This window comes from Streptomyces sp. NPDC002306, from assembly GCF_053593435.1.
In genome coordinates this window covers 54,783-169,671 of the sequence record NZ_JBSFCK010000011.1, presented here as the reverse complement: position 1 = coordinate 169,671, position 114,889 = coordinate 54,783, and the positions used below count along the sequence as shown (strand labels likewise).

At 72.8% G+C, this 114,889-nt stretch carries 87 protein-coding genes, 2 pseudogenes and 1 riboswitch (2 of these 90 only partly in view); of the genes and pseudogenes, 37 read left to right on the top strand and 52 right to left on the bottom strand.

From position 1 onward, the window contains the following. Positions 1-867, bottom strand: the 5' portion of a protein-coding gene (locus ACWCQK_RS22915) for a zinc-dependent alcohol dehydrogenase family protein (protein WP_451157627.1). Its footprint begins 168 nt before the window's first position; 867 of the gene's 1,035 nt are visible here — the first part of the coding sequence; it begins with the start codon at positions 865-867; the stop codon falls past the left edge of the window. Between the two features lie 822 nt (positions 868-1,689). Between ACWCQK_RS22915 and ACWCQK_RS22910 the strand changes: the two genes are divergently transcribed. From ACWCQK_RS22910 to ligA, 3 genes are all read left to right on the top strand, one after another. Continuing rightward, on the top strand, positions 1,690-2,676 hold the full coding sequence (locus ACWCQK_RS22910; RefSeq protein ID WP_451157625.1) for an aldo/keto reductase family protein: 987 nt from the start codon (positions 1,690-1,692) through the stop codon (positions 2,674-2,676). A gap of 195 nt (positions 2,677-2,871) precedes the next feature. Next, entirely contained in the window at positions 2,872-4,479 is a 1,608-nt protein-coding gene (locus ACWCQK_RS22905; RefSeq protein WP_451157623.1) for a multicopper oxidase family protein, read from the top strand. A gap of 124 nt (positions 4,480-4,603) precedes the next feature. Further along, positions 4,604-6,682, top strand: coding sequence for an NAD-dependent DNA ligase LigA (ligA, locus tag ACWCQK_RS22900; RefSeq protein ID WP_451157621.1), 2,079 nt, complete (start codon positions 4,604-4,606; stop codon positions 6,680-6,682). Between the two features lie 111 nt (positions 6,683-6,793). On the opposite strand, the gene ACWCQK_RS22895 is transcribed toward ligA, so the two are convergent. After that, a complete protein-coding gene (locus ACWCQK_RS22895; protein ID WP_059190954.1) occupies positions 6,794-6,997 on the bottom strand; it encodes a cold-shock protein in 204 nt (67 codons plus the stop codon). Positions 6,998-7,364: 367 nt separating this feature from the next. Here ACWCQK_RS22895 and ACWCQK_RS22890 point away from each other — a divergent pair, with 367 nt between their 5' ends. From ACWCQK_RS22890 to ACWCQK_RS22875, 4 genes are all read left to right on the top strand, one after another. Beyond that, positions 7,365-7,994 (top strand): hypothetical protein, encoded by a 630-nt coding sequence (locus tag ACWCQK_RS22890; protein WP_451157619.1) that lies wholly within the window; start codon positions 7,365-7,367, stop codon positions 7,992-7,994. A 100-nt stretch (positions 7,995-8,094) separates the two neighbouring features. Further along, a complete protein-coding gene (locus ACWCQK_RS22885; protein ID WP_451157617.1) occupies positions 8,095-8,337 on the top strand; it encodes a ferredoxin in 243 nt (80 codons plus the stop codon). Continuing rightward, positions 8,327-9,721 carry an NAD(P)/FAD-dependent oxidoreductase gene (locus tag ACWCQK_RS22880; protein ID WP_451157615.1) on the top strand — a complete coding sequence of 465 codons (1,395 nt, stop codon included), beginning with the start codon at positions 8,327-8,329 and terminating at the stop codon, positions 9,719-9,721. Before ACWCQK_RS22885 ends, ACWCQK_RS22880 begins: the two co-directional genes overlap by 11 nt. A 23-nt stretch (positions 9,722-9,744) precedes the next feature. Continuing rightward, complete coding sequence (locus tag ACWCQK_RS22875; protein WP_451157613.1) at positions 9,745-10,986, top strand: cytochrome P450; 1,242 nt, start codon at positions 9,745-9,747, stop codon at positions 10,984-10,986. A 22-nt stretch (positions 10,987-11,008) separates the two neighbouring features. On the opposite strand, the gene ACWCQK_RS22870 is transcribed toward ACWCQK_RS22875, so the two are convergent. The 4 genes from ACWCQK_RS22870 to ACWCQK_RS22855 form a co-directional block, all read right to left on the bottom strand. Continuing rightward, positions 11,009-12,247 (bottom strand): vWA domain-containing protein, encoded by a 1,239-nt coding sequence (locus ACWCQK_RS22870; protein WP_451157611.1) that lies wholly within the window; start codon positions 12,245-12,247, stop codon positions 11,009-11,011. After that, a complete protein-coding gene (locus ACWCQK_RS22865; RefSeq protein ID WP_451157609.1) occupies positions 12,244-13,479 on the bottom strand; it encodes an AAA family ATPase in 1,236 nt (411 codons plus the stop codon). The genes ACWCQK_RS22870 and ACWCQK_RS22865 overlap by 4 nt, the downstream gene beginning before the upstream one ends. 108 nt (positions 13,480-13,587) lie before the next feature. After that, positions 13,588-15,021: a hypothetical protein gene (locus ACWCQK_RS22860; protein WP_451157607.1), complete on the bottom strand. Its 1,434-nt coding sequence runs from the start codon at positions 15,019-15,021 to the stop codon at positions 13,588-13,590. Positions 15,022-15,129: 108 nt separating this feature from the next. Continuing rightward, positions 15,130-16,515 carry a condensation domain-containing protein gene (locus ACWCQK_RS22855; protein WP_451157605.1) on the bottom strand — a complete coding sequence of 462 codons (1,386 nt, stop codon included), beginning with the start codon at positions 16,513-16,515 and terminating at the stop codon, positions 15,130-15,132. A gap of 157 nt (positions 16,516-16,672) precedes the next feature. Here ACWCQK_RS22855 and ACWCQK_RS22850 point away from each other — a divergent pair, with 157 nt between their 5' ends. Continuing rightward, positions 16,673-17,506, top strand: a complete 834-nt coding sequence (locus tag ACWCQK_RS22850; protein ID WP_451157824.1) for a DUF817 domain-containing protein — start codon at positions 16,673-16,675, stop codon at positions 17,504-17,506. Positions 17,507-17,675: 169 nt separating this feature from the next. On the opposite strand, the gene ACWCQK_RS22845 is transcribed toward ACWCQK_RS22850, so the two are convergent. The 3 genes from ACWCQK_RS22845 to ACWCQK_RS22835 form a co-directional block, all read right to left on the bottom strand. Next, entirely contained in the window at positions 17,676-19,535 is a 1,860-nt protein-coding gene (locus ACWCQK_RS22845; protein ID WP_451157603.1) for a M1 family aminopeptidase, read from the bottom strand. Between the two features lie 373 nt (positions 19,536-19,908). After that, entirely contained in the window at positions 19,909-23,283 is a 3,375-nt protein-coding gene (locus ACWCQK_RS22840; RefSeq protein WP_451157601.1) for a pyruvate carboxylase, read from the bottom strand. A gap of 353 nt (positions 23,284-23,636) precedes the next feature. Further along, complete coding sequence (locus ACWCQK_RS22835) at positions 23,637-25,868, bottom strand: M4 family metallopeptidase (protein ID WP_451157822.1); 2,232 nt, start codon at positions 25,866-25,868, stop codon at positions 23,637-23,639. A 592-nt stretch (positions 25,869-26,460) separates the two neighbouring features. On the opposite strand from ACWCQK_RS22835, the gene ACWCQK_RS22830 reads away from it, so the two are divergent. Then, positions 26,461-27,342 carry a hypothetical protein gene (locus tag ACWCQK_RS22830; protein WP_451157599.1) on the top strand — a complete coding sequence of 294 codons (882 nt, stop codon included), beginning with the start codon at positions 26,461-26,463 and terminating at the stop codon, positions 27,340-27,342. A 25-nt stretch (positions 27,343-27,367) separates the two neighbouring features. Here ACWCQK_RS22830 and ACWCQK_RS22825 read toward each other — a convergent pair whose 3' ends face one another. Further along, on the bottom strand, positions 27,368-27,721 hold the full coding sequence (locus ACWCQK_RS22825; RefSeq protein WP_451157597.1) for a hypothetical protein: 354 nt from the start codon (positions 27,719-27,721) through the stop codon (positions 27,368-27,370). A gap of 250 nt (positions 27,722-27,971) precedes the next feature. On the opposite strand from ACWCQK_RS22825, the gene ACWCQK_RS22820 reads away from it, so the two are divergent. Then, on the top strand, positions 27,972-28,592 hold the full coding sequence (locus ACWCQK_RS22820) for a TetR/AcrR family transcriptional regulator (RefSeq protein WP_451157595.1): 621 nt from the start codon (positions 27,972-27,974) through the stop codon (positions 28,590-28,592). 34 nt (positions 28,593-28,626) lie between these two features. On the opposite strand, the gene ACWCQK_RS22815 is transcribed toward ACWCQK_RS22820, so the two are convergent. From ACWCQK_RS22815 to ACWCQK_RS22805, 3 genes are all read right to left on the bottom strand, one after another. Then, the gene (locus ACWCQK_RS22815; RefSeq protein WP_451157593.1) at positions 28,627-29,232 is read right to left on the bottom strand and encodes a GOLPH3/VPS74 family protein; all 606 of its coding nucleotides are present in this window, start codon (positions 29,230-29,232) and stop codon (positions 28,627-28,629) included. Positions 29,233-29,440: 208 nt separating this feature from the next. Next, positions 29,441-30,715 carry a YbfB/YjiJ family MFS transporter gene (locus ACWCQK_RS22810; protein ID WP_451157591.1) on the bottom strand — a complete coding sequence of 425 codons (1,275 nt, stop codon included), beginning with the start codon at positions 30,713-30,715 and terminating at the stop codon, positions 29,441-29,443. Between the two features lie 294 nt (positions 30,716-31,009). Continuing rightward, positions 31,010-31,312, bottom strand: coding sequence for a muconolactone Delta-isomerase family protein (locus tag ACWCQK_RS22805; protein WP_451157589.1), 303 nt, complete (start codon positions 31,310-31,312; stop codon positions 31,010-31,012). Positions 31,313-31,503: 191 nt separating this feature from the next. On the opposite strand from ACWCQK_RS22805, the gene ACWCQK_RS22800 reads away from it, so the two are divergent. From ACWCQK_RS22800 to ACWCQK_RS22790, 3 genes and pseudogenes are all read left to right on the top strand, one after another. Continuing rightward, positions 31,504-32,427: a LysR family transcriptional regulator gene (locus ACWCQK_RS22800; protein ID WP_451157587.1), complete on the top strand. Its 924-nt coding sequence runs from the start codon at positions 31,504-31,506 to the stop codon at positions 32,425-32,427. Between the two features lie 198 nt (positions 32,428-32,625). Beyond that, positions 32,626-33,339 carry an SDR family NAD(P)-dependent oxidoreductase gene (locus ACWCQK_RS22795; protein ID WP_451157585.1) on the top strand — a complete coding sequence of 238 codons (714 nt, stop codon included), beginning with the start codon at positions 32,626-32,628 and terminating at the stop codon, positions 33,337-33,339. Between the two features lie 45 nt (positions 33,340-33,384). Continuing rightward, positions 33,385-33,753, top strand: a pseudogene (locus ACWCQK_RS22790) (SgcJ/EcaC family oxidoreductase); the annotation flags it as partial. An 18-nt stretch (positions 33,754-33,771) separates the two neighbouring features. Here the strand turns inward: ACWCQK_RS22790 and ACWCQK_RS22785 are convergent. Continuing rightward, entirely contained in the window at positions 33,772-34,554 is a 783-nt protein-coding gene (locus tag ACWCQK_RS22785) for an SDR family oxidoreductase (RefSeq protein WP_451157583.1), read from the bottom strand. A 203-nt stretch (positions 34,555-34,757) separates the two neighbouring features. On the opposite strand from ACWCQK_RS22785, the gene ACWCQK_RS22780 reads away from it, so the two are divergent. Then, positions 34,758-35,633 (top strand): helix-turn-helix transcriptional regulator, encoded by an 876-nt coding sequence (locus tag ACWCQK_RS22780; RefSeq protein ID WP_451157581.1) that lies wholly within the window; start codon positions 34,758-34,760, stop codon positions 35,631-35,633. A gap of 63 nt (positions 35,634-35,696) precedes the next feature. Here the strand turns inward: ACWCQK_RS22780 and ACWCQK_RS22775 are convergent, their stop codons facing one another. Both ACWCQK_RS22775 and pgm read right to left on the bottom strand, forming a co-directional pair. Then, positions 35,697-35,870, bottom strand: a complete 174-nt coding sequence (locus tag ACWCQK_RS22775) for a CsbD family protein (protein ID WP_451157579.1) — start codon at positions 35,868-35,870, stop codon at positions 35,697-35,699. 87 nt (positions 35,871-35,957) lie between these two features. Continuing rightward, positions 35,958-37,598 carry a phosphoglucomutase (alpha-D-glucose-1,6-bisphosphate-dependent) gene (gene pgm / locus ACWCQK_RS22770; RefSeq protein ID WP_451157577.1) on the bottom strand — a complete coding sequence of 547 codons (1,641 nt, stop codon included), beginning with the start codon at positions 37,596-37,598 and terminating at the stop codon, positions 35,958-35,960. 164 nt (positions 37,599-37,762) lie between these two features. Between pgm and ACWCQK_RS22765 the strand changes: the two genes are divergently transcribed. Then, entirely contained in the window at positions 37,763-38,578 is an 816-nt protein-coding gene (locus ACWCQK_RS22765) for a DUF427 domain-containing protein (RefSeq protein WP_451157575.1), read from the top strand. Between the two features lie 178 nt (positions 38,579-38,756). Here the strand turns inward: ACWCQK_RS22765 and ACWCQK_RS22760 are convergent, their stop codons facing one another. From ACWCQK_RS22760 to ACWCQK_RS22750, 3 genes are read right to left on the bottom strand one after another with little or no spacing between them, the layout of a single operon-like run. Further along, entirely contained in the window at positions 38,757-39,572 is an 816-nt protein-coding gene (locus ACWCQK_RS22760; RefSeq protein ID WP_451157573.1) for an SAM-dependent methyltransferase, read from the bottom strand. Positions 39,573-39,623: 51 nt separating this feature from the next. After that, positions 39,624-39,869: a DUF397 domain-containing protein gene (locus ACWCQK_RS22755; protein ID WP_451157571.1), complete on the bottom strand. Its 246-nt coding sequence runs from the start codon at positions 39,867-39,869 to the stop codon at positions 39,624-39,626. A 1-nt stretch (position 39,870) separates the two neighbouring features. After that, a complete protein-coding gene (locus tag ACWCQK_RS22750) occupies positions 39,871-40,746 on the bottom strand; it encodes a helix-turn-helix domain-containing protein (RefSeq protein ID WP_451157569.1) in 876 nt (291 codons plus the stop codon). A 458-nt stretch (positions 40,747-41,204) separates the two neighbouring features. On the opposite strand from ACWCQK_RS22750, the gene ACWCQK_RS22745 reads away from it, so the two are divergent. The 3 genes from ACWCQK_RS22745 to ACWCQK_RS22735 are packed head-to-tail and all read left to right on the top strand — an operon-like array spanning position 41,205 to position 42,347. Further along, positions 41,205-41,627 (top strand): ATP-binding protein, encoded by a 423-nt coding sequence (locus ACWCQK_RS22745; protein ID WP_451157567.1) that lies wholly within the window; start codon positions 41,205-41,207, stop codon positions 41,625-41,627. Continuing rightward, complete coding sequence (locus ACWCQK_RS22740; RefSeq protein WP_451157565.1) at positions 41,605-42,048, top strand: hypothetical protein; 444 nt, start codon at positions 41,605-41,607, stop codon at positions 42,046-42,048. The genes ACWCQK_RS22745 and ACWCQK_RS22740 overlap by 23 nt, the downstream gene beginning before the upstream one ends. An 11-nt stretch (positions 42,049-42,059) precedes the next feature. Beyond that, positions 42,060-42,347, top strand: coding sequence for a hypothetical protein (locus ACWCQK_RS22735; protein WP_451157563.1), 288 nt, complete (start codon positions 42,060-42,062; stop codon positions 42,345-42,347). Between the two features lie 86 nt (positions 42,348-42,433). Here ACWCQK_RS22735 and ACWCQK_RS22730 read toward each other — a convergent pair whose 3' ends face one another. Next, the gene (locus ACWCQK_RS22730; RefSeq protein WP_451157561.1) at positions 42,434-43,465 is read right to left on the bottom strand and encodes an NAD-dependent epimerase/dehydratase family protein; all 1,032 of its coding nucleotides are present in this window, start codon (positions 43,463-43,465) and stop codon (positions 42,434-42,436) included. 132 nt (positions 43,466-43,597) lie between these two features. Between ACWCQK_RS22730 and ACWCQK_RS22725 the strand changes: the two genes are divergently transcribed. Then, the gene (locus tag ACWCQK_RS22725) at positions 43,598-44,164 is read left to right on the top strand and encodes a TetR/AcrR family transcriptional regulator (RefSeq protein ID WP_451157820.1); all 567 of its coding nucleotides are present in this window, start codon (positions 43,598-43,600) and stop codon (positions 44,162-44,164) included. A gap of 106 nt (positions 44,165-44,270) precedes the next feature. After that, positions 44,271-45,062, top strand: a complete 792-nt coding sequence (locus ACWCQK_RS22720) for an alpha/beta fold hydrolase (RefSeq protein WP_451157559.1) — start codon at positions 44,271-44,273, stop codon at positions 45,060-45,062. A gap of 30 nt (positions 45,063-45,092) precedes the next feature. On the opposite strand, the gene ACWCQK_RS22715 is transcribed toward ACWCQK_RS22720, so the two are convergent. Together ACWCQK_RS22715 and ACWCQK_RS22710 are read right to left on the bottom strand one after the other, a co-directional pair. Beyond that, positions 45,093-45,767 carry a class F sortase gene (locus tag ACWCQK_RS22715; RefSeq protein WP_451157557.1) on the bottom strand — a complete coding sequence of 225 codons (675 nt, stop codon included), beginning with the start codon at positions 45,765-45,767 and terminating at the stop codon, positions 45,093-45,095. A gap of 114 nt (positions 45,768-45,881) precedes the next feature. Further along, complete coding sequence (locus ACWCQK_RS22710) at positions 45,882-46,451, bottom strand: hypothetical protein (protein WP_451157555.1); 570 nt, start codon at positions 46,449-46,451, stop codon at positions 45,882-45,884. Positions 46,452-46,677: 226 nt separating this feature from the next. Here ACWCQK_RS22710 and ACWCQK_RS22705 point away from each other — a divergent pair, with 226 nt between their 5' ends. Next, the gene (locus ACWCQK_RS22705; protein WP_451157553.1) at positions 46,678-46,833 is read left to right on the top strand and encodes a hypothetical protein; all 156 of its coding nucleotides are present in this window, start codon (positions 46,678-46,680) and stop codon (positions 46,831-46,833) included. A gap of 121 nt (positions 46,834-46,954) precedes the next feature. Here ACWCQK_RS22705 and ACWCQK_RS22700 read toward each other — a convergent pair whose 3' ends face one another. The 14 genes and pseudogenes from ACWCQK_RS22700 to ACWCQK_RS22635 all read right to left on the bottom strand — a co-directional run bounded on the left by ACWCQK_RS22700 (position 46,955) and on the right by ACWCQK_RS22635 (position 63,647). Continuing rightward, the gene (locus tag ACWCQK_RS22700) at positions 46,955-49,750 is read right to left on the bottom strand and encodes a hypothetical protein (protein WP_451157551.1); all 2,796 of its coding nucleotides are present in this window, start codon (positions 49,748-49,750) and stop codon (positions 46,955-46,957) included. Then, entirely contained in the window at positions 49,747-50,859 is a 1,113-nt protein-coding gene (locus ACWCQK_RS22695; protein ID WP_451157549.1) for an ATP-binding protein, read from the bottom strand. The genes ACWCQK_RS22700 and ACWCQK_RS22695 overlap by 4 nt, the downstream gene beginning before the upstream one ends. A 23-nt stretch (positions 50,860-50,882) precedes the next feature. Beyond that, positions 50,883-52,412, bottom strand: a complete 1,530-nt coding sequence (locus tag ACWCQK_RS22690) for a vWA domain-containing protein (RefSeq protein ID WP_451157547.1) — start codon at positions 52,410-52,412, stop codon at positions 50,883-50,885. Continuing rightward, a complete protein-coding gene (locus ACWCQK_RS22685; RefSeq protein ID WP_451157818.1) occupies positions 52,409-53,881 on the bottom strand; it encodes a hypothetical protein in 1,473 nt (490 codons plus the stop codon). The genes ACWCQK_RS22690 and ACWCQK_RS22685 overlap by 4 nt, the downstream gene beginning before the upstream one ends. 12 nt (positions 53,882-53,893) lie before the next feature. Then, positions 53,894-54,388: pseudogene (locus tag ACWCQK_RS22680) on the bottom strand (hypothetical protein); the annotation flags it as partial. Between the two features lie 176 nt (positions 54,389-54,564). After that, entirely contained in the window at positions 54,565-55,197 is a 633-nt protein-coding gene (locus ACWCQK_RS22675) for a PAS and ANTAR domain-containing protein (protein WP_451157545.1), read from the bottom strand. Positions 55,198-55,456: 259 nt separating this feature from the next. After that, positions 55,457-55,909: a flavodoxin family protein gene (locus ACWCQK_RS22670; RefSeq protein ID WP_451157543.1), complete on the bottom strand. Its 453-nt coding sequence runs from the start codon at positions 55,907-55,909 to the stop codon at positions 55,457-55,459. 69 nt (positions 55,910-55,978) lie between these two features. Further along, positions 55,979-57,121, bottom strand: a complete 1,143-nt coding sequence (locus ACWCQK_RS22665; RefSeq protein WP_451157541.1) for an abortive phage infection protein — start codon at positions 57,119-57,121, stop codon at positions 55,979-55,981. Positions 57,122-57,201: 80 nt separating this feature from the next. Further along, positions 57,202-58,062, bottom strand: coding sequence for an STM4011 family radical SAM protein (locus tag ACWCQK_RS22660; RefSeq protein WP_451157540.1), 861 nt, complete (start codon positions 58,060-58,062; stop codon positions 57,202-57,204). Positions 58,063-58,072: 10 nt separating this feature from the next. Next, positions 58,073-59,458, bottom strand: a complete 1,386-nt coding sequence (locus tag ACWCQK_RS22655) for an STM4012 family radical SAM protein (protein ID WP_451157538.1) — start codon at positions 59,456-59,458, stop codon at positions 58,073-58,075. Then, positions 59,455-60,282, bottom strand: coding sequence for an STM4013/SEN3800 family hydrolase (locus ACWCQK_RS22650; protein ID WP_451157816.1), 828 nt, complete (start codon positions 60,280-60,282; stop codon positions 59,455-59,457). The genes ACWCQK_RS22655 and ACWCQK_RS22650 overlap by 4 nt, the downstream gene beginning before the upstream one ends. A 193-nt stretch (positions 60,283-60,475) precedes the next feature. Further along, a complete protein-coding gene (locus ACWCQK_RS22645; protein WP_451157536.1) occupies positions 60,476-61,714 on the bottom strand; it encodes an STM4014 family protein in 1,239 nt (412 codons plus the stop codon). Position 61,715: 1 nt separating this feature from the next. Further along, positions 61,716-62,678: an STM4015 family protein gene (locus tag ACWCQK_RS22640; protein ID WP_451157534.1), complete on the bottom strand. Its 963-nt coding sequence runs from the start codon at positions 62,676-62,678 to the stop codon at positions 61,716-61,718. 12 nt (positions 62,679-62,690) lie between these two features. Next, entirely contained in the window at positions 62,691-63,647 is a 957-nt protein-coding gene (locus ACWCQK_RS22635; RefSeq protein WP_451157532.1) for an STM4015 family protein, read from the bottom strand. A 171-nt stretch (positions 63,648-63,818) separates the two neighbouring features. Between ACWCQK_RS22635 and ACWCQK_RS22630 the strand changes: the two genes are divergently transcribed. The 4 genes from ACWCQK_RS22630 (at position 63,819) to ACWCQK_RS22615 (ending at position 68,423) form a co-directional block, all read left to right on the top strand. Then, the gene (locus tag ACWCQK_RS22630; protein ID WP_451157530.1) at positions 63,819-64,145 is read left to right on the top strand and encodes a hypothetical protein; all 327 of its coding nucleotides are present in this window, start codon (positions 63,819-63,821) and stop codon (positions 64,143-64,145) included. 53 nt (positions 64,146-64,198) lie between these two features. Beyond that, a complete protein-coding gene (locus ACWCQK_RS22625) occupies positions 64,199-65,380 on the top strand; it encodes a DUF6745 domain-containing protein (protein WP_451157528.1) in 1,182 nt (393 codons plus the stop codon). Between the two features lie 114 nt (positions 65,381-65,494). Next, positions 65,495-66,550 (top strand): NAD-dependent epimerase/dehydratase family protein, encoded by a 1,056-nt coding sequence (locus ACWCQK_RS22620; protein ID WP_451157526.1) that lies wholly within the window; start codon positions 65,495-65,497, stop codon positions 66,548-66,550. A 112-nt stretch (positions 66,551-66,662) separates the two neighbouring features. Then, positions 66,663-68,423 (top strand): NlpC/P60 family protein, encoded by a 1,761-nt coding sequence (locus tag ACWCQK_RS22615; RefSeq protein ID WP_451157524.1) that lies wholly within the window; start codon positions 66,663-66,665, stop codon positions 68,421-68,423. 120 nt (positions 68,424-68,543) lie between these two features. Here ACWCQK_RS22615 and ACWCQK_RS22610 read toward each other — a convergent pair whose 3' ends face one another. Both ACWCQK_RS22610 and ACWCQK_RS22605 read right to left on the bottom strand, forming a co-directional pair. Next, positions 68,544-68,984 (bottom strand): Lrp/AsnC family transcriptional regulator, encoded by a 441-nt coding sequence (locus ACWCQK_RS22610; protein ID WP_451157522.1) that lies wholly within the window; start codon positions 68,982-68,984, stop codon positions 68,544-68,546. 54 nt (positions 68,985-69,038) lie between these two features. Continuing rightward, positions 69,039-70,388: a transaminase gene (locus tag ACWCQK_RS22605; RefSeq protein ID WP_451157520.1), complete on the bottom strand. Its 1,350-nt coding sequence runs from the start codon at positions 70,386-70,388 to the stop codon at positions 69,039-69,041. 307 nt (positions 70,389-70,695) lie between these two features. Further along, positions 70,696-70,869, top strand: a riboswitch (cyclic di-AMP (ydaO/yuaA leader). Positions 70,870-70,877: 8 nt separating this feature from the next. On the opposite strand from ACWCQK_RS22605, the gene ACWCQK_RS22600 reads away from it, so the two are divergent. Together ACWCQK_RS22600 and ACWCQK_RS22595 are read left to right on the top strand one after the other, a co-directional pair. Beyond that, entirely contained in the window at positions 70,878-72,392 is a 1,515-nt protein-coding gene (locus tag ACWCQK_RS22600; protein ID WP_451157518.1) for a C40 family peptidase, read from the top strand. Between the two features lie 78 nt (positions 72,393-72,470). Further along, a complete protein-coding gene (locus ACWCQK_RS22595) occupies positions 72,471-72,800 on the top strand; it encodes a putative quinol monooxygenase (protein ID WP_451157516.1) in 330 nt (109 codons plus the stop codon). Between the two features lie 6 nt (positions 72,801-72,806). On the opposite strand, the gene ACWCQK_RS22590 is transcribed toward ACWCQK_RS22595, so the two are convergent. Continuing rightward, positions 72,807-75,323, bottom strand: a complete 2,517-nt coding sequence (locus ACWCQK_RS22590) for a right-handed parallel beta-helix repeat-containing protein (RefSeq protein WP_451157514.1) — start codon at positions 75,321-75,323, stop codon at positions 72,807-72,809. Positions 75,324-75,376: 53 nt separating this feature from the next. After that, a complete protein-coding gene (locus ACWCQK_RS22585) occupies positions 75,377-87,361 on the bottom strand; it encodes a hypothetical protein (RefSeq protein ID WP_451157512.1) in 11,985 nt (3,994 codons plus the stop codon). Between the two features lie 177 nt (positions 87,362-87,538). Here ACWCQK_RS22585 and ACWCQK_RS22580 point away from each other — a divergent pair, with 177 nt between their 5' ends. Together ACWCQK_RS22580 and ACWCQK_RS22575 are read left to right on the top strand one after the other, a co-directional pair. Further along, positions 87,539-88,432: a hypothetical protein gene (locus ACWCQK_RS22580; protein WP_451157510.1), complete on the top strand. Its 894-nt coding sequence runs from the start codon at positions 87,539-87,541 to the stop codon at positions 88,430-88,432. An 87-nt stretch (positions 88,433-88,519) separates the two neighbouring features. Beyond that, positions 88,520-88,831, top strand: a complete 312-nt coding sequence (locus ACWCQK_RS22575; protein ID WP_385781602.1) for a hypothetical protein — start codon at positions 88,520-88,522, stop codon at positions 88,829-88,831. Positions 88,832-88,897: 66 nt separating this feature from the next. Here the strand turns inward: ACWCQK_RS22575 and ACWCQK_RS22570 are convergent, their stop codons facing one another. From ACWCQK_RS22570 to ACWCQK_RS22560, 3 genes are read right to left on the bottom strand one after another with little or no spacing between them, the layout of a single operon-like run. Continuing rightward, positions 88,898-93,493: an FtsK/SpoIIIE domain-containing protein gene (locus ACWCQK_RS22570; protein ID WP_451157508.1), complete on the bottom strand. Its 4,596-nt coding sequence runs from the start codon at positions 93,491-93,493 to the stop codon at positions 88,898-88,900. A 59-nt stretch (positions 93,494-93,552) separates the two neighbouring features. Further along, complete coding sequence (locus ACWCQK_RS22565) at positions 93,553-94,767, bottom strand: hypothetical protein (RefSeq protein ID WP_451157506.1); 1,215 nt, start codon at positions 94,765-94,767, stop codon at positions 93,553-93,555. After that, positions 94,764-95,489, bottom strand: coding sequence for a sigma-70 family RNA polymerase sigma factor (locus tag ACWCQK_RS22560; protein ID WP_451157504.1), 726 nt, complete (start codon positions 95,487-95,489; stop codon positions 94,764-94,766). Before ACWCQK_RS22560 ends, ACWCQK_RS22565 begins: the two co-directional genes overlap by 4 nt. Before the next feature lie 301 nt (positions 95,490-95,790). On the opposite strand from ACWCQK_RS22560, the gene ACWCQK_RS22555 reads away from it, so the two are divergent. Continuing rightward, positions 95,791-96,768 (top strand): ricin-type beta-trefoil lectin domain protein, encoded by a 978-nt coding sequence (locus ACWCQK_RS22555; RefSeq protein ID WP_451157502.1) that lies wholly within the window; start codon positions 95,791-95,793, stop codon positions 96,766-96,768. Between the two features lie 90 nt (positions 96,769-96,858). Here ACWCQK_RS22555 and ACWCQK_RS22550 read toward each other — a convergent pair whose 3' ends face one another. Further along, positions 96,859-98,988 (bottom strand): DUF1996 domain-containing protein, encoded by a 2,130-nt coding sequence (locus tag ACWCQK_RS22550; RefSeq protein ID WP_451157500.1) that lies wholly within the window; start codon positions 98,986-98,988, stop codon positions 96,859-96,861. Between the two features lie 320 nt (positions 98,989-99,308). Here ACWCQK_RS22550 and ACWCQK_RS22545 point away from each other — a divergent pair, with 320 nt between their 5' ends. Further along, positions 99,309-100,511 carry a cysteine desulfurase-like protein gene (locus ACWCQK_RS22545; RefSeq protein ID WP_451157498.1) on the top strand — a complete coding sequence of 401 codons (1,203 nt, stop codon included), beginning with the start codon at positions 99,309-99,311 and terminating at the stop codon, positions 100,509-100,511. Between the two features lie 175 nt (positions 100,512-100,686). Continuing rightward, on the top strand, positions 100,687-101,406 hold the full coding sequence (locus ACWCQK_RS22540; protein ID WP_451157496.1) for a YoaK family protein: 720 nt from the start codon (positions 100,687-100,689) through the stop codon (positions 101,404-101,406). A gap of 6 nt (positions 101,407-101,412) precedes the next feature. Here the strand turns inward: ACWCQK_RS22540 and ykgO are convergent, their stop codons facing one another. Further along, positions 101,413-101,535 (bottom strand): type B 50S ribosomal protein L36, encoded by a 123-nt coding sequence (gene ykgO / locus ACWCQK_RS22535; RefSeq protein ID WP_451157494.1) that lies wholly within the window; start codon positions 101,533-101,535, stop codon positions 101,413-101,415. Between the two features lie 72 nt (positions 101,536-101,607). Next, on the bottom strand, positions 101,608-101,772 hold the full coding sequence (rpmG, locus tag ACWCQK_RS22530) for a 50S ribosomal protein L33 (RefSeq protein ID WP_152889071.1): 165 nt from the start codon (positions 101,770-101,772) through the stop codon (positions 101,608-101,610). Positions 101,773-103,062: 1,290 nt separating this feature from the next. Between rpmG and ACWCQK_RS22525 the strand changes: the two genes are divergently transcribed. The 3 genes from ACWCQK_RS22525 to ACWCQK_RS22515 all read left to right on the top strand — a co-directional run bounded on the left by ACWCQK_RS22525 (position 103,063) and on the right by ACWCQK_RS22515 (position 108,229). After that, positions 103,063-105,639: a SpoIIE family protein phosphatase gene (locus ACWCQK_RS22525; RefSeq protein ID WP_451157492.1), complete on the top strand. Its 2,577-nt coding sequence runs from the start codon at positions 103,063-103,065 to the stop codon at positions 105,637-105,639. Positions 105,640-105,763: 124 nt separating this feature from the next. After that, positions 105,764-107,128, top strand: a complete 1,365-nt coding sequence (locus tag ACWCQK_RS22520; RefSeq protein ID WP_451157490.1) for an FAD-dependent oxidoreductase — start codon at positions 105,764-105,766, stop codon at positions 107,126-107,128. 135 nt (positions 107,129-107,263) lie between these two features. Next, entirely contained in the window at positions 107,264-108,229 is a 966-nt protein-coding gene (locus tag ACWCQK_RS22515; protein ID WP_451157488.1) for a DUF1152 domain-containing protein, read from the top strand. A 37-nt stretch (positions 108,230-108,266) separates the two neighbouring features. Here ACWCQK_RS22515 and ACWCQK_RS22510 read toward each other — a convergent pair whose 3' ends face one another. Then, a complete protein-coding gene (locus ACWCQK_RS22510) occupies positions 108,267-109,913 on the bottom strand; it encodes a serine/threonine-protein kinase (protein WP_451157486.1) in 1,647 nt (548 codons plus the stop codon). 229 nt (positions 109,914-110,142) lie between these two features. Here ACWCQK_RS22510 and ACWCQK_RS22505 point away from each other — a divergent pair, with 229 nt between their 5' ends. Continuing rightward, a complete protein-coding gene (locus tag ACWCQK_RS22505) occupies positions 110,143-110,622 on the top strand; it encodes a hypothetical protein (protein ID WP_451157484.1) in 480 nt (159 codons plus the stop codon). A 15-nt stretch (positions 110,623-110,637) separates the two neighbouring features. Here ACWCQK_RS22505 and ACWCQK_RS22500 read toward each other — a convergent pair whose 3' ends face one another. The 5 genes from ACWCQK_RS22500 to ACWCQK_RS22480 form a co-directional block, all read right to left on the bottom strand. After that, entirely contained in the window at positions 110,638-111,012 is a 375-nt protein-coding gene (locus ACWCQK_RS22500) for a hypothetical protein (protein WP_451157482.1), read from the bottom strand. Between the two features lie 52 nt (positions 111,013-111,064). Further along, entirely contained in the window at positions 111,065-111,586 is a 522-nt protein-coding gene (locus ACWCQK_RS22495; protein ID WP_451157480.1) for a roadblock/LC7 domain-containing protein, read from the bottom strand. A gap of 38 nt (positions 111,587-111,624) precedes the next feature. After that, entirely contained in the window at positions 111,625-112,401 is a 777-nt protein-coding gene (locus tag ACWCQK_RS22490) for a hypothetical protein (protein ID WP_451157478.1), read from the bottom strand. Beyond that, the gene (locus ACWCQK_RS22485) at positions 112,398-112,808 is read right to left on the bottom strand and encodes a hypothetical protein (RefSeq protein WP_451157477.1); all 411 of its coding nucleotides are present in this window, start codon (positions 112,806-112,808) and stop codon (positions 112,398-112,400) included. The genes ACWCQK_RS22490 and ACWCQK_RS22485 overlap by 4 nt, the downstream gene beginning before the upstream one ends. Before the next feature lie 806 nt (positions 112,809-113,614). Beyond that, positions 113,615-114,409, bottom strand: coding sequence for an SDR family NAD(P)-dependent oxidoreductase (locus ACWCQK_RS22480; protein WP_451157475.1), 795 nt, complete (start codon positions 114,407-114,409; stop codon positions 113,615-113,617). Positions 114,410-114,603: 194 nt separating this feature from the next. Between ACWCQK_RS22480 and ACWCQK_RS22475 the strand changes: the two genes are divergently transcribed. After that, positions 114,604-114,889, top strand: the 5' end (the start) of a protein-coding gene (locus ACWCQK_RS22475) for a hypothetical protein (protein WP_451157473.1). 869 nt of this gene lie beyond the right edge of the window; the window shows 286 of its 1,155 coding nt (coding positions 1-286); its start codon is at positions 114,604-114,606; its stop codon lies off the right edge, out of view.

Sequence of the window (114,889 nt, the reverse complement as noted above, 5' to 3'; positions counted from 1 at the left end):
GCCGGTGAGGGTGAGGTTGCGCAGGAACTCCTGGAAGCCGAACGGCACCTGCTCGTACTGCGGCGCCCCCACCCGGCTGATCGCGCCGCCCGCGCGGACGACACCCAGCGCCATCTCGAAGGCCGGCAGGGTGCCGACGCACTCCAGGACGGTGTGCGTGCCGTCCCCGCCGGTCAGTTCGCGCAGCCGCTCGACGCCCTCCTCGCCCCGCTCGGACACGACGTCCGTGGCCCCGAAGTCGCGGCCGAGGTCGGTGCGGCCCTGGTGCCGGCCCATCAGGACGATGCGTTCCGCGCCGAGCCGCCTGGCCGCCAGTACGGCGGAGAGGCCGACGGCGCCGTCGCCGATCACCGTCACGGTCGTCCGGGGGGTGACCCCGGCCGTCACGGCACAGTGGTGGCCGGTGCAGAACACGTCCGACAGGGTCAGCAGCGAGGGCAGCAGGGCCGAGTCCTCGGCCACCGGCAGTTTCACCAGCGTGCCCTGCGCCTGCGGCACCCGTACGATCTCGCCCTGGCCGCCGTCGACACCCTCCGCCGCCCAGAACCCGCCGTGCCGGCAGGAGGTCTGGAGGCCTTCCCGGCAGAAGTCGCAGGTGTTGTCCGCGTACATGAACGGCGCCAGCACCAGGTCACCGGTCTTCAGTCCGGACACGTCCGCGCCGGTCTCCTCGACGACACCGAGGAACTCGTGGCCGATGCGGTCGCCGTGCTCGGTCGTCGGCCGGGAGCCGTACGGCCACAGGTCGCTGCCGCAGATGCAGGAGCGCACCACCCGGACGATCGCGTCGGTGGCGTGCTGGATCCGGGGGTCGGGCACCTCCTCCACGCGGACGTCGCCGGCGCCGTAGATCAGTGTTGCGCGCATGGGATTCTCCCTGTCGGGTCGTACGGGCCGTGGTGTGCGGCGGACGAGTCCGACGCCCGGCGGCGCTGTTCGGGGCGCCCGGGGGCGCCGGTCCTGTTGTCGACCATGTGCCTGAGCCGGGTGTTCGCGCTCTCGGCGTTGGGCCGGCCGGCGTAGCACAGCGACGGTGGTCGGGGTCCGGGCGGGCTCACCGGCCAGGAAGCGTCCTCTGAAGCCAGTCGAAGACGACCTCGCAGTGCTGCTGCGGAGCCATCGGCGAGCAGTGCGACTGGGCTCCGGTCGCCGCCGTGAGTTTCACGTAGTCCTTGGGGCCGGTCAGCTCGTCGGCCAGCTGCCACGCCTGGCCCGGGTGGAACTGCTCGAACTCGTAGTCGAGAACCAGCGTCGGCGCCGTGATCGTCGAAGAGCGTCATCGCACCGGGGGTGGGACCGCCGGCCGGGGCGGAGGCCGACGGCGGGGTCGGGGCGCCGCGCGCCGACGACACGTCCACCGCCGTGCACCCGGCGGCCGGCAGGGCCCCGGCCGCACCGGCGGCCCCGGTGAGGGTGCTGCGCCTGCTGGGGTCTGACGCCTGATCGGGCGGTACGCGGTTCATGCCGACGGACCGTACGAGCAGGGCCGCCCCGGGCCGCCGCGCGACCCACGCCGTTCGCCCGGACAGCCCGCCCGGGTCCCTCCGGCGCGAAACCCCGCGCGGGCGGCCGCGCGTGGGCCAGGCCGGCCGAACGCCTGAGGACCGGGGCCGTGCCGCCGTTGCGGGACCGGGTGGCGGCGGCCGGGTCCCCCGGGGTGCCGGCCGGGTCCGCGAGTAGGGTCGCGCCATGGAGTTCCGCAACCTCGGCCGCAGCGGTCTGATGATCAGTGAGATCGCCTACGGCAACTGGCTCACCCACGGTTCCCAGGTCGAGGAGGAGGCCGCGCTCGCCTGCGTGCGCACCGCCCTCGACGCGGGGATCACCACCTACGACACCGCCGACGTCTACGCGCAGACCCGGGCCGAGGCCGTCCTCGGCCGGGCGCTGAAGGACGAACGCCGGGAGGGCCTGGAGATCTTCACCAAGGTCTTCTTCCCGACCGGTCCCGGCCCCAACGACCGGGGGCTGGGCCGGAAGCACATCATGGAGTCCATCGACAACTCGCTGCGCCGGCTCCGGACCGACTACGTCGACCTGTACCAGGCGCACCGCTACGACGTCTCCGTCCCGCTGGAGGAGACCATGGAGGCGTTCGCCGACGTGGTCCGCTCCGGCAAGGCCCTGTACATCGGCGTGTCCGAGTGGACGCCCGACCAGATCCGCGAGGGTCACGCACTGGCCCGGGAACTGCGCGTCCCGCTGGTCTCCAACCAGCCGCAGTACTCGATGCTGTGGCGCGTGATCGAGGACGAGGTCGTGCCGGCCTGCGAGGAGGTGGGCCTCGGGCAGATCGTCTGGTCGCCCATCGCGCAGGGCGTCCTCACCGGCAAGTACGCGCCCGGTGCCCCGCTGCCGGCGGGCACCCGCGCCACGGACGAGAAGGGCGGCGCGACCTTCGTCGGCCGGTGGCTCCAGGACGAGGTGCTGGAGCGGGTCCAGCGGCTGAAGCCGCTCGCCGAGCAGGCCGGGCTGTCCCTGGCCCAGCTGGCCGTGGCCTGGGTCCTGCAGAACTCCAACGTCTCCGCCGCCATCATCGGCGCCTCCCGGCCCGAACAGGTCACGGAGAACGTCAAGGCGGCGGGGGTCAAGCTGGACGCCGGTCTCCTGGAGGCCATCGACGTGATCCTCGACCCCGTGGTGGAGCGCGATCCCGCCATGGTGGCCCGCGCCTGACGGCCCGGGATACGCACGCGAGGGGGGCCGCTCCGACCGGGAGCGGCCCCCCTCGCGTCACCGCTCCGGGACCCGGTGAGCGGTGCCTCCGGCACGGTCCCGGCTCCGCTCTCGTGACGAGACCGGCACGCGAATCACCGGACGCGCCGTTCCCGGTTCTCGCAGAATTAGCCACAGAACGTGTGTTATACGTTCATGCACACATATACGCGGCGCGCGTTGCTCGGTGCCTCGGTCGCAGCGGTCAGTTCTGGAGTCCTGGCCGGCTGTTCCGGGTCCGACTCATCCTCGGGATCCGTACCCTTCGCGGGATTCGGCCCGGGCCACAGCAGTTTCGTCCCCAAGGGACCCAAGGGCTACGTCAACCCGTCCGGGCCCGAGGTCGTCGCCGTCGAGAAGAAGCGCGGGGTCGGGCCCGTCCGCGAGTACCGGCTCACCGCCACCGAGACATCCCTGGACCTCGGCGGCCGGACCGTCAGATCCTGGGCGTACGGCGACTCGCTGCCGGGCAAGGAGATCCGGGTCACGGCGGGGGACATCCTCTCCCTCAACCTCGCCAACCACCTGTCCGAGTCGACGACACTGCACTCGCACGGTGTGCGCATGCGCTGCGACATGGACGGCGTGCCCAACCTGACCCAGACCTCCATCGACCCTGGCTCGGACTTCACCTACCGCTTCGCCGTCTCCCACCCCGGCACGTACTGGGTCCACTCGCACTCGGGCATGCAACTCGACCGCGGCCTGTACGCCCCCTTCATCGTGGACGACCCCAGGGAGCCGCTGTCCTACGACAAGGAATGGGTCGTCATGCTCGACGACTGGGTGGACGGCGTGGACGGCTCCACCCCCGACGGCGTGCTCTCACAGCTGCGGGGCGGCAAGGGCTCGGCGATGGACATGGACATGGGCATGGGCGGCAGTCCCAAGGACAGCCACGCCGCTCACACCAAGCCCGTGGGCCCCTCCCGTCTCCTGCACGGCTCCCGCAGCGAGGTGCTGCGCAGCGAGGGCGGCAGCATCGCGTACCCGTACTACCTCATCAACGGCCGCCGCCCGCAGGCGCCCACGGTGTTCCGGGCCCGCGCCAAGGACCGCATCCGGCTGCGGATCATCAACGCCAGCGGCGACACGGCCTACCGGGTGGCGCTGGGCGGTCACGAGATGACGGTGACCCACACCGACGGCTACCCCGTGGAGCACAAGAAGACGGACGCGCTGGTGGTGGGGATGGCCGAGCGGTACGACGTGCTCGTCACCGCCAAGGACGGGATGTTCCCGCTGGTCGCGGTGGCCGAGGGCAAGAACGCCAGGGCGCTGGCGGTCCTGCGCACCGACCAGGGCAAGACCCTGCCCTCCCCCTCGGTCCATCCCGCGGAGCTGAACCGGCAGATCGTGCCGGCCAGGCGCCTGCGGGCACAGGAAGGGGTGGCCCTGTCCGACCGCAAGCCGGACCGCGAGATCCGCATCAGGCTGACCGGCACCATGAAGAACTTCGACTGGGCCTTCGACCACCAGCCCTACTCCCTGGAACACCGTCATCCCATCCGCCAGGGGGAACGGGTCCGGCTGACGCTCATCAACGCCACCAGCATGTGGCACCCGCTGCATGTGCACGGCCACACCTTCGCCATGACCGGCCTCAACGCGGCCGGCGCCCGCAAGGACACCGCCTACGTGCTGCCGCACAACAAACTGGTGGTGGACTTCGACGCCGACAACCCGGGGCTGTGGATGCTCCACTGCCACAACCAGTACCACTCCGAGTCCGGCATGATGACCGTCCTCGGTTACCGCACCTGACCCGCCGACGCCGCGCGTAGGGGCCGGGGCGCACAGCGCGCCGACCCCTCGGGGGACCTGCGCCGCGACGGGCCCGGCCGAGCGCCGGAGCCCGTTGTCAGTGGGGCGCGGCAAGATGCGGGTCATGACGACAGCTGTAGCAGTGATCACGGATGCCGCCGGCTACGCCCGGGCGGTCGAAGAGGCCGTGGAGGCCGCGGCCGCCTACTACGCGGGCGGCACCTCCTCGTTGGACGACGACGCCTACGACCGGCTGGTGCGCGGGATCGCCGCGTGGGAGGCCGGGCATCCCGGTCAGGTGCTGCCCGACTCTCCGACGGGGAAGGTCGCGGGCGGCGCGGCCGAGGGCGACGTCCCGCACACCGTGGCGATGCTCAGCCTGGACAACGTGTTCTCCGCCGAGGAGTTCACCGCCTGGGCGGCGTCCCTGGGCCGGCGCCTCGGCCACGAGGTCACCCGCTTCGGTGTGGAGCCGAAGCTCGACGGTCTGGCCATCGCCGCCCGGTACACCGCCGGGCGACTCACCCGGCTGATCACCCGCGGGGACGGGACGGCCGGCGAGGACGTATCGCACGCGATCGGCACCATCGAGGGCCTGCCGGACACGCTGTCCGAGCCGGTCACGGTCGAGGTGCGCGGCGAAGTCCTGATGACGGTGTCCCAGTTCGAGCACGCCAACGAGGTGCGTACGGCGCACGGCGGGCAGCCGTTCGCCAACCCCCGCAACGCGGCGGCGGGCACGCTGCGCGCGAAGGAGCGCGCCTACACCGTGCCGATGACGTTCTTCGGCTACGGCCTGCTCGCCCGGCCCGACACCGACGCCGTGCTCGCCGGACAGCTGGCCGAGCTGGCGCACAGCGAACTCATGGCGCGCACGGCGGTGCTGGGGATCCGCACGACCGCCGCGACCCCGGTGCCCGGCGTGGTCGCCGAGAGCGCCGAGCGGGTGCTGGCCCGGGTGAAGGAGATCGCCGCGCTCCGCGCCGAGCTGCCGTTCGGCATCGACGGGATCGTCGTCAAGGCCGATCTGGCCGCCGACCAGCTGGCCGCCGGATCCGGTTCGCGGGCCCCGCGGTGGGCGATCGCCTACAAGCTGCCGGCCGTGGAGAAGATCACCCGGCTGCTGGAGGTGGAGTGGAACGTCGGCCGGACCGGCGTCATCGCCCCGCGGGGCGTGCTGGAACCGGTGCAGATCGAGGGATCCACCATCACCTACGCCACCCTGCACAACCCCGCCGACATCACGCGCCGCGACCTGCGGCTGGGCGACCATGTCATGGTCCACCGCGCGGGTGACGTCATCCCCCGCATCGAAGCCCCGGTGGCCCATCTGCGCACCGGCGAGGAACAGCCGATCGTGTTCCCCGAGGTGTGCCCGCGCTGCGGTTCCGCCATCGACACCAGCCAGGAACGCTGGCGCTGCGAGCAGGGCCGCAACTGTCACCTGGTGGCGTCGCTCTCCTACGCCGCCGGCCGCGACCAGCTCGACATCGAAGGTCTGGGCGCCACCCGGGTCGTGCAGCTCGTGGACGCGGGCCTGGTCACCGACCTCGCCGAGCTGTTCGTCCTCACCCGCGAGCAACTGCTCGGGCTGGAGCGGATGGGTGAGACCAGTACCGACAACCTGCTCGCCGCGATCGCCGTCGCCAAGGGCCGGCCGCTGTCGCGGGTGTTGTGCGCGCTCGGCATACGGGGGACGGGCCGCTCCATGTCACGGCGGATCGCCCGGCACTTCGCCACCATGGACGCCATCAGAGCAGCCGACGCGGGCGGGATGCAGCAGGTCGACGGCATCGGTACGGAGAAGGCCCCCTCGATCGTCGCCGAGCTGGCCGAACTCGCGCCGCTCATCGACAGACTCGTCGCGGCCGGGGTGAACATGGTCGAACCGGGCGCCACTCCCGCGCCGGCCGCCGACACCGCGGACGGTGCGGCCGAGGCATCACACGAGGGACCGCTCGCGGGGATGACGGTGGTGGTCACCGGCGCGATGACGGGTCCGCTGGAAAAGCTCAGCCGCAATCAGGTGAACGAGCTCATCGAGCGCGCGGGCGGCCGTTCCTCCTCCAGCGTCTCGAAGAAGACCGCCCTGGTGGTGGCCGGAGAGGGTGCGGGGTCCAAGCGGGCCAAGGCCGAAAGCCTCGGCGTCCGGCTGTCCACCCCGGACGAATTCGCCGCCCTGGTCGCCGACTTCCTCGGCTGACCCGGGTACGGCAGTCGGTGCCGCCCGGCCGGCTGCCCGGCACCGCGGCACATCCGTACGGTGGCCGCGCGAGCAGTGCCGCGCGGCCACCGTACGGGTGATGTCACCAGATCAGGCGGGGGTGATGTTCTCCGCCTGCGGGCCCTTCTGGCCCTGGGTGATGTCGAAGGTCACCGCCTGGCCTTCCTGGAGCTCGCGGAAACCGCTGGCGTTGATGTTGGAGTAGTGCGCGAAGACGTCGGGGCCGCCCCCGTCCTGCGCGATGAAGCCGAAGCCCTTTTCGGAGTTGAACCACTTGACGGTTCCGCTGGCCATGCCGGTGCCTCTCACTCGATGACGGGTCCGCACCGCGCGGACCCGGAGGTGGTCGTCCTGGTCCTCGGGCACTGCACAGCAAAGCGCCCGCACGACAGTGCGGGCGCGTACGGCGAACCACGACATCTGTCGACGACGCTACACGGCGAATGCGCCTGTCACCAGTGGGTAAGCCCCTTCGGGTGCAACGGCGTTGCGCGGGGGTGCGCCGTCGCGTCCCGAAGCCCCGCTCCGGGGGCGTGCGCCGGGCCCTTCGCGGGCCCTCCCGGACCCGCTCCGTCACCCTCGCGGGTGTCCCCGGTGGCGCGGTCGCACCGAGCCCTGCTTGCTGGACCAGGAGAGGGAACCGAGGAGAAAGCGAGCGTCCATGGAGCCGGAGAACGCGCGGCTGCGGACGCCACGGGCCGCCGGTGTGGCGGGGACCGTCTTCGCGGTGCTGCTCGCGGCGGCGATCGTGCTGGTGCGCATCGCGATCCCCTCGGACGACCCCGCCGCCGCTCCCGTCGCCCCGGACATGCGGTGGGCGGTGCGGACGGCCCTGGAGATCATCCCGTTCGCCGGCATCTTCTTCCTGTGGTTCATGGGCGCCGTGCGCGCCCAGGTCGGCGACGCCGAGGACAAATTCGTCGCCACCGTGTTCCTCGGCAGCGGACTGGTCTTCGTCGCCACCATGTTCGCCGCCGGCGCCGCGGCGGGCACCGTGCTCCACGAGGGCCCCTCCACCTTCGGCCGCCACTTCTCGTACACGCTGATGACGACGTACGCGCTGCGGATGGCGGCCGTGTTCGTCTTCACCACCTCGACCATCGGGCACCGACTGCGGCTGTTCCCGCGCCCGCTGAGCATGCTGGGGTTCGTGGTGGGGCTGATCCTGCTGATCGTGGGGTCCGGTGTGCCCTGGTCGGAGCTGGTCTTCCCGTTCTGGGCCCTGGTCGTCAGCGTCCACCTGCTGCGGCTCGGTCTGCGCGACCCGTCCCGTGTCGCGCACCCGGCCTGACGCCGTCAGCCCGTCGGACGCCTCGACGAGCGGCTGAGCGCTTGCTGACCCATGCTGTGGGGGTGGGGGCGAGCACGGGCCACGGAAGGGCGGATCCTCGGTGAGACTTGTCGTCGATCTCAACCGCTGCCAGGGATACGCGCAGTGCGCGTTCCTCGCTCCCGACGTCTTCGCCATGCACGGCGAGGAGTCGTTGCTCTACGACCCGCAGGCCGAGGAGGCGCGGCGCGCGGAGGTTCAGCGAGCCGTCGCCGCCTGCCCCGTCCAGGCCATCCTCGTGGAAGGTCTGGACGGCGCGGCCGGCACTCCCGTACCTGTTCAGGAGGCGACCGGTGGGCGCTGACGGATACCTGGAGCGGCTCAAGCGCGAAGGGCGCATCGTCGTGGTCGGCGCCTCGCTGGCGGGGCTGCGGGCCGCGGAGACGCTGCGCGAGAAGGGCTTCACCGGCTCGCTCACGATGGTCGGCGACGAACCGTACGAGCCGTACGACCGGCCGCCGCTGTCCAAGCAGGTCCTGCTCGGCCGGGCGACGGCCGACCACACCGCTCTCCCCCGGCGCCGGGCGATCGACGCCGAGTGGCGCCTCGGGGTCCCGGCCACCGGCCTCGACATGTCGGCCAAGCGGGTCCGGCTGGCCGACGGCGAAGAGGTGGAGTACGACCGGCTGCTCATCGCCACCGGTGTCCGGGCCAGGCCCTGGCCGCAGGAGAGCGAGGCGGAACTCGACGGGGTGTTCGTCCTGCGTACCCGCGACGACGCCGTCGCGCTGGAGCGCGCGCTCGCCCAGGGCCCGCGTCGCGTGCTCGTCATCGGCGCCGGGTTCACCGGTTCCGAGATCGCCTCCGCCTGCCGGGAACGCGGGATCGCGGTCACCGTGGCCGAGCGGGGCGCCGCGCCGCTGGTCGGCGCGCTCGGCGGGGTCGTCGGTGCGGTCGCGGCCGAGATGCAGCGCGAGCACGGCGTGGATCTGCGCTGCGGCATCATGGTGACCGCTCTGGAGGGCGACTCCTCGGGACACGTACGGGCCGCGCAGCTCTCCGACGGCACCGCCGTCGAGGCGGACGTGGTGGTCGTGTCGCTGGGCGCCATGCGCAACACCGAGTGGCTCCTCGGTTCCGGACTCGGCGCGGGCCCGCGGGGCATCGCCTGTGACGCCGGCTGCCGGGCCTTCGACGTCCGCGGCATCGTGACCGACGACGTCTACGTGGCCGGCGATGTCGCGCGGTCGCCGCACGCGCTGTTCGGCTACCAGTTCCTGTCCCTGGAGCACTGGGGAAACGCCGTCGCCCAGGCCGACACCGCGGCGCACAACATGCTGAGCGAGAGCGTCGACCGCCGCCCCCACCTGTGGGTGCCCGCCTTCTGGTCCTCCCAGTTCGGCGTGAACATCAAGTCGGTCGGGGTGCCGCCGTTGGGGACGGAGATCCTCATCGCGCAGGGCTCCCGGACCGAACGCCGGTTCACCGGTGTGTACGGCTACCAGGGGCGCGTGATCGGCGCCGTCACCTTCGACCAGTCGAGGTGGCTGCAGTTCTACGAGCAGCTCATCGAGACCACGGCCCCCTTCCCGCCGCCCTTCCCCACCGTGGACCGCCGCCCGGAGGGGGATCGCCCGCTGCCGGCGGACTTCCCCGACCCGTCAGTGCCCACACACGGCCCGACCGTCTCCCTGACCGGATACTCGCCCGCCGACCGGCAGTTGACGTTCACCCCCGCCCGGCACTGATCCGACGCCCACGAGGACGCCTCATGACGCCAGCCATCCTGCGGCAGATCATCGACTACGACCATCGCGCCGACCCGTACCCGCTGTACGCGGAGCTCCGTAAGACGCCGGTGTACCACGAGGAGGACGGCCCGTTCGTCGTCAGCGGGTACTACGACATCCAGAGTCTCCTGCACGATCCGCGGGTCAGCTCGGACGCCCGCAACCTGAGGTCGACGGCGGGCGACCCGCTGGCCGCCGAGGCGGACGAGGAGGCGGCCCTGCCGCCGAGCTTCCTGCGGCTCGATCCCCCGGAGCACGACCGGCTGCGGCGGATGACGAACCGTTCGTTCGGACCGCCGCACACCCCACGGCACGTCTACGAGATGCACGGCGAACTGTCCGACATCGTCACCGAGCTCATCGCCGGTATCGAGAGCACGGAACGGATCGACCTGGTCGACCAGTTCTCCTACCCGTTCCCGGTGACCGTGATCTGCCGTCTGCTGGGCGTGCCGCGCGAGGACGAGGCGCGCTTCCACGTCTGGGCGGACATCATCGCCGCCAGCCTGGACCCCGACCCCTCCCCGGCCGCCGACTCCGCCGAGCGTGTCAAGGTCGCGCACAACGCCCGTACGGAACTGGGCATGTATCTGGCCGGGCTCATCGAGGAGCGCCGCAAGAAGCCCGGCGAGGACATGCTCTCGCTGCTGGCGACCTCGCCCGGACCGGACGGATCCATGACGACCATGGAGGTCCTGAGCACGTCGGTCCTGCTGCTGATCGCGGGTCACGAGACGACGGTCAACCTCATCACCAACGGCATGCTGACCCTGCTGCGCAACCCCGACATCCTGCGCCGGCTGCGCGAGGACGCGACGCTGGCCGTCCCCATCGTCGAGGAACTGCTCCGCTTCGAGCCGCCCGTGCAGCTGTTGCCGCAGCGCACCACCCTCGCCGACATCGAGGTCCGCGGCGTCACCATTCCCAAGGGCTCATCGCTGTGGCTGGTGCTGGCGGCGGGAAACCGCGACCCCGAGCGCTTCGATCATCCGGACCGCTTCGACCCGGACCGCGGCGACATCCAGCACCTGGGCTTCGGCAGCGGAATCCACAGTTGCTTCGGCGCGCCGCTGGCCCGGCTGGAGGCACAGCTCGCGCTGAGCGAGCTGGCCCGCAGACTGGAGAACCCGCGACTGCTGGAGGACCCGCCGCCGTACCGGCAGAACGCGGTCCTGCGTGGCCCGCGCCATCTGCCGATCGCCTGCGACGCCATCCTCCCGTAGCGGGCCGCCACGCGGCCGCGGCCTATCCGATGACGACCACGCGTGCCCACGCGGGCGGCGCGTCCGGCGCGTAGTCGGGATCGTCCTCGTTCACCGAAGCGGCCCGCGGCCGGGCGAACAGACCGACCACCGTCCGGCACGGTGGCCGGTCGGCCGGCCAGGGCGTCTGGCCGTCCGTCAGCACCACGATGACGTCGGGCCGGGGGCCGTGCCGCAGGGCCCGGGCGAAGCCCGACCGCAGATCCGTGCCCCCGCCGCCCACGAGGGGTATCCCCTCGGCCCGGCACAGCCGGTGCGCGAACGTGGCCGCCGCGTCGCACGGCACCACGGTGACCAGTTCGCGGCGGCCACCCACGGCGCGGCTGATCGCGGCGACCTCGTTCAGCGCGCTGCCCAGTTCGGTGTCGCTGACCGATCCGGAGGTGTCGATGACCACGCAGACCCTGGGCGGTCTGCGCCGCAGGCTCGGCAGTACGACGCCGGGCACCCCGGCCGAGCGCCGGGACGGCCGGCCGTAGGTGTAGTCGTCGCCCGCCCCGGCTCCGGAGGCTGCCGAGCGGACGGCCGCGCCCAGCAACTCCCGCCACGGCTGCGGCGGGTGGAACACTTCCTCGGCCCATCGCCGCCATCCCTTCGAGGTGTCACCCGGCCGGCCGTTGATGCCCTGCGCCACCCGGAACCGCACCGCGTCCCGTTCCTGGTCGCTGAGGCCGTGCGCGCCGTCGGGTCCGAGGTCCCACTCCCGGTCCAGTCCGTCGGCTCCGCTGCCGCAGTCCAGCCAGGCCAGGTCCTGGGTGCGCGGCCCGAGCCGGAACAGGCCCAGGTACTCCTCCATGAGCTGCCCCTCGGGCAGTTGCAGGAACGCGGGCGTGACAGCGCCTTCGGGCCGCGCCAACCCGTCACCGAACGCGTCGTCGTTGATCTCGCAGTCCGCGGCGATGTTCATGCGCAGCCGCGCTCCGGAGCCGGTCAGCGCCCGCTCGCGGGAGACCCGGTCGCTGCGCCCGTGGTGGTCGCGCAGAAGGTGGGAGACCTCGTGCACCCACACCCCGGCGAGTTCCTCCACCGGTGTGCGGTCGACGAACGCCGGTGAGACATAGCACCGCCAGTGCCGGTCGACGGCCATCGTCGGCACCCGCCGGGACGCCACGGGGTGCAGGGCGAACAGGGCCGTCGCCAGGTAGGGCCGGACGCGGGCGGCGTGCAGCCGGGCGGCGAAGAGCTTGTCGCGGTCCAGCGCGCTTTCGGCGTCCGGGGTCATCGGGCCGCCTTCGCGGCCACCCGGGCCGCCGCGCGGTCCGCCCGCCGGGACAGGGACACCGCTCCGGCCAGCCGCTCGATCGACTCCGGGACCTCCCAGTCCTGTTGGCGCAGGGTCGCGAGGGTGGTCGCGGGGACGACCACCAGGTCCGGGGCGCCGGTGTCCATCGCCCGGACCAGCAGCGCCCAGGCCGCGTCCCAGCGCGCCTGGTCCGGGCGCCCGCGGACCGCCGCCACCACCCCGTCCAGTACGGCTTGGCGCAGATCACCCCGTTCGGGCAGGACGGCGCCCGCCGGGTCGGCGAGGAGCAGTTCGGGGTCCGGGAGGTCCATCCGGTCCACGCTCGCCAGCAGTTCCAGGCCCGGCCCGTCCCCCACCGTGCCCCGGACGAGCAGGGAGAGCACGTCCCGGGAGGAGCCGGCCGCGGTCGCGAAGGCGATCAGACACAGGGTCATCTCCCAGCTCCGGGGTGACGGCCAGGGGCCGCCCCGGCGCGTCTCGTTGTCGGGCAGCCGGTGGACGAGTCCGGGGCGGGCGGCCAGCAGCCCGCACACCGCGCGGCGGGCGAAGTCCACGGCCGCCGGCATCCGCTCCGGGTCGAGCCGTGGCAGTGTCGCCCGGGGCCAGGTCCCGCCCAGGCCGCGTACCACGACCTCGTGGTCGTGGGTCCAGCGCAGGTGCACGAAGCGGTTGGCGAGCGGCGGGCTCAGCTCCCAGCCGTCGGCGGCCGAGGCACGCGGGTTGGCGGCGGCCACGATCCTGACGCCGGGCGGCAGTCGCAGGGCTCCGATCCGCCGTTCGAGCACCAGGCGCAGGAGGGCGGCCTGGACGGCCGGCGGCGCGGTGGACAGCTCGTCCAGGAACAGCAGTCCGCGGCCGGCCCGTACGAGCCGGACCGCCCAGTCCGGCGGGGCCATCGGGACGCCGTGCTCCGCGGGATCGTCGCCGACCACGGGCAGGCCCGAGAAGTCGGACGGCTCGTGCACGCTGGCGATCACCGTGGTCAGCGGCAGGTCCAGGGAGGCGGCGAGCTGGGTCAGGGCGGCGGTCTTGCCGATCCCCGGTTCGCCCCACAGCAGTACGGGCAGGTCGGCGGCCACGGCCAGGGTCAGGGCCTCCAGTTGGATGTCGGGGCGGGGTTCGGTGGTGGTGTCGCGCAGCAGGGCCAGCAACTCGTCGGCGATGCCGAGCTGGGAGTCGCGGGGGATGTCGGAATGTGCGTACGGGGGCATGTCGGATCACCTGTGGGTTCGAGGGAGAGAAGCCGAGTGGGTGCGGGGCGCGGGCCCGCGAGGCGCGCGCCTGCGGTCATCGGGCCTGCGGGCCTGCGGGTCAGCGGGTCAGCGGGCGGTGGTGTGGCGCGGGTGTGAGCGGTGCTCGCCGGGGCGGCGCGCGCCCTCGCGGATCCGGCCGGGGCCGGGGCCGGCCAGTCCCGCCCGGAACAGTCCGTAGGTGACGCGCCGCCGCGCGGCCGCCTCCAGTTCGTCCCGCAGCGCGCCGTCGCGCAGCAGTGCGCCGGGGCCGAGCAGGGCCTCGACGACGGCGAGCGCTCCGGCGATGTCGCCGTGGTCGAGGCGTTCACGGACGTCGGCGAGGCATTCCGGCCGGCGGTGTGCCTCGTCGATGACCTGGAGGCAGGGCAGCGGAGTGCCGGTCAGCTCGGCCAGCAGCTCCTCGCGGCGGACCTCGGCGCGGTCGTGGTCCAGCGGGACCAACACCCCGCCGACCAGGCCGATCCGGTGCCGGGCGCCCCGGCAGTCCACCAGGCGTGGCCGACCCGGTGTCCGGGGTGCGGCCGGGGACGGGGCCGCCGGCGTGTGATCGGGCAGCAGCGCCGCGGCGACCAGCGGGTGCAGCCGGTCGGCCTCGATCAGTCCGGCGCGGATCAGTTCGAGGTCGGGCGGGGTCCAGGTCGCCGCGTCGGGCAGGACCGGCAGCGCGCGGGTGCGGCCGTCCGGGGGCGCCGCCGCGATCCGGAGCCGGGGCGCGGCGACGCCGTCACCAGGTCCGGACAGGTGCAGCACCAGCCGGCCTCGGGCTCCCAGCCGCACGGTGGCGGCCCCGGTGCGGGAGCGCCCCTCGGCGTGGAGCAGGATCTCCGTCTCGGCCGCCCACCGGTCCACGGCACAGCGGTGTCCCGTCGGCACCGTCAACGGCGGTTCAGGGGGTTCCGGGTCCGTCGTGGGACCACCGTCGGCGGGCGGCCGGTCGGCTCCGGACCGGACGCGCAGTTCGTCGCTGCGGCGCGCGTCCCACAGGTGGCGGTGCAGGTCGAGACGGAACCGTCGGCTGGGCCGTGGGTGCGGATGGTGGCGGACGCCGGGGTCGGAGCGGGCGGCGCCGTCCCACAGCGCCAGGCTGATCCGCTGACCGGCGTCCGCCCAGGCGGGTGGTGTGCGGGCCACCAGGTGCACCGGTCGGGCCGGTTGCCCGCGGCCGGCCCCCTCGATGTCGTACCGGGCCAGGGAGAGCGTGAGCCCCGGCCGCAGCAGTCCGTCGGGAGCGATCCTCGGCAGGTGCCAGCGCAGCAGGTCGGGGGCGAGGTGGCGGAGATCGGCCCGGATCCGGTCCGCGAGTTCCCGGCCGTGGGTGCGGGCCAGGGCGCGCGGACCGAGGTCGACATCGATGCCCGCGGCGGCGCACGCGCCGGCCCAGTCGCCGGCCTGGCGACGGGCGGTCGCGGTCTCGATCATGGACGGCGGCACGGCGAACTCGCGCACGCGCAGCCAGAGGGAAAGGCGGGAATCCCCGTTCGCGTCGTGGGTGAGGAGCATCAGCACTCACCTTGCGCGGACGGGACCCCCGATCTGTCGGCGGAATAAGTCTTCATCGCGGGGACCGTATCGTCCCTCGCCCCGGCCTGCCATCGGATTTCCGCGTGATCAGGCCCGGGCGACCGAGAGGATGACGTCCCGCAGCCGTTCGACGTACAGCCGCATGTTCTTGCTCGCGATGTCGGTGTCCGGGTAGCGGCTCGCGAGCCAGAGGCCCTCGTGCATGCGGTTGACCCAGACGCACACCTGATCGCCGTACGACACCCTGAGCAACGCGTACGCGTTCTGCTCGGCCCACCGGTCGGAGCCGGGAAGGGTCCGGGCGTCGAGGTAGGAGACGATCGAGTACAGGTCCGGCGAGGTGGGGCGGAAGTCCGCGCCGAGGAGGCTGAGGACCCGGGCCAGCGGAATGCGCGCCAGTGACCTGTTGGCCTGCAACTGGGCGCGTACGGCCGTCAGGGCGCCCCGGAAGTCGGGGGCCTGGGCCATGGAGACCTCGATCGGCGCACCGCCGACGTACCAGCCCACGGAGTCGGACCACTGGGACTTCACCCGGGTGTGGAACGGCACCACCGTGCGGTACACGGACTGTCCGCCGATCTCGTGGACGAGGAGGCTCGTCGCGGCCAGGATGCCCACCAGGCTCCCGCCGTACGGCCGGCAGTACGCCTCGAACGCGGCGGCGGCGTCCGCGTCCACGAGCGTCTCGCGCATCAGCTTCTGCGCGGGCAGTCCGCCCCCGGGTTCGAGGCCGAGGTCGACGGGGAAGTCCGGCAGCTTCCCGTCGCAGCGCTGGATGAACTCCCGCCAGCGCGCGACGATCACGTGGGTGTCGCCGATCCGGTCCGCGTCCGCCCGCTCCAGCTCGCAGAAGTCGACGTAGCTGCTGACCGGCGCCTCCTCCTGGGCCCGGCCCGCCAGTCGCGCCGTGTACAGCTCGTGGATCTCGGCGGCGATGCGCTGGAGGGAGTAGCCGTCGACGTTGCTGTGGTCGAAGACCATGTGGACCCTGGCGCCGTCGTCCCGGACGACCGCCGTGTAGAGGAAGTTCGGCCAGCGCAGCGCGTCCGCCGCGATGTCGAAGCGGTCCTGGAGGTGCTGGACGAGTTCCGCCGCGTCGGGGAAGTCCCCGATCACCTCGCGCCGCAGTGCCACGGCGTCCGCGCCGAGGGTGAACCGGCGCATCACGTCGCCGTCCCAGCGGAATCCGCTGCGCAGTGTCTCGTGGCGCAGCGTCCAGCTCCGCAGCGCCTCCTGGAGCACGTCGAGGTCGACCGGGCCCGGGAGGTCGAAGGCCGTGCCCAGCCAGGTCGGTACGAACAGGCCGTCCTCCCGTACGGACCGGGCCGTCCTGATGTGCGCCTCCTGGATGTACGCCGGCGGCCGGGTGTCGTCCGGCAGCTCCGCCGCCGCCTCGACGGTCGCCGGACTGAGTGTCCACTCGACGAGCCGTCCGGGCGGGACCTCACAACGCTGGATGTCGGTCATTCGCACCGGGCGGCTCCGTTCGCAGATGGGGCATATCCGATCAAGGGAATGCCCCGCCCGCGACCGGCACGCGGAGAAGCGGGTTTTTTCAATGGATCGGGTGGCATCTCGAACAGCGGTGCCTGCCGGGACTGCAACCTCCGGCACCGTCGACGCACTCTCCATGGGCATGGGCAGGATCACGAGGGGTGCCGGGTTGTTCATCAGGCAGTTGGCGCGGTTCGGGTGGTCGCAGGCGCGCTGCTGCGCGTTCGCGGTCGCGCTGCTCGGCGGAATGGCGGGCTCGACGTTGCTCCCGCCCCTGCCGGTGGCGCGCTACGACCTGTTGCTCGCGTACGGGGTGCTGTTGACCGTCGCGGGCCTGTCGCTGGGCTGGGAGAGCCGGCGCGAGGTGGCCGTGGTGGCCGTCTGCCACCTCCTGGGGCTCGCCTTCGAGCTGGTGAAGGTGCGTATGGGGTCGTGGAGTTATCCCGAGCCCGGCCTCACCAAGGTCGCCGGGGTGCCGTTGTACGGAGGGTTCATGTACGCCGCCGTCGGCAGCTACGTCTGCCGCTCCTGGCGGCTGATGGGGCTGACGCTGACCGGCTACCGGCCCCGCGCCACCGCCGTGCTCGCCGTCGGCCTCTACGTCAACTTCCTCAGCCACCACTGGCTGCCGGACCTGCGCTGGGCGCTCGGCGGCCTGCTGATCGCCGTGACCACGGGAACGTGGGTGCACTTCGTGATCGCCACGCGGCGCTACCGGATGCCCCTGGCAGTGTCCTTCGCGCTGATCGGGTTCTTCCTGTGGCTCGCGGAGAACATCGCCACCTATCTCGGAGCGTGGACCTACCCGGACCAGGTGCACGGCTGGGAACCGGTGTCCGTGTCCAAGTGGGCCTCCTGGGCACTGCTGATCAGTGTCACCTTCGTCATCAGCGCGGTCCGGGCCGACACGGGCCCGGTGACACCGCGCCGGAGAGCGGCGACAGCGGCACCGGGCGGGGTCGCCGCCTGAACACGGCATCGCGCCGGGTCCGTTCGGCGCCGGGACCGTGTCCGGTCCGCCGGGTGCGCGGGCGTCGGGTCGCCGCGGGGGCGCGCCGGAGAGCGCGCCCACCGCGGCGGACCGGTGATCGATGACCGGCGGACCGGCGACCGGTCGCCGGTCGCCGGTGGCCGCGTGGTCAGCCGTCGATGCGGTGCTGGGTCCAGAACGAGGTCAGGTCCGTGGTCGTGGCGGCCTGGGCGGCCGCCTTGAACTCGGCCGTGGTCGAGACGCCGTACCAGTGCGAAGTGGCGTAGTCCTTGAGCAGTTTGGCCATGACGGTGTCACCGAGGAGGCGCCGCAGGTCGTGCAGGGCGCACTTGCCGTAGCCGTACACGACGGTGGAGTACCGGGACGAGTGGGTGTCCCAGTAGGCCATCGAGTTGGTGATCTTCTCCGCCGACGACGCCCAGGAGACACTGCTCCAGCAGCCGGTGCCGGTCTTGTTCAGCGCCAGATCGGTCGCGTAGTCGGTGAACGCCTCGTCCAGCCAGGGGTTGTTGTACTCGTCGTCGCCGACGATGCCGTAGAACCACTGGTGGCCGATCTCGTGGGTGAGCGCGGTGGTGCTGACCAGGTCGAGGACGAACCCGGGGTATTCCATGCCGCCGAACCAGAAGTTGTTGTCGATCACGGCGTCCAACTCGCCGTACGGGTAGGCGCCGAACCGTGCCGCGTGGGCGTCCACGGCGCTCTTCGCGGTGGTGAGCATCGACTGCGCGCTGGACGAGCTGATGCCCGAGACGGAGTAGATGTTGATCGGGGTGCCGGCGGTAGAGGTGCCGGAGATCTTGCTGAAGGGGCCGGCGGCCCAGGCGAAGTCGCGGACCTTGGCGGCGGTGGCGGTGGTCACCGTGCGGCCACTGGTGCCGGGGGTGTCGACGGAGCCGCCGGTGGCCGGCACCAGCAGGGTGCTCGGGTGGTCGAGGGTCACCTTGAAGTCGGCGGCCAGGGAGTAGAACGACTCACCGTTGTTGGTGTACGGGTCCAGGTGCCAGCCCGCGCCGTCCTTGACCGCGAGCACCGGCAGCGCGTTGCCGATGAAGCTGAACGCGCCGTCGTAGCCGAAGCGGTCCGCGCCGCTGGGCACGGTGATCCCCAGGTCGAACCCGATCGTGGCGCTCTGACCCTGTGCCAGGGGCGTCGGCAGGGCGATCCGCAGGGCGGTGCAGGCGACGGAGAGGGCGCCCGCGGTGCCACCGGTGACGTTGGTGACGCTGATCGGCATCGCGGAGCAGGTGCCGTGGTAGTTGTCCCACAGCCGCAGGTACACCTCGCTGAGCGCGGTGGACGAGGCGTTGGTGAAGGTCGCGCTCTCGTGGCCGGTCCAGACGGTGCCGCTCGTGTTGCTGGTGAGGTTGACGGTGTACGAGGGCGCGGCCGGCGTACGGGTGTTGTCCGCCGGCGGGGCGGTGTCGCCGGAGGTGTCGAGGGCCACGTCGTCGACGACGAAGCTCGTCTGGAGGCTGGAGTCCTCGGTGCCGGTGAAGGCGACGGTCACGGTCTGGCCCGCGAACGCCGAGACGTCGAACGACTTCTGCGCGTACCCGGTGGCCTTGTTGAGGTTCGAGTACGTCGCCAGCGTCGTGGCGCCGATCTTCGCCGTGAGCTTGTCGTACGCGGTCGACGAGGTCGTCTCGGCGGTGTCGATGTGCAGCCAGAAGGTGAGCGTGGCGGTGCTGCACCCGGACGGGATCGAGACGCTCTGGGAGAGCGTGTCGGTGCGCGTGCTGCCGACGCCGTTGAGCCAGGCGAAGCTGGTGCCGCCGTGGGCGCTCTGGCCCGCGCGGCTGGTGATGACGGAGGTCGAGGACTGGGTCCAGGGCGAAGTCCCGCTCTCGAAGCCGCCGTTGGTGACCACCTGGGCCGGGGTGCAGGCGGCGGCCGGCGCGGCCGTGGGCGGCGCGGCGGCCACCGGGGAGACGGGCAGCAGGACGGCGGCCAGCGCTGCGACGGCTGTCGCGGTCGCGGCGAGGGCCTTGTGGGGGGTCGGTCTCACGCGTAACTCCTTTGAGGCGGCCGGGATCGCGGCCTGCTCGGTGGCCGCCCGGCCGGAGTGGGTGCGCCGGAGGGCAGCCGGGGGCTGTGCGGATCGCTCGCGCGATCGCCGAGGTGAGATGCCTGCCCTCACCCCCGGGGTCGGGGCGACGGCTGCCGAAAGCCTGACAGGTTTGACCGGAGCATGCCATAAGGGGTGGGTAAAGTGTTCGCCCCGCGTGCCTGCTCGCACTTGCTCGTGCCCGTTCGTGCCTGTTCGCACCCGCCCCGAACCGGACGCACCCGCCCTTGCCCGCCCCGAACCGGACGTGCCCGGGCCGCGCCCCTGTCGCAGCAGGAACGCGGCCCGGGTACGAACGGCCGGCGGAGGCGCCTCAGCCGATCTCGACGAGCAGGTCCCCGCCTTCCACCTGCTGGATCCGGTTGATCGCCAGCCTGGTCACCTTCCCCGCCTGCGAGGCGGTGATGGTGGCCTCCATCTTCATCGCCTCGATGGTGGCCACCGTGGCGCCGGCCGCCACCTCGTCGCCCTCGGCGACGACGAGCGTCACCACACCCGCGAACGGCGCCGCCACCTGACCGGGCTTGCTCCGGTCGGCCTTCTCGGTCGCCGGCACGTCGGAGGCCGCCGCGGTGTCGCGCACCTGGATCGGCCGCAGTTGGCCGTTGAGCGTCGACATCACGGTGCGCATCCCCCGCTCGTCCGCCTCACCGACGGCCTCCAGCTCGATGAGCAGGCGTACGCCGGGTTCGAGGTCGACGGAGTACTCCGTGCCCGGACGCAGGCCGTAGAAGAAGTCCTTGCTGTCCAGCACGCTCGTGTCGCCGTAGGTCTGACGGTGTGTCTCGAAGTCGCGCGTCGGCCCGGGGAACAGGAGCCGGTTGAGCGTCGTGCGGCGGGTCTTCTCCAGCCCCGCGCGGTCCTCCTCCGTCAGCTCCTGCACGGGCTTGGCCTCGGCACGGCCGCGCAGCGCCTTGCTGCGGAACGGCTCCGGCCAGCCACCGGGCGGGGTGCCCAGTTCGCCGCGCAGGAAGCCGATGACGGAGTCGGGGATGTCGAACCGGTCCGGCGTCCGCTCGAACTCCTTCGGCGCCACCCCGGCGCCCACCAGATGCAGCGCGAGGTCCCCGACCACCTTGGACGACGGGGTGACCTTCACCAGGTGGCCCAGGATCCGGTCGGCGGCCGCGTACATCGCCTCGATCTCCTCGAAGCGGTCGCCGAGGCCCAGCGCGACCGCCTGGGTGCGCAGGTTGGACAACTGCCCGCCGGGGATCTCGTGGTGGTAGACCCGGCCCGTCGGTGAGGCGAGACCGGCCTCGAACGGGGCGTAGACGCGCCGGACGCTCTCCCAGTACGGCTCCAGGTCGCCGACGGCCTGGAGGTCGAGGCCGGTGGGCCGCTCGGAGTGGTCGGTCGCGGCCACGATCGCCGACAGCGACGGCTGCGAGGTGGTGCCCGCCATCGACGCGACCGCTCCGTCCACGGCGTCGGCTCCGGCCTGGATCGCGGCGAGGTAGGTGGCGAGCTGGCCGCCCGCGGTGTCGTGGGTGTGCAGGTGCACCGGCAGGTCGAACTCACGGCGCAGCGCCGACACCAGCGTCGCGGCGGCCGGGGCCCGCAGCAGTCCGGCCATGTCCTTCACGGCCAGCACATGAGCCCCGGCCGCCACGATCTGCTCGGCCAGCCGCAGGTAGTAGTCCAGGGTGTACAGCCGCTCCGACGGGTCGGACAGGTCGGAGGTGTAGCACAGGGCCACCTCGGCGACGGCCGTCCCCGTCTCCCGTACGGCGTCGATCGCGGGCCGCATCTGCGAGACGTCGTTGAGGGCGTCGAAGATCCGGAAGATGTCGATGCCGGTGGCCGCGGCCTCCTGCACGAAGGCGTCGGTCACCTCGGTCGGGTACGGGGTGTAGCCCACGGTGTTGCGGCCGCGCAGCAGCATCTGCAGACAGATGTTGGGCACCGCCTCGCGCAGGGCCGCCAGGCGTTCCCAGGGGTCCTCGGCGAGGAAGCGCAGGGCGACGTCGTAGGTGGCGCCGCCCCAGCATTCCAGGGACAGCAGCTCCGGCAGGGTCCGCGCGACCGTGGGGGCCACGGCGAGGAGGTCGCGGGTGCGGACCCGGGTGGCCAGCAGCGACTGGTGCGCGTCACGGAAGGTGGTGTCGGTGACGCCGATGGTGGGCGACTCACGCAGCCGGCGGGCGAAGCCCTCCGGACCGAGGTCGACGAGTCGCTGCCGGGAGCCCGCGGGCGGCTCCGCGGCGGACAGCGGCCGCAGTTTCGTGACCGGGTCGATCAGCGCGGGCCGCTCGCCGTGCGGCTTGTTCACCGTGACATCGGCGAGGTAGGTGAGCAGCTTGGTGCCGCGGTCGGCGGAGTGCCGGGACGTGAGCAGCTCCGGCCGCTGTTCGATGAACGACGTCGTCACCCGCCCGGCCTGGAAGTCCGGGTCGTCCAGGACGGCTTGCAGGAAGGGGATGTTCGTGGCGACACCGCGGATGCGGAACTCGGCCACGGCACGCCGGGCCCGGCCGATCGCGGCCTTGAAGTCCCGCCCCCGGCAGGTGAGTTTGACGAGCATGGAGTCGAAGTGCGCGCTGATCTCCGTACCCGCGTGGGTGGTTCCGCCGTCCAGGCGGATCCCGGAGCCTCCCGGCGAGCGGTAGGCGGTGATCCGGCCGGTGTCCGGGCGGAAGCCGTTGGCCGGGTCCTCGGTGGTGATACGGCACTGCAGGGCCGCGCCGCGCAGGGTGACCGTCTCCTGTGACAGCCCGAGGTCGGCCAGGCTCTCGCCGGCCGCGATGCGCAGCTGCGCCTGGACCAGGTCGACGTCGGTGACCTCCTCGGTCACCGTGTGCTCGACCTGGATGCGCGGGTTCATCTCGATGAAGACGTGGTTGCCCGCGGGGTCGAGCAGGAACTCCACGGTGCCCGCGTTGCGGTAGCCGATCTGCCGGGCGAACCGCACGGCGTCGGCGCAGATGCGGTCGCGCAGCGCCGGGTCGAGATTCGGCGCGGGGGCCATCTCGATCACCTTCTGGTGGCGGCGCTGGAGCGAACAGTCGCGCTCGAACAGGTGGATGACGTCGCCGTGCCCGTCGGCGAGGATCTGCACCTCGATGTGACGGGGATCGATGACGGCCTTCTCCAGGAACACGGTGGAGTCACCGAACGCCGAGGCCGCCTCACGGGAGGCCGCCTCGATGGACTCGCGCAGCTGGGCGGGGTCCTCGACCCGGCGCATACCGCGACCGCCACCGCCGGCGACCGCCTTGACGAACACCGGAAAGCCGATGTCCTCGGCGGCACGGACGAGTTCGTCCACGTCGGTGGAAGGCGCGCTGGAGCCGAGCACCGGCACGCCGGCCTCGCGGGCGGCGGCCACGGCTCGGGCCTTGTTGCCCGTCAGCTCCAGGGTGCGGGCGCTCGGCCCGACGAAGGTGATGCCCGCCTCCTCGCAGGCGAGTGCCAGGTCGGGGTTCTCGGAGAGGAATCCGTAGCCCGGGTAGACCGCGTCCGCTCCCGCCTGACGCGCCGCCCGGACGATCTCCTCGACCGAGAGATAGGCCCGTACCGGGTGCCCAGGGTCGCCGATCTCGTAGGCCTCGTCCGCCTTCAGCCGGTGCAGCGAGTTGCGGTCCTCGTGCGGGAAGACGGCGACGGTGCGCGCGCCCAGTTCGTAGCCCGCGCGAAATGCGCGAATCGCGATCTCACCACGGTTGGCGACCAGTACCTTGCGGAACATCCTGGATCCCTTCAGCCTGCCGGTGACGAGGACCATCGTGTCGGCGTCAGGCCCGTTGTGCCATGTGAGCCGGGCCACCCACCGCGGTGTCGCCCCGGATGGACGGCTGCTTCCCCATCGGCGCGGATCCACACCGCTCGCCGCCCGCGCGGGAGGAGGCACCGCTCCGGCCGATCTCAAAGAGGCGTTCCGACGGCGGCGTTGGCGCCGACCGGGCCCGCGTGGACGTTTCGTTCCGGTCCGGTCGCACCGGGGTCGAGGGCACGTCGGTGCCGCGACGGCCCGGACCGTGAGACGGTCCGGGCCGTGCGGCAGGCGGCTGCCCCGGGTGGTGCGAGGGGTGCTGCTCAGGGTCAGGGAGTGATCCGCCACTGCTGGATGTAGCCCACGTCGATCGAGGCCAGGTCGCGCACCCGCAGCTTCCAGGTGCCCTCGACGGGCTGCGCCGAGGCGTTCACCGTGAAGGTCTGGTCGACGTTGTCGGCCGAACCACCGGAGCGGTTCAGCAGCGAGTAGACGGTGCCGTCGGGGCCGACCAGGTCGACGGTCAGGTCACCGCGGTAGGTGTGGACGATGTTGACGTAGACCTCGGTGGTGGCCGAGGCGTTGCCCGGACGGCCCGTGATGGTGATGGGCGATTCGACCGCGGCGCCGACATCGGGAATGTCGACGCGCGTGCTGTTGCCGTAGACGTACGCGACCCGCCACTCGAACTCCACCGTCACGGCCGCGCCCGTGCTGTCGGTGACCGTGACGCTCACCGCGCTGGTGCCGGTGGCGGACGGAACGCCGGATATCAGCCCGCTGTCGCTGATGGTCAGCCCGTCGGGGAGACCGGTCGCCGCGTAGCTGAGGGTGGCGTTCGCGTTGGTGGTGTAGGCGTCGAGCTGCAACGAGACCTCTTGGCCGACGCCGGTGATCTGGTCCGCGACCGGCGCGATGTTGACGCCGAGCGCCAGCCGGTCACCGACGTGGATCGCGGCCCAGGCGTTGGCGACCGCGAGGTAGGTGTCGCTGTAGGCGCCGAAGAGGTCGGCGGCGGCCTGGAGGGTCGCGACCCTCGCGCCCGCGTAGTTGGTCGTCGAGGTCATGTACGTCGTCAGCGCCCGGTACCAGATCCGCTGCGCGTTCTCGATGCCGATGCCCGTCACGGGCAGGCCGTCATAGGTGGGGCTGTCGTAGGCGACACCGTTGACGGTCTTCGCGCCGCTGCCCTCGGAGAGGAGGTAGAAGAAGTGGTTCGCGGGTCCTGAGGAGTAGTGGACGTCGATGCCGCCCAGGCCGGAGTCCCAGTAGTCGCGGGAGGACCCGTCCTTCGACGGCTTGTCCATGTACCGCAGCGGGGTGCCGTTGCCCCGGATGTCGATCTTCTCGCCGACGAGGTAGTCGGGGACGTCGGCCGTGAGGCCGGAGTGGAACTCCACGGCGGCGGCGAAGATGTCCGAGGTCGCCTCGTTGAGGCCGCCGGACTCGCCCGAGTACGTCAGGTTGGCGGTGGCGCTCGTGACGCCGTGACTCATCTCGTGGGCCGCCACGTCCAGCGCGGTCAGCGGGTGGGTGTTGCCGGAGCCGTCGCCGTAGGTCATGCAGAAGCAGCTGTCCGACCAGAAGGCGTTGACGTAGCTGTTGCCGTAGTGGGCCCGGCTGTAGGCGGCGACGCCGTCGTTGCGGATGCCGTTGCGGCCGAAGACGTCCTTGTAGTAGTCCCAGGTCGCCGCCGCCCCGAAGGCCACGTCCACGCCCGCTGTCTGACGGTTGCTCTGGGTGCCGTCGCCCCAGACATCGTTGTCGTCCGTGAAGAGGGTGCCGGTTCCGGACGTGCCCTGGTTCAGGTCGTAGGTGCGGTGGCCCGCGCGGTCACCGTCGACGAGTTGGTACGTCGAACCGGATGCCGTGGTGCCGAGCGGCACGGTTCCGCTGTACTGGCCCGTGCCCGTGCCGGTGTGCACGCCCTCGTACTGCTGGATGGCCTTGCCGGAGGTCGCGTCGGTGACGACATGCAGCTCGCTGGGGGTGCCGTCGTCCTGGAAACCCTCCACCGAGGTCTCCCAGGCCAGGACCGGCCTGGCCGCTCCGGCCGCCCAGACGACGAGCCGGGGCGCGCCGTCGGCGGCGGCCTCGGCCGCCGCCGCGCCGGCCTTCCTCGCGGCCGTGAGCGCCTTCGCGGCGGCGGCCGGCGCACCGATCCTCGGTGTGGTGGTCGGCACCGCGAGGGTGGCCTCGGTCGCCTCGGAGACGGTGGTCCGGCCGTTCCTCACGTGGACGACGAGATCGCCGCCGAGCACCGGAAGTCCGGCGTAGGTGCGCTCGTACCGCGTGTGGGTGGTGCCGTCGGCGTCCTGGAGGACGTCCTTGACGACGAGCTTCTCGCGGGACCCGAGGTCGAGGCGTCTCGCCGTGGCACCGGCCGCGGCCTTCGCGCCGTCGACGAGGGCGGCGCGCTTCGCGGGCGACAGGGTGGCCGGGGCGGCGCCGGAGCGCGGGGCGGCGACGATCTTCGTGGGGCCGGGGTCCTTGGGAGCGGCGGAGGCGGCGCCGCTCTGTACGGCACCGGCGAGGAGCGTTCCGGCCGCGAGGGCGACGATCGCCGCGTTTCCTCGGCGAAGGGAGCGGGGGCGAAGACGGGCGAAGAGGTGTGGCCGTAACAAGGTCTACTCCTTGTGCGACGGTCGGCCCAGGTGGGAGGCCGAGGGTGAGCGGGCCTGCGGGGGTGTGGCCGGCCCGGAGCGCGCGGGGCGGAACAGACGTGGCGCTGGACGCGCGGGGGCGCCCGTCCACGACGGGGGCTGCGCGCTCGATGAGGTGGGGGGAGGGTGGGGGGTGTGGGGGGTGTGGGGGGTGTGGGGGGTGTGGGGGGTGTGAACGGCCGGTGAAGGCCGATAGAAGGGTGACATCACCCTCACAGGCTTGTCATGGAAGCGACAAAGAAAAGGCCGGAATTGACCATTGCCCGCTGCGGGTTCACCCAGCGGAACGGAGCTTTTCGGCCGTGCCCGGTGAGTCGGTCACCTCCACCCGCGCCCACACGTCAGGCGGGCGGGACACACCGGCACGCATCCCCGCGCACACCTCTGCGCCTCGACGTCACCGTCATCAGCTTGCGCCGGATGTTCCCAGACCGTAACGCTCCCTGATTTCAAGGGACTTGACCGGTCACTCCTGCACTATCTTCACATCATGTCCACGCCATCGGAGCCTTCGCAGCAGCCCCCGAACGACCCGGGGGCGCCGGCACAGCCGACCGCGTATCCCTACCCGAACCCGCAGACCCCGAGCGCGGGCGGTCCGGCGGACCGTCCCCCGCCGGCCCCGGCCCCCGTGCCGGCTCAGCAGACCTTCTACGCGCAGCCCACCCTGGTGGGGCAACAGGGCGGCCCCTACCCCGCGCCGGGCCCGTACGGCCCCTACCCTGCCCCGCGGCCCGGCGGCGACAGCGGTGCCGGACGGGCCGTCCTGTGGGCCGCCGTCGGCGCGGTGGCCGCCTCCGCCGTTTGGGCGGTCGGCGTCTTCGCGCTCGACGGCCTGGGCGACCGCGCGGATCTGCGCGGCTACCGGGCCCCGTCGAACCTGTGCACCAACGGCGACTACTCGTCCTTCCGCGCCGAGTACCCCGAGGACGGCACCTCGCCGACCCACAGCTCTCTCGAGGACGGCGCCCTGGACGAGTCGTCCTGCAGCCTCGCGCTGAAGAAGAGCGCTTCGACCTACTCGGACGCGTATCTCTCCGTCCAGGTGGACCTGCACAAGAAGACCGACCCCGGGCCGGAGTTCACCGCCTCCTGGAACAACTACCCGGAAAGCCACAAGGGTTACGACGTGGAGGCCGTCAGTGGCATCGGCGAGGAGGCCTACCTCGTCACCCAGGACACCACCAGCGGCACCACCAGCGGCTCGCTCTACGCCACCCTCGCCGTCCGGGACGGCTGGATGACGTACACGATGACCTACAGCGCCTACCTCAGCTCGTACGACACCGACGCCGATCCGCCCGAGCTCGACGAGGTGACCGACTGGCTGCGCTCGGACACCAAGGCCACCCTGGAGGAACTCAAGAGCTGACGACCCCCGCGACCGCTCCCCCGGCTCACCGGAACTCGTGCACCACGTGGATCCCGCCGACGATGTGCGCGTTGAACGCGTCGAGCTCCTCGGCCGGCACCCACAGTTCGAGTATCGTCCGGCCGCCCGCCTGCCGGACGGGATAGCGGCTCAGGAACTCCGACTCGACCTCGAAGCGCGTCACGAACCCGGCTCCGTCGTGCCTGACGTTCCAGTCCCTGGCGATCTTGATCGCGTAGTCCTCGTCGAGGACCGGGTAGAAGATCGGCTGCTCGGGCAGCCGTGGCGGCCAGGCGGCCCAGCCGAGCTCCCGGACCAGCTCCAGCTCCACGGGCCCGGTGGGACGCCACAGGGTCGTGGTCGGTCGTGAGCTGCTCATGGGAATCGCCTCGGTGTCTGCCGGCGCGGTAGGGCCGGTCGGGAGCTCGAACGGTACCGGCGCCGCCGGCGCGACGGCCACGGGGTTTCGGCGCCGAGGCCACGTCGGGGTGGCGAGGCCACGTCCGGGTGGCGAGGCCACCTCCGGGTGGCGAGGCCCGCGTCCGGGCTCCGGCGGCCGCGGAAGTGTCAGGGTCCTGTTTTTTAGTCGACCGGTCTAGTAAGGCGGCGTACAGACGTACACTCGCCCCATGGGACGGACCAGTGACGCCAGGGAGAAGATCGTCGGTGCCGCGCAGTCGCTGATCGAACTGCGGGGCTACTCGGCGCTCGGCGTGGCGGAGATCTGCAAGGCGGCCGGGGTACCCAAGGGCAGCTTCTACTACTTCTTCGAGTCGAAGGAGGCGCTCGCGCTCGCCGTCATCGACGAGCACTGGGCCGGCCAGCGCCAGGCCTGGACCCGGGTGCTGACCGGCGACGCGGAGCCGCTCCAGCGGCTGCGGCTGCTGTTCGAGGAGACGGAGGCCGGTCAGCGCACCGGCCAGCTGAGCTGCGGCACCGTCTCGGGCTGTCTGTTCGGCAACCTCACCCTGGAGATGAGCAACCAGACCGAGGCCATCCGCGCGCGGCTGCAGGAGATCTTCGACGCGCAGGTCGAGATGGTCGAGGCGGTCGTCGCGCAGGCTCTGGCGCGCCGCGAGGTCGCGGTGAGCGACACCCTGGAGGCGGCGCGGTCCGTGGTCGCTCAGCTCGAAGGCCAGGTGCTGTTCGCGAAGCTCTACAACAGCACCGGCCGGCTCGGCCCGCTCTGGGCGAACTGCCTGGCCCTGCTCGGAGCCCGCGCCCCGCAAGAGGTTCCGGCCGCTCTCTGAGCGACCTCGGCCCCTCTCTCCCCCGGTGTCCCTGTCATTCGCCGCGCCAGACATTGTCGAAAGCCGCGTCCTCGACAGCCTTCCGTTGCCGTACGGCCTCCAACTCCACCACCGCCTCGTTGACGGCCGCCAGCACGGTCACGACCGGATCGCTCACCGCGTCGAGGGAGTGCTCGTCCGGCTGCTCGGTCATCCCGACGGCGGCCGCGAGCGCGGCGAGCACCGGATCGCCCGCGTGCCAGCGGTCGGCCGCGTGGCTGCGGGCCGGCGAGTCGACCAGCGCGGGCTCCGTGGTGCGCAGGGGATTCCAGCCCCGGCGCCGGGTGGTGAGGTCGCCGTCCTTCTCCATGGCGGCGAGGTACGCCCGGGACAGGCCGCGCCCGCGCCGCCACAGCCAGTCCTCGATCGACTCGTACGGCTCCTGCCGGACGAGGGACGACGCGGCCTCGTCCAACAGGCCCTCCCCCAGGGCCGGCTGGAGACCGGGCAGGAGCCGGTCGTCGCGCAGGGTGAGGACCTCGGCGCCGATCAGGTCGATGGCCTCGGCTCCGGCGAGGGCCAGCGACAGGTCGCCCGGCTCCACCGGGCCGGCGGACCGCACGTCCATCGTGACGATCATCAAATCCGTGGCGGTGGTCATGAGCGACTCCAGGTCAGAGGCGTGAGCAACGGTAGGTCAGCGGCGTGAGCAACGGCCGGTGGCCGGGCGTCCGGGCCGCCGCCGAGCGCGTGGCCCGGTGCGGCGCATGGCGGCGCGGGAGGCAGTCGGCGGGCGGCGGGGACGATCGTACGGTGGGCGCGGTGTCCGGGGCGGGGCCTCCCGCCGGTCCGACGGCGGTCGGGTTCCGTCAGCGGCGGTCGGCCCGCGTCGGGACAGTGTCCGCCGGTGCCGGGCGCGGTACGGGGACGGCACGCCGTGCGGCGGTCAGGTGGTGGGGGAAGCCGACGCGCAGGACGCCGGCGGCGACCGCGGCGGCGAGGACCACCAGGGAGGCCAGGATCAGGGCCTGCCGGTATCCGTCGCGCAGCAACGGGGCGACGAGCAGCGGACCGAGGATCTGACCGACGGAATATCCGGCGGTCAGCAGCGCGACCGAGCGGGGGAGACGCAGATCGGCACCCGCGGCCAGGGCGATGGTGCTGATGCCGATGAACGTCGCGCCGAACAGGACCGCGGAGATCAGCGCGGCCGTCACCCCGCCGACGAGGGCCGGGAGCGCTATGCCGACCGCCTGGAGGACGAGCGCCGCGAGCAGTACGTCCGGGCCGGACGAGTGCCGTCCGAGCCGCGCCCACAGCGCCGAGGACGGCACGGCCGCCACGCCGACCAGGACCCAGGCCCCGCTGCCGGTCCAGCCCGGGGAGCCCTGGCCGATCGCGGCGACCAGGAAGGTTCCGGCGACGATGTATCCGACGCCCTCCAGGGTGTAGCTCGCGCACAGGACGGCGAACCAGCGGTGCGTGCGCGGCGCCGAGGGCCCGGTCCCGGCTGTCGGAGACTTCCCCGTGGCCGCCGGTGGCGGTTCGGGGCGGAGGTTCCACGAGGCGGCGGTGAGGACGGCGGTCAGGGCGGCCGCGGCCCACCAGGCGGCCCGCCAGTCGGCCGCGGACCGCAGTACGAGGACGAGCAGGCCGGACAGCGCGATCCCGGCACCGACCCCGCCGAAGCCCCAGCCCGGCAGGTGGGCCGGGTGCTGCCGCAGGTGGCCGAGAAGGGAGCTGACCGCGACGACGAAGATCAGCGCGCTGGCGGCCCCGGCCAGCAGTCGCAGTACGAGCCACACCCCCGTGCTGTCGGTGAGCGGCATCGCGGCCAGGGTGGCCGTCAGCACCAGTAGCGAAGCGCGCAGGAGCGTGCGTGAACGGACCAGCGCGGGGGCCAGGATGCCGGTGAGGGCGCCGCCGAGGTAGCCGACGTAGTTCGCGGTGGCCAGATGCGCGCCCGCGTCGGCGGACAGCCCTGCCTGGGCCTGCATCAGGGGAAGGATCGGGGTGTAGACGAAGCGGCCGACCCCCATGCCGGCGGCCAGCGCCGCGGCCGCCCGGACGACATGACCCCAGGGCGAGTCCGACGGGTTGTCCGAGGGGGTGGACAGGGGGCCTCGCGGACGTACCGCGGTCATGACCTGTGCCTCATGACGTGTTCCTCCATGCCTGATGGCGTGTTTCTCCGTGCCTCATGGCGTGTCACCTCGTGGCGTGGTCCTCAGCGACCGGCTGGCGGGGGAGGCGTTGGCGCGCGCGGGCGCGTACGCGAGGTGGGGCGCACGCGGGCGAAGGGGGCGCGCGGGCGCGGGGCGCTGATCGAACGCGAGCGGGGCGTGGCACGCCCCGGGGGGCGCTGATCGAACGCGAGTGGCGCGTGGCAGGCCCTCGCGGCCGGGTGGCGGAACCGGGTGAACGGGTGCCCGCGGGCGTCACGCGGCGGGGTCGGATCGCCCCGGGTCGTTGGGGTGGGACTCGAGCGCGGTGACGGTGACGCTCATCCAGGGGCGCAGCGGCAGCGTGCCGAGCACCTTCTCGTGGAGTTCGTCCTCGTCAGACGCCCGCCAGATGCCGATGCTGCGCAGTTCGCCGACCGGGCGCCACAGCCGCGCGAGATGGCCGGTGGCGGCGAGCTCCCCGGCGCGGACGGCTTCGGCGGCTCGCCGCCGGTCGACCTCGTCCTGGCTGGTGCCCTCGGGAACGGTGGTGGTGATCTCGACCAGAAATTCGCGCATGTCCTGCTCCTTTCGACGGCACGCCCGGCACGGTCCGTACGCGAGCACGAGGACCGCTCACCGGCGCCCCGGGTCAGCGGCCGCGACGGCGCGCTCCGCGGTGTCCTCCCTCTCATCGTGTCCGGCCGGCCCGGTGGCCGCCACGACCGGCCTTCTCGCTGCTGGTAGCCGCAGCCTCCCACCGGCGTAGAGTGGCGGTCGTGGAGCTTCGCCAGCTGCGGTACTTCGTCGCGGTCGCCGAGGAACTGAACTTCGGCCGGGCCGCCAAGCGACTGCTGATCGCCGGGCCCTCACTGTCCCAGCAGATCAAGGCGCTCGAACGCGACCTAGGCGTACGCCTATTCGATCGCGATCGGCGCTCGGTGGCCCTCACCCCGGCCGGCGCCGACCTGCTCCCGCACACCCGCGCCCTGCTGGAACGTGCCGCCGACCTCCACAGCCGCGCCGACCGGCTGGCCGGATCGCAGCCCGTCCGGCTCGGCTACGTCAACTGGCTTCCCGCGGACCTCACGGCGGCCACCTCCGCGGTGGCGCGGATCCATGTCGACGCGTGGGTCGCGCCCTCCCACACCCAGGCCGCCCGGGTGGCCGACGGCAGCCTGGATCTCGCGGTGTGCTGGGTGCGGAACGAGGACCTGGAACGGCACGGCCTACTGGCCCGGCTCCTCGGCGCCGACCGGCTGTACGCCGTGGCGACCGGCGACGACACGAGCGCCGTGGCCGCCCGGGACACCTGCGTCCTCCTGGACGACGACACCACCTCCTGGGCGTCCTGGAACGCCTACGCCGAGGAACTCGCCCAGGACACGGGGGCGCGGGCGATCCGCGTCTCCGACGGCGGCATCACCGGCCCCGCCTTCTTCGACCACGTCCGCCGCTGCGGTCATCCGGTGCTCAACTCACCCAAGGGGCAGACCACTCCCCTGCCGCCCGACCTGGTCCGGCGTCCCGTCGTCGCGCCGGAGGCGCACTGGACCTGGTCGCTCGTCAGGCGCCGCGGCGAGGTCCGGGGCGCCGTTCTCGCCACCGTCGACGCCCTCTGCGACGGCGTGGGCGACCTCGGCGTCAACGCCCCGGACGTCTGGCTACCGGCAGGCGACCCGCACCGGCACTGACCTGTACTGGGAGGCCGAGCCTCCCAGTTGGGAGCGAACCGGTCCCGAAAAGGCCGCGCCGATCTTTGACTTCCCCGTGGGGCGCGACCTACGGTCTAAATAGTCGACCGGTCGGCTAGTAAGTCGAACAGGAGCGGGACACCGCTCCCACCGGTCGCGACCACTCACTCACCGTCCCGTTCCCGGTAAGGAATCATCATGAGCTCTCAGCACCAGAAGGTCGCCGTCGTCACCGGTGCCTCCCAGGGCATCGGCGCCGACATCGTCGAGGCCTACCGCAAGATCGGTCACGCCGTCGTGGCCACCTCGCGCACCATCGCCGAGTCGCACGACCCGGACCTGCTCACCGTCCAGGGCGACATCGCCGACCCCGCCACCGCCGAACGCGTCATCGCCGCGGCCGTCGAGCGCTTCGGACGGGTCGACACCCTGGTCAACAACGCGGGCCTCTTCGTCGCCAAGCCCTTCACCGAGTACACCGCGGAGGACTACGCCACGGTGACCGGCGTGAACCTGGCCGGCTTCTTCCGCATCACGCAGCTGGCCATCGGCCACATGCTCGCCCAGGGCGGCGGCCACATCGTGAACATCACCACCAGCCTCGTCGACAACCCCGACTCCAACGTGCCGTCCGTGCTCGCCTCCCTGACCAAGGGCGGTCTCCAGTCCGCCACCAAGTCGCTGGCCATCGAGTACGCCACCCGGGGCATCCGTACCAACGCCGTCTCGCCCGGCACCATCAAGACCCCGATGCACCCGGAGGAGACCCACGAGATGCTCGCCGGCCTGCATCCGGTCGGCCGGATGGGCGAGTCGAGCGACATCGCCGACGCGGTGATCTACCTGGAGAACGCCCCGTTCGTCACCGGCGAGATCCTCCACGTCGACGGCGGCATGAGCGCCGGCCACTGATCACGGGCTCCCGGACCCCGATCCCCCTCGACAGGAGAGACCCCGATGAACAGTGCCACGGACCCTGAGGCGATCCTGCGCGGCGTTCTCGACCGATGGCAGGAGGCCGTCGACGGACACGAACCGGAGCTGGTGGCCGCCGTCTTCACCGAGGACGCGATCTTCCAGGGGCTGCGCCCCTACAGCGTCGGACGGCAGGGTGTCGCCGCCTACTACGACTCCCAGCCCCTCGGGATGACGGCCGGGTACCGGATCCTGGAGACCAGACGGCTGAGCGATGACCTTGTGCTCGGTTACCTGAAGGCCGACTTCTCGTTCACCGACCGGCCCACGGTGAGCGTCCATCTCGGTGTCCTGGCACGGCGGGTGGAGGACGCCTGGTACCTCGGCCACTACCAGGTGTCGCGCCTCGACCAGGGGCCGGGGCAGCCCTCAGATGATGCCGCCGTTGGCGCGTACGACCTGGCCGTTGACCCAGTGGCCGGCGGGTGAGGCGAGGAAGGCGACGACCGCGGCGATGTCGGCGGGAGTGCCGAGGCGCTCCAGCGGAGGCTGCGCGGCCAGGTGGGCGATGGTCTCCTCGTCCTTGCCGTCGAGGAAGAGCTCGGTGGCCGTCGGGCCGGGGGCGACGGCGTTGACGGTGACGTCCCGGCCGCGCAGCTCACGGGCGAGGATCAGGGTGAGCGCCTCGACGGCGCCCTTGCTGGCGGTGTAGCCGCCGTAGCCGGGGAAGGCCAGGCCCACCACGGAGGTGGAGAACATGACGAACGCGCCGCCCGGCCGGATCCTGCGCGCCGCCTGCTGGGCGACGACGAAGCTGCCGCGGATGTTGGTGCGGTGCATCGCGTCCAGCTCCGCCAGGTCCAGTTCGGCGACCGGCGCCAGATGCATGCGGCCGGCCGCGTGAGCGACGACGTCGATCCCGCCGAACTCGTTCTCGGCCGCGTCGAACAGGGCGGCCACCTCGTCCTCCTCGGCGACGTCGGCCCGGACGGCGACGGCCCGGCCGCCGTCGGCGGTCACGGCCCGCACGGCGGCTTCGGCGTGGTCGCGGTTGCCCGCGTAGCCGACCACGACGGCGAATCCGTCGGCGGCGAGCCGGCCGACGGTCTCGCGGCCGATGCCACGGGAACCGCCCGTGACGATGGCCACGCGGGGCCGGTCGGCGCCCTGGTCGGGCGTGGAGTGACTGTGGGCCGGGTCCTGGGCGGGCATCGTGGACTCCTTCAGGGGGTGCGGTGCGGCGGTCCGGGAACGGTGAGTCGTTCGCGGCGTCGGGCGGGCCTCCGGCGCGCCGGCCGGTGGTGCCCCGCTCGTGACTCCAGCGTGCGCCGGTGTGGTCGGGACAGCCACGGCTGTCCCGACCCTGGGGTCGGCGGCCCCTGGCTCAGCCCGGCGACCCGCGTGAGGATGGAGCGGTGAACCACTCGGAGCTCGCCGCGTTCCTGAAGTCCCGGCGCGACCGGATCCGCCCGTCCGACGTCGGGCTGCCGACCGGACCGCGCCGCCGGGTCGCCGGTCTGCGGCGCGAGGAGGTCGCCCAGCTGGCGGGCCTGTCCGCGGACTACTACACGGAGCTGGAGCGCGGACGCGGCGCCCAGCCGTCGGCGCAGGTCCTCGCCGCTCTCGCCAGGGCCCTGCGGCTGAACGGCGACGAGCGCGATCACCTGTTCCACCTCGCCGACCGTCCGGTCCCGCCGGCGTACCGCGGCCCCACCGCGCACGTCCAGCCGGCCCTGCTCGGCCTGCTGGACCGGCTGACCACCACCCCCGCCCAGGTCATCACCGACCTGCACGAGGTCCTCGTCCAGAACGAGCTGGCGGCCGCGCTCGTCGGGCGGCCGCAAGCCGTGCGCGGCCCGGAGGCGAGCTTCGTCCACCGCTGGTTCACCGACCCGGCGGCACGCGCGCTCTACCCGGTCGAGGACCACCCCCATCACTCCAGGGTGTTCGTGGCCGATCTCCAGGCGGTCGCCGCCCTGCGCGGCGACGACAGCGAGGTGGCGGGGATGGTGGCGGCGCTGCGCAGGCGCAGCGAGGAGTTCGCCGCCCTCTGGGACAACCATGACGTCGCCCTGCGGCGCACCGACCACAAGCGCATCGTCCACCCGGCGCTGGGCGTCATCGAACTGGACTGCCACAGTCTGTTCAGCGAGGACGGACGTCAGCGTCTGCTGTGGTTCACCGCTCCGGCCGGGACCGAGGGCGCCGCCCAGCTGGAGCTGCTGTCGGTCATCGGGACACAGGACATGTCGAGCGGGACCGGCGCGGCCGACGGAATGCCGAGGGGCTGAGACCACCGGCGTGCGGCGGGGCCCGGCTCACAGGTCGGGCCCCGCCGTACGCCGGTGCGCTCCTCAGTGCTTGAACGCGTCCTTGGCCTTCTCTTTCGCCTGACGGGCGTCTCCCTTGGCCCGCTCGGCGTGCCCCTCGGCGGTCATCGTCTCGTTGCCCACCGTGCGGCCGACCGTCTCCTTCGCCTTGCCCTTGAGCTGCTCCTTCTTCGCCTTGGCCTTCTGGTCTCGCGCCACTGTCGCTCACTCCAAACGGCTGTCGACATGCGCTTCCACCCGACGGGTGACCCTCGCGCCGGCGCCTAAACGCCGGCCGCGCCCGGCTCAGCCGCCCAGCGCCGCCCGCACCACGGCCTTGGCCTCGTCCTGGACCCGGCCGAGGTGGTCGGGGCCGAGGAACGACTCCGCGTAGATCTTGTAAACGTCCTCGGTGCCCGACGGCCGGGCCGCGAACCAGGCATTCGCGGTGGTCACCTTGATGCCGCCGATGTCCGCGCCGTTGCCGGGTGCCTGGGTGAGCACCGAGGTGACCGGCTCCCCGGCCAGGGTGTCCGCGCGGACCTGCGCCGGGGACAGCTTGCCGAGCAGCGCCTTCTCCTCCCGGGTCGCGGGGGCGTCGATGCGCGCGTAGGCGGGCTCGCCGAAGCGGGCGGTCAGCGCCTTGTAGTGCTCGGACGGGCTCTTCTCGGTGACCGCGGCGATCTCGGAGGCGAGCAGGGCGAGGATGATGCCGTCCTTGTCGGTGGTCCACACCGAGCCGTCGCGGCGCAGGAAGGACGCGCCGGCCGACTCCTCGCCGCCGAAGCCGAGCGAGCCGTCGACCAGTCCGTCGACGAACCACTTGAACCCCACCGGCACCTCGACCAGTTGACGGCCGAGGCCGGCGGCGACCCGGTCGATCATCCCGGACGACACCAGCGTCTTGCCGACCCCGGCGTCGGCGGGCCACCGCTCGCGGTGGGCGTACAGATAGGAGATCGCGACGGCGAGGTAGTGGTTGGGGTTCATCAGCCCGGCGTCCGGTGTCACGACGCCGTGCCGGTCGGCGTCGGCGTCGTTGCCCGTGGCGATGTCGAAGCGGTCGCGCCGCTCGATGAGCGAAGCCATCGCGTACGGCGACGAGCAGTCCATACGGATCTTGCCGTCCCAGTCCAGCGTCATGAACCGCCAGGTCGGGTCGGTGAGCGGGTTCACCACGGTCAGGTCGATCCGGTGCTGCTCGGCGATACGGCCCCAGTAGGCGACCGACGCGCCGCCGAGCGGGTCGGCGCCGATACGCACGCCGGCCGCCCGGATCGCGTCCAGGTCCAGCACGCTCGGCAGGTCGGCGACGTAGGCGCCGAGGAAGTCGTGGCGGCCGGTGCCGGGCGCGGTGAGCGCCCGCACGTACGGGACGCGCCGTACGTCCTTGAGGCCGGCGGTGATGATCTCGTTGGCCCGGTCCTGGATCCAGGAGGTGGCGTCGGAGCCGGCCGGGCCGCCGCTCGGCGGGTTGTACTTGAAGCCGCCGTCGGCGGGCGGGTTGTGCGAGGGGGTGACGACGACCCCGTCCGCGAGGCCGGAGGTGCGGCCCCGGTTGTGGGTGAGGATGGCGTGCGACACCGCCGGAGTGGGTGTGTAGCCGTCCGCGCTGTCGATGAGCACCGTCACGTCGTTGGCCGCGAACACCTCGAGGGCGGTGACCCGGGCGGGTTCCGACAGGGCGTGGGTGTCGGCGCCCAGGAAGAGGGGGCCGTCGGTGCCCTGGGAGGCGCGGTACTCGCAGATGGCCTGGCTGGTGGCGGCGATGTGGTCCTCGTTGAACGCGGTCGCCAGGGAGGATCCGCGGTGCCCCGAGGTGCCGAACGCCACGCGTTGTCCCGGGTCGGCCGGGTCGGGGTGCAGGGCGTAGTACGCCGTGACCAGCCGGGCGACGTCGATGAGGTCCTCGGGTCCGGCCGGCTTGCCCGCTCGCTCGTGCGGCATCTGCCCGTTCCTCCGTATCGGTTGACCATGGGTGACGGGTCTCATCTTCCCCCCGTACGGCGGTGGTCCGCGAGTGCCGCACCGGCCCCGGACGGCTCGCGCCACGGGGCCGTGCCAGGGTGGAAGCGCGGCGAGGGACGCCGCGCGACGAAGGAGAGCCGGTCATGGTCACGTTCCGCACCGCGCAGTCCGTCAGGACGACCCCCGAGGGCCTGTTGTGGGAGCCGGGTGAACGCTGGGTGCGCGGCCGCAAGGGCGATGTCACCGTCGTCGACAGCCGGCACCCCGTCCTCGTCTGGGAACCCGAACTCCCCGTACCGACCTACGCCTTCCCCCGCGAGGAGGTCCGCGAGGACCTGCTCCGCCCGGCGAAGAACCCCGCCACGGGCCGGCACGCCGGGTCACGGGTCTTCTACGACCTCGAAGTGGGCGGCGAACTGCTGGAGAACGCCGCCTGGACCTATCCCGCCGCCGACCTGGCCGGCCATGTGGCTTTCGAGTGGTTCAGCCGCTCGGGCCGCGGCCTCGACCGCTGGTACGAGGAGGAGGAAGAGATCTTCGTCCACCCGCGCGACCCGCACAAGCGGGTGGACGCCCTGCAGAGCAGTCGGCATGTCCAGGTCGCGATCGACGGCACGGTCGTCGCGGACACCCATCGTCCGGTGCTGCTGTTCGAGACCGGTCTCCCGGTGCGCTACTACCTCCCGCGCGAGGACGTCCGCCTCGACCTGTTCGACGCCACCGAGCACGCCACCGGCTGCCCCTACAAGGGGACGGCCACGTACTGGTCGTGGCGTTCCGGCGGCGACGTACCGCCGAACATCCTCTGGAGCTACCCGGAGCCGCTGCCCGCGGTGGCGGCGGTCGCGGGGCTGCTCGCCTTCTTCGGCGAGGCGGTCGACCTCACGGTGGACGGGAAGCGCCTGGAGCGTCCGGTCACCCCGTTCACGGCGGGTCTCGGCGCGCGTCCGTCGACGTAACGCACGAAACCGCGCCGAGGGCCGCGCCCGGCCGCCCGACTCCCCCGACTTCCCTACCAGGTAGTCCCGTTGCACCACGACGAGCGCCGGCCAGACCCATTCCCGGACCCGGGCCCGTGCCCGGGCCCCACAAGGGAGGGCACGGGTCCGGGCCCGGGTGCGGATCACGTCCCGTGGGTCACGGCTTGCGGGCGACCGCCCCGTACATCGCGATGTCCTCGTCGCGGATGCCCTGTTCGCCGGTACCGTCCGGGTGCCACTTGTGGACCTGGACGATGCCGGGTCCGACCAGGTCCAGGCCCTCGAAGAACTCCTCGGCCTCGGGGAGTGTCCGCAGCCGCATCGGCATGTTGCGGGCCGCGTACTCGCGGGCGACCCGGCCCACCTCCTGCGGCGCGAACTCGGCGGTGCCGATGGACATCGCCAGATAACTCCCCGAGGGGAGCGGCTCCAGCAGCCGCCGGACGATGCCCACCGCGTCGTCCCCGTCGAGCATGAAGTGCACGATGGCGATCACCGTGAGCGCGACCGGCCGGCCGAGGTCGAGGGTCTCCCGGAACTCGGGGGCGCCCAGAATCGCCTCGGGGTCGCGGAAGTCCGCCTCGATGTACGCCGTCCGGCCCTCGGCGGTGCTGCTCAGCAGGCCCTGGGAGAGCGTGAGGACGATGGGGTCGTTGTCGACGTAGACGACACGCGACTCGGGTGCCACCTGCTGGGCTATCTCGTGCAGGTTGGGCGAGGTGGGGATGCCGGTGCCGACGTCGAGGAACTGACGTATGCCCGCCTCCGCCGCCAGGTACCGCGTGGCGCGGTTCATGAAGTCACGGTTGGCGCGCATGTGGACCGGCAGCGCGGGCCACTCCCGGGCCATGGCGTCCCCGGCCTCCTGGTCGGCCGGGTAGTAGTCCTTGCCTCCGATGATGTAGTCGTAGATGCGCGCCGAGTGCGCGCTCTCGGTGTCGATACGGTCGGCAGGCCATCCGTTGTCGGGCAACGCCGCTCCTTCTGGTCAGGTGGTCGAGGCGGGGGGGAAAGACTCGGGCGGTCAGGGGGCGCTCAGGAGGAAGTCGGCGGCGCCCGACTTCACGCCGGTCAGGAAGTCCGACATCGCGTGCGGGGTGAAGACCAGGGCCGGTCCCTCGGGATCGGTCGACTGACGCAGCGCGACCCGGCCGTCGGTGAGTCTGCGCGCCTCCACACACGCACCACCGGCGTCGTCGCTCCACGGCTTCGACCAGCCGCGCGCGCCCGGTTCCCGGGACGGACTGCCGTTGCGTACAGGGTGCTGCACGTCAGAGCTCCTTGCGGATCGCGCCGAGTACGGCCTCGGTCTTCCTGGCCGGGGCCGCCTGGGCACCCAGCCGGTCCAGCGCCTCGCGGTAGACCACGACGTCGTCGGTCTTGTCGAGGTAGACGGCGCCCACCATGCCGTTGAGGTAGACGACGTCGGGCAGTTCGCGCGCCCGGAACCGGAACAGGTGGAACGCGCCCGCCCGCATGGCCGGATGCGGACCGTTGCGGAACGGCATGATCTGAACGGTCACGTGGGGCAGGGCGTTGACCTCGATCAGATGGTCGATCTGGGCGCGCATGACGGCGGCTCCCCCGACCGGCCACCGCAGCACCGTCTCGTCCATGACGACCCACACCCGTGGCGGAGCCTCCCGCGCGAGCACGTCCTGGCGGCGCATGCGCAGCGCGACCCGGCGGTCCGTCGCCTCCCGCGGGGCGTGCGGATTGCCCGCGCCGAGCAGGGCGCGCGCGTACTCCTCGGTCTGCAACAGGCCGTGCACGAACTGGTTCTCGTAGGCACGGATGTGTAACGCGGCCTGTTCCAGGCTCAGATAGGCGGCGAACCAGTCGGGCATGACATCGCGGAACGTGTGCCACCAGCCGCGCTTGTTGGCCTCGCGGACCGACTTCAGGAAGGTGTCGATCTCCTGAGGGTCCATCAGGCCGTAGACGTGGAGCAGTTTCTCGGCGTCCGCCAGGCGCAGCCGGGCCACCTTGGCGGCCTCCATCCGGCGGATCGTGGAGTGACTGACCCCGATGGCCGCGCCCGCCTGCTCGTACGTCAGACCGGCCCGGTTGCGCAGCTCCTCCAGTTGTCTGCCCAGGATCATGCGCAGGACGGAGGGGGCGCCGCCCCAGTCGGTCTCCGCGGTCACGCCGTACCCCTTCGTCAGAGCTCCGAGGTCACAGTCTCGCAGTCCGCGCCATCCGCGGACGCGTTCGATCATTTGTTGACGGAAGCAGCATGCACGTGACTACTTGCAATTTTCAACTTGCGAGTTGCGAGGCGCCGTTGGCACCTGCCAGAGTGAACCCACTGCTCCGGTTTTTCTCGAACGATCGGACAGTGCAACCCAGTTGGGGGAGTTGGTGCTGCGATGCGACACCAGGCGAAAGGTGTACGGCCATGGTTCCGCCCTCCCTCCCCCAGCCTCTGAACCGACTGTCGGGGTCGAGTACAGCGTGTACTCGACCACCCGGAGGCGAGCGCGCGGGTCGACTCCCCGGGCCGCAGGGCCCCGACCCGCTCGCCTCCGGGGACCGCTCACCTCGCCGGACCCAGGCGTTCACCCTCCCGGCCACCCCCGCCTCGGTCGGCCTGGCCCGCAGGAACGTGCGCGAACTGCTGAGCGCGTGGGACATCGACGACGACACGTGTGACGACGCCGTCGCCGTGGTCTCCGAACTCGTCACCAACGCGGTCACGCACACGGGGAGCGCCCGGATCACCTGCCGGCTGCGCGCGGTCCCCGGCCGGGTCCACCTGGAGGTCGAGGACGAGAGCCACGGCGCCGGTCACCCGGTTCCCCGGCAGCCCCACCCCGACGACCAGGGCGGCCGTGGGCTGCTGCTGGTCGCCGCGCTGAGCGGGGACTGGGGTGTCCGCGACACCGCGGACCGTGGCGGCCGCATCGTCTGGGCCGAGCTGCTCACGCCGGACACCGACAGTCGCCCCGCACCCCCGCACGGCACCACCCGGCCCATCCCCCACTCGGCCGAAGGACCCCTCCCGTATGAATCGACGGCACATCCCTGATCCGCTCACCCCGTACGTCCCGTCACCCCCGGACGACCGTCCCGACCGCCTGGTGATCCCGGCCCGGCTGCCCGCCGACCTCGGCTATGACGCCGTCGGCACCACCCGGGAGCACGGCGAGCGCATCATGGACTGCCTGCCCCGGGTCGGCTGCGTCTTCGCCGACGACCTGCGCTGGTGGTGGATCGTCCCCGCCGGATCCGACATCGGCGTCACCTGGCCGCCGTGCACGGCCTACGCCGTCGGCGCCCACCTGGTCGACCCGTCCTGGACGAGCACCCGCCCGAAACCCGGCCCGGAGGGCCCCCGCCTGATCCACGCGCCCCGGTCCGGCGCGCCGTACACACCCCCGATACCCCTGTACTTCCTCGCCTGCCGCCTCTCCGGCAGCGTCCCCCGCTGGTCGCTGAACGCCGGATAGGGTCGAGCGCCATGACGATACGACTGTGCGTCCTGCTGTGGGCGCGCCCGGGCGCGGCCGAGGACCTGGCCGCCTACGAGGACAAGGTGCTGTCTCTGCTGAGCGAGCACGGCGGCCGGGTCGTGCGGCGCGCCCGCACCGACGGCCGGGATCCGGCCCCGACCGAGATCCAGTTGATCGAGTTCTCCTCCCAGGCCGGCTACGACGGCTATATGACCGACGAACGCCGCACCGCCCTGGCCGACGAGCGCGACGCGGCCGTGGCGCGCACGGACATCCATCCCGTCACGTTCGTGTGAGCGGTGCGCGCGGCTCGCCGTCCGAGCGAGACGCGTACGGTCCGGGCAACTCGCCGTCCGAGCACGACGCGTACGGTCCGCGGCCGTCACCGCGCCCCGACGGCTCCGTGCTCGATCAGGCTGCGCGCGCAGTCGAGCACCGTCTGCCGGGCGGGGCGCCGCTGCCAGCCGAGGACCCGTGCCGCCTTCTCGGTGCTGTGCCGGTTGCGGCGGCCGAGCGCGGGGAGGATGTCGCGCAGCTGCGGATCGCCGAACCGGGCCGCGAGGCGCACCACCACGTCCGGGACCTGACGGGTGGGCACTCGTTCGCCGTCGGCGCCGAGGCCGTCGCGCAGGACGCGCGCGATCTCCGCCATCCACATGAACTCGCCCGTGGCCAGGAAGCGTTCACCGGCGGCGTCCGGTGAGGTCATCGCCCGGATGTGGACGTCGACGAGGTCGCGTACGTCGACGACCTCCAGCCCGATCCTCGGCAGGCCGCGCGGCTTCCCCGAGACCATGCGGCCGATGATGCCGACGGACCCGAGCGTGCTCGTCGTGAGAACGGGACCGAACACCGCGCCCGGGAGCACGGTGGTCAGCTCGGTCGGCCCGTCATGCCCGGCCACGAAGTCCCAGGCCGCGCGTTCGGCGAGGGTCTTGGAACGACGGTAGGGAATCAGGGTCGGATCGTCGGGGTCGGTCCACAGCGTCTCGTCGGTGACCCCCTCCGTGGCGTACGAGGAGGGGCTCGCGGCGTTCGCGGCCGAGGTCATCACCACGCGCCGTACGCCTGCCGCCGAAGCGGCACGCAGGACGCGCAGGGCGCCGTCGCGGGCGGGGGCCACGAGGGAGTCCGGGTCGTCGCGGTCGGCTCCGCCGAGCGGGGAGGCGACGTGCAGCACGCGGTCGACGCCCTTGAGCGCGGCGTCCCAGCCCTCGTCCGCGGTGAGGTCGGCGACGGCGAAGTCCAGCCGCCCGGCCGGGTCGACGACCGTGGACACGGCGTCGACGACCGCCTGTTCCCGGTCCGCGGCGCGCACGGTCGTGCGTACCTCGTAGCCGCGCCGCAGGAGCTCGGCGACGCACCAGCCGGCGATGTAGCCGCTGCCTCCGGTGACCAGAATCCGTTCGGGCATGACAGTCCTCCGCTGGGGATGGGGATGGGTGTGCGAGAATGAAACGGAGGGCCCTCCGGTATCAATTGAACGTACCGGAGGCCCCTCCGTTTAGCAACTCGCACCGGACGGACGACGACACCCGTGAACTCCCTGCCCCCGAAGCCGACCCGCAAGGACGCCCTCCACAACCGGGAGCGGATCCTGACCGTCGCCCGAGCGGCGCTCGCCGCCTCCAGCACCGCGTCCCTGACGGCGATCGCCAAGGAGGCCGGGGTCGGCATCGGCACCCTCTACCGCCACTTCCCCACCCGGGAAGCCCTGATCGTCGAGCTGTACCGGCACGACATCCAGCACCTCATCGACCTCTCCCCCACGCTCCTCGGCGCCCACCCCCCGATGGAGGCGCTCCGGCTCTGGTTCGACGAGGTCGCCCGCTACGGACAGCTGAAGTACGGCGTCGCCGAGGTCATCCACGCGGCCTCCGACGGGGGCCTCGACGAGGAGTACTACGCCCCGTTCCTCGGCGCCATCGGCGTCCTGCTGGACGCCGGGGCCGCCGAGGGTTCGCTCAAGCCGGGACTCGACCCGGAGGACGTCCTCCTCCAGCTCAGCGTGTTGTGGCGGATCGACCCGGCGCGCGACGGCGAGGCCCGGGCGGCCCGGATCCTCACCCTCGTCATCGACGGCCTGCGAACGGTCCCCCCGACGTCCGGCTGAACGGATCCCGCCCCGCCCGGACCCGCCCGTCGGCGACCGATGAGTTCCGCGCCGCGGCCGGGTCCGTACCTGCGACGATCGGACGAGCCGACGGAAGGTGACGCGGGTGAGCCACGCCGAAGTGGACGGACTGTCCCTGTACTTCGAGGAGCACGGCTCGGGGCCGGGCGAGCCGCTCGTGCTGCTGCACGGCGGGATCGGCGCGGGCGAGATGTTCGCGCCCCTGCTGCCCGCGCTGACCGAGAGGCGGCGGGTGATCCTGGTCGACCTCCAGGCACACGGCCGCACCGCGGACATCGACCGGCCGCTGCGGTTCGAGCTGATGGCCGACGACATCGCCGCCCTCCTCCGGCACCTCGGCCTGGAGCGGGCGGACCTCATGGGCTACTCGGTGGGGGCCGGCGTCGCCCTGCGCGCCGCCGTCCAGCACCCGGACCTCGTCCGCCGTCTCGTGGTCCTGTCCACCCCGGCCCGGCGCGACGGCTGGTTCCCGGAGGTCCTCGCGCAGATGGACGCGATGAGCGCGGCGATCGCCGAGCCGCTGAAGCAGTCCCCGCTGTACGCGCTGTACGCGCGCCTCGCGCCGCGGGTCGAGGACTGGCCGGTGCTGGTCGGCAAGGTCGCCGAGCTCAACCGGCGGGACTACGACTGGACGGACGAGATCGCCAAGATCACGGCACCGGTGCTGCTGGTGTTCGCCGACGGCGACGCGATCCGGCCGGCGCACATCTGGGAGTTCTACGCCCTGCTCGGCGGCGGGCTGAGCGACCCCGGATGGGACGCGTCGACGCGATCGGCGGCGCGGCTGGCCATCGTGCCGGGAGCCACCCACTACGACGTCCTGGCCTCGCCCCTCGTCGCGGCGACGGTGACCCCGTTCCTGGACGCCCCCGCCTGACGCGGCGGGGGCGCGCACCCCGTGGGCCGGTCAGACGAGGTGGGCGAAGACCACGAGGTTCTCGGTGTAGTCCCTCGCCGTGTGGTCGTAGCTCCCCGCACAGGTGATCAGGCGCACCTGGGCCTGCGGGGTGTCGGCGTAGACACGCTCGTCGGGGAAGTCGTCCTTCGCGAACGCCTCGACGTTGTCGACCACGAACGACGCCGTGCGTCCGTCGCTCCGGGTGACGTCGAACTTGTCACCCTTCTCCAGGTGGGAGAGCTGGACGAACACGGCCGCGGACGTCGCCGTGTCGACGTGCCCGGCGATGATCGCGGTGCCCGTCTCCCCGGGGGACGCCCCGTTGGCGTACCAGCCGACGAGGTTCACATCGTCGGCGTTCGGGGCCTGCAACTGCCCCGCGGGGCCGATGGTGAGGTCACTGAAGGGGGCGTCGACGGAGATCTTGGGGATGAGCAGACGCTCCGGTCTGGCTCTCGGCAGATGCTTGCCCACCGGATGCGCGGCCGAGGACGCCGACGCGCCGGCCTGCGTGGTACGCGGCGGGTAGGCGGGAGAGACGGGACCGGCCGACGTGCCCCGGCCACCGACCAGGATCAACGCCAGCACCAGGAACGCCGTACCCCACAGCCATGTACTGGTCGAACGGGTTCCCTCCCCGGACGTCGCACGGTCTTCGGCGGGAGAAGGAGAACGAGCTGCCATCGGGCACCACCTCACTACGGCTCGGCAGCTGAGCGGGAACGGCACGCGGAGAGCAGTCCGGGCCGCCACGGAACAGAGCCGGCGGCGACCCGGCCGCTGTCGCGTCGGGCAGGGTCAGCCCGCGTCTTCGGCCGCCTTCTTGCGTCGCAGCACGTACACGCCGGTCGCGGCGATGCCCAGGACGGCCACCCCGCCGGTGGTGACGCCCGATCCGGCCAGCGCGCCCCCTCCGGCGTGCACGCCGCCGCTCGGCCTGTCGCCGTCGCCGTCGTCGTCCTCGTCGTCGCTGTCGTCGTCGCTGTCGCTGTCGCTGTCGTTGTCGTCCTGGTTCTTGTAGGTCTCCGGGTCGTGCTTGGGATCCAGCACCGAGGTCCAGTCGTCGTCGCTGCTCACGGAGGCCAGCGCACCGCCACCGGTGTGAACTCCACCGCGTGGCGAGTCGTGGTCGCCGTCGTCGTCCTTCTGCTTGCTGTAGGACGAGTCTTGGTCGCTGTCGTTGTCGCGCTCCTCGTCGGAGGAGGAGTCGCTGTCGTTGTCGCTGTCGTTGTCGCTGTCCTGTTCCTGGCTGTAGGAGGAGGAGTCGTCGGTGTCCCGGTCCTCACCGACCGCCTGAGCGCCGGGTGCGGCGATCGCCAGGGCGGCCGTGGCGGCTGCCGTGGCGAACAGCATGCGGGCAGATCGCATGTGAACGGTCCTTCCGTCGCGGCCGGGCAGCTGGTGCTTGGTCAGCTGAAGTGACCCGACCTTGACGTGATCTACCGTCAGTCACGGCGTTCGATCCCACCATCCGGGGCGCTCAGTCGGGTTACCCGGTCGGCTTCGGCGTGTCGTCGGGGCCGCCCCGTCGGGGAGCGCCGTCGCCGGCCGACGCGGACCGCAGCAGTTCGGCCGCCAGGGCCTGGACCCTGGCGTGGTCGGCGGCGGTGAAGGACGAGGTCAGCGCGGCGATCTGACGGTGGACTTCGGCGGCCTGACCGTCGATCCCCTCGTCGTGCCGCTGTCGGACGTCGAGCGGGCCTGGAACCTGCCCGTCCCTCCTGGCCGGCGTGTCGTGCTGACCCCCTGACGTCCGGCCCGTCCCCCGCCTCCCCTCCCGCCGGGGGACCGGGCGCGCGGGATCCGCCGTCGTGACGTGACGACGGCGGATCCCGCGGGTGCGCCCGTGCGCCGGAGGTCTCCGGCAGCGATCAGCCGGCCGTCAGCAGTGCCGCCAGCGCCGTGGCCGTGTCCGGGTGACGGTCCACCAGTGCCGCACCCCGCGGCCCGGGATCCGCCGGCTCCCAGGTCCCCGCGCAGCCCAGCAGCACGGCCACCGCGTCGCACGCCTCGGGGTGAGCGGCGAGCAGTGCCACACCCCGGCCGGTGCCCGCGCCCCGCGCCGAGCCGAGGGCGCGCGTCTTCGGCCGCTCCCGCCACGGCGGCACCCACGCGTCCAGCGCCGCGAGCCGACCCGGGAAGATCCGGCCCGCCTCCCGGATCAGCAGCGGCGCCGACTCGGCGCCGCCCGAGCGCAGGGTGGTGATCAGGGTCGGCAGCCACGGCAGGAGCACCGGGTCCGGCAACCGGGCGAACGCGTTCGACACCGCTTCCACGACGAAGTCGGCGAGGCCCGGCACCGGCTCCAGGGCGTGCACGAAGCCGCTGAGGTAGCGCGGATAGGCGGGCACCACCAGGGGATTGCCCAGCAGTTCGTCGCACCGCGTCCGCAGGTCCGCGCGGGACAGGCGGCCGAGGTGCGTCTGGGCCGCCCACAGCAGCGCCGTCCGGGACGGCTCCTGCGGATGCGACTGCGCGACCGCCAGTTCCAGCTGGGTCCGGTCGCAGCCGAGGGACAGCGCCAGACCCTCCATGCCGAACAGGAACCCGAGCGTCGCGGCGACCTGGCGGACGGTCGCGTCCTCGTCGGTGAACGCCGTCGGCAGCAGGGTGCAGTAGTGCGCGTAACCCGCCTTGACGAAGGACTCGATCCACGGCGGCAGCACCGGCTCGCTGGTGCGGTAGTACGCCAGCAGCCGGCGCACCCGGCGCAGCACCTCCGGCGCGCCGTCGACGCCGCGCTCGGCCGCGAGCACCTCCAGGGCGCGGGTGCCCAGTTCGTCGGCGAGGCGACGGCTGCGCAGATAGAGCGTGGCGTCCTCGACGGCCTCGAGGACGATCGCCGCGGTGGCCTGCGGGGCGTACGCCCTGCGCCGCAGTCGCTGTTCCAGGACCTGCTCGATGCTGACGCCCTCGTAGCCGAGCTCGATCAGGGCGCGCTGGTGGGTGCCCAGCGCCAGGTCCCACGACTCCTGGATCGGCCGCTCGCCCAGCCGCCGCTCCCCCATGATCGGGCGCGCGGCGCCCTGCGGCATCAGACAGCGCAGCATCCACAGCACGTCGGAGCAGCGTTCCAGTTCCGGCCGGGAGGCGATGTCCAGCAGCGCCCGCTGCACACCGTTCTGCTGGAGCCTCAGGTTCAGCGGCGTGAGCCGGTCGTGCACGTCGCGGGCCAGGGGCGGCAGCGCGTCGTAGCCGACCTGGCCGACCCGGTCGCCGCCCATCATGATCTCCACGAGGCGGCGCACGTCGCGCCGGCCCGGCACGGTGTCCTTCTCGATGCACGTGACGGCCGCGTCCTGGAAGTCGTACGGCGTGGGCCTGGCCCGGTCGCGCATCCCGGCGAGCAGGATCGACGTCTCGAACACCGCGATGGCGTCGGCGGTGGAGGCGAGGTAGCCGTTGCGGCGCGCGGCGCGCACGATGTCCACCGACCAGCCGAGCAGCTCGGCCTCGTCGAGCGGGTCGAGGACGGGCGGCCGGGCCAGGAACCCCGAGAGCCGGTCCGCGGGCGGGCCGCCCGGCACCGAGGCGGCGACGGCCTTCCTGGCCCGGGACTTCTTCGTGCCCGCCTGTCCGGCCAGCCGGAACGGCTCCACGCGCGTACGGCGTACGTTCTTCGCCCACACCGTCGCGGCGATCGAGACCGAGCCCGCGGCGAGGCCGAACTGCGCCTCGATCGCGGCGTGGCTCGACGGGATCAGGCCGTGCTGCCACTTGGTGGCGGTGCGCGGGCCGATCTCGAAGGTGTCGGCGCCCCGGACGCCGAACTCCGCCACGCGGCTGGCCGCGTGGAACGCGCCGCAGACGTAGAGGCAGTCCGCCGGGTCCGTGCCGGTCGCGGTCAGATGCTCGCGCATCCTCGTCCACATGTAGCGCTCGCGGTCCTCGTCCACGCTCACCCGGTGGTCGTCGCCGGGTGCGAGGCGCCGGAAGAGGCTGCCGATCAGGAGCATGACCTGCCGGTAGGTGTCGTGATCGCTGTCGCCGAGCGGCAGCTCGACGTACTGGTGCCACCATTCCGACCAGTGCCGGACCCGGCCGTGGCGCAGCAGGTGCTCCTCCAGTTCGGCGAAGCGGGGCCGCAGGTCGCCGAGCTCCACACCGACCGCGTCGCCGTGCAGCGCGGCCTCCTCCTCGGCCGGCGGGGCGTCGGGGTCGGCCGGCCCGGCGGACCGTGTCCCCCGCGCGTCCCACTGGAACACGTGGTCGGAGGAGCGGTCGACGAGGACCAGCTCGACGCCCGGGGTGTCGAGTGCGTAGGCGATCGCCTGGTACTCGGCCGAGGCCTCGGTGATCGGCGCGACCACCGACAGCGGCGCCCACTCGGCGGGGAAACCGTCGGTCTCCGTCGCGAACGCCTGCACCGCCACCGGGAGGCGGCAGTTGCGCAGCTCGGTCAGCAACGGGGCCATGTCCTCGCACAGTTCGAGGTACACGACCTTCGGCTGCTTCTCGCGCAGCCTGCGGGCCATCGCGATCGCCGAGGCGGGCGAGTGGTGGCAGACCGGGAAGATCTCCAGCGGCTCGCGCACCGCGCGGTCGACGTCGTCGACGATGCCGAGGAGGATGCCCTCCAGCGCGCCGGGCCCGTCGGCGAACGCCGTCGCGGCTTCCTGGAGTTGGCCGCGCAGTGCGCTGAACGTGCTCTCTTCGGGGCCGCTCATGACAGGGTGGCGATCGCGTCGCGGCCGCCCTCCAGGAACTCCGCCCAGGAACCGCCCTCCTCCTTGCTGCGCGGCTCCACGACCCCGTGCAGGTACTTGTTGAGGATGGCCAGGTCCTCCGGCTCACGGCGGGCCAGCGACCCCACCAGCGAGGAGGCGAGCGTGTGGGCGGTCAGCGCGCGCTCGCCGAAGAAGTTGCTGTGCAGGATCGCGTCCTCCAGCACACCGATCTGCTCGGCGGTGGACAGCGCGGACTCGAGCTTCTCGTCGTCGCTGCCCGCGGCGGCCGCGGAGGCCCGCAGATCGGCGAAGCTCTGGAGCAGCACGTCCAGCAGCGTCGGCGGGACGTCCAGCTCGATCTGATGCCGGCGCAGCAGTTCCTCGGTGCGGAAGCGGACGATCTCCGCCTCGCTCTTCTTGTTGGTCACCACCGGGATACGGACGAAGTTGAAACGGCGCTTGAGCGCCGACGACAGGTCGTTGACCCCGCGGTCGCGGCTGTTGGCCGTGGCGATGACCGAGAAGCCGGGCTTGGCGAAGACGATGTTGTCGCTGTCGAGCTCCGGCACGGAGATGTACTTCTCGGACAGGATCGAGATCAGCGCGTCCTGGACGTCGCTGGTGGAGCGGGTGAGTTCCTCGAACCGGCCGATCGCGCCGGACTCCATCGCGGTCATGATCGGCGAGGGGATCATCGACTCCCTCGACTGCCCCTTGGCGATCACCATGGACACGTTCCACGAGTACTTGATGTGGTCCTCGGTGGTGCCGGCCGTGCCCTGCACCACCAGCGTGGAGTTGCGGCTGATCGCGGCGGACAGCAGCTCGGCGAGCCAGCTCTTGCCGGTGCCGGGGTCGCCGATGAGCAGCAGCCCGCGGTCGGAGGCCAGGGTGACGATGGAACGCTCGACGAAACTGCGGTCGCCGAACCACTTCTGCGTGATCTCCCGGTCGAGGCCGTCCGCGCGCTCGGAGCCGAGCACGAACAGCCGGACCATCTTCGGGGACAGCCGCCAGGCGAACGGCTTGGGGCCGTCGTCGATCGACTCCAGCCAGTCCAGCTCCTCGGCGTACTTCAGCTCGGCGGGGGCGCGCAACACGTCGGACATATCAGTGCCTTTCTGCACAATGACTAAGCGAGGAACGTCTTGAGCTCGTGGACGAGCTTGCGGATGTGGCCGGAGAGAACCGGCGTGCCGAGGTCCTTGAACCGCTCCCGGAACCACGGGTTGACGCTGCCGCGGCCGGAGCTGGTCACCGAGCCGACGGGAATGAATCTGGCCCCCGAGCGGTGGATGGCGGCCATGCTCTCGAAGAGCGGCTCGGTGCGCCATTCGTAGAAGTCGGAGATCCACACCACGACGGTGTTGCGGGGCTCGGCGATCTTCGGCTGGGCCAGGGCCATGGCGACCGTTCCGTCGGTGCCACCGCCGAGGTTGGTGCGCAGCAGGGTCTCGAAGGGGTCGTGCACCCAGGGCGTGAGGTCGAGCGCCTGGGTGTCGTACGCGATGAGGTGCACGTCCACCTTCGGCAGCCCCGCGAAGATGGACGCGAGGATCGTGCAGTTCACCATCGAGTCGACCATCGAGCCCGACTGGTCCACGACCACGATCAGCCGTTGCGGTGTGGTCTTGCGCGTGGTGTGCCGGTAGTAGAGGCGGTCGACGTAGAGCCGCTCCTCCTCCGGGCTCCAGTTGGTGAGGTTCTTCCAGATCGTGCGGTCGAGGTCGAGGTTGCGGAACACCCGCTTGGGCGGGATCGAGCGGTCCAGGGCGCCGACCGTCGCCTTCTCCACCTGGGTGCGCAGCACTTCGGCGACCTCGTCGACGAAGCGGCGGATGAGGTCCTTGGCGTTGGCGAGGGCCACGCCGGACAGGTTGTTCTTGTCCCGCAGGAGCTGTTCGATCAACGACATGCTGGGCGTCAGCTGAGCCGCGAGCCGGGGGTCGGCGAGCACCTCGCGCAGATGCATCCGGCTCACGAGATCCGCCTCGATGGTGCCGAGTTCCGGCCCGATCGCCGGGATCAGCCGGCTGAGGTCGGGTGTCGTACCGCCGCCGCCCGATCCGGTCGGGCTGACACCCCGTCCCCCGGTGCCTCTCCCGGCCCGGCCGCCGCGCAGTTCGCCGGGCCGGCAGCCGAGGGCACGCTCCAGCCAGCCCGCGTCGGACTGCCAGCGCGACAGCTGCCCGGCGGTGACCGTGCCGGGAGCGGAGGCGAAGACGTTGAGCAGCACCTTCGAGACCAGGGCCGCGCGGCGGATCTCGGCGGCCCGGTCGCGGCCTCCGACTGCGCCGCCCGCCTGCTCGGCCTCGGTGTCTGTGTCGGTGTCGCTGTCGCTGTCGCTGTCGCTGTCGCTGTCGGCCTCGGTCCCGCCTACGCCTGGCGCAGGTTCCGGTTCCGGTTCCGGTGCGGGCACCATCAGGCCGTCGAACTCGGTGGCGAGTTCCGGGTGGCGCTGCACGATCGAGTCGACCGACGCCTGCGGGTCCAGCAGCGCGGGCGGCAGACCGATGTCCTCCACGACGGCGAGGCTCGACGACTCCAGCGCCGCCTGCTCCTCGTGATCGAAGAGACGGGCGAGGAGCCGCCAGTACAGGACCTGGCGACGGTTGTCGTCCGGGACCGCTTCCGGGTGCTGTCCGTTCGAGTGCTCGGTCATGTGCGCAGCAGCCTTCCCGCGCGCTCGCGCAGCACCGCCACGGCGTCGGTGGCCGCCTTCTCCGCCTTGGCGCCGGCCTTGTCGGTCGTGCCGCCGGCCCACGCCCCGGCGTGCACCGCGACGGCCTTCTTCCGTACGGTCGTCTCGACGGCGAGAGGCTGGAGGGCGAACGCCCCGCCGTCCCAGCGGAGCAGCCCGATGCACGCGCTCGACGCCGCGACGGCCTCGGGCGTGAGCGGGCCGGCGCTCGGTATGCGGTCGGTGTCGACGGCGAGCGGGCGTCCGGCGACGGTGAACGTCAGTCCGACGTCGGCCGGTCGGCCGTCGCCGTCGTCGCCCTGCTCCTGGTCGGCGGTGGGCGCGGGCTTCCGGGCGGTGTACCCGTCCAGGAACACCGGAACGGCGATCCGGACCGGGTGCCGGTCCAGCGGCGCGGTCGCGAGGGCCGTCGCGGCCGGCAGGGCGACACGGGCGGTGGCGAAGGCGTCGGCGGGCTCGCCCGGACGGGCGAGCTCGTCGCTCCAGATCAGGTCGCCCTCCGCGGTGACGGGCATGTCGGCGATGTCCATCGCGCGCCCTTCGCCGACGGCGGTCAGCAACGACATGTGCGGACGCAACAGTTGCCAGACGCCGGCGCCGACGACCGTGTCCGGTTTGGGTACGGCGACTCCGGCGCGCACCAGCCGGGGCCGCGTGCCGTCGGCGGGCTCGAAGACCGCGTGCACCTGGGCCTGCGCGGCGGTGGCGTGTTCGTGCACGTCGACACCGAGGGGCAGCAGGCGGCCGGTGGCGGTTCCGGTGGCGGGCGCGTCGGCGGCGCCGGGCAGGGTCAGGAGCGTCGCCCGTGACCACAGGTCGGCCCAGCGGCGTACCGGGACGCGTTCCAGCGCGGCTCCCGGGCAGGACGCGGCGAGTTCGGCGGCGAACCCGTCGAGGAGTGTGGCCAGGCGGCGCAGGGACGGGTCCGGGAGCATCGCGGAGACGACCTGGGCCGAACCGGAGACCAGGTCGTGGTCGATGCCCTGCCAGCCGGTGCGCGCCAGGTCGCAGAGCCAGGACCGGGCGGCGGCGAGCAGGTTGGCGGCGTGCTGCTCGGCGGGCGCCGGGGCGGTCCCGGCGACCGCCGGGCGGCCGGTCGTCTCCTCGACGCGGACCGCGAGGGCGTCGTGGGCGGCGCCGAGGAGTGCGGTGCGGGCGGCGGCGAGGGCGACGAAGTGGTCCTCGCCCGCCGCCCCGGCCGCCGCCTTCTCGGCGGCTTCGGTGACCGCGGCGGCCAGGGGCGTGCCCGCCACCGCGTGGGCGAGTGCGGTCAGGTCGTCGGCCTGGGCGGGCCGGGGACGGAGCAGTCCGCCGACGAGGGTCCGGTCGAAGGCGTCCACGGCGGCCAGGACCTCGTCGAGACCGGCGATCGGTTCGGCGAGCAGGTAGGTGCCCTCGACGCCACTCGGTCCTGGCTGGTGCGGGGGCACCGCGGCCGTCGTGGCCCTGGTCGGCGGGAACCACTGCATCTCCGGCAACGGGGCGGTGGTCGGCGCGAGTTCCAGGTAGGCGAGGTGGCGCAGGAACCGGCTGAAGACGGGGGCCGCCGCCGTGCTGTCCGCCTGCGCGGGACGGGTGCCGGTCATGTCGGCGGTGAGGCTCTGCGCGCTCGGCTCCCCGTCCGCGGACTCGATCCGCAGATAGCGGGCGACCCGCTCGGCGCCGTACTGCAGCACGGCCTCGTTGATCAAGGCCCGGATGTGGTTGCAGAACGAGCCGCGCGCGCCACCGCAGGGCCGGTTGTTGTTGGTGCTGCAGGCAAACGCGTAGGTACGGGTCGCGACCGACGAGACGTAGACCCGCTCGATGTCCGAGCCGCTGGACACCACTCCCTGCAGGCGTCCGTCGGCCAGTTCGACGAACGGGACCTTGGCGAGCTTGCGCGGCCGGGCGGGTGGGATCACCCGTGCCGTGCTCGACCTCTCCCAATCTGACAACGCGCCATCTCCTTTGCGCCCAGGGGACTGTCACCCCGGATCGGCGGGACACGGCTGAACATACGGGCCACCACTGACAACGCCGATCACGGAACGGACCGGGTCGGGATCAAGGCCGGGATCAGGCTCGGGAGCGGTACGAGGGAACGGTGTGAGGGAGCGGTGTGAGGGAGGTGTCATCCCTCCGGGTAGAGGGCGCGCGCGATCCGCTGATGCAGGTCGTGCTGCCCCTCACCCGGTGGTGTGGGGGTGGCTTCGACGACCGCGCGGGCCAGCGCGCGCAGTTTCACGTTCGTCTGCTGGGAGTGGCGGCGCAGCACGCGCAGGGCGACGTCCTCGTGCACGCCGTACAGCGCCATCAGGACACCGCGTGCCACGTCCACGTCCTCCTGCGAGGCACGGGCCCGCGCGATGTCCGCGTCCGCGGACTTCTGGGCCTCCTTCTGCACCGGTTCGGTGACGTCGACGACGAAGCCGCGCAGCACGACCACCGAGCCGTCGTCGACGCGGCCGTCGGCCACGAGCACGCAGTGCCGTTCCTCCTCCGCACGGGTGAGGAGCCGGTAGTACGTGCTGAACGGCTGCCCGGTGCCCAGTCCGCGGTCCCACACCCGGCGGATGTCGTCGCGGTCGTCGGGGTGCACGTGCCGGACCAGCATGTCGCCGGTCGCCGGAGTCTCGTCGGGGCCGTAACCGAGCACGCGGTACATGTCGTCGGACCACCACCAGACGCCCTCGGGCACACGGAAGAGGAAGACGCCGGTGAGCGCCTCGGCGTCGTCGGTCACGTCGACCGGTTCCTCCGCCACCGCGGGACCTCCTGGGGGACGGCGACCGACCCGGCCGCGTTCGACGACCGGATCGTGCCGGTCTTCATCCGGACCGGGGCGCCGGTCCGTACGGGGAGTCTCGCATCACCGCTCGCGGAACGCCGCCCGAACACGAGGCCGATCCGACCGACGGGCTAGCCATGAACCTGCCAGGGCTGGCGCAGGTCACGGACACGGACCCGACTGGTGACCGTTCGGCGGCCGGGGGCGGACGGGCAGGAGCGGACGGGCAGGGGGGTCAGTTCATCAGGCCGGCGGCCAGGGTCGCTCCGAGCTGCCGGCAGGCCTCGGTGTCGTCCTTGGTCGGCTCACCGGTGACGGTCACCGGTTCGGCGGCGCGGCGCCAGCCGAGGCCCGTGGTGATCGAGTCGATGCCACGCATCGCTCCGGTGACGTCGTTGCCTCCGTGGACGTAGAAGCCGAACGGCCGGCCCCGGGTGGTGTCCAGGCAGGGGTAGTAGACCTGGTCGAAGAAGTGCTTCAGGGCGCCCGCCATGGAGCCGAGGTTCGCCGGGGTGCCCAGGAGGTATCCGTCGGCGCCGAGCACGTCGGACGCCGTGGCGGAGAGCGCCGCCCGGCGCACGACGTCGACGCCCTCGATGTCCGGGTCCGTCGCGCCGGCGACGACGGCTTCGAACAGGGCCTGGCAGTTCGGCGAGGGGGTGTGATGCACGATCAGCAGAGTGGGCACATCACGGAACCCTGCCGTCCCGGCCTTCCGACCGCAAGCCGGGCCGGCGACGGACTCCGCGCGCCCGTGTCACCGGCCGACGCGACAGTGACCGGCGGCCCTGGCGTAGTGGCGGGCCAGGGCGTGGAAGGCCTCCTTCGGCTCCCAGTGCCAGCCGGAACGCGGATCGCCGGGCCGGTTCTTGACCGTTTTGGTGATGGCGTAGCTCGCCAGGTCGAGGTCGTAGCGCGGCTTGTCGGGGCGGTGCGGGGCGTCCGGGGTGACGAACTCGAACGCCATCGCCGCGTACAGTCCCATCGACTCGAACACCGCCAGCAGGTCCACCAGGTAGGCGGCCTGGGTGTGTTCGCTGCGGACCAGGTCGCCCTTGATCTCCTGCGGGTCCTTGTCGTAGTCGACGACGTTCCAGCCCATGCCGGCCGTCTCGGGCGCGCCGACGTACGCGCAGGTGCCGAACTCGGTGATGGCGAGGGGTTTGCCCCAGCGCAGGTGACGGCGCAGCTCACGGACGTGGTCGGCGGGGCGGGGGAAGAAGGAGTAGTAGTCGATGCCCACGATGTCGAACAGGGTCCAGTCGACCTGGTCGTCCTGGGCGGCCGCGTAACTCAGCGGGCCGCGGAAGACGGAGCGGCCGGTCTTCGCCGCCTTCGCGGTGAAACGGTCCAGCCGGCGCTGCATCCTCTGCGGGTCGTAGGTGCCTTCGAGCAGGTTGCGCACCCGGTCCAGGACCGTGTCTCCCGGCACGATGCCCGGCACGAACAGCCAGAACTCGCAGCCCACGCTGAAGTCCACGCTCGCGCCCTGACGGCGCAGCCGTTCGGCGAACCGGCCGGTCTCCGCGAGGTGTTCGAGGATGTCCCGTTCCGGCACGTCCCCGAGGGTCGGCTGGAGCCAGACGTGCAGTCCCCGCTCGGCCGCCTCGGCCGCGGTGGCCGTGAGCCGCTCCACCCCGTCGCCGGTGACGTCGACGGTGTCGGCGTGCAGCCGCTCCCGGACGGCACGGATGTCCGCCCGCATGCGGGCGGCGCTCCAGGCGGTGCCCGGGGTCTCGCCCTCCCCCACGGTGTAGACGACTCCGCGGTGCCGCAGTCCCCGCCGGGCCGCCGCCTGCGTGGCCCCCGCCCGTCCCGTCGTCCCCAGTGCGCCCGCCACGCCGAGAGCCGCCGCTCCGGCCAGGAAGCGGGCCCGGTCGATCCCCTTGGTCTTCTCCATGTCCCCACGGTGCGGGGTGGTGCCCCCGCCGCGCTGTCCCCCGATGGTCTACGGCGGCACGACCAAAGTAGGAGGCGCGGTCACCTGTCGGCGCCCGCCGGGGCCGCGGGGATCCGTTCCAGGACACCGCCGGCGAACACGTCGTACAGCGGCAGCGTCTCCAGGTGCACGTAGCCGATGTGGCAGTCGCAGGCGGTGAGGGGGCAGGGGCGCGGGCGGAGGGCCGTGCGGTAGGACCCGTCGTAGAGGTTGCCCAGTTCGGCGGGGACGAAGTGGCAGCGGCGGACCGTGCCGTCACCGTCGACGGAGATCACGGACTCGCCGGTGCGGCACGGCAGGCCCGCGCTGGCGTGCGGGTGGCGGCTGTAGGGGAACAGCGGGTCGAGGGCGGTCCAGAGGCCGGCCTGGACGTCGTCGTAGGTGTGCCCCTCCGCCGCGTTGACCCACAGGTACACATGCGCGGGCAGCTCGGCGCGCAGCCGCCGGGCCGCCTCCAGGTGCTCCGGGAGACCGACGACGCCGACGCTGAAGCGGACGCCGTGGCGGACCAGTTCGTGGCACTTGGCCAGGAACCGGTCGTACGGCGTCTGGCCCGGGTGGTACGTGCACCACAGGGCCAGCGTGTCCGGGTCTGCGTCCGCCAGCCAGTCGGTGCGGCAGCTGAGGTTGGTCTGGATGGCCACCCGGCGGATGTGGGGCAGATGGGAGAGGTCGGTGAGCGTACGCCGGTACCAGGACCGCACCAGGCCCTCGCCCCAGGGGGTGAACAGGACCGAGAGGCGGTCGGTGGTCGCCTCCGTGGCCCACGCGGCGAACCGTTCCAGGGCGGCGCGGTCCGCGCGCAACTGCTCCCGGCTGTCACGGCGCTTGGCGAAGGGGCAGTACGGACAGTCGTAGTCGCAGGACGCCAGCGGGCCGCGGTAGAGGAGGGTCAGGTCCATCGGGTACGGCTCACTTCCGCTCGTAGGCGGCCATGGCGGCCCGCACGGCCGGGGAGAACAGCTCGGGGCCGATGGCGTCGGAGTGGGCCAGGCCCTCGGGGGTCAGACGCAGCGTCGCCCGGGTCCCGGGGTCGCCGTCCTCCAGCCAGCCCAGGGCCGTGAAGCGCTCCAGCTCGCCGCCGAAGTCGTCCGCGGGGGCGCGGCCGTCGAAGCGGGCGCGGTAGTCGGCCGTCGCGAGTCCCTCGGCCTGGAGGAGCGACTGCAACAGATGGCGCCGGCGGGCCTCGTCGGCGTCGATGGGGCGGCCGTACTCGGCGTGGGCGAAGTCGGCGGCGGGGCGGGAGACGTAGTCGTCGACGATCGAGCGGATCTCGTGCGTGCCGACGGCGTAGTCGAAGGAGTAGTGCAGGCCCGCGGTGTAGGAGCGGGCGCCGCAGCCGAGCCCGATCATGCCGTCGGTCTGGCAGGCGTAGTCGTCCGCGCCCTGGGGCGGTGCGTCCGCGCGGCGGAACATGCGCATCGACTGCTGGGTGTAGCCGTGGCCGAGGAGGTGGTCGCGTCCGAGGCGGTACAGGCGCAGGCGCTGTTCGTCCCAGGCGGGGTCGGCGTCACCGGCGCGGCGGCCGAGGCCGGTCAACGGGCGGATGTAGAGCGGGTAGAGGTAGAGCTCCTCGGGGCGCCAGGCCAGGGCCGCGTCCAGGGAGCGCAGCCAGCTCTCGTCCGTCTGTCCGTCGATGCCGTAGATCAGGTCGATGTTGAGGACCGGGATGCGGGCGTCGCGGATGCGGCCGAGCGCCGCCTCGACATCGGCGCGGCGCTGCGGGCGTACGGCCGCCCGGGCCTCGGTGTCGTCGAAGCTCTGCACGCCCAGGCTCAGGCGGGTGGTGCCGCGCGCGGCCAGGACCTCCAGCCGGTCGGCGGTCGCCGTGGCGGGCGAGGCCTCCACCGAGAGCGGTACGGCCCGCAGGTCGGCGCCCATGCGGTGCTCGGCGATGTCGCACAGCCGTTCCAGCTCGGCGGCGGTGAGGAAGGTCGGGGTGCCGCCGCCGAAGGCCGCGGTGGCGAACCGGACGGGGCCCGGCCCCGGCTCGCCGAGCGCGTCCCGCACGGCGCTCGCCTGCCGGTCGAGGGCGTCCAGGTAGGCGCCGCTCAGTCCGTCCGGGGCACCGATACGGGTGAACAGGTTGCAAAAGCCACACCGGACCTCGCAGAACGGTATGTGGAGGTAGAGCGAGAGGGCGTCCTTGGGTTCCGCCTCCCAGAGGGTGCGCAGCCGGGGGCGGTCCTCCAGTTTCCGGTAGGCCGTCTTGTGCGGGTAGGCGTAGACGTAGCTCTGGTAGGGGCTCACGCGCGGCGGGCGCTCGCCGCCCGGGAGCGGGACGGTCACCGTGGTCATCGGCCGGCCTCCACGGGGGCGGACGGGGAGTCGAGCAGGAAGTGGGCGTAGGGCACGGTCCACACGGACTCGTGGCCGATGCGGTGGCCGGTGTAGCCATCGTCGCCGTACGCGGTGCCGTGGTCGGAGCAGACGATCGCGAAGCAGGGGCGTCTGGCGCTCACGGCGGCGAACAGGCGGCCGATGTGCCGGTCCACGTACTCCAGGGCGGCGGCGTGCGTCTCGCGGGAGTCGCCGGCCTCCTGGGTGGCACCGGGCAGGTGGAACCAGTTGGGCTGGTGCAAGGAGGCCGCGTTGACGAAGAGGAACAGCCGTCTGTCGTGCGGCAGTCGTCGTATCAGCCGCTCCGCGCACGCCACCTGGGACTCGAACGACGTGGGTGAGGTGACACCGAACTCCGGCTCCCAGTGGGACTCCTGGAACAGTCCCGGCAGCACCGAGCCGAGCGGGCCCTGCTTGTTGAAGAAGCCGACTCCCCCGACGCACGCCGTGTGGTAGCCCGCCTCGGCGAGGCCGGAGACCAGGTCCGGGGTGTCGTAGACGAAGGTGCGCCGGGCGGTGGTCTCGCTGCCCGCGAAGCTCGCCGCGAACAGCCGCGGGTGCGGACCGGGGACCGCGGGCGTCGGCAGGAATCCGGCGAAGATCGCCTGGTGGGAGGCGTAGGTGAAGCTGCCCGGGGCGTGCCGCCGCTGCCAGCGGCCGGCGGGGAGGTGGCGGGCCAGGTGCGGGATACGGCCGGCCGCGGCCAGTTCGGCGGCGACGTCGTACCGCAGGGTGTCGAGCGTGACGAGCAGGATGTCGTGGCTGCCGACGATCTCGTTCATGTCGGGATCGGCCAGGGCGGGATCGGCGATGGGTGGATCGGAGGGGGCTGGATCGGAGGGGGTGGGTGCGGGGTGCGGCGGGGCGGCGAGCGGGGTGGGCGTGCCGATCCGGTCGGGGCCGTGGTGCGGGTCCTGGCCGTGCCGCGGGTCGTGCACGGGTCGGGATCGGGTGTCCTGCGGTGCGGGCGTCGGTTCAGGCGCTGGCATGGGTGTTTCCTGTTCTGTACGGGAGGTGCGGGCCGGCCTGCCGGGCGCGCGGGGCGTCGGCGGGCGGCCGGGCGATCGGCGGGCGGCGCAGGACCGCGGCGACCTGGGTCGCGTAGGTGTCACGGCCCTCCGCCCCGCTGCCCGGCAGTCCGGTGAGCCGGGGAAGCAGGTCGCCGAAGGCGTTCACCTCGCCGACCGCGAACCTGCGCCAGCCGACGGCCGGCAGCAGGTCGACGCCCACACTCAGGGTGTTCGGGAAGCAGGCCGCGGCCTGTTCGCACACGGCGAGCGCGTCCGACCAGCGGGCCCCGGCCGCCTCGACGGCCTCCCGGACGACGTCGAGGTCGCCGCGGCTGCCGCCGAGGTGGAGGTTGGTCAGGGGTGAGGAACTGGTGCGCACGACCGCGTGGGTGGCCCGGCCGGCCACGACGACCACCCTCAGGTCGGCGGCCCGGCCCCGCTGGGAGGCCTTGGGCAGCCATCGTTCGAGGTGCAGGCCGTCGGGGGCCAGCGCGTCGACGATCGTGGCGATGTCCTGTTCCCGTTCGTAGCGGCGCACCTTGAGAGAGTTGAACAACCCACCGTCCGGCGTGAGTTCGACGGACGTGGTGGCCCTGACGCGGCCGGTGCCGGACGCCTCGACGGCGAGGACGCCGGACGCCGACGAGCCGTGCGCGGGCTTGACGAAGAGTCTGGCCATCCGGTGCTCGCGCATCAGGGCCCGTACGTCGTCCCAGCCGCCGACCGCCGCGGCCGACGTGACCGCTGTGGCCGCTGTGGCCGCTGTGGCCGCCGTGGATCCCTCCGGCCACGAGGTGGGTGAGAAGGGGACGGGGACGTCCGCCGCGGTGAGGACGGCGTGGCAGCGCCGCTTGTCGAACAGGACCGCCAGCTCGTCCGGGTCGTCGAGGCGGACGCCGCCGCGCAGGCTGCGTACCGCGGTCATGAAGTGGGCGTACCAGCGCGCCGAGCCCTCGACCCGGGTGGGGTCCTCGGTACCGCGCAGCAGCCGGTCGACGGCCGTGTTCTCGCCGGGCGAGTCGATCCTGACGACGTCGTCGGCCGCGAAGTCGGCTCCGCCCGAGCGCAGCACCTCCTGCCACGACACGACGCGCGGGCCGGGCAGGCCGGCCGCGCGCACCGCCTCGGTGAACAGCGTGACCCTGCGGTTCTCGGGGTTGCCGACGACCGCGAGGCGCGGCCGGGCGCCGTGCGCCGGAGTCATCTCACTCGCCGACGGCGACATAGCGCGCTTCCGGGGCGTACGTACGCCGTCGGGCGGGGGTGAGGACGAGTTCCGTTCCGTGCGGCTCCAGCGCCGCGCGCAGCCGCCCGGTCATGGCGTCGCTCAGGAAGTGGTGCCGGAGGTTCAGCGAGCGCAGGTGGGTCAGCGGCTGTCCCGACAGGAGGGCGGAGCCGCCCTCGTCGCTCAGCGCGCCCATGCTGAGATCGAGGGACCGAAGCCCTGCGACGACGGGGGCGGCGGCCACGGCGGCGGCGATGTCGTCCTGGATGTCGCTGTTCTGGAGGCCCAGGTGGCGCAGTCCGGGGCGGCGCCCCAGGGCGCCGAGGAGCGCTTCGACGTCCGCTATGGCGCAGTCGCCGCCGTACCCGATGGTGCCGAGCCAGAGTTCCAGATGGTTCAGAGTGGGCAACTCACACGCGCTCAGGGCGCGTACCGGGGCCGCCGCCAGGCCGCCGGACTCGATCCGCAGCGTACGCAGCCCGTCGTGCCGCAGCGGTTCGATCACCAGGTCCTCGGAGCCGCGTACGCCCAGTTCGTCCAGGTGCGGCCAGGCACGCAGCACACGGGTGACGTCACCCTGGTTGATCCAGGAGATCTCCGTCTCCTCGGACACCACGTCCGCGAGGAACACCGCCCGCAGCCGGGGGAAGCGGGCGGCCTCGGCCGTGAGCGGTTCGAGGACGGAGTCGATGCCGTGCTCGTCCCACTCCTGCCACCAGGCCCCGATGACGAGCGCCGTGACCTGCTCGGTGGGGACCTCGTCGAGGAAGCCGCTCCAGACCTGTTCGAAGGGGGTGTCCCAGTCGGCGGCCACCTTCCAGGCGACCGACGCGGGGGCGGGCAGCGGGGTGGGCCGGTGCTCCCCCGCGTCGGGGAGGTGCCTGGCGTAGAGGTGCACGGGCAGACCGTGGAAGCGGGTCAGGTGCGAGGGGTAGTACGTCATGGGCGTTCGCGCTCACTCGCCGCAGGCGACATAGCGGTACACCGTGCCGTCGTCGTCCCGGTCGTCGTCGGCGTCGTCGCGGTCCAGGTCCACTTCCACGCCCGCGGGTTCGAGCGTCTCGCGTATCCGCTGCTGGACGGGCTCGCTCAGGTAGTGGTGGTGCAGGTCGAGCTTCTTCAGGTGGGTGAGCGGCTGGCCGCCGAGCAGCGCGACGGCGCCGTCGTCGCTCAGGGTGCCCATGGACAGGTCCAGCACCTCCAGGCGGGCGACCACCGCAGCGGACGCCACGGCGGCGGCGACCTCGTCCTGGATCTCACTGTTGCGCAGGGCCAGATGGCGCAGCCGCGGCAGCCGGGCCCCGGACAGGATCGGCTCCAGGTCGGCCGCCTCACTGTCGGCGCCGTACCAGGACGTGCCCAGCCACAGGTCGAGGTGCTCGAGGGCGGGCAGATCGCTGGCGCCGATACCGCGCACGACGGCGACGGGCAGTCCGCCGGTCTCCACGTTCAGCCTGCGCAGCCCGGTGTGCTTCAGCGCCTCGAAGCGCAGGTTCGTTCCGCCGCGCACGCCGAACTCCTCCAGTTCGGGGAATCCGGTCAGCAGCCCGGTGACGTCCGTCTGGTGGATCCAGGAGATCTCGCACTCCTCGAAGATCATGTCTCCCAGGAACAGCGCGCGCAGCGCGGGAAGTCGCTCACGGGCGGCCAGCAGTGCCTCGACGATCGCGGTGGGGCCGCCGTCGTAGGCGTCCTCCCAGGCGCCGACGATCAGGGCCCGCACGCGCGTCGTGTCCACCGCGGCGCAGAACCGGTCGAAGACCGCCTCCCACGCCTCGTCCGCGTCGTAGGCACCGCTGGTGATCCGCCAGGCGACGGCGTCGGGTTCGGGCAGCTTCGTGGTCGCCTCGGGCCCGGGGAACGTGAAGGCGGGAAGGCGGTAGAACTCCTGCAGGTGGTCACCGATGGCCATGCGGGCTGCTCCTGACGTGCAACGGTTGTGGTGTGCGGTGCGCAGCAGTTCTACCAACAGGCACTGACAGCGGTCCTCGGCAGGGTCGGTCGCGGCTCGTTGTCAGTGGCGGCTCGTACGGTCTGGGCATGGAGTCCGGTGCACCGAGCGCCGGGCGGGGAGGGAAGAGCCATGTACCGGCAGGGAGATGTGCTGATCGTGCCCGTCGCGGACGGTTCCGTACCGGCCCGGGTCGCTGACGCGCCGAGGGAGCCGCGGGACGCGCGTGGCCGGCTCGTGCTCGCCCTCGGCGACGTCACCGGCCATGCCCACGCGGTGGTCGGTCCGGGCGAGATGGTGCGTGAGCCCGGTCAGTTCGGGGCGCTGATGCTGCGTCTGCCCGAAGGTGGGCGGGTGGTCCACGAGGAGCATGCGGCGATCACGCTGCCCAAGGGGTGGTTCCGCGTGATCCGGCAGCGCGAGTACGTGCCCGGGTCGGTGCGGATCGTGGCCGACTGACGCGTGGGGCGGGGGATCTGATGGCTGACGAACTCAAGCTGACGGAGCGGACAGTGACGACTGGACAGGTGGCCATGGCGACGACGACGGAGGGCTCCGGCCACCCGGCCGGCGTCATCCCTTCGGAAGGGGCCGCCCCGTTGGGCGGGGCGATCGCGCCGGACGGGCCGCCGGACGGGGTCGCCTCCTCGGACGCTGTCGTCCGCGAGGCGGTCGGGGTGTCGCTGGAGGACGTCCAGCGCTGGCGCGAGTGCGCTGCGACGGCCGTGCCGGCCGATCGTGTCCGGGCGGAGGCGGGCGTCCTGCTGGCGTACCGGCAGGCCGGACTCGCCGCACCGGAGCGAGTGGTGTGGGTCGACTCCCCGCGTGCGGGCGTCACGCTGATCCGGACGCTGTCCGGCGCGGAGACGGGGGCGAGCGTACGGGAAGCGGTGCGCACCGCGCCCTGGGCCGCCGAACGCGGGCGCGTGTACGAGCGGTTGGGCGCGGCGGGCTGGTCGGCACACTGGTCGGCCACGGGGGACCGTCTGTGGGCGACGACGCAGGCGCTCGTCGAGCGCATCCGCGGCGGTGTGCTGGACGACCTCGCGGACGGGGACCAGGCCACGCGGACGGAGATCCGGCTGGTGCTGATGGATGCCGTGCTCGGCCAGCACGACGCGCCGTGGCTCGCCGCCCTCGCCGCGGAGCCGTCCCCGCTCGACGGGCTGGTGGAGGTGTGCCGCAGCGCCGGCTGGTGGTGGCCGTTCGAGAAGGTCGCGGTGGTGTGCGAGCGTCCCGTCGCCCTGCACCGCGACGAGGCCGGCCGGCTCGACCGGGGGGACGGCCCGGCGCTCGCCTTCCCCGACGGCTTCGCCCTGCACGCGTGGCGTGGCATGCCGGTGCCGGCCGCCTTCCTGGCGGAGCTGCGCACGCTCACGCCGGAACGGATCCGCGCGGAGGAGAACGCCGAACTGCGCCGGGTCATGCTCGAGTATTACGGCTACGACCGCTATCTGAGCGACTCCGGTGCCCGTCCGATACACCGCGACGAGTCCGGCACGCTGTGGCGCATCGAACTCGCCGGTGACGAACCGGTCGTGATGGTGGAGGTCCTCAACTCCACCCCGGAGCCCGACGGCACGCACCGCACCTACTGGCTGCGGGTGCCGCCGACGACACGGGAGGCCAAGGAGGGGGTCGCCTGGACGTTCGGTCTGGGGGCCGAGGCGTACGCGCCGCTGCGGGAGACCTGAGCGGCCCGGTCCCGCCTCTGGCCAACGTGCGGGCCGCTCTGTTTCGCTACCCGTGGGGTGATCCGGTCGGTCACGGTCCGGCACACCCGGGACCCCGGAGCGAGGAGTCGGAACGTGGGCGGAGACGGGGCGGCGAGCGTACTGGTCACCGGTGGGAGCGGGTTCGTCGGCAGCCATCTCGTACGGCGGCTGCTCGAACGCGGGTACCGGGTGCGCACCACGGTGCGCGGCACCGCCGACACCGCCAGAGTGGGGCCGCTCACGGAGATGGGGGACGCCTTCCCCGGGCGGCTGGAGCTGTTCGAGGCCGATCTGCTGGTGCGGGAATCGTTCGACGAGGCGATGCGCGGGTGCCGGGTGGTCTTCCATGTGGCGTCGCCGTTCCTCATGCCGGAGAAGATCAAGGACGGCCGCCGGGACCTGGTCGACCCGGCGCTGCTGGGGACACGCAACGTGCTCGGCAGTGTCGAACGGACACCACAGGTCGAGCGCCTGGTGCTCACCTCCACCGTCGGCGCGATCTTCGGCGACTACGCCGATGTACGGGACATGGAGGGCCAGGTGTTGACGGAGAGGTACTTCAACACCACCAGCACGCTGGACAACAATCCCTATCACTACGCGAAGACCCTCGCCGAACGCGCGGCGTGGGACGCGGAGGCGGCCCAGGACCGCTGGCGCATGGTGTCGGTCAACCCCGGTCTGGTCCTCGGCCCCTCGCTCACCCCCGCGTCCCGGTCCGGCAGCCTGTTCCTGCTCGACGAGCTGTTCAAGGGCTACTTCTTCTACGGCGCACCGGACTTCAGCTTCACGACCGCCGATGTGCGCGAGGTGGCCGACGCGCACATCGCGGCGGCGGAGGTCCCCGACGCGAAGGGCCGTTACATCGTCGCGGCGCGGACGATGACGTCGTTCCACGAGATGTCCCGCATCCTGCGCGCCCACCACCCCCGCAGCCTCCGCCTGCCGCGCACGGCGCTCCCGCACTGGCCGGTCCGCCTGCTGGGCCCGGCCTTCGGCCTGACCCAGGACTACATCCGCAAGCACCTCGGCATCCGGTTCCGGGTGGACAACAGCCGCAGTGTGCGCGAACTGGGCATCAGCTACCGCCCGATCGAGGAGACGCTGCTGGAGCACTACGAGGTGTGGCGCAGCAGGCGACAGACGTGAGCCGGCCGCGGCACGCGGGGGAAGGGCGGTCGACACGACGGAGTCCGTTCCGGCCGACGACCGGACCGGGCCCCCTGTCCGGTCGTCGGGGCGTTGGCGGATCATGATCCCCATGTCTCCCACCTCTCGACGAAGACTTCTCGCCGCTCTCGCGGCCTCCGCCGCGTCCCTGCCGCTCGCCGGCGCGGCATCGGCTCCGGCCCGTGCCGCCGAAGCCGTCACGCCCGTCACGCCGTTCGCGGGTCCGGCCGGGTTGTCCTCGGCCCGCTCCTCGGTGACCCTGGCGCCGCTCGACGGCTCCTACTTCACCTCGGTGGCGCTCGGCTCCCCGCTCACCGCCACCGTGCTCCCGGGCACCCCGGCCCGCACCGAGGTCACCTCCGGCGGCAGGCGCGTCGCGCTGCTGACCCGGGGCGCCCGGACCGTCGTACTGCCGGGTCCGCAGCGCACGTTCGCGGAGAACAAGCGGCCGTTCGTGGACGACTTCCAGCGCACCCTGCCCGACCTGTCGCTGGAGACACCGGACCGGAAGTACTGGGGCACGTCTCCCGGCGGTGGCAGCTGGTACACGCTGGGACCGGTGGACACCGACTACGCGGTGGTGCCGGGCAGCGGCGTCATCAGCCTCACCACGGACGGCTCGAGCCGGCATGCCAGTCTGCACGACGAGGAGATCACCGACGTCGACGCCCGCTGCACGGCCCGGTTCGACAAGGTGCCCACCGGCCAGGCCTGTTCCTTCGGTCTGACGTTCGGCTACCAGAGCCCCCACCGAAACTACCGGGCCCGCTTGTCCTTCCTGACCTCGGGCACGGTGGAGCTGCGCGTCGAGAAGGAGCTCGACGACACGGTGACGCAGCTGGTCCCGGCCCTCACCCTCGGCACGAGCGTGCCCGCGGGGACCGACTGGACGATCCGGGTGCGCCGAGAGGGCACCCGGATCCAGGCGAAGGCATGGCGGACGGCGTCGGCCGAGCCGGCCGCGTGGGCCGTCGACGTCGCCGACCCCGCCTTCGCCAAGGGCCGGGTGGGCCTGCGCGCCCTGGCCAACACGGGCTGTACGAATCTGCCGGTCAAGCTGTCCGTCAGCCGCTACGAGGTGGACGCGGCGAACTGGGAGACACCGCCGACCGTCACCCACGGAGACTGGGTGCGGGTGCTGCCGGAGCCGTTCGACGGCACCTGGACGGCGCAGCTGGAGCAGACGGTCCGCGGCTGGGCCGGCTCCCCCGCTCCCGATGTGCTGGCCCACGCCGCGATGTTCCTCGGCGGGGCGCCGGCGGTCACGGCCGGGGCCGGACCGGCCCAGGGCAGGCAGGTGCTGGGCGAGGCCGGGTACGGCTACCTGGACCCGCTGGGCCAACGCCTCGAAGGGGCCGACTTCCACGAGTACATGAACACGGGCTGGACCTTCCCGGACGGCACCTACGTCAAGCCGTCCAGCAAGCAGGTCGGCAACCTCGACTGCTCGGGCTACACGCGGATGGTCTACGGCTACCACCTGGGCGTGCCGCTGGCCGCCGGCGCCGACACCTCGGGCGAGCGGATTCCGCGCGCGTCGCGGGACATGGCCGACCACGCGCCCGGGGTGATCGTCGACCGCACCGACGGCACCGGCCCGCCCGCCGCGGCACTGCTCCAGCCCGGCGACCTGGTGCTGTTCAACGCGGACTCGGGTGACGACGCCGAGTCGGGTCCCGTGACCGTCGACCACGTCGGTATCTACCTCGGCACGGACGTGGCCGGCCACCGTCGTTTCCTGTCCAGCCGCAAGACGGTCGACGGGCCCACCATGTCCGACCTGGGCGGTGCTTCACTGCTCGACGGCACGGGCACGTACGCCACGAAACTGCACACCGTGCGCCGGATCTGAGGCGGCAGCCGGCTCGGGACCGGCCTCGAGTGCGCGTTCGGGGCCGCGATCAGGGTCGAGACCGGGTCCGCGTTCGGGCTGCGATCGGCGCCGCGTTCGGTGCCGGACCGGCGCGCGAGGTCAGCCGACGTCCCAGAGGAACCGGTGGGTGTGGATCCCGAAGTAGGGGAAGGACTGCACCTGCCGGACTCCGTCGATCGGCCGGACGACGTCGTTGACGAAGTCCAGGAGATCCTTCGGGCCGGGGGTGACCACCTCGGCGAACAGGTCGAACCCGCCCGAGGTGAGCACGGAGTAGACCACCTCGGGGCGTTCGGCCAGGGCGTCGGCGACGGCTCTCGGGTCGCCGTCCACCCCGACGCCGAGCAGCGCCATGGCCTGGCCGCCCATCGCCATCGGGTCGGTCACACCGACGACCTGGACGGCCTTGGCGTCCAGCAGGCGTTGCAGGCGCTGCCGGGCGGCCGAGGCGGACAGGCCGACCCTCGGGCCGAGGTCGGCGTACGCGATGCGGCCGTCGGTCTGCAGTTCCCGCAGGATGGCCCGGTCGATGTCGTCCACGTCTCCTGCTCCCCTTCCCGTCCCGACGGCTCGCGACCACCCTATCGGCGCACGTCAGCCGGTCAGTTCGGCCAGCGCGGCGGCGAACACCCCGGTGTGCGTGTCCACGTCCCGCTCCGTGGTGTCCGGGCACATGAGCGCCATGTTGTGGAAGGGGGTCAGCAGGATTCCGCGGTTGGCGAGATAGAGGTGGAGGAAGTCCTCCAGCTCCGGGTCCGCGGCCGCCGCCGACTCCGTGCCGGTGCGTGGCGCGGGCGCGGTGAAGCGGTATTCGGTCCGCGCGCCGAGGCGGCTGACCGACCAGGGCAGACCGTGGGCGTCGATACCCGCCCGGACGCCCGCCTCGAAGCGCTCGGAGAGCTGGGACATGTGGGCGAAGGCCTGGTCGGTGAGGACGTGTTCCAGGGTGGCGCGCATCGCGGCGACGGACAGCGCGTTGCCCGCGAGGGTGCCCCCGACACCGCCCATGTCCACCAGGTCGAGGTCGGCGCGCGCCAGCAGCCGCTCGGCCAGGTCGGCGGAGAGACCGTAGGCGCCCGCGGGGATGCCGCCGCCGATCGCCTTGCCGATGGTCAGCACGTCGGGCTCCAGGTCCCAGGCCGCGGTGCAGCCGCCCGGGCCGGCGGAGAAGGTGTGCGTCTCGTCGTTGACGAGGAGCGTGCCGTACTGCCGGGTCAGGGCGCGGACCCCGGCCAGATAGCCGGGTTCGGGCAGCACGATGCCGATGTTGGTCAGCGCGGGCTCCATCAGGACGGCGGCGACGTCGCCGTGGGCGAGTTCGCGCTCCAGCTGGGCCAGATCGTTGAACTCGGCGACCCGGCTGGTCAGCGTGACGTCGCAGGGCGCTCCGACGTTGCCGGGACGGGCCTCGCCCCGGCCGTCGGGTCCGACCACGATGAGCGACTCGTCGACGCTGCCGTGGTAGCTGTAGCTGTTCACCAGGATCTTGGCGCGGCCGGTGACGGCTCGGGCGAGCCGGATCGCCCACCGGTTGGCGTCCGTCGCCGTGAGCGAGAAGCTCCACCGCGTCGGCCCGAACCGACGGGTGAGTTCGGCGCCGACCCACTCGGCGTCCTCGGTCGGCAGCATCGCGGTCGCCCCGCCGAGTGCGGCGAACCGGTGCTGGACGGCGGCGGCCACCGCCTCCGGCGAGTGGCCGGCCATCGCGCCCGTGTCCCCGAGGCAGAAGTCGATGTAGTCGTGTCCGTCGATGTCGGTCACCCGGGCGCCCCGGGCGGTGTCCAGATAGCGGGGAAAGGCACCGGCCGTCTTGTTCATCCAGGTCATCGGAACCCGGCCGAAGAGGTGCTCGGACCGCGCGTAGGCGGCCTTCGAACGCGGGTTGCGGCGGTCGGCCTCGGCGCCCTCGCGGGCCAGGAGGTGCTGCAGGCGGGTGCGGTCCATGAGTACCTCGGATGACGACGACGGATGACGCAGGAATGCCTGGACCCTACGACCGGATTCGGCGCCTCTTCAAGGATCGGCACTCGAATCAGTCGGCGTGACGATCGATTCCCGCGCCGCCGCACGACCGGAGAGGAGGCAGGCACAGTGGCCCGGCCGGGGGCCTCCGCACCCCGGAGAGGCCACAAGGAAATGAAGGTCACAATTACGTATCGGGCATACCGCCCTTCAACCTTCACATGAGCCGCACAAATTAGCTAAGTTGGCGCCAGGCCGCTCGGAACCCTCCGGCGAATCCCGCCGGGCCGCGCAGCCTCCGCCGAGTCCGGTGAACCACTGCGGCCGCCGGAGCCGGGGACCCAACCGATCTTTGGGGTGAATCGGCCCAACCGCCCTGCGGGGCAAGGGCCGTAGGGCACGCCTTCCGGAACCTCCGCCCGAACCCGACAGCTAACTCGGTAGGCGGTGCACGGAAGGAGTACGTCGCCGATGGCGCCGGAACGCGACACGCGCCCCGCTGGTCTCGGTCTCCCCGACATGCAGGACGCGGTCAGCCGTGAGGAGATCCGGCGACGGATCAACACCCTCTACGACCGCGCCGAGTCGGACACGGGGACCTACAACGCCACCCGCGCGATGTCAGCGGGAAACCGCAGGCCCGCCGAGCCGACGCGCCCCCCGGAGCGCCGGCCGGGCGATCCCGCCCTCGACAGGGTCGCCCAGCAGTGGTTCGACGTGGCGCGCGCCAAGCTGGGCCCGACCGTCGCGGCGGTACTGCCCGCCGACAGGACGCCCGAGCCGCCGGCCGCGGCCCGCCCGGCCCGCGCCGAGCGCCCCGACCGCCCGGCGGAGCTGCCGGCCGGCATTCCGGCCCCCCGTCTCGAACTGGAGGCGCCCGCCAGACGCGTACCGGAGCTCACCGCCGGTCCCGTCGCCGCGCTCCCGGCCGCGCCGGAGCGGGGACGCGACGCCCTCCCGGCCCTTCCGGCGCCCCAGACCGCCCCGGCTCTCCCGGCCGCGCTGCCCGCCGCCTCGCTCTCACCCTCGCCCTCGCTCACCCCTTCGCCCGCGCCCTCGCCCGACAACGGGTCGCGACAGGCCGCGCTGCGGACGACCAAGGGGCAGATCCAGGACAAGATCGCCTCCGCGAGGCGACTGCTGGCCCGCCAGCTGGCCCTGCGCAGCACACCGCCGGCCGAGCTCGAGGCCGCGCCCGCGCCCGCGGCTGAACCCCTGTGGCCCGCCCCCGCCGAGCCGGATCCGCTGTTCGGCGACATCGCCGGCTGGATCGCGCAGCCGGCGACCGGACTCGACACCGGCCTCCCCGTCAGCAGCGGCTACGCGAACACTCCGGTCGACACCGGGCAGTTCAGCCTCCCCGTCGACACGGGCTACACGAACGGTCCCGTCGACACCGGGCAGTTCGCCGTCGTGCCCGCCGTCGTGGGCTACACCAACAGCCCTGTGGACACCGGGCAGTTCAGCCTCCCCCTCGACACGGGCTACACGAACGGTCCCGTCGACACCGGACAGTTCGCCGTCGTACCGGCTGCCATCGGGTACACGAACGGCCCCGCCGACACGGGACAGTTCGCCGCACCCGCACCCGCTCCGGCCCCCGTTCCCGTGCCGGAGCCGTCCTACGGCGGCAAGGCCGCCATGGCGCTCGACTTCGCCCGCGCCCAGATCGGCAGGCCGTGCCTGTGGGGCGCGACCGGACCCGAGTCGTACGACTGCTCCAGCCTGACCCAGGCCGCCTGGCGGGCCGCGGGGGTCGCGCTCCCCCGTACGGCGCTCGACCAGGCCCGCAGCGTCGCGGCGATACCGCTCACCGACCTCCAGCCCGGCGACCTCATCTTCTTCCACGGCGACGCGGGCCACGTCGGTCTCTGCACGGGCAACGGCACGATGATCCACGCCCCGGGCCCGGGTGCCTCCATACGGGAGGAGTCGATCTTCTTCGCCGGCCAGACCGCGATCCACAGCGCGGCCCGGCCCGCCTGAGCCGAAGGCCGTACGGATCGGCCCGTACCGGAGTGTCCGGTGCTGGCCTTCCGTCGCCGGCGGCGGCATGGTGGAGCCATGATTTTCATCGCCGTACGCTTCACCGTCCGTCCCGAGCGCGCCGACGAGTGGCTGTCCCTGGTGGCTCCCTTCACCGAGGCGACCCGCGCGGAACCCGGCAACCTGTTCTTCGACTGGTCGCGCAGCGTCGACGACCCGCACCGGTTCACGCTGCTGGAGGCGTTCGCGGACGAGGACGCCGGGGCCGCCCACGTGGGGTCCGCGCACTTCAAGGCGGGGCTGGCCACGATGGCCGGCGCGGTCGCCGAGACGCCCGAGATCATCAACGTGAACGTACCCGGCCAGCACGGCTGGGGACCGATGGCGGAGCTGGCCCCGCGGCCGTGAGCCCGGTCAGCGTTCGGCCGGGACCGGAAGGTCCTGCGACTCCAGGCTGATCAGCTGGTCCGCCGTGGGGTCGGTGAGTTCGGCGACCCGCTGGGCCTGGCGTTCGGTCATCTCCTGGAAGACCTGCCGGGCCGAGCGGCCGTTGCCGAACCCCTCGCCCCTGGGCAGGCGCTGGAACATGTCCAGGAGCTCCGTGTGGGCGGTGGGCGTGAGCTCGTAGCGGTGCTGCCCGGCCTGGTACTCGACGATGGAGACGAGCTCGGCGGCCGCGTAGTCCTCGAAGAGGAGGGTGCGGCCGAAGCGGGAGGCGAGGCCGGGGTTGGAGCTGATGAAGCGGTCCATGTCGCCGGGGTATCCGGCGGCGATGACGACGACGTCGTCGCGGTGGTCCTCCATCAGCTTGACCAGGGTGGCGACGGCTTCGGTGCCGAAGTCGTTGCCCGCGCCGAGCGGGGCGAGGGAGTACGCCTCGTCGATGAACAGCACCCCGCCCAGGGCCCGGTTGAAGGCGGCGGTGGTCTTGGGGCCGGTGTGGCCGACGTACTCGCCGACCAGTGCCGTCCGGTCGACCTCGACGAGGTGGCCGCGGCGCAGCAGCCCGAGGGCTTTCAGCAGCCTGCCGTAGAGGCGGGCGACCGTGGTCTTGCCGGTGCCGGGGTTTCCGGCGAAGACGAGGTGGCGGCTGAGCGGCGGGGCGGGCAGGCCCGCCTCCTCGCGGCGGCGGACCGTCTGCATCAGCTTGACCAGCGAGCCGACGTCGCGCTTGACCCGGTCGAGGCCGACCAGTTCGTGCAGTTCGCCGAGCAGGTCCTCCAGGGTCTCCTCGGGCTCGTCCGGATTGTCGGCGGCCCCGGAGCGGGCCGGCTCCGCGGCGCCCGGCGTCGCGTGGGGCGAGGCGGGCGCCGGGGCCGGGGTGCCGAAGGCGAGCGGGAGGCCGTCCTTCGTGCAGTCCTCCAGCACCGGGACGGCGCCGTCGTCGACACCGAGCGCCTCGGCGCAGTCGCTGATCCGGCAGTGCCGGAAGAGGGGGTCGGCGGTCGCGCCCACGTGCAGGGCGGGGAAACCGGAGCGGGTGACGTCCAGCGAGGTGAAGGTGCCGCCCGCGCCCTCGGCCAGGAACACGCCGTTCTTGCCCGGGTGATGGATGCGCAGGTTGGTCATCTCCGGCCGGGCACCGGTCCACACGACCGCGCCGGAGCCCGCGCAGTCCTCCAGCGAGCCGCCCGTCACCTTGGCGTCGGCGCCCTCGTCGACCACGAGTCCCGCCGCGCCGGCGCCGCTGACCCGGATCCCGGTGAGGACGGCGGTGGCGCCCTTGGCGACCTGGACGCCGATCTCCCCGGTGCCGGTCACCGTGCTGTGCTCGACGGTGGTACCGGTCGGCGATCCGATGCCGATGCCGGAGGCCGACCCCGAGATGCGGCAGCCGGTGAGCGTGGCCGCGGCCCGTTCCAGCACGCACACACCGGTCATGGCGACGTCGCTGATCCCGCAGTCGGCGAGTTCGAGCCGGGCCTCGCCGGTGGCGTGGACACCGTGCTCGGCGCCGCCGCGCACCCGGCAGTCCGCGAGCCGTCCGACCGCGGTGCCCGCGAGGTGGACGGCGCTGAAGGTGCTGCGGTCGATCCGGCAGTCCGCGAGCTCGGCCTGCCCGGCGCCGGTGACGAGCAGCCCGTTGGCGCCCGCGTCGGCCACGGCGCAGCCCGAGGCGTTCAGCCGGGCGTCCTCCTGGACGACGAGCCCGCTGGCGGCGGCGGCGCGGATGCGGCAGTCGGTCAACTGGGCGCGCGCGGAGCCGGTCAGGTGCACTCCGGCGGCACCCGGCGTCTCGATCCTGACCTCCCCGGCGCTGGCCTCGGTGGTGTCCTCCAGGAGCAGCCCGGCCCGGCCGCTGCCGGTCAGCACCGAGTCGGTCAGCCGCAGCCGCGACCGGCCGCGCAGTCGCATGCCGGATCCGGTCGTACGGTCCAGGCGCAGCCGTACGGCGTCGAGCCGGGCGGTACCGGACAGGACGACGCCGGTGCCGTCCACGCCGGTGACGGAGGTGTCCTCCAGCTCGGCGCGGACAGCTCCGGCCAGGTGCAGTCCGGCCAGCCGGGCTCCTTCCAGGCGGCACCGGCGCAGTACGACGGCGGTGGTGCCGCTCTCCTCGTCGTCCGGTCCCCTGGCCTGGACCCGGCCGCTCTCGATCGTGCACTCCTCCAGCACCAGCCCGGCGCCGGACTCGACCGTTACGGCCGGGACGCCCGGATCGGCGCCCCAGACGGTGAGGTTGTGCAGGGCGCAGTCCGGACCCGTCACGGTCACCGCGGGCACCTCGCCCGGCGGGGCGGCCAGGACGACGCTGCCCCGGCCCTGCTCCGCGGTCAGCACGACCGCCCGGTCCAGCACCAGGGCCTCGGTCCAGGTGCCGGGGGCGATCACCACGAGGTCGCCGGGCGAGGCGGCGCGTACCGCCTCACCGATGGTCCGATAGGCGCCCCGGCCGCCCTGTCCCTTGGGCGCCACGGTGTGACGGGTCATGTCCGTTCCTCACTGGTGCTCGCTGTTGCCACGGCCGCGCTCCGTGCCCCGGCTCAAGGAGCCTGGTACCAGGGCGGACTGATGTTCGCACGGTAGGCGCTGGTCAGGTACAGCGACTGGATCGACTTCTCGAAGAGCTTGAAGGGTAGCTGGACCCAGAAGTCCGCGAATCCCTGCCGGTGGAAGAGCCGGCCGCCGGTGCTCAGCACGAAGACGTTCTTCACCAGGCCGGTGGTGACGGCCGTGGTGAGCGAGGCCGCCGCGTTGATGCCGCCGTCCGCGAGGGCCTCCCAGCCGGAGAGCTTGACGGTGTCCCCGTTGGCGTTGCTCACGCCCCAGACGGCCGCGTTCATACTGCCGTTGACCCAGCCGGAGAGGACGCTGCTGAGGACACCGAAGGAGAAGTCGTAGGTGCCGCCGCGCCAGCGGGTCGCCGTCTCGTTGCCCGCCCACTCGTTGGCCCACGTCTTGTCGTGGTTGCCGGGCCTGCGGGTCCACGGCTTGCCGCCGTCGATGTTGGCGTAGCCCGCCTTGTAGTCGCCGAGGTCGCGGAAGAAGGCGCCGCGGTTCTCGTGGATCGCGGTGCTCAGGCCGGTCTTGATGCCCGCTCCGACCGCCGCGTTGGCGAAGGACTTCAGCGCGTCCTGCCCGGTGAACGGCTTGTTCTGGGCGGCGGCGACGATGCCGTTGACCGCCAGGTTGGCGCCGAACTCCAGCAGGAACTCCTGGCCGAACTCCAGCGCCGCCTTCTGGGCGACCGACTGCCAGTAGGGCTGGTAACGGGCCTCGCGCAGCGCGGGGTTGCCGCCGAGGCCGAACGGACCCTCGGGGACGGTGGTGCCGGACCACGGCATGCGCTGGGCCTCGCGGACCCGGCGGCCCCAGCCGCGGATCTCGGTGAGCGGGCCACGGAAGTCGTACTCGTTCCCGGCCAGTTGCCACCGGCCGAACGTGTCGCGTTCGAAGACCAGTCCGCTGTCGGTGCGTCGGGCGACCAGGTCGCCGTCGGCGGTGTACCGGTTCCACTGGCCGCGCCAGGCGTCGGTCTCCAGGAAGCCGCCCGCCTCGGCGCGGCGTTGGCGGACCACGCCGCCGTGGTCGTACTCCTTCCAGACGGACCGGGCGGGGGTGGCGGGGGTGACGGTCGTGTCGTAGCTACGGACGCGCAGCGGGCCGCCGCTGCCGACCGGGGTCTCGCGCAGCGTGAGGTGCGGGCCGTGCGGGGTGACGCGCAGTTCGTCGCGGAAGTGTCCGGCGCCCGGCAGCCACTGGTCCTGCCAGGTCCGGGTCCGCGGATTCCACCAGTTGCGGATCTGGTCACCCGCGCCGGGGGCGATGGGCGTGCCGTTGCGCTCGTGCGCGCTGGTCAGCCAGCGGCCGCCCGCGGCGGGGTCGGGGTCGCGCCAGGCGTCCACGTAGCGGCCCGAGTCGAGCATCCGGCGTTCACGGACGAGGTGTCCGGCGGCGTCGAAGTCGCGGTAGGAGTCGTCCCAGGGCAGCCGGGAGTCGCTGGAACCACGGAAGAACTCCCGCCGTCCGGTGGCGACTTGCGCGCCGTCCGCGTCCAGTTCGCGCCAGGTCCAGCGGCCGGAGTCGGCCGCCCCGCGGCCCTCGACGACGTGGTGCGCGGCCCCGTCGGGGTTGGCGTGGCTCTGTCCGACGAGGTTGCCGTGCGCGTCGCGGTCGACCCAGGCGCGGTTGGCCGCCGCCGGGTCGGCGTACTCGCGTACGACACCGCCGGGCCGTCCCTCGCGGGCCACCCTGAGCTCGGTGCCGTCCCGGTAGACGTCCTGCCAGAGCGCCCCGCCGGGCGCGTCCCGCTGGGGTACGCGGTAGCCGAGCCGGCCGCCGGAGTCCTCCCACGGCTGGTGCGCCAGGTCGTCGGGCGCGTGGCCCGGGCGTCGCGCGTGGTCGCCGACCTTGAGGGTGGTGCCGTCGTGCAACTTGCCGGTGGAGCGTACGAAGCCTCCGTCGGCGGCCAGGTCGAGAGCGCTGCCGTCGAGTCCGACGTAGCGCACGCCGGAGGTGGTGGCGTCGGGCGCCTCCTTGGCCCAGGTGAACAGCTGGTAGGTGTTGTCGCCGCGGACATGGGCGTACGGCGGCTGCGCCTGCTGTGCGCCGGGGAGCCAGCGGGTGCGGACCCAGGCGGGCGGGCGCTGTTCACGCCAGCGTTCCGTGGTCAGGATGCCGCCGTCACGCATGACCTCGCGCTTGCCGACCTCCTTGCCGTGCGGGGAGTGCCGTTCCCAGGTGTCGGCCAGGGTGCCGTCCCGGCGCAGGGCGTGCTCCTGGTACTGGCCGGCCCGCTCGGGCCACTCCACGCCACCCCACTGCCGCTGGACGACACGGCCGTCGGCGGTCCGGTCGGTCCAGCCGCCGCCGACGCCCTCCCTGGTGCGGGGGCCGGACGCCACCTCGTGGGCGGTGCCGTCGTAGCGGTGCCAGGTCCAGGCGCCCTGGTCGTCGCGGACGGCGAGGGTGTGCCCGGGACGGCCGTCGAACTTCTGCAGGCCGTCGCGGTACTCGCGAACGGTACGGCCCAGGCCGTCGGTGTCGCGCCAGCCGGTGCCCGCGGTGTCGTAGTGACGGCTGCCCGAACCGTGCAGGGCGCCGGAGTCGTCCCATCGTGCCCAGGTGGTACGGGGGTTGGTGCGGCCGAAGGCGATGGTGTCGGTACGGCGGAAGGAGTCGAGCACGTCCCCCGTGGCCCCGGGCAGCACCCGGCGTTCGAAGACCGCGACCGGCGCGCCCGTCGAACCGAGCAGCCGCAGGCGTCCCTCGGCCGCGCCGGTGAGGTCGACGGCGCCATGGTGGAAGGCGCCGGTGGCCGTCGGGGCACCGGCGTGGGTGGTGCGCTGCCAGGTGCCGGTGGCGCGGTCGACGACGTACTGGAAGTCGGTACGCCGGCCGCTGTCCAGCACGTTGAAGCCCTGGCGGACCAGGGTGCCGTCGGCCGCGAGTTCCAGGAACTCGCCGCGGCGCGCGCTGCCGGGCAGGGAGACCTCGACGCGCAGGCGGCCGTCCGGGCGGGTGGTGACGTTCCAGTCCGGCAGTCGCCGGCCCGCCGCGTCCTCCAGCCAGGCACCGCCGTGGGGGCCGGTCCCGGCGGCGGTCGGGGGCTGGGTGACAAGGTTGCGGCCGGCCGGGCCGCCGGGCAGCGGGCTGCCGGTGGCGACGACGTCGCCGTGCGCGTCGTACCGGCCGAAGGAGCCGTCGGCCGCGGTGATCTGCCGGCCGCCCGCGGGCAGCGGGGTGACCTCCCTGACGAACCGGCCGGTCGTCCCGTCGAACAGCTGATGCCCGCCGCCCGGCGCCCCGATCTCGATGTGGCCGGTCTGGTTGACCGTGACCGGCCGCGACGGGTCGGGGGTGAAGGCGTCGTCCAGCCAGCGCGCGGCCGCGCCCCGCGGGCGGTCGAGGTGTCCGCCCGGCCCGCCGTGGCGTCCGGTCAGCCGCAGGCCGTCGCCGGTCACGGCGCCGTCGGCTGCGAAGGTCGTGTGACCGGCCGGGTGCGCGGTCCGGAAACCGCCGTTGCCGGGCAGGGCGGTGACGGCGTCGGGCAGCGGGGCGCCGTGCGGGTCGGTGAGGCGGTGACCGCCCGATCCGTCCGGCTCCGCGAACCGGGCTCCGCGATGTCCGGTCACGGGGTCGGCGAGGGCCGTGGACGTGGAGACCGGGCGGGCGTCGGCGTCGTGCAGGACTGACCGGCCGGACACGTCGTCGACGGTGCGCAGCCGGCCGTTCCCCGCGTCGACGACCCGCTCCGGCAGCGGGGTGCCGGACAGGTCGGTGAGGCGGTGGCCGCCCGACCCGTCCGGTACGGCGATGCGCGCTCCGCGTAGTCCGGTCGCCGGGTCGGCGAGGGCGCGGCCGGCGTCCTGCCAGTGGCCGTCGGGGGCGTAGCGGGTGGTGGCGCCGGTCGTGTCGTCGATGACCCGGAATCCGGCGCCGTCGGGGAGGACGGTGACGGCCCCGGGCCGCGGGGTGCCGAGGGCGTCGGTCACGGTGTGCGCGCCGGCGCCGTCGTGGGCCAGGTACAGCCCGCCGCGCGTGCCGTGCGGGTCGGTGAGCGACAGGTCGGACTCCCGCAGATGTCCCAGGTTGTCGTGGCGTACGGACGCGCCGGTGACGTCGTCGGTGACACGGAAGCCGTTGCCGGCGCCGAGGTCGGTGACCCGGTGGGGCAGACGGGTGCCCGCGAGGTCGGTGACGCGGTGGCCGGCGCCCTCGGTGACGACGATCCGGTCGGCCGCGGCGGGGGCGCCGTCCCGGCCGGTGAGGTGGAGGCCCTGGTCGAGGTGGTCGCCCTGGGCGCCGAAACGGGTGCTGACGCCGGTGCGGAGGTCGGTGATCCGCGTGGTGTCGTCGGGCAGGCGGACGACGGAGTACCGGTCCGCGTCCGGGCCCGGGACCCGGGACTCCTGCGGGCGGCCGTGGCCGTTGAGGTCGGTGTGCAGACGCAGGCCGTTGGGCTGTCCGTCGGCGCCCCTGAGCGGGATGTCGTCGGCGATCCTGGCGCCGCCCGCGTTGTAGACGGTGAGGGTGTCCGTCGGGGTGTGGCGCACGTCGAAGCCGCCGTCGGGCCGGGGGGTGACCGTGCGGCTGTCGTCCAGGTGCGACTGGTGGTCCACCATGCGGTGGGTGACGCTGCCGTCCTCGGCCGTGATCCGCTCGATCGTGAGGCCGTTGGGTCCGGCGACACCGGAGTTGCTCAACTGGAGCGTGGCGACGGATGCCGGGACCGAGTCGGGGAGCTGGGGCAGGAACCCGGCGCCGACGCGTGCGCCGCGATCGACGGCCGCGTCGTGGTTGAGCGCGCTCAACCGGGCGTCGATGTCGCGCGGTTCGATCCCGAGGTCCCGGAGGTTCTGGTACGCGGTGCGGAAGTCACCCTGTGCGGTGGCCAATTCCTGCGCGAACTGCGCGTCGACCGCGCTGATCGGCTGTGACGTGCTCCCGGTGGCGGGAAGGGCCCTCAGGTTCTCGACCCGGCCGAGTTCCTGCCGGGTTCGGGTCAACTCGGCCCAGGCTTCCCGGAACGGCCGCCCCTCGGGCCCCAGGACCGCCTCGGCGCCGGCGTATTCCCGGGCCCAGGGCAGGTCGCTCGCCGACGTGGTCGTGGGCGCGGTGCGTGGGCTGCCGCCGCCGATCAGACGGAACGCGTCCGCCTCGCGCTCGACCCGGGTCAGGAGGTTCTGGAGCCGGGTGTGCGTCCCCTGATGAGCGCCTCCGGCGGTGAGGGCGGTCCGGGTCCGCCCGGCCAGGTCGTCCAGGGTCTGTGCGCGCGCTCCCTGTCCCGCGCCGAGGCTGTCGTACTCATCGAGCAGTCGGTACGCGGTCGCCTCGGCCCGGGTCTGGTTCAGGAACCGCTCGACACCGGCGCGGCGGGCCGACTGCGGGCGGATGTGCAGGAAGTTGTCGGCGGCGGCCGCCAGTTGGTCAAGCGCCTGGGCACGCTGCGCCAACTGGGTCTCCGGAATCCGGTGGAAGTCCGCGAGCGCGCGGTCGAGCACGTCGATCTGCGACTGGGAGCGGACGCCGGTCGCGGTGGAGGTGTTCCTCCTGAACACGGCGGGATCCAGAAGATCGGCCGCGACCGGACCGGCCCCACCGGTGTGGGGTCCCACGGGTGGCCTGGGGATACCCCCGGTGTGCCTTCCACCCGCGCCACCAAGGCCGTCGGCACCGTTGGCGCCGTTGACACCGGCCGAACGGTCCGGTCCGGGGGACGGGCGCGTGGTGTCGCCGTCACGCGGCGCCGGAGAGGGCTGGACGACGTCGTCGACGTGCGGACCGGGAGACGGCGGAAGGGTGTCGGCGGCCTTCGAGACGGGAGCCGGGTGAAGAGCGTCACCGTCCCGCAGACCCGGCGAGGGCGGAAGGAGGTCGTCGCCATGGAGACCCGACGAGGACCGAAGGAGATCGCCGTCCCGCAAACTCGGAGGCGGCGCGAGGACGTCGTCGCCACGCAAGCCCGACGCGGGCGGAAGGACGTCGTCGTCACGCAGGCTCGACGAGGACGGAAGGAAGTCGTCGTCACGCAAGCCGGAAGGCGGCTGAAGGGTGTCGGTCGGCTTCGGCGCTGGTGGTGACAGGAAGTCGTCGGCGAGCTTCGGGCTGGGGGCAGGACCGAAGGTGTCCGCGGGGTGAGCCGCGGGCGACGGGTGGGGCGTGGTACCGCCGTTGAGGCCCGGCGTCGGTCGGTCGACACGTACGGGATCGATGACGGGTTCGTCGGACAGCCGGAGCCCGTCGTCCGTGCCGGGCCGCGCGGTCTCGGCCGGTGCCGGTGGCGGCACGTCGTCGCCGGGGAGACCGTGACCCCGGGTGGAGTGCGGCAGGTCGAGGTCGCGGGGCGGAAGGCCACCCGATCCGGTGCCGCCCGTCGTCAGGTCGTCCTGTCCCGCCCGAAGGCCGGGAAGGCTTCCCTCCGCGTCCAGGCGGATCGGCCCGAGGTCACCGCCGATCCGGGTGAGGTCGTCGGTGACGAGCGAGGCGCCGTGGAGGTCCGTCCCGGACACCGGGCCGTGCTGAAGGCCGGAGCCGCCCGCACGCGGTGCCGGGATGTCCGGGCCGCCGCCCGAGGTCGACGGCGCCACGGACAGGTCCGGTGCCGCCTGCTGCGGCAGCAGGGCGGTGCGCCCCTTCTCCGTCAGATGCAGACCGTCGTCCATGCCCACGACGAGGTCCGCACCACGCAGCGCCTTGAAGGCCTTGTCGAAGGCGGACCTGCCGAGGCCGACGGCCGCGGTGGTCTGGGCACCGTCCGTGGAGTTCGCGAGCGGCCGGAATCCACCGGACTCGACCAGCACCCGGGCCATCTTCTTCGCCTGGGCGGAGGCGTCGGTCAGCACCTCGGCCAGCGCGTGGTCCACCGGGTGGTCCTTGAGGCCCACCAGCTTCTTCACGTCCAGGGGCCCGGCCCCGGCCGTGGCGGCGCTGCCGGCCTGCTCGACCTGTGTCACGGGCTGCGGTTTGGGCTGCGGCCTCAGCCTGTTCTGGATCTCGTCCAGGAGCTTGACGCGCTGGTCGAGCAGGCTCTGCGCCAGCACCTGACGCTCGCCGGTGGCGGACGCGTGGAACGTCCTGGTCAGGTCGACCGACTGCTGGGCGTGCAGCTCCGCCTTCCGTAGGTGGTAGCCCACGGACTTGGTCTGCTGGCTCGCGATGGCGTTGTCCGCCTGGCGCACGCGGTCGGCGGCCTCGTCGTACTTCTTGCCGGCGGCCCGCGCCGCCGGGTCCACCGTGCCGTCGGCGAGATAGCGCCCGTCGCCGTCCTTGTTCACGACCTGCAAGGGGGTCGGCAGGTCGGCGTGGGTCGCGATCCCGCTGGGGTTGATGGGCAGCCCGGAAGCGAACTTGGCTTCCGGCCGGTAGAGCTTGGAGACCACGGAGCCCAGCGCATCGGTGTTGTCGAGGTTGTCGAGCAGCTTGAGCACATGGGTCTGGAAGTCGCCGCCGATGCTGGCCACTTCACGTACCACGGACAGGGCGAGGGCCTCGCGCACGTGCTCGCCGTGGAAGACCTCCTGCTCGAAGGAGACCGGGCGGGAGCTGCCGTCGGGGTATTGGTAGGTCCAGCGGGCGCGCTTGCCGACCTCGTCGAAGCCGGCGTCGTACTTGGCACCGCGGGCGAGATCCTCGCCCCAGGTCAGGTGCCGCATGGTCTCGCGGTCCAGGGGATGCAGCTGGTCGTGCAGCGAGACCCAGCCGCCCTTCTCCTCCAGCACCTTGGCGTCGAAGACCAGGGTGGTCGGGCCGTAGCGGGACTCCATCGCCTTGTCGCCGACCTCCATCCGGAAGAAGACGAAGTCGTCGTTGCCCAGGTTGGAGGTGTTCTTCGCCGAACTCTTGCCGGACGCGAGGAACTTGGCGCCCCTGCGGGCCAGGTCGCCCTGGGACGACATGATGCCGCTGTTGGCGATGGCGTGGTAGGCCGGTGTCGCGTGCTTGATGCGGTACGGCAGGTTCTCCAGCCGCTCCCGCAGGGCGCGGAACGCCAGTCGGTCCGTGGTCGACATACCGTCCAGCAGGGTGTCGACCTCCCGGCGCAGGGCCTTGACGTTCTCCTCCGAGAGCGTGCGCACGAACGAGACCTGCTGCTTGGGCGAGAGCTTGCCGAAGTCCTCGAACACCGTCGTCCAGCGACCTTCGTCGCCGGGCAGCACGGACTTCCACTGCTGCCCGGTCGGCACCTCCGCGTACGCCTTGTCGGTACGGAAACGCCGGACGAACTCGCCGAGCGGGCGCACCCGTGCCACGGAGGTCTCCGTGCCGAGGAATCCCTTCACGGCGACCTGGGCGCCCGGTCCCGCCTTCTCCACGGCGTCGTCGACGAGCTTCGCCAGATAGCGGCCCACGGAGGCCACCGGACCGAACTCGTTGCGCAGGGCGTAGGCGCCGCCCAGCGGGGCCGCGTCCCTGACGAAGCCCTGGAGTCCGGCTTCGAGGTCGTCCACGGACCGGGTGAGGTCGCCGCTCAGCAGCTTGAGTTCCTCCGGTGTCGCCGTGCCGGTCGCCAGCGCCCGCTCCAGTTCCAGCGCCCGGTTCTGCACGGTCAGCGCCTGGTCGCGGATCTCCGTACCGGTCCGGATGATCTGGTCCGGGCGGCTTCCCGCGCCGGACGGCAGGCCGCGCGCCCGGACGTCGAGTGCCACGGCGTGCTCACGCAGGACCGCGGCGCGCTCGATGTCACCGGCGCCCGCGAACTGGTCGACGAGCATGTTCAGTTCGCGCTGCGACAGCTCTCCCGCGGACACCTGCCGGGTCAGGGCGTCGTCCAGCGCGGCCCTGGTCTCGTCCACCCGTCTGGTGGCGCCTTCCAGTTCGATCTGCGCCTCGTTGCGCGCCTGGGTGGACTTGCCGACCTGGGACTGGCTCGCCTCGATCCGCTGGAGGTCGCGTACCGCCTTGCTGTGGTCGTCCAGCACCTCGTTCAGGCGCTGCGGTCGCGCCGTGGAGGTGGTGGCGTCGTCGACGGTGTGGGCGACCGGCGGGGGCGTCGCGTCCGAGGTGGTGGCCGCGGGGTGCGGGGACGCCGGGGTCTCCTGGTACATGCCCGCGACCACCCGGGGCCGTTCGGACAGGCTGCGGGTGTACAGCGCCGTGAAGTCCGCGTCCATCCGCGCCGGATCGACACCGAGCTCGGTGAGCCTGCGGTGCGCCGCGTCGTGACGGCCCCGCGCGCTCTCCACGTCCTGACGGATCCTGATCTCGTGCACGCTGGGCCCGCTGGAGGACCCGGCGTCGCCGCCGCGCACCAGGTCCTCGGCCCGGCCCAGGTCATGGCGGGTCCGCGCGAAGTCCCGCCAGGCCTCCCGACGGGCCTGGCGCAACGGATCGTCGGCGGCGCCGAACAACGCGTCGACCCGCTCCCCGTCCCGGATCCACAACTGCTCGATCTGCGCGGGCGTGAGCGGGTGGTGCTGTGCCGCGGTGACCGGCGTGTTCCGCCTGACCGGGGTTCCGGCGAAGGCGTGCGCGACGTCGTCGGAGACACCGCCGACGGGTCCGGGCGTGCCGCGACCGGCGTCGCCGGTGCCGGACACGGGCGTGCCGCGCACGGCGCCCGTGTCGGTCCGGCCGGGCGCTCCGGCGAAGGCCGGGCTGTCCGTGGACCGCACGCCCGGGCCGTTCTCCACCAGGTCGAGGGCGGCGCGCGTGTGCTCCGGCGGCGGCACCGCACCGCCGGCCGTGCCACGCGCCGGGTCGCCGGGCGTGGGTACGGCGGAGCCGGGGAGACCGGGGGTCGGCGTGCCGCCGGGGCGGGGAGAGCCCGGGGCGTGGACGAGTTCGTCGAGGTGGAGCCTGGTCTGGTTGGCCGTCAGGGCACTGGTGGTGCGGTCGGCGAGGGTGTTGCCCGCGCCCGCGGGGACCGGGCTGTCCGGGACGCCCCGGCCGCCGCCGGCGAGCAGGTCGAACGCCGACACCCCGCCGCCGGGGGTGACGTGGGTGCCGGTGCCGATGGCGGCACCGGTGGCCGGCGGGGTGGCGCCCGCCGTGGTTCCGGGTGTCACCGTCAGGTTGTGCGCGCCCTGGGTGCCCGCGGAGGACGCGGTCAGGTCGTGCGCCGCCGTGACGCCCGGCGGCGGCGTCTGCGTGCCGGACAGCACGGTGTGCGCGGGGCCCGGGCCCGGGGTGCCCGGGGTGAGCAGGTTGCCGGTCGCCGTGGTGCCCGGCGGCGGGGTGTGCGCGCCGGTGAGGACGGTGGTGGCGGGGGCGGTGTGGGTGCCGCCGGGGCCGCCCGACAGCAGCAGGTCGGCGGTGGCCGCGGTGCCGGGCGCCGGCGCCTGTACGGCGGTGAGGGTGGCGTGGGTGCCGCCCGGGACGGGCCCGGCGGCGGTGAGGTTGACGCCGTGGGACGTGGGGGCGCCCGCGGAGGCGGGCAGGTACAGGCCGGAGGAGTGCAGCGTCGGGGCGGAGCCGGTGGCGCTGACCCCGAGCCCGGTGTCGGCCCGGCCCGGCATGGTCCCGAAGCCGTCCAGGTGCATGGCGTTCAGATGGGCTTTCGGGATGTCGACCAGGGCGTCCAACTGCCGTGAGGCGTGAAGGCCGAGCCCGGTGCGGTCGCCGAGGGCGCCGACGTTCCCCAGGTGCAGGTCGGGCGTGCGCAGCGCGGACGACAGGTCCACCGGCCCGTTGGCCATCTGGAAGGGCCGGGTACCGACGTTCGAGCCGGCCCAGTCGCCGAGCCGTACGTTGTTCAGCTGGACCCGGGGCATGTCGACCAGCGCGTCGACACCGTGCGGGCCGATCGGTACCTGTACGGCGCTGACCCCGCGCCCGACCGCTCCGCCGAGCGGGGCGCCGAAGATGTGGCTGCCCATCACGCCGCGCTCGAAGAGGCCGATGCGCAGGGCGCCCCGCAGCCCGTACTGGCCGATCTCGCCGGCGTCCACGGGGAGGATCAGGCGCAGCCACTTGCTGCCGCCGAGCTGGGCGACGGCGAAGTTCCAGGTGGCGCGGGCGCCGGTGGCCAGGCCGTTCCAGCCGGTGACGATGGCGCGGCCCAGTCCGTTCGCCCCGGCGGTGAAGCCGCGCCCGAGGGTGGACGGCAGGCCTCGCACCACGCCGGGGATGGCACGCAGGTTCTGCAGGACCGTCAGTCCGCCGCGCTGGAAGGCCATTCCGGTGAGCTGGGGCAGGTTGTGCAGGCCCTGCATGACCCACAGGCCGTTCTGCCGTACCCAGGTGGTGCTCAGCCGTAGGAAGTCCTGGATGCCGGGCATCAGGGAGGTGAAGCGGAAGCCGTTGGTGAACAGGTTCCGCAGGCCCTGGAAGGCGCTGCGGGCGACGTTGGCGAATCCCTTGCCGAAGGCGGTGGCACCGGCCTTGATGATCTGGAAGATGGGCAGGGCCTTGGTGGTCGGGGCGAGGATGCCCAGGCCGGCCAGGAACAGGTCGAGGAAGTTGGCGTCGCCGCGGGCGAAGTCGACGACGGTCTTCAGGAAGAGCGTGAGGTTGACGCCGATGGCCAGCAGGGCGATGGGGCCGCCGAAGATCAGTGCCGGGATGATCAGGATGATCGCCAGCCACTGGAACGCCTCCCAGAAGATCTCGCACTGGGAGATGGGCAGTTGGATGTTGGCGACGCCCCGGATGGTGCCGGCCGCCGTCGAGGCGGCCTCCGAGTGGTCGGTGCCGGCCTGCCTGGCCGTGGTGGCGTAGGTCTCGCGCTGCGAGTCGTCCTCGGACAGGCCCCGCCCCGCCGAGAGGGCGCCGTCGGCCGTCTGCTGCAGCTCGGTGAGCTTGTCGGCCCAGCCGGTCAGTGCCGTCGCCGCGGACTCGAAGGACTGGGCGACGTCCTCGATGTGACCGCGCAGCCGGTCGTCGACCTTGTCGCGCAGGGCGTTGGCGGCCTCGCCGACGAAGACGCTGTCACCCGCGGTGTTCATGACCGCGTCGATGGCGGTGCTGATCTCACGGGCGGAGGTGCCGAGCCCGTTCAGCTCGGTGGCCAGCGTCCGGATCCGCTCGGGATCGCCCGGCGTGGGGTCTCCGTCGAGCCCGATCGCGTTCCAGTCGGTCGGGCGTGGCATGCGGGGTTCCTCCCGAAGGCGACAGACTCGGGGCGGTCACTCCCCATCGGACCACGCCGTAGGGGGCGGCCCGGTTCACGTGACCTGCGTTACACGAGTCGTCCACCGTGAACCACCCCGACCCCTCAAGCGTGGTCCTGCTGACCGGAGTCTCGACGGGGTACCGGGAGGCCTCTCATGCCCGACCAACTCAAGATCGACTACGACGTCCTCAACGACGCCAAGAGGGACTTGGAGAGCCTCGCGTCGAGCATCGGCCCGCTGCTCGACAACAGCACCTTCTCCAGGATGGGGCAGCGCGAGTACAGCGAGTACAGCTCCAGCCCCAGTTACGAAGCGCTGGAACTGCTCGGCGACGCGACCCTGGCCGAGGCGGTGGCCGACTTCTACGACAACGCCCACAGCACGATGAGCCGGGCGGACAAGGGCCTGAAGGAACTGGCCGGCGCCTTCGGATCGGTGGGCGAGGCCTTCCTGTCCTTCGACTCCGAACTCGCCCAGGGCATGGGCGTCACGGGCGCCAACCTGGGCCTGCAGAACTACTTCCAGCAGAAGGCGCAGTGGGACTACAAGCAGTCCCATCTCGACCAGTGCGTGGCAGGTCCGGACGGCACGATGCCGGACTTCTGCTCGGCGACGGACCCCGGTCCGACCCCGCCGCTGGACCAGACGATCACGACGGAACGCGGCAACGCCCACACGCATCTGACGCTGGACGCGAACAACCATGTGATCCGCGAGGAGTCCACCGTCACCTATGACGGCAAGACGTACACCTCGGTGACCAACTACACCAACAACGGGCTGAGTTACACCACGGACTCCTCCTACCCGGACGGCAGCACCGTGCACTCGGAGACCAACCTGAACCAGGACGGCAGCGGTTCGATGGTCACCACCAGCAGCGACGGCGACCGCACCGAGTACACCCGCGGCCCCCGGGACGGCTCCGGTGATCAGCCGGACTGGCAGCAGGTGGGCGGCAACACGGACGGCGACGGTGGCTCCGGCGACCCGGACGACGATCCGCCGCCCCGCAGCGGCGGCGGCAGCAACCCGCACATCCAGTAGGACCCCGGTCCACCGCACCCCGGTCCACCACACCCCGGTCTCCGACCCCGCAGACCGGACATCCGCATCGAGAACGACGGGAACGACATGGCCAACTACAACGGCATCAACCTCGATTACCACAAGATCGAGGAGGTCGTGGGTCTGCTGCACGACGCCCACGAGAACCTGCTCCCGGTGCTGAGCAACCTCCGCAACCGGGTCAACACCCTCGTCGACGACGGCATGGTCTTCCAGCAGTCCAGTGAGGTGATCCGGACCACCTACAACAACTTCGACACCAGCCTGCTCGCGGCCGTCAAGGGCATCAACGACTTCTCCGAGATGTTCAACGGCATCAAGGAGAACGCGATCCAGTTCGACCAGGGCATCAGCAACAGCCTCACGCAGTCGTCGTAACGACGGCGGCGACCGCGCGGGTGGGCCGCCCCGGACACACTCCGGGGCGGCCCACCCGCGTTCGGGTCACTCGGCGCGCAGCGGCGTCAGCGGCACCTGGATGGCCAGCAGCGCACCGCCGGGCCCGGCCGTCCAGGCCCGGCCCGGATGCGTCATCGACCGGACGACGCTCTGCGACAGGCGTACGCCGGCCAGGTCGCCCTCGGCCAGGTTCTTCGGCGCGAGCAGCATGCCGCGGCGGGCCCGGCGGGCGGCCAGGGTCCAGCCGCTCATCCCGCTCTGGAAGCCCTCCGCGGAGGCCGCGTACACCAGCCCGAGCCCTTGGTCGCGGCCGGAGACCGCGATCTCCTTGAGCACCTTGTCCGCGGCGGGGCTGGTGAGCAGGTCGGCGTCGTCGATCATCACCACCCGTGGGCCGGGCAGCGCGTCCAACGCGGCCCGCACCGCGTCGGCGGACGGGTCGGTGTCGGTGAGCACCCGGGCCGTCGCATGCCGTTCCAGCGCCCGCAGCGGCGAGTCGCGCGGGGTGAGGACGACCAGCGAGGTGCCACCGGCCAGCAGGGACACCGCGAGCGCGGCGAGCGCGTTGCTGCGCCCGGAGCCGGCCGGGCCGAGGACGCCGAACACCGAGGCGGAGCCGGCGAGGTCGGCCCCGACCGGGCCCCCGTCGTCGCCGCCGACGCCGAGCAGACCCCACAGCGGCCGTCGGGAGGCCGCCGGCACCTTCTCGTACGCCTGGGCGAACTCCACCGAGCGTGGCAGGACGGCGATCGCGAACGGACGGCGCGCCTCGGGCACGTTCGCGTCCCGCTTGCGGGCGGCCTCGCCGATCGCGCGCAGCGCCTCGGCCTGCTCGGTGCCGCCGCCCCGGGCGAGCAGCGCCACCTGGGTCTCGGTGCCGCTCAGCACGTGCCAGCCGCGTCCGGGCGGGATGTTCGCCGGGATCTTGCCGGGCATCATGCCGACGGCCTGGTAGTCGGCCCGGTCACCTTGGCGCAGCAGCAGCTTGTGGTCGTTGTGCGCGGCCATCCGGCCGCCCAGCAGGGAGCGTTCGGAGGTGGCGACGACATGGATGCCGGCTGCCGCGCCCTCGCGGACCAGCCGGGTCACCTCCTGTACGAGCTGACCGTGGTCGTGGTCGTCCAGGATGGCCGAGAGCGAGTCCCAGCCGTCGATCAACAGCATGATGTGCGCGGGCCGTTCGGCCTTGGGCAGCAGTCGGCGCAGTTCGGTGATGCCCGTGGCGCTGTGCGTCTGGGCCAGGTCCTGGCGCTCGGTCAGCTCGTGGTTGAGGCGGCGCAGCATGCGCGCGAGCCGCTCCATGTCGTGCCGGGAGACCACGCCTCCGCAGTGCGGGAGCGCGGTGAGGGCGCTCAGTCCGCCGCCGCTCGCGTCGATGCCGTACAGGTGCAGGTCGGCGCTGCTGACGGTGCGGGCCGCGGATCCGGCGAGGGTGCGCAGGACCTGCGTACGGCCGGACCTCGGGGCACCGATGACGTACAGGTGCCCGAAGGTGGCGAGGTCGGCGACGGCCACGCGGCGCTGCTGGAGCTGCGGCACGTCCTCCAGCGCGTAGGGAATGAGCAGACGTCCCTCGCGGCTGGAGCCGAGCTCGTCGAGGTCGGCGAGGAGGAGTTCGTCCTTGAGCGGCGGCAGCCAGGGGCTGGGCTGGGGGGTGAAGTCCGCCAGCCGGTCCGCGGCCGTGCGGATCTCGGCCACCAGGGTCTGGAGGTCGGTGGGCGCGGGCCCCTGCGGCCGTCCGGCGGCGACGGTCACCGTCTCGGCCGGGAGTTCCACGGGGCGGCCGAGGCCGTCCCAGCCCACTTCGACGGCCCGCACCTGGCCGCGCGGGCCCGGGGCGGGGTCCGGGGTGCCCTCGGCCGGCTTCTCGGCCGGCCGTTCGGCGCCCACCCAGGCGGTCTGGAAGGGCTCCGCCGAGCGCGGGCCGCGCCGTACGAGGGCCCGGCCCGGGGTGCTGGAGGAGATGTCGACGGCGTCGTTGACGTCGATGATGTCCTGGCTCTCGGTCTGGTCGGTGACGCGCAGCGCGATCCGCAGGTTGGTGTTGGCGCGGATGTCGCCGGTGACCACACCGGCCGGGCGCTGGGTGGCCAGGATCAGGTGGATGCCGAGCGACCGGCCGCGCTGGGCGATGCTGATCAGGCCGGGCACGAAGTCGGGCACCTCGCGGACCAGGGTGGCGAACTCGTCGATGACGAGGACGAGTCGGGGCAGTGGTGCGAGCGCGGGATCAGCGGCCCGCTTGGCCCGGTACTCGGGGTGGTCCTTGGCGTCGGCGGCGGCGAGGACCTGTTCGCGGCGGCGCAGTTCGGCGCCCAGCGACTCCAGGGCGCGTTCCACGAGGTGGGCGTCGAGGTCGGTCACCATGCCGAGGGTGTGCGGGAGGTGCGCGCACTCCTTGAAGGCGCTGCCGCCCTTGTAGTCGACGAGGACGAAGGTCAGTTCGTCGGGGCGGTTGGCGGCGGCGAGCGAGGCGACGAAGGTCTGGAGCAGTTCCGACTTGCCGGAGCCGGTGGTGCCGGCCACCAGGCCGTGCGGGCCGTCGTGCACCAGGTCCAGGGAGAGCGGCCCCTCGAAGCCGGAGCCGAGCATGAAGGTGGTGGAGGCCGGCCGGCGTGCCCAGCCGTCCAACAGCGCGGCGGCGTCCGGCGGTTCCTGCTCCAGCAGGTCCAGCAGCCGTACCCGCTGCGGCAGTCCGGCGTCGTACTCCGGGCTGACGTCGCGTACGGGTGCCAGGGCGCGGGCCAGTTGCTCGCACCACTGGGGGGTCACTCCGTCGGCCCGGACCGCGGGGAGGTCCGCGGCGCCCGGCCGCTTGACGGTCAGCCGGCCGCGTTCGGCGAGCACCACGCCGGTGCTCTCCTCGGGCAGCAGCCTTTCCTGCTCGTCGAGACAGACGCTGAAGATCCGTACCCGGGGTCCGTCGGTGAGGAGCTGGACCATGCCGGGCACATCGCGCAGGCGCCGGGCCCCGTCGGCGATCACCAGCACGTCGGGGTCGGTGAACACGGCGTTGCGGTCGGAGCCCGCCGAACGGCGGCGGGACTGGACCTGGGCGACCAGTTCGGTGACCCGCGCGGCGGTGGATTCGGGGTCGTTGCCGACCAGCACCGCGGGACCGCCCGCCGTGGCCGGGCGCAGGTGCGGCAGCCACCGGGTCCAGGTCCAGTCGTCGGCCCGTCCGGGTTCGGTCAGCACCACGATCCGCAGGTCGCGCGGGCTGTGCAGGACGGCGGCCTGCGCCACCAGCCAGCGGGCCAGCGGCTGCACCTCGGCGGCCGGACCGGCCACGCCGACCACGCCGTGCGCCGAGACGTCGACGCCGATGGGCGTGTCCGGGATGTTCCAGCGGATGGAGCGGTGGTTCTCGTCGCGGGCCGGGTCCTCCAGCTCGCGCACCGAGGGCTGGTCCACGGTGCCCAGCCGCAGCACCAGGTGGTCCGGGTCGTGCCGGCGCCGCTCCCAGAGCCGGCCGCCGGGGCCGGTCGCGATCAGGGCGACGGCGGCCGGGTCGGGACCGGTGGTGTCGCGCACCCGGTCCTCCCGGGCGACGGCGTCCCGGACCTGCTCCTCCACGACCGTGCGGCGCTGCTTGTACGCCCGCTCGGACTCCTCGTACTGCTTGCGGGCCGAACGGCGGCCGGTGGCCCAGTTCGACAGCATCATCAACGGGCTCATGAACAGGAACACGAGGAAGTAGTACGACTTGAAGATGCTGACCATGAACAGGCCGAGGATGATCGGCGACACCATCATGACGGCCGGGAAGGGCCGCTTGCCGGGCGGCGACGGCGGCTGCGGCAGCCGGACCCGCTCGGCGTCCAGGTGCGGGGGGATGCGCGGCGGACGGTTGTAGTCGACGCCGAACCCGTCGGCGGAGGGCGTCACGGCCGCGTCGGCCTCGACCGGCGCGGTCAGTCGCAGCAGCACCGGGCCGACGGTCAGGTCCTCGCCGTGCGGCCAGGGCACCGGCCCGGGTCCGGCCGGGCGTTCGGCGGGTGCCTGCGGGCGCGGCCACCGCAGGGCGGTGACGGCGTCGTCGGGCGGCGGCGCGGCGAGCCGCGCGCGGACCGTGCCGCCGGGCTCCTCGTCGGTGCGGTACCAGAAGGCGGTACCGTCCGCGCCGACCGTCACCCACAGGCCGGACTCGGGCACGCCTTCCTCGGCGCCGTCGAGACGGATCGCGCACAGCGCGTCGGTACCGATCTCATGGCTGCCGGGACCGAGCCGCCAGGTGCGTCCCGCGCCTGGGCCGGAGACGACGTGGACCTCGGCGAGGATCGTGTCCTCGTCCACGCAGTCCATGCCATACGTGCCGCTCGCCTCGGCCGTGGGGTCCGCGTCGTCGGTAATGCGGACCAGGTCGGGCGTGCGGGCCGGGCCGCCGAGGCCGAGCAGGCTGCCGTCGCGCACGCCGCTGCCGGTCACGGCGGAGTCCGGGTCGAGGAGTCGGTCGCCCGCGTACAGATCGCTGACGGGCGGGGCGCCGGCCGACGCCCAGTCCGCTCCGCGCTCGGTCTCCTGGGCGTCCTGGGTGAGTGCGGCGGCGAGTTCGCCGACGGTGGCGTTCGAGGGCAGCCGCACATGGTGGTCGCGGCGCTGTCCGTCGGTGGTGTCGACGGTGGTGATGGTGAGGTTCACGGCTCCCAGCCGGGGGTCGTACGTGGTCGGGGGGTCAGTGGGCCGCGCGTCCGGGGCGGCTACGGCGTCCTGGGCGCGGCCGCGGAGACTCCGGCGGCGCCGGAGGTGGCGGGTTCGGCGAGGTCGTCGTCGGCGTCCGGGACGGAGGCGGCGGGTACGGCGCGAGCCGGGGACACGGGGGCCGGCGGGGCCGGCCGGGTCGCGGAGACCCCGGTCGGCTCGGAGGCGGACGGGCCGTCCGCGTCCAGGTCTGGTTCCGGCGCGAGGTCCGGTTCGGTGAAGTCACCGGCGGGCGGGCGGACTTCGGCCGGACGGCGGGGTGCGGGCACCGCCTCGGGCCGCAGGTCGCCGTCCGCGTCCCCCGGGTACGGGGGCAGGTCGGAGAGCGTGCGGGCCACCGCCCGGGCCAGCGGCAGGACGTCGACCTGCCCGGCCGCGGGCGCGCCGTGCACGGTCAGCACGGCCTCGTGGCCGACCTCCAGCAGGCGGGTCCTGCCCCGGGCGACGCCCAGGCTCAACAGCCGTACGCCGGCGGGCAGTCGCTGTTCCAGCGGCTCGGCGCACACCGCGACGTCGATGCCGGGCAGCGCCACGGTCTCGGCGGCGGTCGGCCCGTGATGGCGGGGGTGCACCCCGTCGGCGACGGCCACCCGGCCCTCGGGGAGCCGCGCGTCGAGCTGGGCGGCCAGCGCCTGGAGCACCGCGCGGGCCGTACGGGCGGCGCGCGGCGCGCCGTAGACGGAGGTGGCGGTCGGGCCGCCGTGCAGGTCGAGCAGTACGGCGTATCCGGCGTCGAGACCGGTACAGACCAGCAAGGGCGGTGTCCCGCCCGGCAGTTGGCCGGTGAGGTCGGTGCGGGCGATCCACCACAGCCGCGGGTCGCCGTCGTCGGCCGCCCACGGTTCCGGCGGCACCGGCAGGGACATGCCCTTCGCGGCGACGAGCACCCCGACCAACTCGGCTCCGGCCAGCACCCCGTACGGGCGGGCGGCGGGGTGGACGGCGGCGGCCAGCGCCGTGGCCTTCTCTGCGTCGGCCCACACGGAGGGGTCCCGCAGCAGCCGGACGAGCAGCCGCAGACCGCGCCGGTAGCGCAGTTCGGTCCGCACGGGACCGCTGAACGCCCTTGCTGTCAGCCTCACTTCCCGCCGGATGCGGCGCCACAGGGCCTTCCAGCCGCCCTTGCGCCGGACCAGCCAGTGGGTCAGCGCGAGGACGAGGACGAGGAAACCGGCGCGTCCGAGCCAGGTGGTGAGCGTGTCCGAGGAGGTCATCGTGCCTCTCCCTCGCGGGCGTCGGCGGCGGCCATGCGTGTCGTGCCGTGCGGTGCGGGGGCGGTGTCCGCGGGTGACATGGGGATTCCGTGGTGTGCGGGGGCCGCGGGTGAGGGGGCGGTCCCATGGTGGGCGGGGGCCGCGTGATGCGCGGGGGCCGTGTGGTGGGCGGGGGTGGTGCGCGGGGCGTGTACACCGTGCGCTTCGAGCGTCGTGCGCAGGGTGCGCATGCCGTGGTGTGTACGGGACTTGACCGTGCCGCGCGGTACGCCCAGCTGGCGGGCCACGTCCTCGCCGGTCTGCCCGAGCAGGTGGACGCGGGCGACGACCTCCTGGTGTGCGGGAGCGAGCGTGCGCAGCGCGGAGAGCAGGACGAAGCGGTCGCCGACCTGTTCGGCGTGGTCGGGGACGGGGGCCGGGGCCGCCGTCCCGAAGTCCGCCGCGGTGATCCCGACCGGCACGGCGCGGTCCCTGCGCCGGCCGTCGACCACGAGGTTGCGGGCGACCCGGAAGAGCCACATGCGGATGGGCCGGTCCCGCCAGTCCAGCCGCTCGGCGGACTGCCAGGCCCGCAGCAGGGTCTCCTGGACGACGTCCTCCACGCCGTGGGGGTCACGCCCCATCAGACCCGCGACGAATCGGCGCAGGCTGTCATGCTCCGCGAGGAGGAGGCCGAGCGTCCGGTCCGCGCTGTCCGCGCAGTCATGGTCGATGAGGCTCACGGCCTCCGCCTTCCGGTGTCGGGTGCTGCTGGAGATACGAACGCGTACGAACGCTAGCGCGAGAAACAGAACTTCCGAAGAAGAACAATCCCTGCTACGCCAACGAATTGATCACGGTCCACGTCGCATACGGGACGGAAGCTGACGTTCGGCCAGATCCTTGCGGGAGTGGTGGGGGGCGGGGGTCACGGCTTCGTTACTGTGCCTCCAGGGACGTCCGCCGCCCCGATACGACCGGCGGGCCGCACCACCCCGCTCCCCCACTCGTCCCGAGACGTTACCGAGACCTCAAGGAGTCGACGTGCCGCCCCTTCGTAAACCCCGGCCCTCCACGGACCGGACCGGCAGTCCCGCGGCACGGTTCACCGACACCTTCGCCCAGCGCCCCGCCGTACCCCGGCGCGGACTCGTACCCGGTGTGCGGGTGTGGGCGACGGTCGGCGCCACGGCCGGACTGACCGTCGTGAGCGTCCTGGCGTTCCCGTTGCTGGCGCGGGTGGACCTGTTCCCGGACGGGGACACGTCGCCCGCCGTGGCGGTGGCGGCCCAGCGGGAGACGCCCGGGCCGGCCGCCTCCTCCGTCTCGGCCGCACCGGCCAAGCCCGGCAACCCCTCCCCCGACTCCGCCCACTCCGCGGGCGGCGCCGGCAACAACGCGGCGGGCGTGGGCGGTTCGGCCGCCGGGGGTGCGGTCGGCTCGGGGGGCTCCGGGGGCTCAGCCGGGGGCACCGCGCAGCAGCCGTCGGGAGGCGGCGGCACGCAGTCCGGAACGGGCGGGCAGAGCGGTGGCACCGGGACCGGCACCGGGAAGACCCCGGACCCCAAGCCGGCCAACACCGGCAAGCCCTCGGGCTCGTCGGGTTCCGGTACGCCGACCACCACCGTCCCCGGCACGCTGCTGATCGGCTCGGCGTCGGGTCGCTGCGTCGACGTGTCCAACGCCAACAACGGCGTGGGCAAGGACGGCACGCGGCTGCAGATCTGGGACTGCGGTGGCGCCGCCAACCAGAAGTGGGTGTTCCGCTCGGACGGAACCGTGCGGTCGCTCGGCATGTGCATGGACGTGGCCTGGGGCTCCACCACCAACGGTGCCGCGATCCAGCTCGCCAAGTGCAGTGGGAACCGGGCCCAGTTGTTCTACCTGAGCACGGCCGGCGACCTGGTGAACTCCCAGGCGGACAAGTGCGTCGACATCGTCGACAACGGCAAGGGCAACGGCGCCAAGCTCCAGTTGTGGACGTGCAGCGGCACCTCGAACCAGAAGTGGCGCAAGGGCTGAGCGAACCGACCGAGCGCGGGGCCCGGACCAGGGGTAGTGGTCCGGGCCCCGCGCTCTCGGCGTTCGTCAGGACGCCCGGGTGTCAGAGCGTCACATGGTGCGCCGACGGGTGCGGGTCAGCAGGACGATGCCCGCGATGGCGAGGACGGCTCCGAGCGCCGCGGGCCACAGCTGGGCCCCGGTCTCGGCGAGACCGCCCTGGACCGCCTGGGGTTCGGTCTGCGGCTCGGTCTGGGGTGCCGTCTGCGCGTCGGACACGTTCTGTCCGTCGTCACCCGCGTCCTGCGCCTGGCCGGGAGCGGCCGTCTGACTCGCGTCAGGGGCCGTCGTGACGAGGCCACCGCCCTTGTCGTCCGACTCCGGACGCGCCGTCGCCTCGTTCGGGCGCGTGGTGGCCTTGGGGGACGAGTAGACCCTGGGCTCGGTGTTCTGGGGTGCGGGGGTGGCTGTGGCGTCGTCGTCGCCGGGCGCGGTGGCGGGCGGCGCCGTGGGCTCGTCGCCCCCGTCGTCGCCGGGCTGCTCGCCGCCGCCGTTGCCGCCGCCGTTCCCGCCGTTGTCGTTCCCGCCGTTACCGCCGCCACCGTTGTCGTTGCCGCCGTTACCGCCGCCACCGTTGTCGTTGCCGCCGTTACCGCCGCCGTTAGCGCCGCCGTTGTCGCCGCCGCCGTTGCCGTTACCGCCGTTGTCGTTTCCGCCGTTGCCGCCGCCGTTGCCCGGCTCGGCTCCGACGCCGCACTGGCGACCGCCGTTGATGCAGTCGACCATCTCCTTCATCAGGTCCTCGTCGAAGACGTTGATGAAGTCGCCGTGGTCCGTGACCGGCTTGTGCAGCTGCTCGGGGAAGGAGTCCACCGCGAACAGCGGGGTGGTCTTGCCGCCGTCCTGGAGGCTCGGCGCGTCCACGTCGTAGACGATGCGCTGCACCAGCTGCGGGATGGCCTCGAAGCCACCCGGGCAGGAGCCGTCGGCGGCGGCGAACGCCACGTGGGTGCGGTGGTTGGCGCTGTCGATGTTCCGCCCGTCCCAGCAGCTCTGGAACTTGAACGTGCGCACGACGTCGCTGCCGCCCGGGCAGAGCGGGTACTTGTCCTTCAACTGCCGGTCCTCGAAGCCCGTGCAGCTCCAGGACGCGTTGGCGTTGGTGTTGCCGTTGACGAACGCCTTGGCGTCGCCGGTGATGATGCGCAGCAGCCGCGGCATCTCGGCGACCGGGCCGCGCGGGCTGCCGACGAACGTCAGCGTGACCTGCTGGGGCGTGACGATCTCACCGGCGTTGCCCTCGGTGCCGCCGCCCGGAGAGCCGGCGTCCTTCTCCTGGGTGCCGTTCTGCAGACGCAGCACGGGCCAGTAGTACGTCGACTTGTCGCCCTGGTCCTGGCAGCTGGTGTCCGCGTTCGCGAGGTCGTCGTCGCTGGCGAAGGCGTTGTTGGACTGGTTGCCGACGTAGTCGTGGAAGTGGTGGGCTCCGTTGCTGACACCCGGGGCGACGATGACGTTGTCGGAGTTGAACAGGCCGCCCGCGTTCACCCCGCAGCTGGTGGCGAAGGTGCCGCGGGAGGCGTCGCCCTGGAGGGCGGGACTCTGCACGTTGGGCTGGACGGACTTGATGTCCACGAAGTCCGCGGCGACGGGACCGTTTCCGGCCTGACCGCCGTTACCGGCCCCCTGGTTCTCGCCCTGACCCTGACCCTGGTTCTGATCCTGGCCCTGGTCCTGGTTCTGCTCCTGCCCCTGGTTCTGGTCCTGCGTCTGCTGGCGCAGCGTGCAGGCCGCCAGGTCCTCCAGACCCTCCGGACGCTCCCCCGCCTGGTCGATGGCGGCCGCGATGCGCTCGATCGTCTCGGCCCGCTTCTCCTTCAGCGGCTTCATGATCGTGTCGTCGGCGGAGCCGCTGTCCTGCTGGTCGGCGGCCGCCGACTCCTGGAGCCGCTGGTAGGCCTCGGCGACCTGCTGGTCCAGCAGGGCGAGTTCCTTGTCGACCTGCTCGCGGGCGCCGTCGGGCACGTCCGTGAGACGGTCGCCGACGTCAGGGCAGTCGATCGTGCCGGGCCCCCAGGCCCCGTTGGCGTCGGACTGCTGTGTGTCGCCGCCCTGGCCGCCTTCGGTCGCGGAGGCGTACACGTTCGCCACGACCAGTCCTCCGCCGCCCAGAATCAGAGCGGCTGCTGCAAAGGTCGCGCGTCGTGCGCCTGTTGGGCGTCTGCGCGTGCTACGTCCCACGGAAGAGTCTCCTACGCGTCGTGGCCAGGCTCCAGGTATGGAAATCCCTGCCCCAATACGGAGACCGGTCCCGTTGTGTTCAAGCGCCCCGGGAATTCACAGCAACCTCTTACACCGTGCCTATGCGGCTACAAGGAGTACGCGAAAGGGAACGTTGGATTCCGTGCGTACTCGCCCGGCCACGCCGCTCGGCCCACAACTACGATCATGCCCGGTGACCCCGGGTACGCGCGGGACGCACCGCACCCAACCGCTTCACCCCCTGCCCCCTGTCCCCCCACCCCTTGTATCGCCTCGCCCCCTCGCTCCCTGGAGTTGACATGGCCTTCGACGTCGACGCGCTCCGCGCCCTGATCCCCGCCCTGAAGTCCGGCTCCGCCCGCTTCGACGCGCCGGGCGGCACCCAGACGCCGCAGCCCGTCATCGACGCCGTCGTGGCGGTGCTGGCCGCTCCGCTGGCGAACCGGGGCCACACCACCGAGGGCGAGCGCAACGCCGAGGCCGTCGTCACCGGCGCCCGCGCCGCCTTGGCCGACCTGACCGGCACCGAGCCGCGCGGCATCGTCTTCGGCCGCAGCGCCACCCAGCTCACGTACGACCTGGCCCGCACCCTCGCCAAGACCTGGACCGCCGGTGACGAGGTGGTGGTCACCCGGCTGGACCACGACTCCAACATCCGTCCCTGGATCCAGGCCGCCGAGGCGGTCGGTGTCCGCGTCCGGGAGGCGGACTTCGACCCGGCCACGGGCGAGCTGCGGCCCGAGCACATCGAGGCGGTGCTGTCGCCGCGCACCCGGCTGGTCGCCGTCACCGCGGCCTCCAACCTCGTCGGCACCCGGCCCGATGTCCCCGCCATCGCCGAACTGGCCCATGCCCGCGGCGCGTTGTTGCATGTGGACGCGGTGCACTACGCGGCCCACGCCACGGTGGACCTGGCCGGGCTCGGCGCCGACACCCTGGTGTGCTCCCCGTACAAGTTCCTCGGCCCGCACGTGGGCGTGCTGGCGAGCCGGCCCGAACTGCTGGAGACGCTGCGGCCCGACAAACTGCTGCCGTCCACCGAAGCCGTGCCGGAGCGCTTCGAACTCGGCACGCTGCCCTACGAGTTGCTCGCCGGGGCGCGGGCCGCGGTGGATCTCCTCGCCGATCTGGCACCGGGGCCCGAGGGAACGCGCCGGGAGCGTCTGATCGCGGCCTTCGCGGCGACCGAGTCCCACGAGGACGCGCTGCGCGAGCGGATCGAGCGCGGGCTGGCGGACCTCGGTGGCATCACGGTGTACTCCCGCGCCGCGCACCGCACCCCGACCCTGCTGTTCTCCGTGGACGGCCACCGGTCGGCGGACGTCTCACGGCATCTCGCGGAGCACGGGGTCGACGCCCCGGCCGGGTCCTTCTACGCGCTGGAGGCCTCGCTGCGGCTCGGACTCGGCCCGCAGGGCGCGGTGCGGGTCGGCCTGGCCCCGTACTCCAGCGCCGAGGACGTCGACCGACTGCTCGCGGCCCTGACCGCGCTCCGCGCCTAGGACCCCGCCCGGCACCTCCGCCGAGGACACGCCCGCGACCCGCCCCGTACGACGTCACGACGTCAGGGGCGAGCCCCGCGGCGATCGCCGGTCGTGTCGCGCGCGAGGGGGGCACCGGGCGGGTGAGAGCGTAGGGGAACAGGACGTCTCGCGTCGTGGTCGCTGGAGGTGGTGGGTGAGCGTCCCGGAACCGCTGCCGACGTCGCAGTCGGTGCGACTGGGCGTGCTCCTGGCGATGGTCGGCGGCTCGCTCGACGCCTACACCTATCTGAGCCGCGGCGGTGTCTTCGCCAGCGCGCAGACGGCCAACGTGATCCTGCTGGGCATCGAGGCGGCACACGGCCAGTGGTGGCAGGCGTTCGCCCACGTGCCGCCGATCCTGGCCTTCGTCGTCGGTGTCGTGGCCGCGGAGAGCCTCAAGCATCCCCGGGTGGCGCGTGTCGTGCGGCATCCGACCCGCGCGGCGCTGGTGCTGGAGATCGTCGTGCTGGTGGGCGCGGGCCTGGTCCCCGCCGGCGCCCCGGACATCCTGGTCTCGGTGCTGATCGCGTTCGCCGCGTCCGTGCAGATCACCGCGTTCCGCAAGCTCGTGGACACCGCCTACAACAGCACGATGACGACCGGGAACCTCCGGACCGCGACGCAGTGCGCGTACGAGGCCGTCATGGGCCGGGACAGGAAGGCGGCGCGCCGGGGCCGCCAGTTCACGGCCGTCATCCTGGCGTTCATGGCCGGCGCCCTCGGCGGCGCGGAGCTCACCCGGGCGGTGGGGGTGCGCGCGGTGTGGGCGGCGGCCGTACTGCTGGCCTGCGGGCTGGCGTTGTTCGTGCACGACGAGCGCGCCGCCCGCCGGGCGGCCGACGCTGCGGCCGCCCGCGCGGGCGGCGCGGGATGAGCGCGATCAGCCCTGGCGGGCCTTGAGACGCGGGTTCTTCTTGTTAACGACGAACGTCACGCCCCGTCGTCGTACGACCTGCGCCCCCGGCTTGGACTTCAGCGAGCGCAGGGAATTGCGCACCTTCATGGCTGCGTTCTCCCTCTGTTCGGTCGAGCGTCGGTGGCCGTGGTCAGCGGCCGGCCGGAGCGGCGGCTGGTGTCAGCGCTCCTCGCGGAAGGGGACGTGCGCCCCCGCCACCGGGTCGTACTTGCGCAGGACCAGCCGGTCGGGGTCGTTGCGCCGGTTCTTGCGGGTCACGTAGGTCACTCCGGTCCCGGCCGTCGACTTCAGCGTCACGACGGGACGGACCTCGTTGCGGGCCATGGGGGTCCTCCTCTCACCGACATCGCATCCACTGTTCGGTGCATGTCAGTCACGTGAGGAATAACAGCGCCCCTCCCCCGGACATTCCCGCCGTCGCGCGGACGTTTCGACCGCGCGCGGATGCGGGCAGGCGCTCACGGGGCGCATTCCTTTCGTGTGGCCCGCGCGAGCGGCGCCGTTCCACCCGTGGTGGCGGCTGCACATGGACCGGCCGTGCCCGGTCGCCGACGCCTACCGGCTCGGCAGCCAGGTGGCGCTGCCCGCGGCTGTCCCGCCCGGCCCTCGGCCCGGGCGGCTCGCTGCGCCTGCTGGAGGCCGAAGGCCCCCCTCTGACCTGCGACGACCGTCTCCTCTCGGTACGGCCACCGGTCACCCGCCCGCTCTCGGGCCGCTCGGCGCGCTTCTCCTGGGACCCGGCGACGGACCTGGTCACCCTCGACGCGGACGCGCCCGCCCTGCTCGGCCTTCCCCGGGGGAGTTCCCCACCACCCTCGGTGATCTGGCCCGCACGCTCACCCCCTCGACTCCGCCCGGCTGCCGGCCGTGCTGCGGGAGACCGCCGAGGGCAGTCCCCTCGCCACTGCCCCTGCCGGTGCGGGCGGTGGGACGGCGGACGGCGCGCTACGGCTGCTGGTCCGGCCCGACAGCATCGCGCTCCCGCCGGCCACCTGTCATGCCGCGCCGGCCCGGACGACCTGACGGCGCCTCGGCCGCCACACCGCCACCTGGCCTCTCGCTCACCGCCACACCGCCACCTGGCCCCCGGCCGCTCACCGGCAGAGCGCCACCTGACCCCCGCTGACCGTCACACCGCCGCCCGACCCACCGCACCGTCGCCCAGCCCGATCTGACGGTGCCTCGGCCTCTCACACCGCCGTCCAGCCCGGCCTGACCGCACCGCGACCCGCCGCACCGTCACCCGAACCGCGACGCCCTCGCCCGACTCCGCGCACCGCTGCCGCGCCCCCGCGGCCAGGGACAAGTAGGCAAGTAGGGGTGAAGGCTTCCGCACAAGTCGTGAGGTCCCTCGCCTCGAGGGGCCCGGCAGTGTAGACATGGCACATGGTCCGACTCCTGGGTCGAGCGGGGCCTCGGTCGACGCGTCCCGGCGGTCACCGCACACCCCGCGCTCCAGAGCGCGCGCGCCGCACACGCGAGCAGCGCTCACACCGGGTCCCGACGGACCGCGCCTCGGCCGGCCACCGGGACGGCGAGGGCCGACCGCGGTGGGAAAACCGCACGGGACTGCGGTCCGCGCTGGGCGGCCGCAGCCTCGCCGCACAGGTGTTCATGCTGAACGTGGTCATCGTGCTGCTGCTGGTACTGGCCGCCGTGGTGGCGCTGGTGCTCCAGGTACGGCACGACACCACCACGGAGGCGCGCAACCGTTCGCTCGCCGTCGCCGAGACCTTCGCCAACTCCCCTGGCATCCGCGCGGCGCTGAGCAGCCCGGACCCCACGGCCCAGCTCCAGCCGCGCGCCGAGGCCGCCCGCGAGGCCACCAAGGTCGACTTCATCGTGGTGATGAACACCGACGGCATCCGCTACACGCACCCCAAACCGGACCGCATCGGCAAGAAGTTCGTCGGGACGCTTCAGCCCGCGCTGGACGGCGGCATCGTGATCGAGGAGGTCGACGGGACCATCGGCCGGCTGGTGCAGGCCGTGGTACCGGTCAAGGGCCCGGGCGGCTCGGTCGTGGGCCTGGTCTCGGCCGGCATCACCACCGCGCACGTCGGCGGCGCCGCGGAACGGCAGGTGCCGCTGCTGCTGGGCGCCGCGGGCGCGAGCCTCGCGCTGGCCACGGCGGGCACGGCGCTGGTCAGCCGACGGCTGCTGCGGCAGACCCACGGCCTGGGGCCGCACGAGATGACCCGGATGTACGAGCACCACGACGCGGTGCTGCACTCCGTCCGGGAAGGTGTGATCATCCTCGGCGGGAAGGGCGACCTGCTGCTCGCCAACGACGAGGCCCGTCGGCTGCTGGACCTGCCCGCGGACGCCGAGGGCCGCCATGTGCTGGACCTGGGTCTCGACCCCGGCACCGCCCGGCTGCTCGCCTCCGGCCGGCTCGCGACGGACGAGGTGCACCTGGTCGGCGACCGGCTGCTGGCGATCAACCACCGGCCCACGGACCTGGAGGGCGGCCCGCCGGGCAGCGTGGCCACGCTGCGCGACTCCACCGAACTGCGCGCCCTGTCCGGCCGGGCGGAGGCGGCGCGGGAGCGACTCGACATCCTGTACGCCGCCGGGGTGGGCATCGGCACCAGCCTGGACGTGACCAGGACCGCCGAGGAGCTGAGCGAGCTGGCCGTCCCCCGGTTCGCGGACTTCGCGACCGTGGACCTGTTCGACGCCGTGCTCGGCGGCGAGGAGCCCGAGGCGGGCGACGCGCTGCGCCGTACGGCGTCCAGCGGTATCCGCAAGGACGCCCCGCTCTACGCGGTCGGCGACCAGATCCGGTTCGTCTCCTCCGCGCCGCAGGCGCACAGCCTCGCCACCGGCCGGGCCGTCGTCGAACCCCGGCTGGAGCTGGCACCGGGCTGGCGCGTACAGGACCTCGAACGCACCGAGCAGGTCGTGGAGTACGGCATCCATTCGCTGATCACCGTGCCGGTGCGGGCGGGGGCCCTGATCCTGGGCGTGGTCAGCTTCTGGCGCTCGGAGCGGCCCGAGCCGTTCAACGAGGACGAGGTGGCCCTCGCCGAGGAACTGGTCGCCCGCGCCGCGGTGTCCATCGACAACGCCCGTCGTTACACCCGCGAACACAGCATGGCCGAAACGTTGCAGCGCAGTCTGCTCCCGCGCAACCTGCCCGCGCAGGGCGCCCTGGACGTCGCCTACCGCTATCTGCCCGCGCAGGCCGGAGTCGGCGGCGACTGGTTCGACGTACTGCCGTTGTCCGGGGCCCGGGTGGCGCTCGTCGTGGGCGATGTGGTGGGCCACGGACTGCACGCGGCGGCCACGATGGGCCGGCTGCGCACCGCCGTGCACAACTTCTCCGCGCTCGACCTGTCGCCCGACGAACTGCTCGCCCTGCTGGACGAGCTGGTCAGCCGGATCGACCAGGACGAGTCGGCGGCGGGCACCGGCGCGCCCGTCAGCGGTGCGACCTGCCTCTACGCGGTGTACGACCCGGTCTCCCGGCGCTGCGTCCTCGCCCGCGCCGGCCATCCGCCGCCGGCCGTGGTCCGCCCCGACGGCCAGGTCGACTTCCTGGACGTGCCGGCCGGTCCGCCGCTCGGTGTCGGCGGGCTGCCGTTCGAGACGGCGGAGGTGGAGCTGGCGGAGGGCAGCCGGCTGGTGCTGTACACGGACGGGCTGGTCGAGGACCGGGTGCGCGACATCGACACCGGTCTGGAGCTGCTGCGCGGCGCACTGGCGCGGACCGGGCCGTCGCCCGACGCCACCTGTCAGGGCGTGCTCGACGAGCTTCTCCCGGACCGGCCGGCCGACGACATCGCCTTGATCGTGGCCCGTACCCGGGCGCTCGGCGCCGAGCACGTCTCGGAGTGGGAGGTGCCGATGGACCCGGCGGCGGTGCAGGACGTACGGGCCCGGGTCACCCGTCAGCTGGCGGAGTGGGGCCTGGAGGAGCTGACCTTCACCTCGGAGCTGATCCTCAGCGAGCTGGTCACCAACGCGATCCGCTACGGCGCCGCCCCGCTGCGGGTGCGGCTGCTGCGCGACCGCAGTCTGATCTGCGAGGTCTTCGACGGCGGCAGCACCTCGCCGCACATGCGGCACGCGGCCATGACCGACGAGGGCGGTCGCGGCCTGTTCCTCGTCGCGCAGCTGGCCGACCGCTGGGGCACCCGGTACACACCGCACGGTAAGTTCATCTGGGCGGAGCAGCCGCTGCCCTGACATCCGCGGACCAGTCATCAATGGGGCTTATGAGCTCATAGACCGGACCCGCATACCTACTAAGGTTTGCCTTAGTTTAGGCTTCCCGTCGAGTCGCTTGTCATCGCTCGAAGGGAACCTGATCATGCCCCGCCCCCTGCGGGTAGCCATCGTCGGAGCCGGCCCCGCCGGGATCTACGCCGCCGACGCGCTGCTGAAGTCCGAAGTGGCCGCCGACCCAGGTGTCTCGATCGACCTCTTCGAACGCATGCCGGCCCCGTTCGGCCTGATCCGCTACGGCGTCGCACCCGACCACCCCCGCATCAAGGGCATCATCACCGCCCTGCACCAGGTGCTCGACAAGCCGCAGATCCGCCTCTTCGGAAACGTCGACTACCCGTCCGACCTCAGCCTGGACGACCTGCGCGCGTTCTACGACGCCGTGATCTTCTCCACCGGCGCGACGGCCGACCGGGAGCTGCGCATACCCGGCGTCGAGCTCGACGGCTCGTACGGCGCGGCCGACTTCGTCTCCTGGTACGACGGCCACCCCGACGTGCCGCGCACCTGGCCGCTGGAGGCCGAGAAGGTCGCCGTCCTCGGCGTCGGCAACGTCGCGCTCGACGTGGCGCGCGTCCTGGCCAAGACGGCGGACGAGCTGCTGCCGACGGAGATCCCGCCGAACGTCCACGACGGCCTGAAGGCCAACAAGGCCCTCGAAGTCCACGTCTTCGGCCGCCGCGGCCCGGCGCAGGCCAAGTTCAGCCCGATGGAGCTGCGGGAGCTGGACCACTCGCCGAACATCGAGGTCATCGTCGACCCCGAGGACATCGACTACGACGAGGGCTCGATCGCCACCCGGCGCGGCAACAAGCAGGCCGACATGGTCGCCAAGACCCTGGAGAACTGGGCGATCCGCGACACCGGCGACCGCCCGCACAAGCTGTTCCTGCACTTCTTCGAGTCGCCGACCGAGATCCTCGGCGAGGACGGCAAGGTCGTCGGTCTGCGGACCGAGCGCACCGCCCTGGACGGCACCGGCAACGTCAAGGGCACCGGCGAGTTCAAGGACTGGGACCTCGGCGCGGTCTACCGCGCGGTCGGCTACCTCTCCGACAAGCTGCCCAAGCTGCCCTGGGACATCGACTCGGGCACGGTCCCGGACGAGGGTGGCCGGGTCATCGAGGAGAGCGGCGCGCACCTGACGTCCGTCTACGTCACCGGCTGGATCCGGCGCGGCCCCGTGGGCCTGATCGGCCACACCAAGGGCGACGCCAACGAGACGGTGTCCAACCTCCTGGACGACCACGCGAACGGCCGCCTGAGCGTTCCGGCCTCGCCCGAGCCCGAGGCCGTGGACGCGTTCCTCGCCGAGCGCGGCGTGCGCTTCACCACCTGGGAGGGCTGGTACAAGCTGGACGCCGCCGAGAAGGCACTGGGCGAGCCGCAGGGCCGCGCGCGGGTGAAGCTCGTCGAGCGCGAGGACATGCTCAGGGAGAGCGGCGCCTGACGCGCCCCACGGCACCCCGCTGACCTCGCCGGGCCCGCAGGCATCTGTGCCTGCGGGCCCGGCGTCGCCTGGTCACCACCCGCCCGGAGGGAAAAGGGGGTGGGCCCGACCCCGCCCACCTGCTAGCTTCCCCCGGTGTTCACCCTCCAAGAGCCTCCGCTCTTCACCCGGCTGCGGGACGCGCGGCGGATCCTGGTGGCCGGTGCGGGCGGCGGATTCGACGTCTACGCCGGTCTGCCGCTGGCCCTCGCCCTGCGCTCGGCGGGCAAGGACGTCCACCTGGCGAACCTGTCCTTCGCCGATCTGTACGGCCTGGATCTTGACGTATGGCTGGACCAGGACGTCGCCGCCGTCCGCCCGGACACCGCCGCGCGCGGCGACTACTTCCCCGAGCGCACCCTCGCACGGTGGCTGGAGCTGCACGGCATGCCGTCCACGGTGTACGCGCTGTCCCGCACCGGTGTCGCCCCGCTGCGCGCCGCCTACCGCGCACTGCTCGATCATCTGGACGGCGTCGACGCGATCGTGCTGGTGGACGGCGGCACGGACATCCTCATGCGTGGCGACGAGCACGGGCTGGGCACGCCGGAGGAGGACATGGCGAGCCTGGGCGCGGTCGCCGGGCTGCACGAGATCGAGCACCGGCTGGTGGCCTGCCTCGGCTTCGGTGTGGACGCCTACCACGGTGTCAACCACTCCCTGGTGCTGGAGAACCTGGCCGCCCTCCAGCGTGAGGGCGCTTATCTGGGGGCGTTCTCGCTTCCGTACGACAGCCGCGAAGGCGCCCTCTACGTCGACGCGGTGGCGCACGCCCAGAGCTGCACGCCGGACCACCCGAGCATCGTCAACGGCTCCGTCGCCGCCGCCGTGCGCGGTGAGTTCGGCGATGTGCGGTTCACCGAGCGGACCAGGAACAGCGAGCTGTTCGTCAATCCGCTCATGGCGCTGTACTTCTGCGTCGACGCCGTCGGCCTGGCCCGCCGCAACCTCTACCTGGAGCGGCTGGAGAACACCGCGCTCACCCGGCAGATCAGCTCCGTCATCGAGGAGTTCCGCGACGCGCTGCCGATCCAGCGCCGGCCCCGCGCCTTTCCGCACTGAGCGGCACAAGCCCGCGCGCGGCCGCGGCCTCCTGGTCCTAGTCGCCGCGCGGGTACGTCGCGATCACCTCGCCGTGGGTGTTGGCCTTGATGTATCCGCCGCCGTAGTCGTCCGACAGGTAGACGCTCATCGTCGGCCCGGTGTCGCTGACGCCGGAGACGGGGCTGACGATCAGGTAACGGCTGGTGGGGGACGGGACGTTGAGGGTCTTGGCCGCCTTGCGCAGCAGGGCGGGCACGGTGTCCCAGTCGAAGTCGTCCAGGTCCGCGGGGACCGTCCCGCTGGTCACCGTGCCGCCCGGACCGTCCTTGACGGCGACGTCTCCGCCCCGGTAGCTGAACCGGTCGTACAGCTCGGGGTGGCCCGCGACGGGCGCCTCGGCGACGGCGTACTCCTCGTAGAGGACGAAGCGGGTGACCTTCGTACTGCCCGAGACCGCCTTGAACTTCGCCACGGTCCTGCGGATGCCGGCCGGGGTGAGCAGGCCGGCCGTCTCCTTGGCGTCCTGCGTGGCCTGAGCGCTCGGGGTCGTGGGGCGGGTGCTGGTGCGCGCCGACGACGACTGCGATCGCGATGTCGACGCGTCGGGCCCACCGCCGATGTCGCGGTCCCCGGGCGGCAGCAGCGTCCACACCAGGACGCCGGTCAGTACCGTGCCCGCGGCCGCCGCCGCGATCGCGGCCGCACGGCGGGTGCGGTGCGGGGGCCGCCCGTCCGGGGTGACGGTGGGACCGGCGCCCGGCGGCGGTGCCAGCCGGTAGGACGTCGTGGCGGCGGCCGGGGACGGCTCCGCCGGCCGGGAGGACGTCGTGGCAAAAGCGTGGGGTGGCGACGGTGTGGGCTCGTCCGCCGTCACCTCGGCGAGCATCCGGTCGAGCGTCTCCGCGTCGGGGCGTGCCAGCGGGTCCCGGACGAGCACGGCGGTGAGCACCGAAGTCAGCGGGCCGGCCCGCAGCGGGGCGGGCACGTCCTCGCTCAGTACGGCGGCGAGGGTGGCGAGCGTGCTCGCCCGGCGCAGCGGATGGTGGCCCTCGACCGCGACGTAGAGCAGCATGGCCAGCGACCAGAGGTCGGAGGCCGGGCCGCCCTCCTTGCCGCCGACGCGTTCCGGTGCCATGTAGTCGGGAGAGCCGATGACCGCCCCGGTCGCGGTCAGGTTGACGGACTCCCGGACCGCCGCGATGCCGAAGTCGGTGAGGACGGGGCGGCCGTCCGGGCGCAGCAGCACGTTCGCCGGTTTCACGTCACGGTGCTCGATACCGACGGCGTGTGCCGCGCGCAGCGCCGCCAGCAGCTCCCGCCCGAACCGGGCCGCCTCGGCCGGGGTCATCACACCGCGGTCGAGACGTTCCTGGAGCGAGCCGCCGGTGACGAGCTCCATCACGATCCACGGATAGACCTCCGGTCCGCCGTCGACGATGTGGTGGATGACGACCACGTTGGGGTGGTGCAGCCGGGCCAGAGCGCGCGCCTCCCGCAGCACGCGCTCGCGCAGGGTGCGGGCGCCCTCGGGGTCGTACTCGGCGAGCGCGGGATCCGGCGGGCGTACCTCCTTGACGGCCACGTCACGCTGGAGCGCCAGATCGCGGGCGCGCCACACCCAGCCCATTCCCCCGCCGCCCAGTCTCTCGACCAGTTCGAAGCGGCCGTCGACAACCCGTCTGCCGGATCCCCCTGTACTCATGGGGGGAGCCTAGGGCCATTGCACGGCGCGTGTTGAGCCGGTGCGGTGGTATGCGCCGGCTCGGAGAAATCCGTTGTCCCGCGGATGCTGTGAGTGACGCGAGTACGGGTAGATCTCCCTGAGCGGCTCTTTCCGCTCGACTCCTCCCGTGTAAGGACATGTCGTCTTGGCTCTCACGTACCCTGACGCGCCCTCAGCTCGCCGGCCCGGTCGGTCCTGGACGATCCGGGTGACCGGTCACCGCGACCGCACCGCCTCCGTCAGTTGCTCCTCGGCGTGCGGCATGCCGCCCCGTTCCCGTGACATCGCGGCCCTGCGCCGCTTCGCCGAAGCCCATGCCGCCGCCCACGCGAAAGCGGCGGCGGTACGTCCCGACGCCGCCTGTTCGTGCCGTCAGCAGCGGTGCGTGCTCCACGAGGGGACCCGGGTCTCCTGCGGGGGCATGGTCCTGCTCGTCCTGCGGCACGATCCGTCGGTGGGCCAGGTGTGGACGCTCAGCGAGGTCTGTTCCGTGTGCGCCCCGCTGATGCCGCACACCCGGGTGCTGGGCCGGGCGGCTCCGCTCGCCGATCCGGCCGAGCGGAGCTCGACGCCCGTGCCCCCGGCACCGCGGGTGGCGCCGCAGCGTCTGGTGCCCGGCGGGTTCAGCGGCCCGCCCGTCGGCGACACGCCCGCCCCTGGGGCGCCGGGTCGCCGTGGCCACCGCTGAACCGGGGCGGGCCGCTCAGATCTCCAGTTCGCTCTCGATCTTGCGCAGTTGGTGCCGGGCCATCGCCAGGTTGGCGCGCCCGGAGTCGAGCACGAGGTAGAGGAACAGCCCGGTGCCGTCGCGTCCCTTGAGCAGCCGGATCAGGTGGTACTGGCTGCTGAGGGTGATCAGGATGTCCTCGATCTCGCCCTGGAGACCGAGGTGTTCCATCGTGCGCAGTTTGGACCGGACGACGTCGGTGTTGCCCGCCGCCGCCACCTCGAGGTCGAAGTCCTTGCCGCCGCCGAGCGTGCCCAGCGCCATCCCGCTCGTGTAGTCGACGAGGGCTGCCGCGGTGGCGCCGTCGATGGAGCTCAGGCATTCCTTGAGCGAGGTCTCCAGTGTTGCCATGCTTCAGGTCCTCTCAGATGGGTCGGTTCGTCGGGAAGGGACGGTTCGGGTCTCAGCCGCCGGCGTCCGGCCGCAGCCGGTGCCGGGACTGTTGCGGTATGCGCAGCGGCAGGGTGCCGAGCATGCGGCCGGAGTCGAGGTGCGCGTTCGGGTCGCTCAGCGCGGTCGCCCGCCCGGGGAGGTGCGTGGTCCCGTCGGGATCGGCGTGGGCGGCGACGAGTTGCGCGATGCGCGCACCGCTGCGCCGGCCCTCCAGATGGAGCCGGCCGACATTGGCGCGGCTGTCGGCCAGCAGGGTGAGCACCGCGGACGGACCCGCCGCGTAGGTCGCGACATAGCCGTCGGCGCCGCGCACCAGCAGCTCACAGAACTCGCCGCGTCTCGCGGTGTCCACCATGCGGTGGGCGACGCCGAGGGCCGCCGCGGTGAGGGCCGCCAACCCCTCCGTTTCGGCGTCCGGCAGGTCCTGGGCGAGGACGAGACCGTCGGCGCTGGCCGCCAGGGACCCCGCCAGCTGGGGTATGCGGGTGCGCAGTCGGCGCAGTTCGCTCAGGACGTCGGCCTCGACGGCCATGACCAGTCTCCTTTCGGCACGCTGTCGGCGCGCGCGGATCACAGTGCCTCCAAGGCGTCTCGAAGCCGACGCAGCAGGACCGTGTCGACCTCGTCCTGGGCCGCCGTGTGCCAGGGGAGGCTCGGGTCGGGTGGCACGGGCGGGCCGGACACGGCCGTGACGAGTCCGTCGGCGGCGAGTCGACGCAGTTCGACGAGGGTGGGGAAGGTCCGCCAGGCCAGCGCCGACGCGATCTCGGCCGCCGTCCGCACGCCGTCGACCTGGGCCAGCGTGCGCCCTCTCCGGGAGGGCAGCGCTTCCGCACGGGCGCCGGGCACCCGGGTGAGCGGGGCGCTGTCGATGTCGGGCTCGGGCCAGATGCGCTGGAGTTGCTCACGGCGCCGCCGCGATTCGCGTACGACGGTGTCGACCGGCACGGGACGCACCTCGCCGATCCAGTGCGCGATGCCGGGCCGGAAGCGCGGGGCGCGGCCGGTGCCGCCGAGGGCGAAGTACGCGGCGTCGAACAGCACACCGAGGTGGCACAGCTCCAGCGCTCCGGCGGCGAGCCGTCCGCTGTCCACGAGTTGACGCCCGACGCCCCGGCGGGTGCCGCCCCGGTCCAACGCCTCCCGCCAGCCGGCGGGGTCCACGGCGCCGCTGCCGGTGAGCAGCAGGCCCAGGTCGGGGGTGAACGGGGAGTCCACGTGCGCGATGTGGCCTGCGAGGAGGTAGAAGGTGCCGCGCTCACTGGTGAGGGCGCCGGTCGCGCGGTCGGCGGCGAGGGTTTCGAGCGAGCTCAGGACCGTGGCGTCCGTCAGCGGTAACGGGGTCATCCGAGCACCAGTCGATCCGCCGTCTCGGCCAGCCGGATGCGGGCCAGGGCCAGGTTCCCGGCGGTACGGTCCAGCCACAGGTGGAGGAAGACGCTGCTGTCGAAGGGCGTGCTGACGAACCTGAGCACGTGGTAGGAGTCGGCGGTCGTGACGATCATGTCCTCGACGGGCGGGGTCACGCCCGGGTCCTGCTCCGGCCGGCCGTCGTCGCCCACCGGGGCGAAGGAGCGGCTCTCCAGCGCGGCGCGGACGAACTCCGCCGTCTCCACCGCCGTGGCCTCGTGGTCTCCGCTCGACGCCTCGCCGACCACGCCCAGGGCGAGCCCGCTGACCCAGTCGACCACCGACGCGCCTCGGGCGCCCGGCACACGCATGGCGTCCAGCAGACTCTCGTCGATTCCGGGCACGCAGGATCCCCCTCCCCGCACGGATGTACCGCGAACGTGATCCCGAGACTACGGAATGTGTCGGCCGAGGGTGAAGGCTTTGGCATTTTCCAGCGGAACATGCGTATACGGGAAAGGTGGGCGAACGGGCCCCGCCTCGACGCGGATGGATGGGCGGGGCCCGTCCGCCCCACGATTCTCCGCGCCCGAGCGCGCCCGGGGCACGGGTGAACACCGGTGGATCGGAGTGAACGGCACACACCCCGTGCGCGCCACGCGCCGCACCGTGGCCGCACACGCCAGGCTGCGACCCTGGGCGCCGGACCGCAACCCTTGGCGCCAGGCCGCACCGCTTGGCGCCGGGCCACGATCCCTGACGTCGCGCCGCGACTCCTCGCACCGTGCCGCGACTTTTCACGCCGGGCTGCGACTCCTCGCGCCGGGGGATGACTCCGCACTCCGGTCGGGAATGCCCGCGCCGGGCACCGGCAGCTCCCGACAGTCGGAGATGCTTGCACGGGTCGGCACGCGTGTGCCGGTCTGCCGGTCGAGACGCCCACGCCTGCCGGGGTGCGGTCCGGCCGCCGGTATGGGGGGCGGGGCGCTTCGGTCCGGGGTGCTCGCTCCCGCCGTACGGAGCATTCGCGCCCATCCGGAGGGTCGCGCAGGTCAGCGATCTGTCGGCCGTCCGGGGTGTTCGCGCCGGTCAGCGGTCTGCCCGCCGTCCGGGGTGTTCGCGCCGTACGGTGGCCCGGCCGGTCGGGGTCTTGGCTCAGGCCAGATGTTCCCGCAGGTCAGGGCCGGGCGCGGCCGTCGAGGGCCGTGGTTTACGGGATGATCGCGTCGATGCAGCCGCCGTCGACGCGCACGGCGCCGCCGGTGGTGGCGGACGCGAGGGGTGAGCTCAGGTAGACGACGAGATTCGCGACCTCCTCGGGCGCGATCAGGCGACGCAGCAGCGACTGCGGGCGGTGTTCCCGCATGAAGACGCGTTCCGCCTCGTCCCAGGGCAGCTCCCGGCCCACGAGGTCGTACACGAATTCCTCGACACCCTCGGTGTGCGTCGGCCCCACGAGGACGGAGTTGACCGTGACACCGCTACCGGCCGCCTCCTTGGCGAAACCACGGCTCACCCCGAGGAGGGCGGTCTTCGTCATGCCGTAATGGATCATCTCGGCGGGGATGACGACGGCCGACTCACTGGCGATGTAGAGCACACGGCCCCAGCCGCGTTCCATCATCCGGGGCAGGTAGGCCCGCGTCAGCCGGATGCCCGACAGGACGTTGATCTCGAAGTAGCGGCGCCACTCGGAGTCGCTGATCTCCAGCGCGGGCCGGGCGCCGAAGATGCCGAGGTTGTTGACGAGGATGTCCACCTCGGGCAGCGCGTCCACCGTCCGGGCGGCGCCCTCCTCGGTGCCGAGGTCGGCCACGACGGGCACGAACACCCCGTCCGGCACTTCGGCGCGCAGGGTCTCGGTGGTCGCCGCGAGCCGGTCGGCGTCCCGTCCGTTGACGCCGACCCTGGCTCCGGCGCGCGCCAGGCCCGCCGCGATCGCCGCGCCGATGCCCTGGGAGGAGCCCGTCACCAGGGCGGTCCGTCCTTCGAGGTCCAGTCTCATCGGTCACTCCTTCTCGGACGTACGGTCGACCGGTCCGCTCCTGCCCGCCTCCTCGGACGCGCGGCCGACCGGTCCCCTCCTGCCCACCTTCCCCGACGATTCCCCTCCCCGCAGGACGACCCCCGCCCGATCTCGCGCGACCTGCGGCGACGATACTGGCAGCCGCACGTCGTCCCCGCCTCACAGATGGACTCATGCCGACCTCTCCCAGCGCGCTGCCCACCACTCCCCCGACGGTCTGGCTCGTCCGGGGCCGCCACCTCGGACCGGCCGCGGCCGACGCCCTGCGCCGCAACCTCCGACGGCTCAAGGACACCGAGGTGATCCAGGACTTCCTGGAGGTACCGGAGACGGAGACCGCGGAGGGCGAACGGATCTTCGAAGCCCGCTGGACGGTCCCGCCGGAGGTGACCGTCCGTGCCCGGCTGACGCTCACGGAGGACTCGGCCTTCGGGCAGGACTGGGCGCTGGTCGCGGAGG

What these genes read in the sequence shown, in the direction of transcription:
- ACWCQK_RS22910 (WP_451157625.1), top strand. Translation starts at nt 1,690, where the DNA reads ATGGAGTTCCGCAACCTCGGCCGCAGCGGTCTGATGATCAGTGAGATC.
- ACWCQK_RS22905 (WP_451157623.1), top strand. Translation starts at nt 2,872, where the DNA reads ATGCACACATATACGCGGCGCGCGTTGCTCGGTGCCTCGGTCGCAGCG.
- ligA (WP_451157621.1), top strand. Translation starts at nt 4,604, where the DNA reads ATGACGACAGCTGTAGCAGTGATCACGGATGCCGCCGGCTACGCCCGG.
- ACWCQK_RS22895 (WP_059190954.1), bottom strand. Translation starts at nt 6,997, where the DNA reads ATGGCCAGCGGAACCGTCAAGTGGTTCAACTCCGAAAAGGGCTTCGGC.
- ACWCQK_RS22890 (WP_451157619.1), top strand. Translation starts at nt 7,365, where the DNA reads ATGGAGCCGGAGAACGCGCGGCTGCGGACGCCACGGGCCGCCGGTGTG.
- ACWCQK_RS22875 (WP_451157613.1), top strand. Translation starts at nt 9,745, where the DNA reads ATGACGCCAGCCATCCTGCGGCAGATCATCGACTACGACCATCGCGCC.
- ACWCQK_RS22870 (WP_451157611.1), bottom strand. Translation starts at nt 12,247, where the DNA reads ATGACCCCGGACGCCGAAAGCGCGCTGGACCGCGACAAGCTCTTCGCC.
- ACWCQK_RS22865 (WP_451157609.1), bottom strand. Translation starts at nt 13,479, where the DNA reads ATGCCCCCGTACGCACATTCCGACATCCCCCGCGACTCCCAGCTCGGC.
- ACWCQK_RS22860 (WP_451157607.1), bottom strand. Translation starts at nt 15,021, where the DNA reads ATGCTCCTCACCCACGACGCGAACGGGGATTCCCGCCTTTCCCTCTGG.
- ACWCQK_RS22850 (WP_451157824.1), top strand. Translation starts at nt 16,673, where the DNA reads ATGGGCATGGGCAGGATCACGAGGGGTGCCGGGTTGTTCATCAGGCAG.
- ACWCQK_RS22840 (WP_451157601.1), bottom strand. Translation starts at nt 23,283, where the DNA reads ATGTTCCGCAAGGTACTGGTCGCCAACCGTGGTGAGATCGCGATTCGC.
- ACWCQK_RS22830 (WP_451157599.1), top strand. Translation starts at nt 26,461, where the DNA reads ATGTCCACGCCATCGGAGCCTTCGCAGCAGCCCCCGAACGACCCGGGG.
- ACWCQK_RS22825 (WP_451157597.1), bottom strand. Translation starts at nt 27,721, where the DNA reads ATGAGCAGCTCACGACCGACCACGACCCTGTGGCGTCCCACCGGGCCC.
- ACWCQK_RS22820 (WP_451157595.1), top strand. Translation starts at nt 27,972, where the DNA reads ATGGGACGGACCAGTGACGCCAGGGAGAAGATCGTCGGTGCCGCGCAG.
- ACWCQK_RS22815 (WP_451157593.1), bottom strand. Translation starts at nt 29,232, where the DNA reads ATGACCACCGCCACGGATTTGATGATCGTCACGATGGACGTGCGGTCC.
- ACWCQK_RS22810 (WP_451157591.1), bottom strand. Translation starts at nt 30,715, where the DNA reads ATGACCGCGGTACGTCCGCGAGGCCCCCTGTCCACCCCCTCGGACAAC.
- ACWCQK_RS22805 (WP_451157589.1), bottom strand. Translation starts at nt 31,312, where the DNA reads ATGCGCGAATTTCTGGTCGAGATCACCACCACCGTTCCCGAGGGCACC.
- ACWCQK_RS22795 (WP_451157585.1), top strand. Translation starts at nt 32,626, where the DNA reads ATGAGCTCTCAGCACCAGAAGGTCGCCGTCGTCACCGGTGCCTCCCAG.
- ACWCQK_RS22785 (WP_451157583.1), bottom strand. Translation starts at nt 34,554, where the DNA reads ATGCCCGCCCAGGACCCGGCCCACAGTCACTCCACGCCCGACCAGGGC.
- pgm (WP_451157577.1), bottom strand. Translation starts at nt 37,598, where the DNA reads ATGCCGCACGAGCGAGCGGGCAAGCCGGCCGGACCCGAGGACCTCATC.
- ACWCQK_RS22765 (WP_451157575.1), top strand. Translation starts at nt 37,763, where the DNA reads ATGGTCACGTTCCGCACCGCGCAGTCCGTCAGGACGACCCCCGAGGGC.
- ACWCQK_RS22740 (WP_451157565.1), top strand. Translation starts at nt 41,605, where the DNA reads ATGAATCGACGGCACATCCCTGATCCGCTCACCCCGTACGTCCCGTCA.
- ACWCQK_RS22735 (WP_451157563.1), top strand. Translation starts at nt 42,060, where the DNA reads ATGACGATACGACTGTGCGTCCTGCTGTGGGCGCGCCCGGGCGCGGCC.
- ACWCQK_RS22730 (WP_451157561.1), bottom strand. Translation starts at nt 43,465, where the DNA reads ATGCCCGAACGGATTCTGGTCACCGGAGGCAGCGGCTACATCGCCGGC.
- ACWCQK_RS22715 (WP_451157557.1), bottom strand. Translation starts at nt 45,767, where the DNA reads ATGGCAGCTCGTTCTCCTTCTCCCGCCGAAGACCGTGCGACGTCCGGG.
- ACWCQK_RS22710 (WP_451157555.1), bottom strand. Translation starts at nt 46,451, where the DNA reads ATGCGATCTGCCCGCATGCTGTTCGCCACGGCAGCCGCCACGGCCGCC.
- ACWCQK_RS22700 (WP_451157551.1), bottom strand. Translation starts at nt 49,750, where the DNA reads ATGAGCGGCCCCGAAGAGAGCACGTTCAGCGCACTGCGCGGCCAACTC.
- ACWCQK_RS22695 (WP_451157549.1), bottom strand. Translation starts at nt 50,859, where the DNA reads ATGTCCGACGTGTTGCGCGCCCCCGCCGAGCTGAAGTACGCCGAGGAG.
- ACWCQK_RS22690 (WP_451157547.1), bottom strand. Translation starts at nt 52,412, where the DNA reads ATGACCGAGCACTCGAACGGACAGCACCCGGAAGCGGTCCCGGACGAC.
- ACWCQK_RS22665 (WP_451157541.1), bottom strand. Translation starts at nt 57,121, where the DNA reads ATGGAGAAGACCAAGGGGATCGACCGGGCCCGCTTCCTGGCCGGAGCG.
- ACWCQK_RS22660 (WP_451157540.1), bottom strand. Translation starts at nt 58,062, where the DNA reads ATGGACCTGACCCTCCTCTACCGCGGCCCGCTGGCGTCCTGCGACTAC.
- ACWCQK_RS22655 (WP_451157538.1), bottom strand. Translation starts at nt 59,458, where the DNA reads ATGACCACGGTGACCGTCCCGCTCCCGGGCGGCGAGCGCCCGCCGCGC.
- ACWCQK_RS22650 (WP_451157816.1), bottom strand. Translation starts at nt 60,282, where the DNA reads ATGAACGAGATCGTCGGCAGCCACGACATCCTGCTCGTCACGCTCGAC.
- ACWCQK_RS22645 (WP_451157536.1), bottom strand. Translation starts at nt 61,714, where the DNA reads ATGACTCCGGCGCACGGCGCCCGGCCGCGCCTCGCGGTCGTCGGCAAC.
- ACWCQK_RS22640 (WP_451157534.1), bottom strand. Translation starts at nt 62,678, where the DNA reads ATGACGTACTACCCCTCGCACCTGACCCGCTTCCACGGTCTGCCCGTG.
- ACWCQK_RS22635 (WP_451157532.1), bottom strand. Translation starts at nt 63,647, where the DNA reads ATGGCCATCGGTGACCACCTGCAGGAGTTCTACCGCCTTCCCGCCTTC.
- ACWCQK_RS22630 (WP_451157530.1), top strand. Translation starts at nt 63,819, where the DNA reads ATGTACCGGCAGGGAGATGTGCTGATCGTGCCCGTCGCGGACGGTTCC.
- ACWCQK_RS22615 (WP_451157524.1), top strand. Translation starts at nt 66,663, where the DNA reads ATGTCTCCCACCTCTCGACGAAGACTTCTCGCCGCTCTCGCGGCCTCC.
- ACWCQK_RS22605 (WP_451157520.1), bottom strand. Translation starts at nt 70,388, where the DNA reads ATGGACCGCACCCGCCTGCAGCACCTCCTGGCCCGCGAGGGCGCCGAG.
- ACWCQK_RS22600 (WP_451157518.1), top strand. Translation starts at nt 70,878, where the DNA reads ATGGCGCCGGAACGCGACACGCGCCCCGCTGGTCTCGGTCTCCCCGAC.
- ACWCQK_RS22595 (WP_451157516.1), top strand. Translation starts at nt 72,471, where the DNA reads ATGATTTTCATCGCCGTACGCTTCACCGTCCGTCCCGAGCGCGCCGAC.
- ACWCQK_RS22590 (WP_451157514.1), bottom strand. Translation starts at nt 75,323, where the DNA reads ATGACCCGTCACACCGTGGCGCCCAAGGGACAGGGCGGCCGGGGCGCC.
- ACWCQK_RS22585 (WP_451157512.1), bottom strand. Translation starts at nt 87,361, where the DNA reads ATGCCACGCCCGACCGACTGGAACGCGATCGGGCTCGACGGAGACCCC.
- ACWCQK_RS22580 (WP_451157510.1), top strand. Translation starts at nt 87,539, where the DNA reads ATGCCCGACCAACTCAAGATCGACTACGACGTCCTCAACGACGCCAAG.
- ACWCQK_RS22575 (WP_385781602.1), top strand. Translation starts at nt 88,520, where the DNA reads ATGGCCAACTACAACGGCATCAACCTCGATTACCACAAGATCGAGGAG.
- ACWCQK_RS22565 (WP_451157506.1), bottom strand. Translation starts at nt 94,767, where the DNA reads ATGACCTCCTCGGACACGCTCACCACCTGGCTCGGACGCGCCGGTTTC.
- ACWCQK_RS22545 (WP_451157498.1), top strand. Translation starts at nt 99,309, where the DNA reads ATGGCCTTCGACGTCGACGCGCTCCGCGCCCTGATCCCCGCCCTGAAG.
- ykgO (WP_451157494.1), bottom strand. Translation starts at nt 101,535, where the DNA reads ATGAAGGTGCGCAATTCCCTGCGCTCGCTGAAGTCCAAGCCGGGGGCG.
- rpmG (WP_152889071.1), bottom strand. Translation starts at nt 101,772, where the DNA reads ATGGCCCGCAACGAGGTCCGTCCCGTCGTGACGCTGAAGTCGACGGCC.
- ACWCQK_RS22525 (WP_451157492.1), top strand. Translation starts at nt 103,063, where the DNA reads ATGCTGAACGTGGTCATCGTGCTGCTGCTGGTACTGGCCGCCGTGGTG.
- ACWCQK_RS22520 (WP_451157490.1), top strand. Translation starts at nt 105,764, where the DNA reads ATGCCCCGCCCCCTGCGGGTAGCCATCGTCGGAGCCGGCCCCGCCGGG.
- ACWCQK_RS22510 (WP_451157486.1), bottom strand. Translation starts at nt 109,913, where the DNA reads ATGAGTACAGGGGGATCCGGCAGACGGGTTGTCGACGGCCGCTTCGAA.
- ACWCQK_RS22500 (WP_451157482.1), bottom strand. Translation starts at nt 111,012, where the DNA reads ATGGCAACACTGGAGACCTCGCTCAAGGAATGCCTGAGCTCCATCGAC.
- ACWCQK_RS22495 (WP_451157480.1), bottom strand. Translation starts at nt 111,586, where the DNA reads ATGGCCGTCGAGGCCGACGTCCTGAGCGAACTGCGCCGACTGCGCACC.
- ACWCQK_RS22490 (WP_451157478.1), bottom strand. Translation starts at nt 112,401, where the DNA reads ATGACCCCGTTACCGCTGACGGACGCCACGGTCCTGAGCTCGCTCGAA.
- ACWCQK_RS22480 (WP_451157475.1), bottom strand. Translation starts at nt 114,409, where the DNA reads ATGAGACTGGACCTCGAAGGACGGACCGCCCTGGTGACGGGCTCCTCC.